The organism is Spirosoma pomorum (assembly GCF_054776615.1).
Genome location: NZ_BAAHBP010000037.1, coordinates 1 through 115,343 on the forward strand (window position 1 = coordinate 1; position 115,343 = coordinate 115,343).

At 51.0% G+C, this 115,343-nt stretch carries 106 protein-coding genes and 1 tRNA gene (1 of these 107 running past the window's edge); 51 read left to right on the forward strand and 56 right to left on the reverse strand.

Annotated features, from left to right (window positions below):
- Positions 1-746: Ig domain-containing protein (locus tag ACYVAD_RS21080; RefSeq protein ID WP_461141518.1), on the forward strand; the 746-nt coding region annotated here is incomplete at its 5' end.
- Positions 747-1,236: 490 nt separating this feature from the next.
- On the opposite strand, the gene ACYVAD_RS21085 is transcribed toward ACYVAD_RS21080, so the two are convergent.
- Positions 1,237-1,309: transfer RNA gene (locus ACYVAD_RS21085), tRNA-Thr, on the reverse strand.
- Positions 1,310-1,394: 85 nt separating this feature from the next.
- Here ACYVAD_RS21085 and ACYVAD_RS21090 point away from each other — a divergent pair.
- On the forward strand, positions 1,395-3,338 hold the full coding sequence (locus ACYVAD_RS21090) for an ABC-F family ATP-binding cassette domain-containing protein (protein WP_461141519.1): 1,944 nt from the start codon (positions 1,395-1,397) through the stop codon (positions 3,336-3,338).
- Positions 3,339-3,395: 57 nt separating this feature from the next.
- Here the strand turns inward: ACYVAD_RS21090 and ACYVAD_RS21095 are convergent, their stop codons facing one another.
- Positions 3,396-4,316 carry a bestrophin family protein gene (locus ACYVAD_RS21095; RefSeq protein ID WP_461141520.1) on the reverse strand — a complete coding sequence of 307 codons (921 nt, stop codon included), beginning with the start codon at positions 4,314-4,316 and terminating at the stop codon, positions 3,396-3,398.
- Between the two features lie 132 nt (positions 4,317-4,448).
- Here ACYVAD_RS21095 and ACYVAD_RS21100 point away from each other — a divergent pair, with 132 nt between their 5' ends.
- Positions 4,449-5,747 carry a type IX secretion system plug protein gene (locus ACYVAD_RS21100; protein ID WP_461141521.1) on the forward strand — a complete coding sequence of 433 codons (1,299 nt, stop codon included), beginning with the start codon at positions 4,449-4,451 and terminating at the stop codon, positions 5,745-5,747.
- Between the two features lie 101 nt (positions 5,748-5,848).
- On the opposite strand, the gene ychF is transcribed toward ACYVAD_RS21100, so the two are convergent.
- Together ychF and ACYVAD_RS21110 are read right to left on the reverse strand one after the other, a co-directional pair.
- Positions 5,849-6,949 (reverse strand): redox-regulated ATPase YchF, encoded by a 1,101-nt coding sequence (gene ychF / locus ACYVAD_RS21105; protein WP_461141522.1) that lies wholly within the window; start codon positions 6,947-6,949, stop codon positions 5,849-5,851.
- Positions 6,950-7,170: 221 nt separating this feature from the next.
- Positions 7,171-7,497, reverse strand: a complete 327-nt coding sequence (locus ACYVAD_RS21110) for a DUF3276 family protein (RefSeq protein ID WP_461141523.1) — start codon at positions 7,495-7,497, stop codon at positions 7,171-7,173.
- A gap of 271 nt (positions 7,498-7,768) precedes the next feature.
- On the opposite strand from ACYVAD_RS21110, the gene ACYVAD_RS21115 reads away from it, so the two are divergent.
- From ACYVAD_RS21115 to ACYVAD_RS21125, 3 genes are all read left to right on the forward strand, one after another.
- The gene (locus ACYVAD_RS21115; protein ID WP_461141524.1) at positions 7,769-8,209 is read left to right on the forward strand and encodes a septal ring lytic transglycosylase RlpA family protein; all 441 of its coding nucleotides are present in this window, start codon (positions 7,769-7,771) and stop codon (positions 8,207-8,209) included.
- A 130-nt stretch (positions 8,210-8,339) separates the two neighbouring features.
- Positions 8,340-9,251 carry a DUF58 domain-containing protein gene (locus ACYVAD_RS21120; RefSeq protein ID WP_461141525.1) on the forward strand — a complete coding sequence of 304 codons (912 nt, stop codon included), beginning with the start codon at positions 8,340-8,342 and terminating at the stop codon, positions 9,249-9,251.
- 145 nt (positions 9,252-9,396) lie between these two features.
- Positions 9,397-9,882 (forward strand): glutathione peroxidase, encoded by a 486-nt coding sequence (locus ACYVAD_RS21125; protein ID WP_461141526.1) that lies wholly within the window; start codon positions 9,397-9,399, stop codon positions 9,880-9,882.
- Between the two features lie 60 nt (positions 9,883-9,942).
- Here ACYVAD_RS21125 and ACYVAD_RS21130 read toward each other — a convergent pair whose 3' ends face one another.
- From ACYVAD_RS21130 to ACYVAD_RS21215, 18 genes are all read right to left on the reverse strand, one after another.
- On the reverse strand, positions 9,943-11,373 hold the full coding sequence (locus ACYVAD_RS21130; RefSeq protein WP_461141527.1) for a thioredoxin-like domain-containing protein: 1,431 nt from the start codon (positions 11,371-11,373) through the stop codon (positions 9,943-9,945).
- A gap of 183 nt (positions 11,374-11,556) precedes the next feature.
- A complete protein-coding gene (gene pfkA, locus ACYVAD_RS21135) occupies positions 11,557-12,531 on the reverse strand; it encodes a 6-phosphofructokinase (RefSeq protein WP_176565760.1) in 975 nt (324 codons plus the stop codon).
- Between the two features lie 293 nt (positions 12,532-12,824).
- On the reverse strand, positions 12,825-13,763 hold the full coding sequence (locus ACYVAD_RS21140) for a LamG domain-containing protein (protein WP_461141528.1): 939 nt from the start codon (positions 13,761-13,763) through the stop codon (positions 12,825-12,827).
- A gap of 175 nt (positions 13,764-13,938) precedes the next feature.
- Positions 13,939-14,694, reverse strand: a complete 756-nt coding sequence (locus ACYVAD_RS21145) for a glycosyltransferase family 2 protein (protein WP_461141529.1) — start codon at positions 14,692-14,694, stop codon at positions 13,939-13,941.
- A 54-nt stretch (positions 14,695-14,748) separates the two neighbouring features.
- A complete protein-coding gene (locus tag ACYVAD_RS21150) occupies positions 14,749-16,050 on the reverse strand; it encodes a glycosyltransferase family 4 protein (protein WP_461141530.1) in 1,302 nt (433 codons plus the stop codon).
- Complete coding sequence (locus ACYVAD_RS21155; protein ID WP_461141531.1) at positions 16,047-17,018, reverse strand: hypothetical protein; 972 nt, start codon at positions 17,016-17,018, stop codon at positions 16,047-16,049. Before ACYVAD_RS21155 ends, ACYVAD_RS21150 begins: the two co-directional genes overlap by 4 nt.
- 30 nt (positions 17,019-17,048) lie before the next feature.
- On the reverse strand, positions 17,049-17,855 hold the full coding sequence (locus tag ACYVAD_RS21160; protein ID WP_461141532.1) for an FkbM family methyltransferase: 807 nt from the start codon (positions 17,853-17,855) through the stop codon (positions 17,049-17,051).
- A 19-nt stretch (positions 17,856-17,874) separates the two neighbouring features.
- The gene (locus ACYVAD_RS21165) at positions 17,875-19,371 is read right to left on the reverse strand and encodes a lipopolysaccharide biosynthesis protein (RefSeq protein ID WP_461141533.1); all 1,497 of its coding nucleotides are present in this window, start codon (positions 19,369-19,371) and stop codon (positions 17,875-17,877) included.
- 92 nt (positions 19,372-19,463) lie between these two features.
- On the reverse strand, positions 19,464-20,516 hold the full coding sequence (pseI, locus tag ACYVAD_RS21170; protein ID WP_461141534.1) for a pseudaminic acid synthase: 1,053 nt from the start codon (positions 20,514-20,516) through the stop codon (positions 19,464-19,466).
- A gap of 94 nt (positions 20,517-20,610) precedes the next feature.
- On the reverse strand, positions 20,611-21,171 hold the full coding sequence (gene pseH / locus ACYVAD_RS21175; RefSeq protein WP_461141535.1) for a UDP-4-amino-4,6-dideoxy-N-acetyl-beta-L-altrosamine N-acetyltransferase: 561 nt from the start codon (positions 21,169-21,171) through the stop codon (positions 20,611-20,613).
- A 17-nt stretch (positions 21,172-21,188) separates the two neighbouring features.
- Positions 21,189-22,208, reverse strand: a complete 1,020-nt coding sequence (gene pseG / locus ACYVAD_RS21180; RefSeq protein WP_461141536.1) for a UDP-2,4-diacetamido-2,4,6-trideoxy-beta-L-altropyranose hydrolase — start codon at positions 22,206-22,208, stop codon at positions 21,189-21,191.
- Positions 22,201-22,902 carry a pseudaminic acid cytidylyltransferase gene (pseF, locus tag ACYVAD_RS21185; RefSeq protein ID WP_461141537.1) on the reverse strand — a complete coding sequence of 234 codons (702 nt, stop codon included), beginning with the start codon at positions 22,900-22,902 and terminating at the stop codon, positions 22,201-22,203. Before pseF ends, pseG begins: the two co-directional genes overlap by 8 nt.
- The gene (pseC, locus tag ACYVAD_RS21190; RefSeq protein ID WP_461141538.1) at positions 22,899-24,074 is read right to left on the reverse strand and encodes a UDP-4-amino-4,6-dideoxy-N-acetyl-beta-L-altrosamine transaminase; all 1,176 of its coding nucleotides are present in this window, start codon (positions 24,072-24,074) and stop codon (positions 22,899-22,901) included. Before pseC ends, pseF begins: the two co-directional genes overlap by 4 nt.
- 5 nt (positions 24,075-24,079) lie before the next feature.
- Positions 24,080-25,096 (reverse strand): UDP-N-acetylglucosamine 4,6-dehydratase (inverting), encoded by a 1,017-nt coding sequence (gene pseB, locus ACYVAD_RS21195; protein ID WP_461141539.1) that lies wholly within the window; start codon positions 25,094-25,096, stop codon positions 24,080-24,082.
- Between the two features lie 10 nt (positions 25,097-25,106).
- Positions 25,107-26,033, reverse strand: a complete 927-nt coding sequence (locus ACYVAD_RS21200; protein WP_461141540.1) for a hypothetical protein — start codon at positions 26,031-26,033, stop codon at positions 25,107-25,109.
- A gap of 83 nt (positions 26,034-26,116) precedes the next feature.
- Positions 26,117-27,067, reverse strand: a complete 951-nt coding sequence (locus ACYVAD_RS21205) for a GNAT family N-acetyltransferase (RefSeq protein ID WP_461141541.1) — start codon at positions 27,065-27,067, stop codon at positions 26,117-26,119.
- 73 nt (positions 27,068-27,140) lie between these two features.
- Complete coding sequence (locus ACYVAD_RS21210) at positions 27,141-27,341, reverse strand: hypothetical protein (RefSeq protein WP_461141542.1); 201 nt, start codon at positions 27,339-27,341, stop codon at positions 27,141-27,143.
- 122 nt (positions 27,342-27,463) lie between these two features.
- Complete coding sequence (locus ACYVAD_RS21215; protein WP_461141958.1) at positions 27,464-28,348, reverse strand: Ppx/GppA phosphatase family protein; 885 nt, start codon at positions 28,346-28,348, stop codon at positions 27,464-27,466.
- Between the two features lie 243 nt (positions 28,349-28,591).
- Between ACYVAD_RS21215 and metH the strand changes: the two genes are divergently transcribed.
- Entirely contained in the window at positions 28,592-32,383 is a 3,792-nt protein-coding gene (gene metH / locus ACYVAD_RS21220; RefSeq protein WP_461141543.1) for a methionine synthase, read from the forward strand.
- Positions 32,384-32,456: 73 nt separating this feature from the next.
- Here the strand turns inward: metH and ACYVAD_RS21225 are convergent, their stop codons facing one another.
- A complete protein-coding gene (locus ACYVAD_RS21225) occupies positions 32,457-33,008 on the reverse strand; it encodes a fasciclin domain-containing protein (protein ID WP_461141544.1) in 552 nt (183 codons plus the stop codon).
- A 770-nt stretch (positions 33,009-33,778) separates the two neighbouring features.
- Between ACYVAD_RS21225 and ACYVAD_RS21230 the strand changes: the two genes are divergently transcribed.
- From ACYVAD_RS21230 to ACYVAD_RS21245, 4 genes are all read left to right on the forward strand, one after another.
- Positions 33,779-34,627, forward strand: coding sequence for a sugar phosphate isomerase/epimerase family protein (locus tag ACYVAD_RS21230; RefSeq protein WP_461141545.1), 849 nt, complete (start codon positions 33,779-33,781; stop codon positions 34,625-34,627).
- Between the two features lie 9 nt (positions 34,628-34,636).
- The gene (locus ACYVAD_RS21235; RefSeq protein WP_461141546.1) at positions 34,637-34,840 is read left to right on the forward strand and encodes a hypothetical protein; all 204 of its coding nucleotides are present in this window, start codon (positions 34,637-34,639) and stop codon (positions 34,838-34,840) included.
- Positions 34,841-34,971: 131 nt separating this feature from the next.
- Positions 34,972-35,784, forward strand: coding sequence for an MbnP family protein (locus tag ACYVAD_RS21240; RefSeq protein WP_461141547.1), 813 nt, complete (start codon positions 34,972-34,974; stop codon positions 35,782-35,784).
- Between the two features lie 2 nt (positions 35,785-35,786).
- Positions 35,787-36,890 (forward strand): cytochrome-c peroxidase, encoded by a 1,104-nt coding sequence (locus ACYVAD_RS21245; RefSeq protein WP_461141548.1) that lies wholly within the window; start codon positions 35,787-35,789, stop codon positions 36,888-36,890.
- Here ACYVAD_RS21245 and ACYVAD_RS21250 read toward each other — a convergent pair whose 3' ends face one another.
- The 5 genes from ACYVAD_RS21250 to ACYVAD_RS21270 all read right to left on the reverse strand — a co-directional run bounded on the left by ACYVAD_RS21250 (position 36,891) and on the right by ACYVAD_RS21270 (position 40,870).
- Positions 36,891-37,271 (reverse strand): MerC domain-containing protein, encoded by a 381-nt coding sequence (locus tag ACYVAD_RS21250; protein ID WP_461141549.1) that lies wholly within the window; start codon positions 37,269-37,271, stop codon positions 36,891-36,893.
- Between the two features lie 111 nt (positions 37,272-37,382).
- Positions 37,383-38,084 (reverse strand): TapB family protein, encoded by a 702-nt coding sequence (locus ACYVAD_RS21255; protein WP_461141550.1) that lies wholly within the window; start codon positions 38,082-38,084, stop codon positions 37,383-37,385.
- Positions 38,085-38,169: 85 nt separating this feature from the next.
- On the reverse strand, positions 38,170-39,051 hold the full coding sequence (locus ACYVAD_RS21260) for a geranylgeranylglycerol-phosphate geranylgeranyltransferase (RefSeq protein WP_461141551.1): 882 nt from the start codon (positions 39,049-39,051) through the stop codon (positions 38,170-38,172).
- A gap of 120 nt (positions 39,052-39,171) precedes the next feature.
- The gene (locus ACYVAD_RS21265) at positions 39,172-40,047 is read right to left on the reverse strand and encodes a hydroxypyruvate isomerase family protein (RefSeq protein ID WP_461141552.1); all 876 of its coding nucleotides are present in this window, start codon (positions 40,045-40,047) and stop codon (positions 39,172-39,174) included.
- A gap of 79 nt (positions 40,048-40,126) precedes the next feature.
- Positions 40,127-40,870, reverse strand: coding sequence for a 3-keto-disaccharide hydrolase (locus ACYVAD_RS21270; RefSeq protein ID WP_461141553.1), 744 nt, complete (start codon positions 40,868-40,870; stop codon positions 40,127-40,129).
- Positions 40,871-41,034: 164 nt separating this feature from the next.
- Here ACYVAD_RS21270 and moeB point away from each other — a divergent pair, with 164 nt between their 5' ends.
- The 6 genes from moeB to ACYVAD_RS21300 all read left to right on the forward strand — a co-directional run bounded on the left by moeB (position 41,035) and on the right by ACYVAD_RS21300 (position 45,868).
- Positions 41,035-42,171: a molybdopterin-synthase adenylyltransferase MoeB gene (gene moeB / locus ACYVAD_RS21275; protein ID WP_461141554.1), complete on the forward strand. Its 1,137-nt coding sequence runs from the start codon at positions 41,035-41,037 to the stop codon at positions 42,169-42,171.
- Positions 42,172-42,296: 125 nt separating this feature from the next.
- Entirely contained in the window at positions 42,297-42,650 is a 354-nt protein-coding gene (panD, locus tag ACYVAD_RS21280) for an aspartate 1-decarboxylase (protein ID WP_461141555.1), read from the forward strand.
- 155 nt (positions 42,651-42,805) lie between these two features.
- Positions 42,806-43,858, forward strand: a complete 1,053-nt coding sequence (locus tag ACYVAD_RS21285) for a lysylphosphatidylglycerol synthase transmembrane domain-containing protein (protein ID WP_461141556.1) — start codon at positions 42,806-42,808, stop codon at positions 43,856-43,858.
- Positions 43,859-43,888: 30 nt separating this feature from the next.
- The gene (rfaE2, locus tag ACYVAD_RS21290) at positions 43,889-44,368 is read left to right on the forward strand and encodes a D-glycero-beta-D-manno-heptose 1-phosphate adenylyltransferase (protein WP_461141557.1); all 480 of its coding nucleotides are present in this window, start codon (positions 43,889-43,891) and stop codon (positions 44,366-44,368) included.
- Positions 44,369-44,566: 198 nt separating this feature from the next.
- Positions 44,567-44,989 carry a DUF2147 domain-containing protein gene (locus ACYVAD_RS21295; protein ID WP_461141558.1) on the forward strand — a complete coding sequence of 141 codons (423 nt, stop codon included), beginning with the start codon at positions 44,567-44,569 and terminating at the stop codon, positions 44,987-44,989.
- Between the two features lie 213 nt (positions 44,990-45,202).
- Entirely contained in the window at positions 45,203-45,868 is a 666-nt protein-coding gene (locus tag ACYVAD_RS21300; RefSeq protein WP_461141959.1) for a zinc metallopeptidase, read from the forward strand.
- Between the two features lie 68 nt (positions 45,869-45,936).
- Here the strand turns inward: ACYVAD_RS21300 and ACYVAD_RS21305 are convergent, their stop codons facing one another.
- Complete coding sequence (locus tag ACYVAD_RS21305; RefSeq protein WP_461141559.1) at positions 45,937-46,341, reverse strand: phage holin family protein; 405 nt, start codon at positions 46,339-46,341, stop codon at positions 45,937-45,939.
- Positions 46,342-46,421: 80 nt separating this feature from the next.
- Between ACYVAD_RS21305 and ACYVAD_RS21310 the strand changes: the two genes are divergently transcribed.
- The 6 genes from ACYVAD_RS21310 to ACYVAD_RS21335 all read left to right on the forward strand — a co-directional run bounded on the left by ACYVAD_RS21310 (position 46,422) and on the right by ACYVAD_RS21335 (position 54,109).
- Complete coding sequence (locus ACYVAD_RS21310) at positions 46,422-47,156, forward strand: class I SAM-dependent methyltransferase (RefSeq protein ID WP_461141560.1); 735 nt, start codon at positions 46,422-46,424, stop codon at positions 47,154-47,156.
- A 326-nt stretch (positions 47,157-47,482) separates the two neighbouring features.
- Positions 47,483-47,725: a hypothetical protein gene (locus ACYVAD_RS21315; RefSeq protein WP_461141561.1), complete on the forward strand. Its 243-nt coding sequence runs from the start codon at positions 47,483-47,485 to the stop codon at positions 47,723-47,725.
- A gap of 111 nt (positions 47,726-47,836) precedes the next feature.
- Positions 47,837-50,266, forward strand: coding sequence for a TonB-dependent siderophore receptor (locus ACYVAD_RS21320; protein ID WP_461141562.1), 2,430 nt, complete (start codon positions 47,837-47,839; stop codon positions 50,264-50,266).
- Between the two features lie 34 nt (positions 50,267-50,300).
- On the forward strand, positions 50,301-51,008 hold the full coding sequence (locus ACYVAD_RS21325) for an ABC transporter ATP-binding protein (RefSeq protein WP_461141563.1): 708 nt from the start codon (positions 50,301-50,303) through the stop codon (positions 51,006-51,008).
- 1 nt (position 51,009) lies between these two features.
- Positions 51,010-52,407, forward strand: a complete 1,398-nt coding sequence (locus ACYVAD_RS21330; RefSeq protein ID WP_461141564.1) for a DUF3526 domain-containing protein — start codon at positions 51,010-51,012, stop codon at positions 52,405-52,407.
- A gap of 238 nt (positions 52,408-52,645) precedes the next feature.
- Positions 52,646-54,109: a DUF3526 domain-containing protein gene (locus ACYVAD_RS21335; protein ID WP_461141565.1), complete on the forward strand. Its 1,464-nt coding sequence runs from the start codon at positions 52,646-52,648 to the stop codon at positions 54,107-54,109.
- Positions 54,110-54,199: 90 nt separating this feature from the next.
- Here ACYVAD_RS21335 and ACYVAD_RS21340 read toward each other — a convergent pair whose 3' ends face one another.
- The 3 genes from ACYVAD_RS21340 to ACYVAD_RS21350 all read right to left on the reverse strand — a co-directional run bounded on the left by ACYVAD_RS21340 (position 54,200) and on the right by ACYVAD_RS21350 (position 56,727).
- Positions 54,200-54,412, reverse strand: a complete 213-nt coding sequence (locus ACYVAD_RS21340; RefSeq protein ID WP_461141566.1) for a hypothetical protein — start codon at positions 54,410-54,412, stop codon at positions 54,200-54,202.
- Between the two features lie 170 nt (positions 54,413-54,582).
- The gene (locus ACYVAD_RS21345; RefSeq protein WP_461141567.1) at positions 54,583-56,250 is read right to left on the reverse strand and encodes an amino acid permease; all 1,668 of its coding nucleotides are present in this window, start codon (positions 56,248-56,250) and stop codon (positions 54,583-54,585) included.
- A gap of 63 nt (positions 56,251-56,313) precedes the next feature.
- Positions 56,314-56,727: a lysozyme inhibitor LprI family protein gene (locus ACYVAD_RS21350; RefSeq protein ID WP_461141568.1), complete on the reverse strand. Its 414-nt coding sequence runs from the start codon at positions 56,725-56,727 to the stop codon at positions 56,314-56,316.
- A gap of 125 nt (positions 56,728-56,852) precedes the next feature.
- Here ACYVAD_RS21350 and gldA point away from each other — a divergent pair, with 125 nt between their 5' ends.
- Positions 56,853-57,767 (forward strand): gliding motility-associated ABC transporter ATP-binding subunit GldA, encoded by a 915-nt coding sequence (gldA, locus tag ACYVAD_RS21355; protein WP_461141569.1) that lies wholly within the window; start codon positions 56,853-56,855, stop codon positions 57,765-57,767.
- Between the two features lie 89 nt (positions 57,768-57,856).
- Here the strand turns inward: gldA and ACYVAD_RS21360 are convergent, their stop codons facing one another.
- Both ACYVAD_RS21360 and aroB read right to left on the reverse strand, forming a co-directional pair.
- A complete protein-coding gene (locus ACYVAD_RS21360; protein ID WP_461141570.1) occupies positions 57,857-58,390 on the reverse strand; it encodes a DUF4136 domain-containing protein in 534 nt (177 codons plus the stop codon).
- A gap of 327 nt (positions 58,391-58,717) precedes the next feature.
- Positions 58,718-59,752 carry a 3-dehydroquinate synthase gene (gene aroB, locus ACYVAD_RS21365; protein ID WP_461141571.1) on the reverse strand — a complete coding sequence of 345 codons (1,035 nt, stop codon included), beginning with the start codon at positions 59,750-59,752 and terminating at the stop codon, positions 58,718-58,720.
- A 546-nt stretch (positions 59,753-60,298) separates the two neighbouring features.
- Here aroB and ACYVAD_RS21370 point away from each other — a divergent pair.
- A complete protein-coding gene (locus ACYVAD_RS21370; RefSeq protein WP_461141572.1) occupies positions 60,299-61,285 on the forward strand; it encodes an NAD-dependent epimerase/dehydratase family protein in 987 nt (328 codons plus the stop codon).
- Positions 61,286-61,299: 14 nt separating this feature from the next.
- On the opposite strand, the gene ACYVAD_RS21375 is transcribed toward ACYVAD_RS21370, so the two are convergent.
- On the reverse strand, positions 61,300-62,301 hold the full coding sequence (locus ACYVAD_RS21375) for a glycosyltransferase family 9 protein (RefSeq protein ID WP_461141573.1): 1,002 nt from the start codon (positions 62,299-62,301) through the stop codon (positions 61,300-61,302).
- Positions 62,302-62,330: 29 nt separating this feature from the next.
- On the opposite strand from ACYVAD_RS21375, the gene ACYVAD_RS21380 reads away from it, so the two are divergent.
- Together ACYVAD_RS21380 and ACYVAD_RS21385 are read left to right on the forward strand one after the other, a co-directional pair.
- Complete coding sequence (locus ACYVAD_RS21380; RefSeq protein ID WP_461141574.1) at positions 62,331-63,566, forward strand: M16 family metallopeptidase; 1,236 nt, start codon at positions 62,331-62,333, stop codon at positions 63,564-63,566.
- Between the two features lie 6 nt (positions 63,567-63,572).
- The gene (locus tag ACYVAD_RS21385; protein WP_461141575.1) at positions 63,573-63,899 is read left to right on the forward strand and encodes a nucleotide pyrophosphohydrolase; all 327 of its coding nucleotides are present in this window, start codon (positions 63,573-63,575) and stop codon (positions 63,897-63,899) included.
- Between the two features lie 79 nt (positions 63,900-63,978).
- Here the strand turns inward: ACYVAD_RS21385 and ACYVAD_RS21390 are convergent, their stop codons facing one another.
- The 3 genes from ACYVAD_RS21390 to bshA form a co-directional block, all read right to left on the reverse strand.
- Positions 63,979-64,626, reverse strand: a complete 648-nt coding sequence (locus ACYVAD_RS21390) for a sterol desaturase family protein (RefSeq protein WP_461141576.1) — start codon at positions 64,624-64,626, stop codon at positions 63,979-63,981.
- 82 nt (positions 64,627-64,708) lie between these two features.
- Positions 64,709-66,055, reverse strand: a complete 1,347-nt coding sequence (locus ACYVAD_RS21395) for an NAD(P)/FAD-dependent oxidoreductase (protein ID WP_461141577.1) — start codon at positions 66,053-66,055, stop codon at positions 64,709-64,711.
- 58 nt (positions 66,056-66,113) lie between these two features.
- Positions 66,114-67,247, reverse strand: a complete 1,134-nt coding sequence (gene bshA / locus ACYVAD_RS21400) for an N-acetyl-alpha-D-glucosaminyl L-malate synthase BshA (RefSeq protein ID WP_461141578.1) — start codon at positions 67,245-67,247, stop codon at positions 66,114-66,116.
- 196 nt (positions 67,248-67,443) lie between these two features.
- Between bshA and ACYVAD_RS21405 the strand changes: the two genes are divergently transcribed.
- The 3 genes from ACYVAD_RS21405 to ACYVAD_RS21415 all read left to right on the forward strand — a co-directional run bounded on the left by ACYVAD_RS21405 (position 67,444) and on the right by ACYVAD_RS21415 (position 68,503).
- A complete protein-coding gene (locus ACYVAD_RS21405; RefSeq protein ID WP_461141579.1) occupies positions 67,444-67,722 on the forward strand; it encodes an ArsR/SmtB family transcription factor in 279 nt (92 codons plus the stop codon).
- A 240-nt stretch (positions 67,723-67,962) separates the two neighbouring features.
- Positions 67,963-68,214, forward strand: a complete 252-nt coding sequence (locus ACYVAD_RS21410) for an oxidoreductase (RefSeq protein ID WP_461141580.1) — start codon at positions 67,963-67,965, stop codon at positions 68,212-68,214.
- On the forward strand, positions 68,114-68,503 hold the full coding sequence (locus ACYVAD_RS21415) for an oxidoreductase (protein ID WP_461141581.1): 390 nt from the start codon (positions 68,114-68,116) through the stop codon (positions 68,501-68,503). The genes ACYVAD_RS21410 and ACYVAD_RS21415 overlap by 101 nt, the downstream gene beginning before the upstream one ends.
- 75 nt (positions 68,504-68,578) lie before the next feature.
- Here ACYVAD_RS21415 and ACYVAD_RS21420 read toward each other — a convergent pair whose 3' ends face one another.
- The 5 genes from ACYVAD_RS21420 to ACYVAD_RS21440 form a co-directional block, all read right to left on the reverse strand.
- Positions 68,579-69,493 (reverse strand): bifunctional metallophosphatase/5'-nucleotidase, encoded by a 915-nt coding sequence (locus ACYVAD_RS21420; RefSeq protein ID WP_461141582.1) that lies wholly within the window; start codon positions 69,491-69,493, stop codon positions 68,579-68,581.
- Positions 69,471-70,211, reverse strand: coding sequence for a 5'-nucleotidase C-terminal domain-containing protein (locus tag ACYVAD_RS21425; RefSeq protein ID WP_461141583.1), 741 nt, complete (start codon positions 70,209-70,211; stop codon positions 69,471-69,473). The genes ACYVAD_RS21420 and ACYVAD_RS21425 overlap by 23 nt, the downstream gene beginning before the upstream one ends.
- 106 nt (positions 70,212-70,317) lie before the next feature.
- Positions 70,318-71,628 carry an adenosylhomocysteinase gene (ahcY, locus tag ACYVAD_RS21430; protein ID WP_461141584.1) on the reverse strand — a complete coding sequence of 437 codons (1,311 nt, stop codon included), beginning with the start codon at positions 71,626-71,628 and terminating at the stop codon, positions 70,318-70,320.
- 149 nt (positions 71,629-71,777) lie between these two features.
- Entirely contained in the window at positions 71,778-72,440 is a 663-nt protein-coding gene (locus ACYVAD_RS21435) for a GDSL-type esterase/lipase family protein (protein ID WP_461141585.1), read from the reverse strand.
- An 18-nt stretch (positions 72,441-72,458) separates the two neighbouring features.
- Positions 72,459-73,775, reverse strand: coding sequence for a UDP-N-acetylmuramoyl-tripeptide--D-alanyl-D-alanine ligase (locus ACYVAD_RS21440; protein ID WP_461141586.1), 1,317 nt, complete (start codon positions 73,773-73,775; stop codon positions 72,459-72,461).
- Positions 73,776-73,873: 98 nt separating this feature from the next.
- On the opposite strand from ACYVAD_RS21440, the gene ACYVAD_RS21445 reads away from it, so the two are divergent.
- From ACYVAD_RS21445 to ACYVAD_RS21455, 3 genes are all read left to right on the forward strand, one after another.
- Complete coding sequence (locus ACYVAD_RS21445) at positions 73,874-76,093, forward strand: FG-GAP-like repeat-containing protein (protein ID WP_461141587.1); 2,220 nt, start codon at positions 73,874-73,876, stop codon at positions 76,091-76,093.
- 97 nt (positions 76,094-76,190) lie between these two features.
- A complete protein-coding gene (locus ACYVAD_RS21450; RefSeq protein ID WP_461141588.1) occupies positions 76,191-77,192 on the forward strand; it encodes an NHL repeat-containing protein in 1,002 nt (333 codons plus the stop codon).
- Between the two features lie 229 nt (positions 77,193-77,421).
- A complete protein-coding gene (locus tag ACYVAD_RS21455; RefSeq protein WP_461141589.1) occupies positions 77,422-77,784 on the forward strand; it encodes a hypothetical protein in 363 nt (120 codons plus the stop codon).
- Between the two features lie 53 nt (positions 77,785-77,837).
- Here ACYVAD_RS21455 and ACYVAD_RS21460 read toward each other — a convergent pair whose 3' ends face one another.
- Positions 77,838-79,406 (reverse strand): sensor histidine kinase, encoded by a 1,569-nt coding sequence (locus ACYVAD_RS21460; RefSeq protein WP_461141590.1) that lies wholly within the window; start codon positions 79,404-79,406, stop codon positions 77,838-77,840.
- Positions 79,407-79,748: 342 nt separating this feature from the next.
- Here ACYVAD_RS21460 and sov point away from each other — a divergent pair, with 342 nt between their 5' ends.
- The 9 genes from sov to ACYVAD_RS21505 all read left to right on the forward strand — a co-directional run bounded on the left by sov (position 79,749) and on the right by ACYVAD_RS21505 (position 94,139).
- Positions 79,749-87,347 (forward strand): T9SS outer membrane translocon Sov/SprA, encoded by a 7,599-nt coding sequence (gene sov / locus ACYVAD_RS21465; RefSeq protein WP_461141591.1) that lies wholly within the window; start codon positions 79,749-79,751, stop codon positions 87,345-87,347.
- Positions 87,348-87,488: 141 nt separating this feature from the next.
- On the forward strand, positions 87,489-88,607 hold the full coding sequence (locus ACYVAD_RS21470; RefSeq protein WP_461141592.1) for a BamA/TamA family outer membrane protein: 1,119 nt from the start codon (positions 87,489-87,491) through the stop codon (positions 88,605-88,607).
- A 190-nt stretch (positions 88,608-88,797) separates the two neighbouring features.
- Positions 88,798-89,181, forward strand: a complete 384-nt coding sequence (gcvH, locus tag ACYVAD_RS21475) for a glycine cleavage system protein GcvH (protein WP_461141593.1) — start codon at positions 88,798-88,800, stop codon at positions 89,179-89,181.
- 137 nt (positions 89,182-89,318) lie between these two features.
- Positions 89,319-90,659: a dihydroorotase gene (locus ACYVAD_RS21480; protein WP_461141594.1), complete on the forward strand. Its 1,341-nt coding sequence runs from the start codon at positions 89,319-89,321 to the stop codon at positions 90,657-90,659.
- Positions 90,656-91,207 (forward strand): DUF4199 domain-containing protein, encoded by a 552-nt coding sequence (locus ACYVAD_RS21485; RefSeq protein ID WP_461141595.1) that lies wholly within the window; start codon positions 90,656-90,658, stop codon positions 91,205-91,207. The genes ACYVAD_RS21480 and ACYVAD_RS21485 overlap by 4 nt, the downstream gene beginning before the upstream one ends.
- A 44-nt stretch (positions 91,208-91,251) precedes the next feature.
- On the forward strand, positions 91,252-91,788 hold the full coding sequence (locus tag ACYVAD_RS21490; protein ID WP_461141596.1) for a DUF4199 domain-containing protein: 537 nt from the start codon (positions 91,252-91,254) through the stop codon (positions 91,786-91,788).
- 5 nt (positions 91,789-91,793) lie between these two features.
- Positions 91,794-92,513, forward strand: coding sequence for a gliding motility-associated ABC transporter permease subunit GldF (gene gldF / locus ACYVAD_RS21495; RefSeq protein ID WP_461141597.1), 720 nt, complete (start codon positions 91,794-91,796; stop codon positions 92,511-92,513).
- Positions 92,514-92,522: 9 nt separating this feature from the next.
- Positions 92,523-92,870, forward strand: a complete 348-nt coding sequence (locus tag ACYVAD_RS21500) for a VanZ family protein (RefSeq protein WP_461141598.1) — start codon at positions 92,523-92,525, stop codon at positions 92,868-92,870.
- Between the two features lie 198 nt (positions 92,871-93,068).
- Positions 93,069-94,139 carry a fatty acid desaturase family protein gene (locus tag ACYVAD_RS21505; protein ID WP_461141599.1) on the forward strand — a complete coding sequence of 357 codons (1,071 nt, stop codon included), beginning with the start codon at positions 93,069-93,071 and terminating at the stop codon, positions 94,137-94,139.
- 1 nt (position 94,140) lies between these two features.
- Here the strand turns inward: ACYVAD_RS21505 and ACYVAD_RS21510 are convergent, their stop codons facing one another.
- Positions 94,141-95,022, reverse strand: coding sequence for a DNA/RNA non-specific endonuclease (locus tag ACYVAD_RS21510; protein ID WP_461141600.1), 882 nt, complete (start codon positions 95,020-95,022; stop codon positions 94,141-94,143).
- Positions 95,023-95,128: 106 nt separating this feature from the next.
- Here ACYVAD_RS21510 and ACYVAD_RS21515 point away from each other — a divergent pair, with 106 nt between their 5' ends.
- The 5 genes from ACYVAD_RS21515 to ACYVAD_RS21535 all read left to right on the forward strand — a co-directional run bounded on the left by ACYVAD_RS21515 (position 95,129) and on the right by ACYVAD_RS21535 (position 101,006).
- Positions 95,129-97,138 (forward strand): tetratricopeptide repeat protein, encoded by a 2,010-nt coding sequence (locus tag ACYVAD_RS21515; RefSeq protein ID WP_461141601.1) that lies wholly within the window; start codon positions 95,129-95,131, stop codon positions 97,136-97,138.
- A gap of 300 nt (positions 97,139-97,438) precedes the next feature.
- The gene (locus ACYVAD_RS21520; RefSeq protein WP_461141602.1) at positions 97,439-97,768 is read left to right on the forward strand and encodes a DUF6686 family protein; all 330 of its coding nucleotides are present in this window, start codon (positions 97,439-97,441) and stop codon (positions 97,766-97,768) included.
- Between the two features lie 113 nt (positions 97,769-97,881).
- Positions 97,882-98,223: a hypothetical protein gene (locus ACYVAD_RS21525; protein ID WP_461141603.1), complete on the forward strand. Its 342-nt coding sequence runs from the start codon at positions 97,882-97,884 to the stop codon at positions 98,221-98,223.
- A gap of 380 nt (positions 98,224-98,603) precedes the next feature.
- Positions 98,604-100,013: a chromosomal replication initiator protein DnaA gene (gene dnaA, locus ACYVAD_RS21530; RefSeq protein WP_461141604.1), complete on the forward strand. Its 1,410-nt coding sequence runs from the start codon at positions 98,604-98,606 to the stop codon at positions 100,011-100,013.
- A 30-nt stretch (positions 100,014-100,043) separates the two neighbouring features.
- Entirely contained in the window at positions 100,044-101,006 is a 963-nt protein-coding gene (locus ACYVAD_RS21535) for a GNAT family N-acetyltransferase (protein WP_461141605.1), read from the forward strand.
- On the opposite strand, the gene ACYVAD_RS21540 is transcribed toward ACYVAD_RS21535, so the two are convergent.
- From ACYVAD_RS21540 to ACYVAD_RS21580, 9 genes are all read right to left on the reverse strand, one after another.
- Positions 101,003-101,791 (reverse strand): DUF3108 domain-containing protein, encoded by a 789-nt coding sequence (locus ACYVAD_RS21540; RefSeq protein WP_461141606.1) that lies wholly within the window; start codon positions 101,789-101,791, stop codon positions 101,003-101,005. The two genes, ACYVAD_RS21535 and ACYVAD_RS21540, sit on opposite strands and share 4 nt — an antisense overlap.
- A 26-nt stretch (positions 101,792-101,817) precedes the next feature.
- Positions 101,818-102,864, reverse strand: a complete 1,047-nt coding sequence (locus ACYVAD_RS21545; RefSeq protein ID WP_461141607.1) for an aminopeptidase — start codon at positions 102,862-102,864, stop codon at positions 101,818-101,820.
- 87 nt (positions 102,865-102,951) lie between these two features.
- Positions 102,952-103,509 (reverse strand): GNAT family N-acetyltransferase, encoded by a 558-nt coding sequence (locus ACYVAD_RS21550; protein WP_461141608.1) that lies wholly within the window; start codon positions 103,507-103,509, stop codon positions 102,952-102,954.
- A complete protein-coding gene (locus tag ACYVAD_RS21555) occupies positions 103,509-104,615 on the reverse strand; it encodes a mandelate racemase/muconate lactonizing enzyme family protein (protein ID WP_461141609.1) in 1,107 nt (368 codons plus the stop codon). Before ACYVAD_RS21555 ends, ACYVAD_RS21550 begins: the two co-directional genes overlap by 1 nt.
- Before the next feature lie 51 nt (positions 104,616-104,666).
- Positions 104,667-105,788: an amidohydrolase family protein gene (locus tag ACYVAD_RS21560; protein WP_461141610.1), complete on the reverse strand. Its 1,122-nt coding sequence runs from the start codon at positions 105,786-105,788 to the stop codon at positions 104,667-104,669.
- Positions 105,789-105,816: 28 nt separating this feature from the next.
- Entirely contained in the window at positions 105,817-106,296 is a 480-nt protein-coding gene (gene ispF, locus ACYVAD_RS21565; protein WP_461141611.1) for a 2-C-methyl-D-erythritol 2,4-cyclodiphosphate synthase, read from the reverse strand.
- Complete coding sequence (locus tag ACYVAD_RS21570; protein WP_461141612.1) at positions 106,293-106,685, reverse strand: HEPN domain-containing protein; 393 nt, start codon at positions 106,683-106,685, stop codon at positions 106,293-106,295. The genes ispF and ACYVAD_RS21570 overlap by 4 nt, the downstream gene beginning before the upstream one ends.
- Positions 106,682-107,038, reverse strand: coding sequence for a nucleotidyltransferase domain-containing protein (locus tag ACYVAD_RS21575; protein WP_461141613.1), 357 nt, complete (start codon positions 107,036-107,038; stop codon positions 106,682-106,684). The genes ACYVAD_RS21570 and ACYVAD_RS21575 overlap by 4 nt, the downstream gene beginning before the upstream one ends.
- A 16-nt stretch (positions 107,039-107,054) precedes the next feature.
- A complete protein-coding gene (locus ACYVAD_RS21580) occupies positions 107,055-108,308 on the reverse strand; it encodes a M16 family metallopeptidase (protein WP_461141614.1) in 1,254 nt (417 codons plus the stop codon).
- A 134-nt stretch (positions 108,309-108,442) separates the two neighbouring features.
- Between ACYVAD_RS21580 and ACYVAD_RS21585 the strand changes: the two genes are divergently transcribed.
- Positions 108,443-109,525, forward strand: a complete 1,083-nt coding sequence (locus ACYVAD_RS21585) for a tetratricopeptide repeat protein (protein WP_461141615.1) — start codon at positions 108,443-108,445, stop codon at positions 109,523-109,525.
- A 149-nt stretch (positions 109,526-109,674) separates the two neighbouring features.
- The gene (locus ACYVAD_RS21590; RefSeq protein ID WP_461141616.1) at positions 109,675-110,238 is read left to right on the forward strand and encodes a hypothetical protein; all 564 of its coding nucleotides are present in this window, start codon (positions 109,675-109,677) and stop codon (positions 110,236-110,238) included.
- A 14-nt stretch (positions 110,239-110,252) separates the two neighbouring features.
- On the opposite strand, the gene ACYVAD_RS21595 is transcribed toward ACYVAD_RS21590, so the two are convergent.
- Positions 110,253-112,175 (reverse strand): DNA polymerase III subunit gamma/tau, encoded by a 1,923-nt coding sequence (locus ACYVAD_RS21595; protein WP_461141617.1) that lies wholly within the window; start codon positions 112,173-112,175, stop codon positions 110,253-110,255.
- A gap of 41 nt (positions 112,176-112,216) precedes the next feature.
- The gene (locus ACYVAD_RS21600) at positions 112,217-113,548 is read right to left on the reverse strand and encodes an MFS transporter (protein WP_461141618.1); all 1,332 of its coding nucleotides are present in this window, start codon (positions 113,546-113,548) and stop codon (positions 112,217-112,219) included.
- Positions 113,549-113,928: 380 nt separating this feature from the next.
- On the opposite strand from ACYVAD_RS21600, the gene ACYVAD_RS21605 reads away from it, so the two are divergent.
- Together ACYVAD_RS21605 and ACYVAD_RS21610 are read left to right on the forward strand one after the other, a co-directional pair.
- A complete protein-coding gene (locus tag ACYVAD_RS21605; protein ID WP_461141619.1) occupies positions 113,929-114,633 on the forward strand; it encodes a GNAT family N-acetyltransferase in 705 nt (234 codons plus the stop codon).
- Between the two features lie 43 nt (positions 114,634-114,676).
- Positions 114,677-115,343, forward strand: the start of a protein-coding gene (locus ACYVAD_RS21610) for an AAA family ATPase (RefSeq protein WP_461141620.1). It continues 668 nt past the right edge of the window; the window shows 667 of its 1,335 coding nt (coding positions 1-667); the start codon lies at positions 114,677-114,679; the stop codon falls past the right edge of the window.

Sequence of the window (115,343 nt, forward strand, 5' to 3'; positions counted from 1 at the left end):
CTCAGCTGGTGCTGAGCGTGGCGGGTCTACCGGCGGGCTTGAATTTTACGGCTCCGGGTACCATCAGTGGGGTGGCCACAGCGACGGGCGTAAGCACGGTGCAGGTAACGGCTAATGATCCAGGTGGTCTGTCGGCCAGTACCAGCTTCCAGCTGACGGTGACGGGCGGCACGGTGAGTCCGCCGGCGGGCTTTGCCATCAGCGGGGTGACGACAGTGTCTTGTGTGGTGGTGGATGCGGCCCGGGGTCAGCGGCAGGTCACGTTCGTGCCTCAGTACAGTGGTCTCAACGGCCAACCCGTCACCTTCTCGGTGACCAACGAGCTGGCGGCCACCACAGCGGCTGGTCCCTACACGCTACGCTTGTACAGCGACAACCCGGTCATCACGCTAGTGGCCCAGCAGGGCGGGGTGAGCAATACGTTCAGCTACAACTGGCTCTCGGCTTGTGGCTCGAGTCAGGGCCGGATTGGTGTACTAGGTGAGTCGACGCTGCAGGTGCGGGTGCTGGGTAACCCTATCGAGGGGGACGAATTGGTGGTGGAAGTCAGTGGCGTAGCTGGTCAGCGTCTGAGTCTGGACGTGGTTGACGAGCGGGGCTATCCGGCGGCCAAACCCGTTGACGTGGCTGCGGCCCAGTCCTTGGAGCGGGTGGTACTGCGGGTGAGTGGGGCCAGTGGGGTTTATCTGCTACGGGTGAGCACACCTACTCAGCGCCAGACCGTCAAGGTGCTCAAGGCCCACTAATTTAAGTCTGACAGCATGCTGTCATCAAGCCCCGTCCTGGTCATGCCAGTCGACGGGGCTTGTTACTTATAAGGAGTTCACTCATGGCCGATTAGTTTACGTTAGTTATGTAAGAGCTACATTGAATAATCCTGTATAAGTCAATAGCCGAGAGATGAATGATGAGTTTAACAGTAGTGAGTTAGCTCTTTTGGGAGGAACTATACTTGCTGATATGTGAAGAGGCTCAAAAGCAACACAAAAGGGCACGGTTAATACCCGTGCCCTTTTGATAATAAAAGAATAGTGTTAGAAGGCTGAGAAAAACGATTGAAAAACACAACTGCGCTTGCAGGCTTGATTAAAGGTGGAAGCGGCAAACTTTAATAGACTATGCACCTCATGTGTGTGCTCTGTTTATTCTTAAAAAACCAGATAAAGAAAAAAGGCTAATCCGATGAGTAAGAGTTTTTACACTCGTTATCGGATTAGCCTTTTTGCGATTAGAGAGAGCCTCCTACGGGATTCGAACCTGCGACCTACGCATTACGAATGCGTCGCTCTACCAGCTGAGCTAAGGAGGCTTTTTGCCTGTTTTGCGGGTGCAAATATACGAGTCCGGAATTTAATAATGCAAGTATCCGTTCTATTTTTGGTAAATTTGCATCCATGATTTCCATTACGAACCTATCGTACTATCTCGGTAGCCGGGCGCTCTATGAAAATGCCTCGCTGCATATCAAGCCTAACCAGAAAATCGGCCTGATCGGTCTGAACGGAACTGGTAAATCAACGCTGCTTCGAATCATCAATGGTGAGTACCAGGCCGACGGCGGGACAATCTCCAAATCCGGCGACGTAACGATTGGCTTTTTGAACCAGGATTTGCTATCCTATCAGACCGAAGATTCCATTCTATCGGTGGCCATGCAGGCATTTGCCCGGCAGAACGAACTGCAAAAGCAGATTGACGAGCTGTTGCATGAGATGGAAACCAACTACCGCGACGAACTGGTAGACAAACTCGGCAAGGTGCAGGAAGAGTTTGATGCCCTCGACGGGTACACGGTTCAGTCGAAAGCGGAAGAGATTCTTGAAGGACTGGGTTTCCCGACGGATGATCTTCACAAACCCCTGAAAAACTTCTCGGGGGGATGGCGGATGCGGGTGATGCTGGCGAAACTGCTGCTGCAGAAACCATCATTGCTGATGCTTGATGAGCCAACCAACCACTTGGACTTACCATCCATCCAGTGGGTGGAAAAATATATACAATCGTACGAGGGAGCCGTTATTGTGGTTTCCCACGACCGCGATTTCCTGGATAACGTTATCGACGTAACGGTTGAGGTTGCCAACCAGAAACTGAATCCTTACTCGGGTAATTACTCGTTCTACCTGGAAGAGAAAGCGCTGCGGAACGAAATCCAGAAGGGAGCCTACGAAAATCAGCAGGCCAAAATCCGGCAGACAGAACGATTTATTGAGCGTTTTAAAGCGCAGGCTACCAAAGCAAAGCAGGCGCAGAGCCGGGTGAAACAACTAGCCCGCCTGGAGCGCATTGACGATGTCATCGACGAAAATGCCCGGGTGAACTTCCGGTTTAACTTCTCGACCCAGCCCGGTCGGCACGTACTGCAACTGGAGAACGTAACGAAAGCCTACGGTCCGAAACGTATCCTGACGCATACAACCGGTATGCTTGAGCGGGGTGACCACGTTGCCCTGATTGGTGCCAACGGTAAAGGTAAATCAACGCTGTTACGGATCATCGCTGGTACGGAACCTGTTGAGGGCGAACGTCGGCTCGGCCATAACGTATCGTTCAGCTTCTACGCGCAGCACCAGCTTGAATCGCTAAGTCTGGAAGATAGTCTGGTTGAAGAACTGAAATCGGCTAACCCGACCAAAACCGAGGCCGAATTACGTACGGTACTAGGGTGCTTTCTGTTTACGGGTGACGATGTATTTAAGAAAATTCGGGTGTTGTCGGGGGGGGAGAAATCGCGGGTAGCCCTGGCGAAGGTACTTCTCTCGCAGGCTAACTTCCTGCTGCTTGATGAGCCAACCAACCACTTGGACATGCAGTCGGTAAATATCCTGATTCAGGCGCTGCAACAGTATGAAGGCACATACATTGTTGTTTCCCACGATCGCTACTTCGTATCGCAGATCGCGAATAAGATCTGGTATATCGAAGAAGAACAGGTGAAGCAGTATCCAGGTACGTACGACGAGTACGAACAGTGGCAGGAAGACCGGCGTGAGCAAGGATATGTTGCCCCGACCCCCAAAGCGCAGTCTGCTCCGGCTCCCGTTAAGGAAGAGAAACCTGTTGCAAAAGCCTTGGACGATGAACGGCGTGAGTGGCAGAAAACACTGAAGAATCTGACCCGCCAGGCGGAAGAGACCGAAACGCAGATTGATCAGTTGGAAGCGAGGAAGAAAAAGATTGAAGCAGAACTAGCCGATCCTTCTACGTACAACGACAGCAAGAAGATGCAGTCGAAGAACGACGAGTACAAGAAGATTGCACAGCAGCTTGATCAACTCCAGTCGGAGTGGGAGTCTGCCATGCTGGAAGCCGAAAAATGGGAAAAGAAACTGGTCTAAAAAGCCAGCACACAGTATATGAAAACAGCCGGGCTAGTAAGTCCGGCTGTTTTGCTTTTAGGCTGTCTGTTTGGGTAAGCTACCGAAGCTGTACCGCTGGTTGAACGCCTGTGTGACGGTCTTTTTTATGTTTTCGCAGATTGTCTCGAGCGGAAGGTCGTTGGCATCATCCCCGAACGGATTCTCAATTTCCTCAGCAATAATTTCCAGGCTGGCCAGGACGTAAAATACGAACATCACCAGCGGAATAACCAGGTAATCCAACGTAAAGGCATAGCCAAAAGGTAACGTAACGCAGAACATGAATACGAACTTCTTGATGAACGTACTGTACGAAAAAGGAATGGGCGTGTTCTTGATTCGTTCGCAGGCCCCGCAGATATCCATCAATGAAAGGAGCTCCGGGTTGAGCACAAGCATGTGTTCGGGCAGCAAAACGCCCTGGCGTTGCAACGTAGCAACTCGGCCAAAAATAGCCGATGCGATCTGATTTGGAATATGATCGGTCGGATGCAGATCGGTGAAACGAAACGTAGTACTATCCGCAAATTCCTGGGGGAGGGGCCGCTCGCGCAGGTGGTTTTTCAGGGCAAACGCGAAATTAGGAATCATGGTCTGAAAGAACTGCCGGTGCTCAGCCTGATCATCACCGAGCAGTTGGTTAACCTTCAACGCCATATTCCGGGTGTTGTTGACCAGGGACCCCCACAGCCGACGGCCTTCCCACCAGCGATCGTAGGCCGAGTTGGTCCGGAAGACTAGCAGCATGGAAATAACGAAACCCAGCAGGGTATGCATTACCGTGATATGCCGAAGTGGTGACGTGTCGTTTAGTTTGAAGACGTGAATGATCAGAAAAGCAATCAAGAATGAATAGAAGCCAATGGCAAAGAGCGCCAGCGATAGTTGACGTAAGGTGTCGGCCCGGTTGTAGGCAGTAATGAACCGAAACCAATCTTTGGGGTTGTAATCGACCATATAATGGGTTGACGTACGTAGTAACCACGTATTATTGTGGTTGCAGAGAACAGGACAAAGTTAGAGCTCTCTAACAACCTGAACGAAATTCTGTCGTTTACTGAATGTCCATTTTGTAACTGCGTCGACCGAATGACTGTTTTACAACGTTTAGTTTTCCTGTTCTCTTTACTTTCTTCGTCACTGGTCGTCAACGCTCAGCCGATTCAACTGGTTGATCAGGTGATTGATGCCAATATCCAGACCGTGTTGCTGTTTCCTGCGGTGAGCGCTAATACCAGCGATCCGGCCCTAACCCTAAACCCGCCCGTAATATCTCTGGATGAAGGTACCCCGCTACAACTCGAATTCGACGATCTGACAGCGAATTACCGCTCTTTCCGGGCTCGCTTGGTCCATTGCAATGCTGACTGGCAACGGTCGGTACTGAATGATATCGAGTTTACCTACGAATACAACGACAACCCCATCACGGATTACGCGGTGTCGATCAATACCAAGATTCCGTTTTATCACTATCGATTCACGGTGCCCAGAGTGAAGCTGCCCGGCAATTACGTACTAGTCGTTTATGATGAGCGAAACCGCGATAATATTCTGTTCACGCGCCGGTTCATGACGTATCAGAACCTAGTGAACGTGAATGCCGGCGTGCGGATTGCTTCCGATCCCGGCCACCAGTATAGCCACCAGCAGATCGATATGGTAATCAATTATCGGGGCTATCAAATTATTTCGCCCCAGGATGATTTTAAGGTGGTGATTCGCCAGAATTACCGCGATGACCGAACGATTACCGGGTTGCGACCAACGAACGTGCAGGTATTCGATCAGGTGCTGGAATATCGGATCGCGGATCTGAGCAACCTGATGCCGGGCGGTAACGAGTTTCGCTTTTTCGATACGCGCACGGTACTGTCGCGCGCCAACTACATTGATCGAATCGATCGACTGGCAGACCGGAACGTAGCGTATGTACAGGCAGATCAACCGCGTAGTCGGGGAGCTTATATCCAGAGCGACGATTTTAACGGGCAGTTCGTCATCGATCAGCGCGAAACGGGTGACGGAGACATCAACGGTGATTACATCGAAACCGTTTTTACGTTGCGCATCCCTAACCTGGCTGGTGCTGACGTCTTCGTCAATGGCGCCTTTAACTTCTGGCGGCTGGACAACCGAAACAGGATGGAGTTTGATCCCACGGTGGGCGCTTATCGAGCCGCGATTTTACTGAAACAAGGGGTCTACAACTACGACTACGTAATGCAGACAACCGGAAAACCGACTAAGGTTGATGAAGATTACATCGAAGGGAGCTATTCGGCTACGGAAAACGATTACGAGATACTGGTGTACAATCGCCCCCCAGCCGGCCGTGCCGATCAGCTCATTGCCTACCGGCGGATAGGTGTGAACAAACGGAAGTAGGGAAAAAATAGAGACAAAAAAGAAAAGACGTAAGAAGAAAGATACTCCGCGATGGCCTCTTTCTTCTTACGTCTTTTCTCTTTTATGCTTGAATCAGCTTACTACGCGCTGTGCAGGAATTCCATAATGTCGCCGTCCTGGACAACGTATTCTTTACCTTCGACGGATAGCTTACCCGCTTCCCGAACACCCGCTTCGGTTTTGAACTGTTCGAAGTCAGGGAGTTTCATGACCTGCGCCCGGATAAACTTGCGCTCAAAATCGGAGTGAATAACACCCGCGGCCTGAGGAGCTTTCCAGCCTCGGTGGATCGTCCAGGCCCGAACTTCCTTAACCCCCGCCGTGAAGTACGTAATCAGACCCAGCAGTTTGTACGACGCTTTAATCAATTTGCTCAACCCCGATTCCGTGAGGCTGTACTCGCCCAGGAACATCTCCCGTTCTTCAGGATCTTCCATTTCGGCGATCTGCGACTCAATCCCCGCGCTGATAATGATCACCTCGGCTCCTTCGTCTTTAACGGCTTCACGCAGGGCGTCTGAGTAGGCATTGCCGTTCGGCAGCGACCCTTCGTCAACGTTGGCTACGTAGATAACTGGTTTCACCGTCAGCAAGGCGATATCACCAATGGCTGCTTCCTGTTCTTCGGGCGAGACCTGTACCGTGCGGGCACTCTTCCCTGACTCCAGCGTCGTTTTGTACCGCTTCAGAATCTCGAGTTCGGCTTTGGCTTTCGCATCACCTACGCGTGCGGCTTTGTCGATACGCTGGATCTTCTTGTCGACCGATTCCAGATCTTTGAGTTGAAGCTCCGCGTCGATGATTTCCTTATCCGCAATCGGGTTGACTTTCCCTTCAACGTGAACGATGTTCTCGTCTTCGAAGCACCGGATCACATGCACGATGGCGTCTACCTCCCGGATGTTGGCCAGGAATTTATTTCCCAGACCGGCTCCCTGGCTGGCACCTTTAACGAGCCCGGCGATATCCACGAACTCGATGATAGTTGGTACCACCCGCTGGGGTTTTACCAGGCTTTCCAGCGAATTGAGCCGTTCATCAGGAACGGTTACGACGCCCACGTTTGGTTCTATCGTACAGAACGGGTAGTTGGCCGCTTCGGCTTTTCCGCTCGATATCGCATTAAATAACGTCGATTTACCTACGTTCGGCAAACCCACGATTCCACATTGTAAACCCATATGAGAAGGGGCGAAAGAGTGAATGAGTGAAAGAGCGATTCCATCTGGTGTTGTCGCTCTTTCATTCTTTCGCCCTTTCGCTCTTTATATTTTTTCTGCAAAAATACACCCCCGATGGCGGACCGCAAAAAAAGCCTTCGGCGTGAGCCGAGGGCTGAATGGAAAGCGGGTCCGTTTAGTAAATTAACTGACGCGTTGTGTATAGAAAAAGGCGGGCTGATCTACTCCCATTTCAACTCGCTGGCAAAGTCATCGAGCTCATCACGCTCGCGCTGGTCAAACTGCGAGAAATCGACGTGCGGCATCAACTCGGTTTTGACATGGTCGACTGTTTCCTGAAGGGCTGCGATAAACTTACCGAAGTCTTCTTTATACAGGAACATTTTGTGTTTCTCGTACACAAAACCCTCGCCCTGAGGATGTCTTCGGCTCTCGGTAATGGTCAGGTAATAATCATTAGCCCGTGTAGACTTGACGTCGAAGAAGTAAGTCCGTTTGCCTGCCCGAACTCGTTTTGAGTAGATTTTTGCCTGATCTTTTTCGTCCACAATGGGTGAAGTTTAGTGCATTCGCAAACGCTAAAATACAGGCAATAGTATAAGATCAAAAAGAAAATGAGAACTCTTTTTTGACAAAAAGTGTTGGGATAAATCCACAAAGCTGTGGAGGCCATTCTACAGTTTTTCTGATAAATGCTTGGTTATTAGGCTCATTCGGTTTATCTTTGTTTATAGGAATTGCATTTTTTTGGGATTGCAGGTGCGTCAATCATTCTTTATTCACCTGTTTTTTTATTCCTCTTACGTAACCAAAAGCTGTATGAGTTTAATCGTATCCCTTATGCTGTTTTTTAACGGCATGAAGTCGGCGGAGGCTCTCCCGAGCCTCATACAGAAAGGCAAAGCGTCTTTTTACTCCAAAAAATTCAATGGTCGTAAGACCGCCTACGGTGAGCGAGTCGATGCCGAAACTCTAGCAGGAGCCCACCGTTCATTTCCAAAGAACACCCTGGTCGAAGTGACAAATCTCGCCAACCAGCGTTCGGTAATTGTACGAATCAATGATCGGGGACCTTTCTCTAAAGGTCGCGTTATCGATCTGACCCACGCGGCCGCTCGTGCCCTGGGAATGATCTCTTCAGGAGTGGCTAATGTGTCGCTCCGGGTGGTTGGAAAAGGGGAAGCTGTAGCCATGGCCCCCATTGCGAACAGCTTCGACGCGCCCATCGATTACCAACCTATGTTGCAACCTGTGCTTTAACAGTAGTACGAGTAGCTACACGGTAAAACCGCTCAATACGTTCCGGCGTTACGCAATTCTCCGGACGTATTGAGCGGTTCTTTTTTGCCGTAAAGTTGACAAAGGGCAAAAGTTTGGCAAAATTTAGAGAATGAAAGAGCCCTTAAATCTAAGTCAGGTACGTTCGTTCGGGAACGTCGAATTCTTGGCCCGCCAGATGGTCGAAGGATTTATAACGGGGCTGCACAAGTCGCCTTTCCACGGCTTCTCCGTTGAGTTCGCCGAACACCGCTTGTACAACATGGGCGAAACCACGCGCTACATCGACTGGAAGGTGTACGGTAAGACCGAAAAACTGTTCGTCAAACGATACGAGGAGGAAACGAACCTACGTTGTCACCTGCTGATTGATACGTCGTCGTCGATGTATTACCCGGAGGCTGGCTACGGTAAGATGACGTTCAGTGTGATGGCAGCCGCCTGTCTGGCTTATATGCTCCAGCGGCAGAAAGACGCCGTGAGCCTGACCACGTTTGCCGACTCGATTGAGGTTCAAACGCCCATCAAGTCGACACCATCGCATGTCCATAAGCTCTTTACGCAGCTGGATCAGTTGATGCAGCAGCCGAAGCCGTTACGTAAAACGTCAGCGGCTGAGGTGATTCACCAGGTAGCGGAGAAGATTAACAAACGGTCGCTAGTCGTCATCTTCAGTGATATGTTTGAGAATACCGAGAAGTCAGACGCTCTGTTCTCCGCGCTGCAACATCTCCGGCATAACCTACATGAAGTACTGGTTTTTCACGTAACAGATAAAAAGACCGAAGAAGACTTTGCTTTCGACGAGCGCCCGTACGAGTTCGTCGACCTGGAAACGGGCGAGGTTGTGAAAGCACAGCCGAACCAGATTCGGGAGACGTATCAGCAGGCCGTAAAGTCGTATTTCCAGGATCTGAAAATGCGTTGCGGTCAATACAAGATCGATTTCATTGAGGCTGACATTGCACAGGGATTTGACCAAATCCTGACTGCGTACCTGGTAAAGCGGACGAAGATGAAATAAAAAAAAGAGGAGGAAGGAGAAAAGGGAGGAGGGGAGGAAAGGGGCGCGTTTGTTACGTATCCCGTACTTCACTAGCCGTAGCTGTTACTCTTACCTCGAAAAATAAAAAATACGGGCTTTGGCTCGTTGCCTGAAACACAAGAAAATGGAAAGTGAATTTTATCAACTGTCAGCCCGGACGCCCCAGGGAGCCGAACTGTCAATGGCTGATTTTGAAGGCAAGGCGGTGCTGATCGTCAACACGGCTACGAAATGTGGATTAGCACCACAGTTTGAGGGGCTGGAAAGTTTGCACCAGACATACAAAGATCGGGGACTGGTAGTACTGGGTTTCCCCTGCGATCAGTTTCGGGATCAGGAACCGGAGACTAACGAAACGATGGAGCAGGTCTGCAAGATCAACCACGGCGTTACGTTCACGCTGACGGAGAAATGCGACGTCAATGGACCCAATACGCAACCCGTTTTTAAATACCTAAAAAACGAGTTGGGCGGTTTTCTGACCGATGCGATCAAATGGAATTTTACCAAATTCCTGATCGACCGAAACGGGAAGCCTTATAAACGATACGCACCAATCACGAAGCCGGAAGCAATGGAGAAAGATATCCAAAAGTTGCTTCAAGCTTAAAGCGATAGTACTGATCAAACGTGAAGAAGGCTGTGGTTTGCAAACCACAGCCTTCTTCTTTTATTTCTTTACGCTTGCCTTGGCCGTAGCAGGGGCTCGCTGACGTTTCTGGAAGAGGATAAAATCTTCGATCTGTTCGACGGGCAGCTTACGCGCCAGGATTTTTTTGTTCTTGTCGAGGATGTATACCGTAGGCGTTGTCCAGACGTCGTACTGTTTCTGATAGTTGGTTTTGGCGGTGTAATCATAGCCATTAATGGCTTTCCCTAGCTTGAATTCGCGGATAAACTTCTTCCATTCGGCTGGCGTCTGGGCCGTCGCAACAGCGACCACTTCCACACCTTTACCTTTGTAGTCCTCCACGAATTTCTTCAGCTTGGGCGCGCTCTCGCGGCAATGACCGCAGTGCGGATCGAAGAAATAAACGACCGTGTAATCAGCCTTTAGATTGGCCAGCGAGATTGGTCGCCCCAACGTATCACTGACCGTGGGTGGAACCATGACTTTGCCCACCAGCGTCGGCTTGAGCGTCGCGACTCGCTCGCCAATCTGCTTTAGTACCGAAGGATCAGCGATTTCCATCTCTCCCGTGGCGTAGTACTTCTCGAACATATGCACGTACAGGCCGTCCGTTCCCATCACGGTTGGCCGCTCATACTGGCTGGTAATGTACCAGATGACATACGACTTAATGTCTTTAGTCTTACCGGCTTTTGCTTTGCCAACCAGAAAGTCAGCTTCCTTGATAAGCGAGTCAGGTTGCTGGACGGTCAATTCTTTGACGTAGCGTTCGAGTTTACGCTGGAGTACCGGCGACCGGATAAAGCGCTCGTCGGAGAAGTCGAAATCATCCCAGAAGTGTTTCTTGAAGTAATTGAACACCCAGACTGAATCGGGCCGGCCATTAGCGGCTTTGGGCGCGGTAGGAACTTCGGGTTCAGCCGTTGCTTTGAGCAGCTTGACGGCAAATGTACCCGTATTGTCTTTTAGGAACTGCGTGCGGTACGTTTGAGCCTGTTGCTGTAAATCGCTCATTTGCTTCGCGCGGGCGGCTGCATCAAGACTTTTCTGAGTATTCGTAGCCTGAACGCCCTCGTAAAGTTTTCCGAGATGCTGCTGATAGGCGTAAAAGAGTTCATTCTCTTTCGAACCTGTGACTTTCATGTGTTGAATCACATTGGCGGTATCAGTCGAAAATGAAAAGTCCTGATCGCTGTCCAGAATGAATTCAATGTACCGGTTTTTAGGCGCTACCGCGATGTATAATCCCTCTGGTAGTTTGTCGGATGATTCAAACACAAAATTACCGGCTCCGTCGACACGGGCTGTATCCTTAGGAATGTACTGAGTTGGGCCATAATAATGAGCCAGTACGCAGGTAGTATCTTTTAGCCCAGTAATGTGGCCGTTTATTTTCAATCCACCCGACTGGGCGTGAGCAGTCGTGAGCAGAAAGCAGCCCAGGAGGGCAGACAGTAAGAAGGTTTTCATACAAGCAGGTAACTGGTTCGCAGCTGAACAGCAACAAATTTACGCGATTCACAACGGATTTTCATTGGTTAGAAAACGCTGAGGCCCACCTGCCTAGTCTACATGGTAAAAGGAAAAGGGAGAAAAGTCAGGAAACCTTTCGTAGTCTCCGGCTTTTCTCCCTTAGCATCAAACAGCGCCTGTTTACACGCTCAGAATCTTCACCATACGTAGCAGATCTTCGCTGATTGGCTTGGGCAGACGTATTGTGTCTTTGAATGGCGTATAGACCAGTTCGTTATTGACAACGCCCGCCATTACGTTCTTCTCGCCGGCCATCAGACCTTCCAGCGCACCGAGTCCCAGACGACTGGCCAGAATGCGATCGTAAGCGGTTGGAATACCGCCCCGCTGGATGTGTCCCAGCGTCGTCACCCGCATATCGACGCCCTTGCCCACTTCTTCCCGGATCTTCTCAGCGATAACCGTACCGTTACCGGCTTCTTCACCCTCGGCAATAACAATGATCGACGACGATTTCTGGCGGCTCCAGCCTGCTTTTAGCGTTTCAACTACTTCCGATAGAGGGGTCAGCACCTCGGGAACCATAACCAGTTCGGCACCTCCCGCAATACCCGACTGAATCGCAATGTAGCCTGAGTCACGCCCCATTACTTCAATGAAGAAAACCCGGTCGTGCGAGTCAGCGGTATCACGAATCTTATCAATGGCTTCCAGCGCGGTGTTAACGGCTGTGTCAAAGCCAATGGTATGGTCCGTGCCGTACAGATCGTTATCGATCGTACCCGGTGCACCTACGGTTGGAATACCGTATTCATCATAAAAAAGCGTCGCGCCGGTGAACGTACCGTTACCACCAATAGCGATGAGGCCTTCAATACCAAAGCGTTGTAGTTGCTCGTGCGCCTTAGCACGACCTTCCGGCGTCATGAATTCTTTACTACGGGCCGACTTCAGAATGGTTCCTCCCCGCTGTACAATGTTACTGACGGAGTGGGAAGACATCTGAAAAATATCGCCATTTATCATCCCGCTGTACCCCCGGCGGATACCAAATACTTCGATACCGTGATAGACCGCTCCCCGAACAACGGCCCGGATGCAAGCGTTCATACCCGGAGCATCGCCACCCGAGGTGAAAACAGCTATTCGTTTCATAGGTTAAGTCAATTTTTTAGCAAAATTTTATCAAAAAGGCTCAGAGCTGACGGAATAAATCGCGCAAATTTATCCGCATTTCAGAATCTTAAGGCATTCGACAGGCAATTATCCCGTTTCAATGCGATACTTTTCCTGAAGTGACCAGTTTGCCGGTGCAAATTTATCAGGATTGCCGGGTATCAGTCGATACAAGTCGACTTTTAACGCTCAAATTATAAAAACCTTAACCTGACTTTCGTACATAAAACGATCAAATCGCGCTTTTCTCGCCTTTAAACCGGTAATAAATCCTAACGAGGAGCTAACTGTAAACGCCCGCCCGCTCCGTAAGTCAACCGGGCTGCTTTATCAACATACACCCGTAACGCGTTGGCGTGAAAAGCGGCTGGAACGGTGATAACATGCCGCACTTGTACAGCATCGGTTGCCGTCGGAACGCAACCACACGACCATACCGTGGGATCATTCCAGTTGCCATTTCGGAGCAAAACGTAGGGCTGTGCTGTGATGGGATTGAGTGTAAAATCGGTCTGGCACGTAGTTGCCTGATACAGGACGCGCACTTCAGCATCGGACAAGACGCCCCGGTACACGCGTACATCATCGATGGCTCCGTGGAAGAACTGGATGAGCGATTTGGGATTGGGACGTGCCCCGATGCAGGCGCGCAATTCCCCCGAATACGTCAGCGGACCAGGAGGGGTAACCGCGAGTGTCTTAACTCGCTCGCCGTTCAGGTAGAAAATGAACTCGTTCGCGGCACGGATGGCCGTTAAATGAATCCAGACGTCCGTACCAACGGATTGAGTCGTAATGATGGAACCGGGTGTATTATACGAAAAGAAATTCCAGACGGGACCGCCGTAGTCGGGGTTGTTGGCTAAGGTCAGACACTGGCTGGGCTCGCCAAACGAAAAGATGGTGTAGGCGTCCCAGGCGGGAGGTAGCGTAGCTGGTTTCACCCAGGCTGACAGCGTATACGTAGGATTTGTGAAGGGAGCTGCGGGTAAATCGATGAATGAACGCCCGTCGAAAAAATAAGCGCTGTTCGGATTGTCGAATCGATCGTTTGTCAGCGTTGCGCCAACAACGGTGCCGCTATTAGGCCCGAACCCATCCTGGGCGTTTCCCGAAAAGGAATAACAGGCGACTAATTGATTGGCTGCCTGACCAAAACAATACGTAAAGCTGGCACTAAGAAGAAAAGAGAGGAGTAAACGGTAAGCCATTAAGGTAAAGGACAAGTGAAGACTCTAAAAAAATCTATCACTTCTTCATATGCAACTTGCGACATCATAAAATTTAGGAACACTGCCGAAAATAGCTGCTTGACGAAGAGGATTACTCCCGTAAGGCTTCCTTGGCTTCAGTACTGCCAGCTGGCGACTAAGCGCTGAAGTTGGTTTACTGGTAGGGGAGTTGCCGCTTAAAACGCCAGGCTCGCCAACTGATCCGGCCGTGGTTGATGACTGTTGAGAACCAGCCAAAATGCGTAACGAGCACCTTGAACCGGTCGGTTAGTGACCGACGATGTTGTTGAACGGATAAGCCGCCAACCAGGTACTTGCACAGCACAAAGGGGACAAATTGAATTGATCGGGCTTTCTTCAGGCAGCGAATTTCCCAGTCTAGGTCGGCGCTGAGGTTGTTGATGTCGTAGTCCGGCGCCAGACTACGCTTTGCTACAAACGCCTGATGACAGACTTTCATGCCCAGGGCCATATCAGTCCATCTGAGATTTGTTGGGAGTGTGTGGGGCGTTACCACGCTACGCAGACCAACCGGTGAGCCGTCGTTATTGATAAACAGGGCATCGCTGTAATACACATCTGCTTTCGTCTGCTGAATCTGCTCCAGCAAAGCAGCCAGCGTCTCTTCGTCATATATTTCATCACCGGCGTTCATAAACCAGACGTAGTCTCCTGTTGCCAGATGCAGCCCTTTGTTCATCGCGTCATACAACCCTTTGTCCGGCTCCGAAATCCATCGCGTTACGCGCGATTCGTAGCGCCGGACAATGGCCAGCGTACCATCCGTCGAGCCACCGTCAACGATGATGTACTCGTAATCCGTCGCAGTTTGCCGTAGTACACTCTCGATCGTGCGCTCCAGAAAACGTTCGGCGTTGTAGGTGATGGTGATAATGGAGACGGTAGGCATGAACAATGGTGAATGATAGAATGAGTGAATACTGTTTGTCGACTATTCTATCATTCACCACACCGGTGGGCCGGTCATTCTATCGGTCAAAATTCGATTATAAAGCGCAATATGCTGATCCGCAACGACGTCTTCCGAGAAGCGGGCTTCGGCGGACTGGCGGGCGTTCTGACGGAGGTTGGCTGGGTTGGTGTGGATCAATATGAAAGCCAGGCCGTCGGCCAGTTCCTGCGCGGAGCCGACGGCCGCCAGATAGCCATTCTGTTCGTGGTCGATCATTTCGGGAATACCACCCGTTTGGAAACCGACCACGGGCGTACCACAGGCCAGTGACTCGATGACGGTGTTTGGTAGATTATCTTCTAATGATGGGACGACCATCACGTCGGCGGCATTGTAAGCGGCCACAATATCGTCGGTACTCGTCAGGATTCCCAGATGCCGTACGGGGTAGGGTAGTTCATTGAGCAGGTACGATCGTCCTTTGCCAAAAACCAGAATCTCGGGAGTTAAGTCCGGATGCTGCTGGTGCAGTAACGCCAGCGCTTCAGCGAAATAAGTAAAGCCTTTCCGAACGTCTGTTACGTTCGCGCTACCGAACAAAATTCGGGGCTTATTTGTGTCAGCCAGTTCCAGATACGTAGTGGCCTGCTCGCGGTCAACAGGGCAGAAAACGGTCTGGTCGATGGCGTACGGAATGACCGTAAACGGAGCGTCTTTAAGTAATTCACTTTGCTTACCGGCCTGGGCCAGCCAGTGACTCGGGGGCGTAAAATGAATCTGTGCGTTCTGAAAAAGCGCTCGCTTCTTTTCAAAAACCCGGTACGACAAATCATGGGACCCCGGCTTCTTTAAGTAAGGGCAGTTGCCGCAATGTGTCAAAAAATGATCGCAGCCGCGCGAGTAATGGCAGCCGCCGGTAAACGCCCACTGGTCGTGCAGCGTCCAGACCATGGGCTTTCCCAGATCGGCCAGTGCCTGAATGTCGGCCAGCGCCAGGTAGCCAAAATTGATCCAGTGCAGATGCAGTACATCAGCCTGCTGCACGGCGGGGTGAAAGGTTAGATTCGTTCCGAATACGGCGGGCGAAAACTGAAACCGCACGGAGCTGTCTCGCTCGAAGGGTAGAAAATACAGCCGCTCCGCCACAAACCGGCCAAAGGCGGTCTGTTCCGCCAAAATATTATTGGCTAGGTAACTGACCCCCTCGGCTTGTCGATGTTTCTCCTGTCGGTTCGACGTGCCGACAAGCATCGTACTATCGACGCCGTAATTCAGTAGGGCCTGATGCAGCCGCTTGGCGGCTACGGCCGCGCCACCAAAGAGGTGATAGGTGCTCAGGTGCGTAACTCTCACCGGCCCAGCAGTTGGTCAAATTTCTTTACGACTTCGGGCCAGAAGCCAAGTCCAAACATCCGTCCCCAGATGCGCCGACGGGAGTACTTTTCCATCTCCGCAAAGATCGGATCCTGGAAACGGGCTTTGGCTTTCTGCGTCAGAATAAGCGCAAAGCCGTGTTGCTTTAACGTCGTGGCAAAAACCCAACCCAGCAAGAGGTCGCGTTGAGAAAGCAGTCTTTCGTCTGCAAACTGGTTTAGATACGTCATTTCGCCCCAGACTGCGCTGTTCTTCAGCGAGAACAGGACAAACTTCTTGACCAGTAGATTACTGCTGAAACTATCCAGTAGGGCGGGCGTAATGCGGGGCGATCCCTTCGGCAGGAGCTCGGCCAGCCAATGGCTACCCGTTTCGTCCATGTATTGCAGGACCCGAAACAGTTTGTCCTCACCATCGTAGATCGACGCGATGCCCGGCTCGAACTCGGCCGTGAGCACGCGTTTGGCGCGTTCGTCGCCGAGGTCGCGGAACAGCCGCAAGTCCGTTCCCTGCGAGTCGGTCTTGAACCAGTCTACCCGATTAATGTTCAGACTGTCGAGCGTCGATCGGAGGCTGCGCGTCTTAAGTTGTACCACTTTTGTGGGTTCGAACTTGGGCGCAAACGCATACTCCTGAATCAGATCGGGCCGGGGTTTCAGCAGGCTGGAGCAGTGGGGCGAAACAGTCAGGTAGAAATTTCGGGTGTCGGCTTCGGTACCCGTCGGGCTACTTTCCGTAACGATATGGTTGAACGTATATAGCTTCCGAAAGTGGCTGGATTCGCTTTCGACGTAACCAAAATCACGATCGTCGGCATCGAAGGCAATGCAGATGGCGTATTTGGCAAACGATTTCCAGCGGTTATGGAGTTGCCCCGATGCCCCAATATCCACCAGTACGGGTGGTTCAGTTTGAAATTCGGGACGGGAAAGAATCGTATCAATCATGCAGCAGACGTCATCACTACGGATGGATGACTAGTTTCTATACGCAAAGATATTCAATTGTAAATCCATGCTGTCATTACCCCGGTACCGATGGTTAGCCAGGGGCGCATGCCGGTATTGACTGGTGTTGATGTAATACCGGAATCCGCTGGCTTCCAGCACCTGCATTACGTCGGCCAGCGTTTGCGGATGGTCGAGATACGCGTGAAACTCCACAAACATATTTTGCACATGAGCCAGCGCGTCGTGACAGTCGATCAGTACCGCCGTTTCGGCCCCTTCAATATCCATTTTGAGCATATCAATCCGGGTTTCGCGCAGTAGATAATCGCGCAAACGGACGGAAGGTACCAGTTTCTGATCAGTGAGAGAATAAATCGACGCCGAATCGGCCTGGTCGCTGCCAAACATAATACCGGCTTCGTTAGTCCAAACCGCTTTCGTAATGACCTCAACGCCGTTGATCTGGTTCCGGCGCAGGTTATCCTGCAAGACCTGACTGATTTGTTCGTCGGCCTCGAAGGCGACGATACGGGCCTTTGGGTATTGCTGATGAAAATAAGCAACGCTGGTGCCTACGTTTGTGCCACAATCAAAAATGACGGGTTGTTGCTGCGTGGTATTGAATCGATAAAACTCATCCACGAAAATTTCCCGGTATTGCCAGATAAAGGACAAGGCATCGGGTACCCGAAACTGAAACCGCCCGAACGTAACGTCGGTAAGCTGATTGCGGGGCTTACTACCGTACCGTATGGCCAGCCACAGCAGCTGACGCCCTTCGGTCGAGCGAAGAAGCCGGGCGGCTTCGGTGAATAAAAACTTAAAGAACCACATGATTTACACCGGTATGTTTCTACTTGCGGAATCGGTTGATAAGGCTTAAACCTGTCTGATTGATGTCATTGGATAAACGAAAGGCTACTACCAGGCCACCGAACAAGCCAACGATCATCGTTGAGCGCCAGCCAATATCCAGTAATTTTTGCCAGATGGGAGCGCCAGCCGCTGGATACGAAATTTGTACTGAGACCCACCAGACCAGCAGAGCCAGCCCAACAACGGCCCCATTCCGCCACGAAAAGGGTTGCATCTTGAACGCAAAGCCGACAAAGAGCGTCCGCGCCAGGTTATAAAGTAGCGTAGCGAGGGCTGCACCCATAGCGGCTCCATTGATGCCAAAACGCGGAAGCAGATAGGAATTAGCCGCGATGGTGATAAACGTAAGGGCAATAAAAAACAACGTATCGTAAATGTAATAGCGGGAGGTGTACAAGATGGTACCATTAACTCCCGTAGCCATGTCGATTAGCTTACCCAGACCCAGCCACAGAATAACGTAATAACCAGCATCATAGCCAGCGGGGAGCAGGCCAAATACATTCGGTAAGTTGGCTGCGACACCGATAAAGACCAGACAGCCCGCAATGAGCTGGTTTAAACAACTCTTGCGATAAATATTCATGATATTTTGGGTATCGTTCACCTTCCAGGATTCGGCGATCAGCGTTCCCGAAACCTTGTACAGTGCCGTCGCCGGAATGGCAATAACGGCGGCAAAATAGGAAGCAATACTATAGATGCCCGTCGCGTCCAGTCCTTCCGTATTATTGATCATCACCTTATCGATGGTCCAGATGATCTGCGTCGACAGAGCGGAGGTGAACGTCAGGCCCGCGTAACGCATCATATTTCGGCGCAGTTCGGGCGTGACGGAGATGTAACGACGACTCAAGAACAGCGCTTCATCGCGGATGACACTGACAATCATGAACACTAGCGGCAGAAAGAACGCCAACATCCAGACGCCCAGAAACTGCGGAAACGTAACCCAGCCTAACCAATACAGTCCACCAGCCGCCATAACGAGCAGCCGCTGAACAAACTGCTGGAGCATGGTACCCGTAACGGGGTCGTACAGGAGTCGGGCGTAGTTGTCGAAAACGGTGAAATAGACCGTAAAAAGCGTGAGCGGAATCAGCAGAAAGTAATAATCTACGAACAGCGCCGACTGAACCTGGTAATAGGAGACGACCCACGGACGAGCCAGCCATAAGCCCAGCGCGCAGACGCAGAAGCCAATAAGCGTTACCGAGGTGGTAATGAGCAGGTAACCATTGTGCTGTCGCTCGGCGTTGCGAAAGTACGGGAAATAACGTCCTCCCGCCCCGTTCAGGCCCAGGTTAGACGCCTGGGCCAGCACCTGCGCCAGCGAGATCAGCAACGTAAGCAGACCAACCTGCGCTTTACTGAAGATGTGTGGAAAAAAGAGCCCCTGCGTCAGAAAACCAATACCGACTCCCGCGTAGGAGTAGATGGAACTCTGAATCGTCTGGCGTTTGATGATACCCATCGCAAAAAAATGAGCGAATGAGTGAATGAGCGAATGAGTGAATAGCTGGCGCAGGCTTATTATGCCGGATGGTTATTCACTCATTCACTCATTCACTCATTCGCAATTAAATTCCAGCCCAGCGCCGTGCCGGCTTGAATGTCAGTGGTGGCTGTTTTGCCGAGGATGTCGTCATAGTAGCGCGTGTGCAAACCGTTGGCGGGGCGGATGCTGCGCACGTTCTCGGCGGTGAAGGCTTCCCCCGCTTTTACGTCTTTAACAACGTAGAGCGACCGCTTGAACTGAAGGCTGTTGCATTCTTTAGGCGTCAGCGTGTAGTTGACTTGTCCCATGGCCAGATAAGCACGCTCGGTTTCGACGACGAGGTTTTTCAACTCGTCGGGTTCCAGCGAGAACGCCGAATCGACACCGCCGTCGGCCCGACGTAACGTAACGTGCTTTTCGATGATGACCGCACCGAGAGCGACGGCCGCGACGGCGGCACCAATCCCCATCGTGTGGTCGGACAGGCCCACCGGTACGTCAAACAACTGCCGCATGTGCGGAATGGTGAGAAGGTTCGTGCTTTCGGGAGTGGCCGGATACGTACTGGTGCATTTGAGTAGCACCAGGTCTTTACAGCCGTGTTGGCGCAGTACTTTTACTGACTCGTCCAGATCGGCGACGGAGGAAACCCCCGTACTCATAATGACGGGCTTACCCGTTTGTGCCACCTTTTTGAGCAGAATATGATCCGTGTTTTCGAAGGACGCGATTTTGTAAAACGGTACGTCGAGCGATTCCAGAAAATCAACCGCCGTGGTGTCGAAGGGCGAACTGAACGCCAGCATGCCCCGCTTTTTGGCGTGGTCAAAAATGGGCTTGTGCCATTCCCAGGGCGTATAAGCCTCGGCGTAAAGTTTATATAGATTCTTGTCGGCCCAGAGCGATTTAGCGTCGCGGATATAAAACTCTTCGGATGCGCCGTTGAACGTAATCGTGTCCGGGGTATAGGTTTGTAGCTTGAGGGCGTGGGCACCCGCATCGGCGACGGCGTCCACGATTTCCAGCGCCCGTTCGAGCGACTGGTTGTGATTTCCCGACATCTCGGCGATGACGAACGGCCGGGGACTGAGTAATTGATCGCTAACGTTACTATCGTTCATGAAAGCAGAAACCATCCAATGGAAAAGACAAAATTAACGCTTAAGACGGCTATCTACTAATTGGAACAGCAACCTGCTCCGTTTAGTCCCCCGCTTAGCTCCCGGCGGGGAGTTCGCCACGGTATATTTTGCTTTTCATAATAGGGCGATACACCTCCCACTCTTGCTTGAGCAGCGCCAGACCAACTACGTCGTGCCAGACGCCATCCTTTTTGACGTGTTGCCGGTAGTACGCTTCTCGCCGGAAACCAAATTTCTCGTGCATGGCGATCACTTTATCGTTGAACGTCATCACTTCGCAGCGAAGTTTATTGAGTTTCAATTCATTGAAGACGTACTCCAGTACGTTAAATTCAATCTTAGCGCCAAGCCCTGCCCCGCGAACGGTGGTGTCGCCGAGATAAAAAGCCCAGTAGCAGCTACTGAGCGTCTTACTGATGCCGGTCAACGAAGCCAGACCAATCTTCTGGTCATTGTATTCAATAACCCAGTAACGGGACGTTGGGTCGTTTTCAACCTGGGCAAACCAGGCCGCCTGTTGCTCGGCCGTGATCTCGTTGCTGGTATACATGTACTGGGCAACCTCCGGCGAGTTGCGCCAGGTACGCACCAGTTCTATATCGTCGCTGGTAAGAGGAGTCAAACGAATGTCCATCGTTGTAAAAAGTACGTTTAGTTTTGGGCCAGGGCCTTAAAAAGAGCTGCGATTCGTTCCCCCGACTGACCATCGAAAAAGCGAGCCTGGTTCGTCAAACTCTGGTTGACCTCGGAAGGCGAAATCTGTAATACTGAGGTTAAATCGTCGGGGGCGAAATCTTTCTCCAACACTCGCAGAGCAATCTGCTGCTGTTTATAAAAATCGCGCAGTCCAACCTGATTGTCCGCTGTAATAATGCCAACAAATGGACGGCCGATAGTAGCCACTTCGTATGAAATCGTGCTGCACGAAACTACCGCTAGGTCACACGCACGAATGCTGTCAACCATCTGCTGAGTGGAAAGACTAACGTGCAATCGAACCCCCTGTTGACGTAACGGCTCAAAGCTTTCTTTGTGTGGGTTAGCCGCTCCCAGGATGACACGAATCTCGTTGACAGTCGCTTGCGTTAGCAGGTTATTGACAACGCGAAGGCTACAGTTATCCGGGTCAGCTCCACCCAGATTGACGAGTATTTCTCTAGGCTGAAAATTGACTGCCGGCGTTTCTGGACGATGTTGAGCAGCCTGTAAGATTGGTTTTCGGAGTAGTGCGTAGTCTGTGCCAAGCAGAAACTGAGTATACGATTCTGCCTGGTAGGTCTCTCTGGTAGCCATACCGCCATGATTGATGACGACATCAGCGTACTGATGCCAGGCTGCCAGATCATCCACTGCCACTAACGTACTACCTGTCTGCTTGATCATTCGCTGATAATCAGCCTGAAACGAGTAGCCGTCGAGCACGACTATGTCTCTGCTGGTTAGCTGACTGGCAAACAGAGCCGCGTCGGCCCGGTAGTCGGTCGTTTCGGGCAGGAAAATAAGGTCGAATCGTTGTAATAAGTCCCGGACTGCTGGCGTTGGCTGCTGAATGGCGAACGTCAACGTCTGTTCTGCACCAATCGTTTCAGCGATGGCGATACAACGCATTACGTGGCCTAAGCCAATTTGCGCGTTACCGTCAGCCCGAAAAACGATACGCTTATCAGTCATTAGGGATCAGATTATGCAGCAGGCGGTACTTGAATTCGGCTACTTTCCAGTCTACTTCCGTATCAATGTCGTGCGCGTGCATTTCGTCGATCACAACGCCCCCCGCCGTCAGGCCGGCCAGTTGCCGCTCTTGCCGGAGCCTGGCTACGTTGAACCAGTAAAACTGACCGGCATCGTGATACATCGGTTCCAGATCCTGCGACCGGAGCAAAAACGATTCGGGTTGCGCCCAGGTCAACAAATCGTCATTTAGTTTGAACGCGCGCTGAATGGGAAACGAGAAGGGCTGAACTGGATAGACGATGTCGGCGGGCTTACTGACAAGAACCGAATACGTTTTGGTCAGCAGGTCAGTACTAACGAACGGGGCGGTGGGGTAAATGCAGCACAGCGACTGAAACGTTTTACCCGTGCGCTCATACGCATCGACCACTTCCAGAATTACGTCAATCGTTGACGAGTAATCATCAGCCGTTTCAACCGAACGCATAAACGGAATCGACGCCCCGTACTGCCGCGCTACGTCGGCAATTTCGGCGTCATCCGTCGAGACCATTACGTCGTCAAACAAACCGGACGCCAGCGCGGCCTCAATGCCGTAAGCCATGATGGGCTTGCCTAGAAATGGCCGGATGTTCTTGCGGGGAATCCGTTTGCTTCCGCCCCGCGCCGTAATGACCGCTACGTTGCTCATTGGCCGATAAACTCGTTCACCGACGCAATGACATAATCCTGTTCGTCGCGCGTCAGCGTCGGAAACAGGGGCAGACTTAGACATTGTGCATAATACTGTTCCGCCTTAGTAAAGTCACCCGGCTGCCAGCCCTGCTCCCGGTAGTACGGCATCAGATGGACGGGGATGTAATGCACCTGTGCCATGACGTTGCGGGCCCGTAGAAAGTCGTACAATTCTTTACGGTCAGCGACCTGAATAACGTACAGGTGATAGGCGTGACCAACACCCGCTGGTGGCACAATAACCGTTACGTTCGAGTCGGCAAAGGCTTCGTCGTAGCGTTTCGCCAGCGCCTGTCGCTGGGCCAGCATCTCGTCCGCCCGTTGGAGCTGACTATTGCCCAACGCGGCCTGAAAATCAGTCAGGCGGTAGTTGTAGCCCAATTCCTGCATCTGCATATACCAGCCACCACGCTCAGGCTCGCCCGGATAGAGTTCGGTAAAGTCACCGGGTTTGTTGGTGATACCGTGCGTCCGGAGCCGGAGCAGGTGCTTGTATAGGTTCTCGTCGTTGGTCGTGATCATGCCACCTTCGCCAGCCGCGATGTGCTTGACGGGATGGAAGCTGAAAATGGCTAGTTCGGCCAGTGAGCTATCGCCACAGCGATGGACTGTACCGGCAGCATCCGTAAATGAAGCTCCTGGCGCGTGGCAGCTGTCTTCTAACAGCCATAGCCCATACTCGTCGGCTAACTCCCGAAAGCTGGCCATATCGACCGGATAACCGGCAAAATCGACGGGGATGATCCCCGCGAAATAACCTTTGGGGTGTTTTGCCAGCAACGCCCGAACCGCGTTAACATCCAGTAGAGCCGTTTCCGGATCAATGTCGGCAAAGTGAACCTCACCCCCGCAATACCGGACGCAGTTGGCCGAGGCAGAGAACGTAATGGGCGACGTAATAACCCGCGTGCCTGTTGTTACGCCCAGCGCCAGACAGCACAGGTGCAGCGCAGCCGTACCGTTAGCGACCGCTATGGCATACTGGCTGCCAACGTATTGCGCAAAAGCCGCTTCGAACTGAGCGATATGGGGCCCCTGCGTCAGGTAGGCGCCACGCAGCACGTCGGTTACGGCGGCAATATCTTCCTCCGTAATGTGCTGGCGACCGTAAGGAATGGGTTGATTCATACCGGCTAAACGTTGAAAGTTGGGTCAACGTGTTCCCGAACCTGCTCCCGTAATTGGTCGACGTTGAGCCAGTCGGTGTTGGTACCCGAATTATACTTGAAACCCATTTCTACCTGCTTGCCGTCAAAGGCCTGCATGTAGTCGTCCATGCTCCAGGTGGGTGTCGACGGCGTGATGACGTAATATTTCGCCGTTTCAATGGTGTTCAGCGAATCGGTTTCGGTGATCATCTCTTCGTGGAGTTTCTCGCCCGGACGGATGCCCACCAGCTTCTGTTCACAATTGGGGCCAATAGCTTCCGCTACGTCGGTGATGCGGTACGACGGAATCTTGGGTACGAAAATCTCCCCGCCCCAGGCGTGTTCCAGCGCGTATAATACCATCTCAACACCCTCCTCCAGCGAGATATTGAAGCGAGTCATGTCGGGGTGGGTAATGGGTAAAATACCATCTTTCCGTTTTTCCAGGAAGAACGGGACGACCGACCCCCGTGAGCCAATTACGTTACCGTAGCGAACAACCGAAAATCGCAGATCGCGGCTGCCTTTCATGTTGTTGGCGGCTACGAAGAGTTTGTCGGAGCAAAGTTTGGTCGCGCCGTAGAGGTTGATTGGGGCGGCCGCTTTGTCCGTCGAGAGGGCAACTACGCGCTTAACTCCATTATCCATGGCGGCATTAATCACGTTCTCGGCACCAAACACGTTGGTTTTGATGCACTCCATCGGGTTATATTCTGCCGCTGGAACCTGCTTCAGCGCGGCCGCGTGAATGATAATATCCACACCCTCGCAGGCCCGTTTAAGCCGGTCCGCATCGCGTACGTCGCCGATGAAAAACCGGATCGATTTATACTTCGATTGCGGGTAGTGCTGCGACATTTCAAACTGTTTCAGTTCGTCGCGGGAGTAGATGACCAGGCGTTTCAGATTCGGATAACGCTGGTAGACCATCTCAACGAATTTTTTGCCAAACGAGCCGGTGCCGCCCGTAATCAAAATCGATTTATCGGTTAAATCAAGCATACTGTATAAGTCATGAGTGGCTTCCCACGAAGCCGGTACTGGCAGTTGTTAGCGTTTCCGGCGTAGCCCGCTCGAACGCGTCAATGTAACTTTTGGCGCTGGCATTCAGAACCGTTACGCCCCGATGGTCGGCGTAGTCGCGCAGGACTTCGTAACCACGGAACACTTTGTGTAAGGATAAAAACTGAGATGCCATCGAAAACGTGCGTTGCCGCTGCGCATCGGAATAAACAGGCTGGTGCGTTACGTCGGTTGGCTTATCGTAAAAATGAATTTGCTTGATCAGCAGCTGATTCTGTTCGTTCAGCCGGATTTGCTCATGCCAGGATGTGTCAGCCCCGAAGAGATAAATCTTCCGGAACTGCTGATTAATCATTAGCGTCAAGGCCGCCACGATTACCGTTTGTGCGCGGGGCATCCCCAGCCCTTTTTCGTAGAGCCAGTAAGTAAGCCCGCGGAAGCCACTAACGACGGTGTAGTTGAAGTAAACGACCGAAATATTCCGGTTCTTAGTGATTTGACTCAGTAGGTATGACTGCTTGGCGAAGTGCGGCACGTAGAGTGTCATTGGCCAGGTAACCTGATCGCTGAATATGGTCAGCGTTTGGCGAATGTCTTCGCGGTCGGTCGTCCGCTCCGTAAACACGAAGTAGTTCGGGTCGGAAATAACGTAGTGCTGCGGCTGAAGTTGCGTAAACACCTCGGCGTGCGCGAAATTGTTGACGCATACTATATCGGTCTGGCGAATGAAATCCAGGTGATCGCGTAGAGAGTCGGACAGCGAAGGACCGTTCCCCAGCACTGAGCAAACACCGTCATTACGCGCGGGAAGCCGGGTGGCGTGGGGACTGCGCAGAGCGGCTTTGACCAACGACAGGAGCGAGGTAATCAGTTCGCTCAGAAATCTATTTAGTGAGTTAAAACCTGTTTCCAGCATGGAATCGGCTACCGACCAGGGCAGCCTTTTTTCTACAAAAGAACGAAAAAAAATGGCAGGGTCGTATCTACTGGTTATCAGGCTCAAAGGCGTTTGCTGAAAACGTATTTGGGCGACTCCTGCGCGCCGAGATTTCGTTTGAAGCGGGCCAGGCCAGCTTTAGGCTGGCGAGTGTTGTCCAGCGCTACCCCTAGATCCAGTAAAGAAATTTGTTCCCGTTGGCAATAGGCGTACACACCATCCAGCAGCATGACCATCGGGCTGAACGCAGTATAGGCTGGCAGTGATGCCGGAAGAAAGGTATACAGAATGTCGTGTCGAACGCGGACAGTAACCGCAAGAGCAATTAATTGATCGTCGTCGTGCAAGGTGAAAACCACAAATTGATCGGGGAACGTAACGAGTAAATGAGTCAGCCGTTCCGGTGGGAGACTGAGCCGATAGCCCAATTGCGCATACGTAACGTGCAGAAAATTGACAACCGCGACAGGGTCAGGCTGCAGCCAGTGTGCAAAACTAAATCTGGCTCGCTGACATTTCTGGAGTCGCCGAAACTCAGAAGCTATCATACGCTGGCCGAGGGGACAATCAGAAACGTAGAGAAAAAATGTTGAATGCGTTTCCACCACTAAGCAACCCGATGCCTGCAATGCAGTCAGGAGTCGATTGGTCTGGCCGGGGGCGTAACAGTGTGGGTAGTGAGTGAGCATTAAGGTGTGGCAACCGGCTGCTTTTGCTTCGCTGAAAATCTGATCAAGAAAGTCCGTTAGTACGCCCTCCGGTAGCTCTTCGGTGAATTCGATGGAGCCAAAAGGGGCTGCACCGGGACTTGCAGCTCTATTGTTTTCGGTAAAGAATGCGCAGCGAGCCATCACTCGTTGCGAAGATGACTGGCGAACCGTGAGCAGGTGAAATGGGACGTTACGTTGCTGAACCAGATGAGAACCCTCATTGAAAAAGAAACCCGGCTGATCGAACGGTAGAACGTCGGTCAGCACTGGACTAATCTGTGAATGGATGGTATGGGTAGTCACTGGTGGATTGATACTAAAAAAGGACAGCCAGCTTTGATCAAAGCTGGCTGTCCTGGAAACCGTAACTCAAAAATTATTTCGTCGTGTCGGCTGGAACAAGCGTAGCGCTGTCCGTAACAACTTCAGCAGAGTCTCCGCTTACAATCGTTTCGCTTTCAACAACGGTCGTCGTGTCGCCGGTCGTTGCCGTTGATTCTTCTTTTTTCGACTGACAGCCGATGGCTACAGAGAACATGAACGCAACGAAGAATGCAGATTGCAGAGCCTTTTTCATGATAAGAGGTAGTGACTGGTAGTAATTGGTTTTACCTTCATTAATACGATAGCTATAAAAAGGTAACCTAGCAAACTGGGTCTTTTTGTCAGAAGTGGTGACATGTATAAAAGAGATAGCTCTTACAGGCGTTTTCTCTTTTTAAACTGTGAGTAAACCAACTGCATGATGCCGTCCTTCAGACCCAGATCCGGCACAATAATTTGTTTAGCACCGGCCCATTTCATAACGGAGATATAAATGTCAGCGGCTGGTACGATCACGTCGGCCCGGTCGGCGTTCAGGCGGAGTTTGTTGATGCGATCTTCCTGACTGTATCCGGCGATGTAGTGGCGAATCCGTTCGATTTCGGCCAGTGACGTTTCTGATTCGCCCGTTTTAGACGCCAGGTTGAACAGCTTGCTGATATTACCGCCCGTCCCGACGGCAATAATTTCGCGGGAGGAATCAATGTTATCCTCCACCCAGTCTTCGATCTTCCGCCAGGCGCCCTTTGTTTCCTTACCTTCCAGCAGCCGGACCGAACCGATTTTGAACGACTTCGAATTTACTTTCTCGCGGTTAACGTACATGTTGAGTTCGGTGCTGCCCCCGCCTACGTCAATATGCAGATACTGCCGGTCGTCCAGCGCCTGAACCACCACGTTGTTGATCAGTTCAGCTTCCTTCTGCCCGTCAATGATGTGAATTTTTACGCCCGTCGAGGCTTCGATACGCTTGGCAATCTCATGCCCATTTTCGGCCTCGCGCATGGCCGATGTGGCGCAGGCCATGTACTCTTCAACTTCGTGCAACTCCATCAGGAGTTTATAAACCCGCATGAGCTTCTCCGTTCGGGCTTCGCTTTCAGGAGTTAGCTGGCCGAAGTTAAACACATCGTGCCCAAGCCGGAGGGGAAATCGGACGTACTCAACTTTCTTAAAGCTAACCACATCGTCGTTATGAAGTACCGTTGAGATCTGTAGCCGGGCCGCGTTGGAACCGATATCAATAGCTGCTAGTTTCATCTGAGATAAGGACCGTGAGAAATCAGGAAAGAGCGGGGCAAAACTGAAAAACTTGTGATTCATTTTGCCCGTGAGTCGGCCGTAAGCCAAGTATGCGTTGATGAGCTTGAGTAGTTTATTCGTCACTCAGTCGTTTGTTTGCTCGTCCTGTTACTGGCAAAAATAACGGATTTTTGAGCATGAGGGTTTAAGGATGTATTTTTACCCGGCTTTACTAATAGTAATACACCAACAACAGTTACCTTGAAAACTATACACGAACTTCTCCGGGAACGAATCCTGGTGCTGGATGGCGCCATGGGTTCCATGATCCAGCAATACAACCTCACCGAAGATGATTATCGGGGGGAGCGTTTTGCGGATTGGCCGCACGATCTGAAAGGTAACAATGATTTGCTGTCGCTGACCAAACCAGACGTAATCCGGGAAATTCACCGGCAATATCTAGACGCGGGGGCGGATATCATTGAAACAAATACGTTCAGCGGAACGACCATTGCCATGGCCGACTACCGCATGGAATCGTTGGTTTATGAACTGAACTACGAGTCGGCGCGCATTGCCCGGCTGGAAGCGGACGCGGTTACGCAGCAAAATCCCGACCGGCCGCGTTACGTGGCTGGCGCCATGGGACCAACGAACCGAACGGCTTCGCTCTCTCCCGACGTAAATAACCCAGCCTACCGGGCCGTTACGTTCGACGAACTGGTTGAGGCCTATTACGAGCAGGTAGATGGTCTGGTTAAGGGAGGAGCGCACTTGCTGCTGGTCGAAACCATTTTTGATACGCTCAATGCCAAGGCGGCTCTGTTCGCCATCGACAAATATTTCGCGGATAAGGGAACGGCGTCGCTGCCGATCATGGTGTCGGGAACCATTACCGACGCCAGCGGACGGACGCTCTCTGGGCAGACGACCGAAGCATTCTTATATTCTGTTTCGCATTTGCCATTGCTGAGCATCGGCCTGAACTGCGCTTTGGGAGCCGAACCCATGCGACCGTACGTGCAGACGCTGGCCAAAGAGTCCCCCTTCTTTACGTCAGCTTACCCGAACGCGGGCCTGCCGAACGAGTTTGGGGAATACGATGAAACGCCGGAGATGATGGCGAAGCAGGTTGAGGATTTCATCAGCAATAGCTTCATCAATATCGTTGGTGGCTGCTGCGGATCGACACCCAGCCACATCCGGGCCATTGCTGCGGTGGCGGCCAAATACCCACCCCGGCAACTGCCTGAACCAGAGCCGTACCAGAAACTGAGTGGTCTGGAACCGCTGAAAATTACCGAACTGACCAACTTCCTCAACGTTGGGGAACGGACGAACGTAACGGGCTCGAAGAAGTTTGCCCGACTGGTCAAGGAAGGAAACTACGATGAAGCGCTAAGTATAGCCCGTGGGCAGGTAGAAGGCGGAGCGCAGGTGATCGACGTCAACATGGATGAGGGGATGCTGGATTCGGTTGAAGCCATGACAACTTTTCTCAACCTGATCGCGTCGGAGCCGGACATTGCCCGTGTGCCCATTATGGTCGATTCCTCAAAATGGGAGGTCATCGAAGCCGGACTGAAATGTGTACAGGGTAAGGCCATCGTGAATTCAATCTCGCTGAAAGAAGGTGAAGAAGCCTTCATAGAGCGCGCCAAACTGGTCAAACGATATGGAGCCGCTGCGGTAGTGATGGCATTCGACGAAGCCGGTCAGGCTGATTCTTACGAACGACGTATTGAAATCTGCGAACGCGCGTACCGAATCCTGGTCGATAAAGTCGATTTCGCCCCTCAGGACATCATTTTTGATCCTAATATTCTGACCGTTGCTACGGGGATTGAGGAGCACAACAACTACGCGGTCGATTTCATCAACGCGACGCGGTGGATCAAGGAAAACTTGCCGCTGGCCAAAGTGAGCGGTGGGGTGTCTAATATTTCGTTCTCTTTCCGGGGGAATGATGTCGTGCGGGAAGCCATGCACTCGGCGTTTCTATACCATGCTATCCGCGCTGGTCTGGACATGGGTATCGTGAATGCAGGACAGCTGGAAGTGTACGATAATATTCCCAAAGAACTGCTGGAACGTTGTGAAGACGTATTGCTCAACCGCCGGGATGATGCCACTGAGCGACTCGTCGACTTTGCCGAAACGGTGAAAGCTAAAGGGAAAGTCGTTGTGCAAGATAATAGCTGGCGCGAGCAGCCCGTCCGCGAACGGTTAAAACACGCGCTGGTTAAAGGAATTACGGACTATATTGATCAGGACGTTGAAGAGATTCGGCAGCAGGTCGAGAGACCCCTTCACGTCATCGAAGGCCCCCTGATGGACGGTATGAACGTCGTAGGCGATCTGTTTGGCGAAGGGAAAATGTTTCTGCCACAGGTCGTAAAATCGGCGCGGGTGATGAAGAAGGCCGTAGCTTACCTGACTCCCTTTATTGAAGCAGAAAAATCGGGCGGGGAATCGTCGTCGGCCGGAAAAATCCTGCTCGCGACGGTTAAAGGCGATGTACATGACATTGGTAAAAATATCGTGGGTGTTGTGCTGGGCTGTAACAACTACGAGATTATTGATCTGGGGGTGATGGTGCCAACTCAGAAAATTCTGGAGGAAGCCCGCAAGCAGAATGTTGATATCATTGGGCTGAGTGGCCTCATTACGCCGTCACTCGATGAGATGGTAGGCGTTGCCAAGGAGATGGAGCGGCAAGGATTCAAGCTGCCTCTGTTAATTGGTGGGGCAACCACATCCCGGATGCATACGGCTGTGAAGATCGATCCACACTATTCGGGACCTGTTATTCACGTACTGGATGCCAGCCGGAGTGTTCCCGTAGCCGGACGGCTTGTCAGCGAAACCGAAAGCACACGCGACAAGATTTTTACGGATATAAAAGCGGAATACACCAAGCTCCGCGAAGACCACGCCCGGCGTCGGCAGGATAAAGCGACGCTGACGATTGACAAAGCGCGGGCGAATCGAGCCCCCATTGACTGGGCGAACTTCGAGCCAACCAAGCCGACGTTCTTAGGGAATCGCTATTTCGATGATTATCCAATTGATGAATTGGTTGATTACATCGACTGGACGCCCTTTTTCCAGACCTGGCAACTGACCGGCAAATACCCAACTATCTTCAACGATGCCGTAGTTGGTCAGGAGGCAAAGCAGCTGTTCGACGACGCTAATCAACTATTAAAAGAAGTGGTCGACAAAAAATTGCTGAAAGCAAAAGCGGTTGTTGGTTTCTACCCCGCCAACTCGATTGATGACGACGTATTGCTGCACGAATACGAGGAACAGGTGGCTCCCGTTTCCGGTGAACAACACGGGTCGCAACAGCATATTGAGTACAAAATATCACGTGGCAATTTATCGAAAACAGCGGCCAACGTAGCTACGGCCGGTGAGCTCGTGTACGACACGAAAACGGTGTTACACTTCTTACGTCAGCAGAATCAGAAAGCGCCAGGCTTGCCAAACTATAGCCTGTCTGACTTCATTGCCCCGTTGGAAAGCGGCCGAGAAGATTACATCGGTGGCTTTGCGGTAACGGCTGGTATTGGTATCGAACCATTACTGGAAGCCTACGAGCGCGATCATGACGATTACAACAGCATCATGCTGAAAGCCATTGCCGACCGGCTGGCTGAAGCCTTTGCGGAACGGATGCATGAACGCGTGAGGACGGAGTTCTGGCCATATGCCTCGAATGAGCAATTGAGCAACGACCAGCTGATAAAAGAAGATTATCAGGGAATTAGGCCTGCGCCGGGTTATCCCGCCTGTCCAGACCATACCGAAAAAGGGTTGTTATTCGACCTACTCGATGCTGGCAAAGCGGGGATTGAATTAACCGAGAGTTACGCGATGTACCCAGCTTCGTCGGTGAGTGGTTTTTACTTTTCGAATCCTGAATCCCGGTATTTCGCCGTTGGTAAAATCAACAAAGATCAGGTTCACGAGTACGCTCAGCGGAAAAACATGTCCATTGAGGAAGTCGAGCGATGGCTGGCTCCAGTGCTGAACTATGATGCGTAGAGTAGGTAGTAAACAGATAAATTAAAAAGAAAAGCGTCCTGATTAACGGGACGCTTTTCTTTTTAGGAAATTCTTACGGCATCAGCACCGTATCGATTACGTGAATGACGCCATTCGACTGGAACACGTCGGGAATGGTAACTGTAGCTTTGCCACCTTTAGCGTCCGTCAGTTCGATTTTCTTGCCTTTCTGCGTAGCGGTCAGGCTGCCACCAGCAGCGGTTTTCAGCGTGGCTTTACCACCACCATCCTGAATCTGCTTCATCAGATCTTCGGCGCTGAGTTTACCTGGAACTACGTGGTAGGTAAGAATACCCGTCAGCGTTTCTTTGTTTTCTGGTTTCACCAGCGTTTCAACCGTGCCTTTAGGCAGCTTGTCAAACGCTTTATTTGTTGGCGCGAATACCGTGAACGGGCCGGGGCTAGATAGCGTTTCTACCAGGCCAGCGGCTTTTACAGCGGCTACCAGCGTGGTGTGATCCTTTGAGTTCACCGCGTTCTCAACGATGTTTTTCGAAGGGTACATTGGGGCGCCACCTACGGTAACGGTTTTTTCCTGTGCAAATGAAACTTGGCTTACTGCCAATCCTAAAATCAGAGCAAATGTTGCTTTTAACGCTTTCATGTCGTCGTTGCTAAGTAGTGAAAACTAGTTGTGCTTGTACTTTTTGTGTGATCGATCAACGAGCTGATTTACGCAGAAGACGTCTTGTTTAGATTTCATCAGGGAGAGAAAACTGTGCAAACGGCGCTGGTTCTTGCTACCCAAAAAGTCATTTGGGTAGCTTGTAGACACTGTTGTCAAATAGATCATTCCCAGTAAATAACACGTGCTTTTCTGACTAATTTGAGATACCCGCAGTAGATGAGGAATATAGGATTTGTTTAATTTTCGGCGTGTCGCTAATTGATCATTATCTTGTATAGATGAGGAAGGGATATGCAGAATAATACTAAGTATTTTTACGTATATCTCTGGTTTGTTTATAAATAGCTCGCGCGGCAGGAGGTAGAAAAAATAGGGCCCGTATTCTTGTCGATCATGAAAAAGTCCAAATGGCGCAGCGTTCTCAACTGACAGAGTTCGGAGAGGGATAACTGTTTGTTACGCGACTTAGCGGCTTGCGCGAACTGTGTTCTTGGTCTGCCTAAATAATTCTTTAAAAAACTGGAAAAATAATTCCAATCGAGCGCTCAGTACGTAAGAAATTGACTTGATAGTAGTCAAAATCCTGTGCTGACTCACCGTTGTTATCGAAGGGACAATGGGTTTTTAGGAAAACTAGCTATAGTAGAAAGGCTACTTCTGCTACCTTACTAGTATACAAAACAGCCCGTTGTAGGGATTCCTGTCGTCAATCACGCGCGATGAACCTTGTGAAAATAACTTACTCCATGAAAATAGGTATTATTAGGGCGCTCTTTCTGAGCGCGGCTATTGTTACTGCTTCACAGGCACAACCATTCGGCAAAGTTGTCCGTAAAACACCTGGTATTGTCTCATTTACCCTCCGAGATAGCTTTGGTAAGGATGTCCCCGGTACACTAGATAAAATTAAGGCGCTGGGAATTACCGATCTGGAGTTATCGAACCTGTTCGGTAAGACAGCGTCCGAAATGCGCACGTTACTCGACCAGCGCGGGATCAAATGCAGTAGCTATGGTGTAGACTATAAACTTATCAATGAGCAACCGGACTCAGTGCTGCAACGCGCCAAAACCCTGGGAGCCCAGTACGTTCGTGTGGCCTGGATTCCGCATCAGGGAAAAGCGACGCCGGAATTAATGCAGCAGGCGGCAGCTGATTTTAATAAATTCGGCAAGCTGGCCAAGGAGAAAGGACTGATGTTCTGCTACCACAATCATGGCTACGAATTCCAGCCTTATGAGTCTGGTACATTGTTCGATCTGCTTGCTAAGCAAACCAACCCGGATTACGTCGGCTTCGAAATGGACATTGCCTGGACCTATCTGCCAGGGCAGAATCCGGTTGCTCTGCTGACTAAATACCCAAAGCGGTTCCGGCTTATGCACCTGAAGGATGTCCGCAAGGGCGTAGCCGGCAACGACGAAGGCAAACTGTCGGCTGAAAATTCCGTGGTACTTGGAACGGGGCAACTGGATATGCCAGCGATTCTGAAAGCAGTTCAGAAAACATCAATCGACCATCTGTACATCGAAGACGAAAGCCCTGCCGCCGAACAGCAGGTCCCCCAAAGTTTGGTTTATCTAAAGCAACTGTAAAGGCTGGCTATGTTCCGTCGTCTGCCCCCTATCATTCTGTTCATCTTCATTGGCCTGATCGGAATTTTCGTTAGTGCTCTCGCCGGATTGGTGTATGAGCTACTCCAAAGACCGTTCAGTGCAACTAATGGTGTTATCTGGATCTTTATCGCATTGGTGAGCGGTGGGGGCATAGCGCTCATTGTCCTGTTTGATACCTACAGGCAGAAATGAGTCCAGCGGGCAACCGGTAAAAAAACTCGGCGAACTGGTTGAAAATACCAGTCCGTTTTGTTCGTTACAAGAATGCCGGCTGCTCGTTTAGAACTAGCGTGGTCGGTAAGTCTGTACCGATTCGTTTGCCTATGCGTTCATTACTGTTTACCTCTATTTGTCTGCTTGGTTGTCTGGCCACCATCATCGTTGCCTGTCAGCCTGACGAACCCCCAACCATCCCCCGGACCGGCGCACTGGCAATTCGTTTCGACAACGTGGTTGGCAATCAGGATTTACAACTCAACACAGGGGTTTATCAGAATGCCGCCGGAGAGCAATTTTCGGTCTCCTTGCTGAATTATTTCGTGAGTAATATCCGACTGCAACGGGCCAACGGCACTGAGTACGTTGTTCCGCAAGATAGTAGCTATTTTCTGGTTCGTGAGATCGATTCGGCTTCACAGACAATTACGCTGAAAGACGTACCAACCGGGAATTACGTCAGTGTATCCTACGTACTTGGTGTCGATAGCCTGCGCAGTACTATGGACATCAGCCGGCGGACCGGCGTTCTGGCTCCAGCGGGCGGCATGAATGGCGGTATGTACTGGGACTGGAATTCCGGGTATATCTTCTTTAAGCTGGAAGGCACTTCGCCCCAGGCGCCAATCGATCCGGCTGGGGCGCGTCGATTTCAGTACCACGTAGGATTGTTTGGTGGCTACGATACCCGAACGTTGAATAATTTACGCACGGTAACAGTTCCCTTCGGGGCAGCGCAACCGTCGATCCAGGAGGAACAAACTACGCGGATAGCGATTAAGGCTGATGTGCAGAAAGTATTCTCCGGTACAACTCCGGTTCGCATCGCGCAGAATTCGACGGTGATGGTATCGCCCTTCTCGGCTACGATTGCTTCGAATTACGCCAGCATGTTTCAATACGTACCACAAACTAATTGAGGATGCAAGTCTGGCAACGTATCGGCTTGGGATGTAGCGTTGGGGTTTTCGCGTTGGTGGTGGCCTGCCAGTCGGGAAAACCAACGGTTGATCCCGTTGAACCGAAACCAGATCCCCCTATCACAACCCCAACTTTCCAGACGACGCCGTACCCCTGGCAGAAACCAGCCAACTTTCCCGACCCGGTTTACGACTTTGCGAAGAATCCGTTAACCTACGAAGGAGTAGCTTTAGGAAAGACACTGTTCAATGATGGAATACTGTCACGTGATGGGTCTATTACGTGTGCGTTCTGTCATACTCCTGAGGCTGCTTTCGCACACACCGACCACGTATTAAGCCACGGTATTAATGATCTGCTAGGACCACGTAACGGGCTCAATATTCAGAATGTGGCCTGGAACAAAGCTTTCTTTTGGGATGGTGGCGTTCATGATCTGGATTTGCTCCCCATTGCTCCCATCCAGAACCCGGTTGAAATGGGCGATACGCTGACGCACGTATTGAAGAAAGTACAGAATAGCAGCAAATATTCGTCGCTGTTCTACAAAGCGTTTGGCTCGACCGACGTAACGCAGGAGCGTTTTCTGAAAGCGTTATCTCAATTTTTACTGACGTTAGTATCGTCCAATTCAAAGTACGATAAATACGTGCGGAAGGAGTCAGGCGGAGAACTGACCAGTCAGGAGCTAAACGGACTAGCCCTGTTCAAAGCGAACTGCGCCGGGTGCCACGCCGGAGAGTTATTCACCGATCAGAGTTACCGGAACAATGGACTATTGCCTAACCCAAATGCTGCTAAGCCCGATCTGGGACGGTATAATATTACGCTGATGGAGTCGGATAAGAATAAGTTCCGGGTTCCCAGTCTGAGAAACATTGCGGTAACGCTGCCGTACATGCACGATGGCCGGTTTGCTACGCTCGAAGCCGTATTGAATCACTACGCAACCGGTGTATCGGATAATGCGGCACTGGACCCGCTATTGAAAGCAAACGGCAAATTGGGAGTTGCACTGACGCAGCAGAATCAGCAGGATATTATCGCATTTTTGCGCACGCTGACGGACGATACGTTCCTGACGAACAAAGCATTTCGTCCGTGATCAGTGCGCGTGTTCCAGACGGTGCTGGCGAATATTGATTATGTGCGTGATAACCAGACCGGCTGAGGCTACGTAGCCAAGGTACTCAAACGCTTCGTTCGCGTCCTCCAGAACGATAGCTACCGCAAAGACCAGCAGAAATCCCCATAATGACCGCTTGATGGCTAGTGAGGCATGGTGCCGCGTCGCAAAATAGACGGCTACGATATTAACGATGATGAATAGGTAATCCAGACTGAGATAACCAAAACGAAGCTCATCGTGCTTCATTAATGCACTGGACATCAACAGAACCGGGGTAATCAGGCAATGGATGATGCACAACACCGAGCCGGTGATGCCGATATAATCAGCTTTGCGGGACAGAATATCAGTTTTCATACAGTGGTACAAAAATACGACGTTGCCGGTATTAGTATCCACTTCTAACCTAGTTTTTTGCAACTTAGTTGCGAAGAAATATTTTTTGTTTGCAGGAAACGTATACTGGAACTAAAGTATTTTGCTTAACACGCTGTATCCCATTAGTTTACCGTTCTTGTTGTACGTTTCTGTCTTGATGTCGAAAATCTGATTGGTTGCCCGGTAGCTAACCGTTTTCATCGTTGCCCGAATTGGCATTCCCATCACACGACTTTCTGTAGCCATGTCTGACGTAATTTTATACGCGTCGAACGTGCCGGCCGGAGTCGTGATGGATTCTTTGCCATCAACCAGTCGGTTTGTGATGTTCATGGCCATCGTTACCATCATACTGCCATTGGTCGTCATTTCGGCTTCCATGTTACCATCGGCCAACTTCTGCCCCGGACTGAGTTTGCCTGGATAGGTCAGCTGATTGGTTTTCATTTTCATCTCCGAATTCTTCAAACTGCTTTGCTGCATCGATTGAAACAGGCCCGACAGATCGGCAATGATTTCGTTGCCCGTACAGGTATATTTTATAGTATAAGGAGCTTGCTGTTTCCCTTTATCATCCTCCATCTGAGCCTGCATATTAACGACCGTCGATCCACCTTCTTTGCTGACGCTGGTGACCTGATAGGTCATTTTGCCGGTTGGCTTGTCTTTAGCGTTGTAATTAGTCATCTCAAAGCCGGAGCCCTGTTTGAGTGGAATACCTAGGCAGTCTTGTGCCTGACTTGAGAGCGTAGTAGCAAGAACAAAAAGCAACGAAAGAACCAGCGTTTTCATGGTAACAAAGACAAGGTTTCGATGAAAACAAAAGTAGGAACCTGGCTTTGAGTTACTGTAAACGCTTGAGGGAACGGAAGAAAACTTAGGCCCACATCATACTGAAGATGCCAAGCAGCATGATCAGCTTACATAAATTACTGAGGTAACCGAAATCGCGTCGGGTATCGGCACCGACAAGCCGGTAGATCAACCAAGTGATCGGAATAAGCAGGAGAACAAAAATCCAACCCAGCCGAAGGTTGCCGAGTCTATCGGCAATGAGGAAAAGACTGATGATGAAAGCGCTAAGGAGGACGTAAAGCAGGTATTTAGTACGTCGCGGGCCCCATATAATGGGGAGCGTTCGGCAACCAAAGCGGGCGTCACCCCGAATGTCCTGCATGTCTTTGATAATCTCCCGGACGAGCGAAATGCCGAAAGAGAACAGCGCATAAATCAGTAGCAGGTCGGCCTGCTGGCGATAATAAACGGCCAGAATAATAAGCGACAGGGCCGTTAGGAGCGACACGACAACGTTGCCAATGAAAGGCTGACGTTTTAGCCAGGCCGAATAGGACCACAGTAGGGAAACTGCCAGTACATCAGCCACGAAGACCCATTTGCTCATATACAGCCCAATCAGGCAGCCCACTACGCTTAGGATCTGGTGCGTACCCATGGCTACCCGACGTTTCAAATAGCGGCCAATGATAACCCGATCCGGTTTGTTGATCAGATCTATTTTGATGTCGAAGTAATCGTTGATGATGTATCCTGCGGCCGCAATACATGCCGTCGAGAGAGCCAATAGCCAGATTGACGGTTCCAGCAGGATGCTGGACCAGTCGGAACGAGGACCGATTAGAAAGATGCGCGCCAACAACTGCGTCAGTATTAGAATCAATAGATTCTGTACCCGAACCAGCCGCAGAAAACCCGAAACGAAAGCTAAAGAAGTAATGGGCTGCCGCACGCTCGTAGCCATTTTTAAACAAAAATACGCTTTTTTCTCCGACGTCCGCGCAGTGACATCTCGTGGATAATTAAAAAGAGACCAGATTGTAAAGTCTGGTCTCTTTTTAGTTTCTGAGCAGGAATATATCAGTTACACATCACAAATAGTGATGGCTTCCTGAAGACTTTTCAGGGGATCGAGTTTAGGAATAAATTCCTGCGCTACGTACCCCTTGTACCCCGTAGCCACAATCGCTTTCATGACTGCCGGATAGTAAATCTCCTGCGAGTCATTAATTTCGTTACGTCCGGGGTTACCGCCTGTGTGGTAATGGCCGATGTATTTCTGGTACTTCTGAATGGTCCGAATGATGTCGCCCTCCATGATCTGCATGTGGTAGATGTCATAAAGCAACTTGAAGTTTTCTGAGCCAACTTTCTGACAAAGCTCAGCGCCCCAGGCCGTATGATCGCACATGTAATCTTTGTGGTCGACTTTACTGTTCAGCAGCTCCATGATCATGGTAATGCCGTGCTTTTCGGCGCTGGGCATTAGGCGTTTCAGGCCCTTGGCGCAGTTCTCCATACCCTGCTCGTCGCTCATACCCCGGCGGTTGCCCGAAAAGCAGATGACCGTACTGTAGCCCGCTTCCTTCAATTTCGGGAAAATGGCTTCGTAGCTGGTAACCAGTTCATCGTGAAATTTAGGATCGTTGAATCCATCAGCGATTCCTTTACCCGCTCCCTGGGGTAAGGCCGACGTAAGACCATGCTTTTTCAGAACGGGCCAATCGGCTGGGTCAACCAGATCGATGGATTTGATACCCATATCCTTGGCGGCTTTACAAAGCTCTTCCAGCGGAATTTTGTTGTAGCACCACCGGCAAACGGAGTGGTTAATCCGGCCCTTCAGAACGAGGGATGTCTGTTCGGCAGGCGTACCCGCTTGGGCCAGTGAGGTAGTTAGAGCGGGTAGGGCGAAAGCCGTGCCCGTTAGTGTTTTAAGCGCGTTTCGGCGGGAGTTCATAAGAGGAATAGTCGTTAAAAAAGCACCGGCTGCGACATCGTTTCGAGTCGCTAACCGGTACCAAATAAGCTAGCTATGCTTATAGTTCGCGAATCCGGATGTTGCGGTACCACACCTTGTCGCCATGATCCTGGAGCGCGATGTGACCGGTTGAATATTTACCAAAGCCATCCCAGGCCTTGAATTTACTCTCCGCAACCATTTTATCCCATTCTGGACCGCTGGTTGGGTAGTCCGCAACCTTTTTACCGTTCAGATAATGTTCCGCATGGCCATCTTTTACAACCAGCCGGGCTTTGTTCCACTCGCCAACGGGTTTGGCGGTGTTGAGCGTAACTGGCTTCTGAATGTCATACAGGGAACCCGCCGTACGGTTGTTGTCGCGGCCCTTCTTAGCGTCGGGGTGTTTGTCGTTATCCAGCACCTGCATTTCGGGACCTGTCAGATACGTAGCCCGGTATTTAGGATCCTCGTGAACGTGGTAGATAATGCCGCTGTTGCCGCCTTCGGCAATTTTCCATTCCAGCTCCAGTTCGAAGTCACCGTACTCTTTATCGGTAACCAGATCGCCGGCTCCACCCGACGACAAATGAATCGCGCCGTCGTCAATTGTCCATTTGTCCGACATGGGCATACCTGATTTCAGGTATATATGCCAGCCTTCCAGCGACTTACCGTCGAAGAGTTTTTCCCACTTACCTTTTTTCGAAGTTACAGAAGAGACGGGGGTAGGTTCTCCGGCCACAGTTGCCTGGGACGGGGTTACGTTTAGAGTCAGTGCTAAAGCCAGTAAACCAGCGGCAGAAAGACGAACGTAGTTCATAGTTGAGAATTGTTAGGATTTTGTCATGACAATACTAAGGAAAAAACGTACACCAGGGACGTTTCCTAAATAATTGCGGCTGTTTTATAGGTAACGCAATTTTTGGTTAATTAATACTGTTGGATTATTACGGCATCTATTTGGAATGCGCACGGACTACTGTTATGGAAGCCACTACGTTAATACCCGCTGAGAAACAACGATATCAGAAACATTTAAACCTGCCCGAACTTGGCCCGGCCGGTCAGTTGAAACTGAAGAATAGCCGGGTGCTAGTGGTGGGCGCTGGTGGACTGGGATGCCCTGTACTCCTGTACCTGACAGCCGCCGGAGTTGGTACCATTGGGATTATTGATCCCGATCGGGTTGACCTGAGTAATCTGCAACGGCAGGTTCTTTACACAACCGATGAGGTTGGGCAGCCAAAAGTGAAGGCCGCCGTCGGGCACCTGAAACGGCTGAATCCCGAGCTGATGTTCAACAGTTACGTCATGGCACTGGAGATCAGCAACGCTCGGAACATCATTTCCGACTACGATCTGGTGATTGACTGCACGGATAATTTCAAGGTGCGCTACCTAGTCAATGATGTATGTGTACAGCTGCAGAAACCCTTTATTTACGGAGCTATCCATCGCTTTGAAGGACAGGTAGCTGTTTTGAATAATGACCTGGGCAATGGCCAACGTGGACCAACGTATCGGTGCCTGTTTCCGGAGTATCCGAACGACATTGAAATTCCGAACTGTAACGATACTGGGGTGCTGGGCGTATTGCCGGGGGTGATCGGTACGTATCAGGCTAGCGAAGCGATCAAATTAATCACTGGTATCGGGCAGTTGCTGAATGAGCAATTATTGATGCTGGATTTGCTGAGTGTGAGCCAGCAGAAAATCAAAACCCGCCGACGAGCCGATGCCGACGAACTCGCCCGTCAGGGGCTGGCTTCGGGCTACCGGGCTGCTACGGCTGCGGCTGGACCACAGAAACTGGGCGTACAGGAACTCGCCGATCGGTTGGCGCTGGGCGAAGAAATCTTTTTGCTTGACGTGCGTGAGCGGCCGGAGTACGAACTCTGCCACCTGGAGAACGCTGTGTTAATTCCGGTGAGTATGATTCCTAATAACCGTAAGCGGATTCCAACCGACCGACCGGTGGTTGTCTATTGCCACCATGGTATGCGTTCGGCTAATGTGGTCAACTACCTCTACGCTCAGGAAGGATTGACAAATTTGTATAATCTGGAAGGGGGCATCAACGCCTGGGCGCGCGAAGTAGAACCCGATATGGCCGTCTATTAAGCTTTTGTTGCTGCCCCGCCACCCGGAACCACCAGGCAGACGCTACTGTTCTGGGGACAGTTGCTGCAAACAGTCAGCAATTAGGTCTTACCTTTGCCGCGCTCAAACGGCAGCAGCTAGTAGATATGTTCATCACTGTATTAAAATCGAAACTACACCGCGTCCGGGTGACGCAGGCTGAACTTAATTACGTTGGCAGTATCACCATCGACGAAGATTTGATGGATGCAGCCAACTTACTCGAAAACGAACAGGTCCACATTGTCAATAATAACAACGGCGAACGGCTGGTGACGTATGTCATCAAAGGAGAACGGGGATCGGGAACGATCTGTCTGAATGGTGCTGCTGCCCGGAAAGCGCAGGTAGGTGACATCATAATCATCATCTCGTACGGAATGGTGAGCACCGATGAGGCACGAACGCATAAACCAGTCGTCGTTTTTCCAGATGATAACAATCGGCTGGTGAAAAGCTGAGCAATTGGCGAGTTGATATAGCCATCTGCATGAAACTCCGTTACTTTGTAGCGGAGTTTTTTTGTACAACTAGTATCTCAACCGAAACAACCTTAGCGAGATAATCTATACCGGTAATCTTTACTGAGGCATTCTTACTGATACGCTTCGTTTCCATGAATATCAAAAACGCGCTCAAGTATTTAATTTCCCTGGCCATCGCTGGCGGCCTGCTTTGGTTTACGTTCCAGCAGAGCCATCTGGACGCGGCCGATCTCTGGGCTAAAATCAGTGCGGCCGATTATCGCTGGGTGCTGGTATCAGCCGTACTTACGTTAGTGGCTCACTGGAGTCGGGCCGAGCGCTGGCGGGTTCTGCTGGAGCCGGTAGTTCCCCAGCGGCCCAACAGTATTGATGCTACGGCAAGCGTGCTAACGGGTTATTTGGCGAATTTAGCTCTTCCCCGGGCAGGGGAAGTTGCCCGCTGCGGTACGTTGTATCGTCTGTCAGGGGTTCCGGTTAACATTAGCTTCGGAACCGTCGTCGCCGAGCGTTTATTCGATGTACTAATGCTGTTGATCCTCCTCGGTGTTACGTTCCTGCTGGAGTTTGACCGGTTGAGCGAGTTCTTTCTCAATTTTCTGGGCGACAAACTCCCTAAAGGAACAAGCGGATCAGGGATTTTGCTGCTGGCAGGAGCGGTTGTTGTCGGCTTAGGCTTGCTCGGCTGGTTTTTGTTCAAGCGGTACCAGAAAGCACTTGGTCAGCATCCGCTGTATCAGAAAGTCAGTACGTTTCTGAGCGGCCTGCTGGCAGGTTTATTAAGCGTACGTAAACTGCGTAGACCGGGGCTGTTTCTGTTCCATACAGTGCTGATCTGGGTACTTTATTACCTGATGTCATACACTTTGTTCTTCGCGATGCCGGCTACCGCCGATCTGGGGCCGCTGGCCGGATTGACCATTTTGGTCGTCGGGTCACTGGGCATGGCAGCACCGACACCCGGAGGCATTGGTTCGTTTCACCTGCTGGTGGGGCAGGTTGCGTTGTTGTACGGACTGACCAGTCAGGACGGGCAGGTGCTGGCCACGTTTATCCACGGTGTATCAACAATCATGATCATTATCCTGGGTGTGCTAAGTCTGCTGGTCGTTTTGTTACGGCGTAACAAGGCGACGCACACGGAGGACGTACTCGACGATCCGCGCTCCATCAACGTGGCGCGCTGATTCAATTTATTGACTAAAAGGCAATTAGCCGTGACAGAATCAAAAATAGTAAGTCGGGAGCAGGCTATTGCTCAAGCTGATGAATGGCGGGCGGAAGGGCAGCAACTGGTGTTTACCAATGGCTGCTTTGATATCGTTCACCTCGGGCATATTGACTACCTCGAAAAAGCGCGTAGTCTGGGCAGTAAGCTTATTTTAGGGCTAAATACCGACGCATCAGTAAGCCGGATTAAAGGGCCGTTACGGCCTGTAGTGAATGAATATGCCCGCTCACGGCTCATGGCAGCTCTGGCTTTCGTGGATCTGGTTGTCCTGTTCGATGAGCCTACGCCACTGGAGTTGATCGAAGCCGTTCAGCCGGATATTTTAGTAAAAGGTGACGATTACACAGTAGCCACTATTGTTGGCTCTGATTTTGTATTAGATCGGGGCGGGAAGGTAGAAACAATATCGCTGGTGCCGGGCTATTCGACCACCAAATTGATCGAACGTATCAAAACAAGTTACTAAGAAATTTGTCGATCAAATTACTGACTAAGCAGCAGGGGTATAGGTAGTTTTCGCATATAGTTGCTTTATTCTACGTTCTTAATAGGATTTTGTTAGTGAAGTTTCTAGCTTTAATCTGTTATTAATATTATCGACTGATACGTTGACCAGCTTAATCTAGTAAAATATATTCTTCAGGCTGTAAACAAATAAGAACCGATGAACGTAGTAACTACCCGTAACGTAATCTGGGGAGGATTTTTAGCCTTACTGATCCTACTTCCCACATCTGGACAATCATCAATCGAACGGACGGGCGATATGCTTATCGGCCGGTGGTTGTTTCCCACAAGAGGCTCAAGCGTTGATGTGTTCAAAGCAGGTGGGCAGTATTTCGCTCGTGTGGCTGAAGTCGACCAAGCAGGCGTAAAAAACTACGGACTGGAAAAAGACAAGATTCTGATCAGTAACCTGACCTTTGACGGAAAAGTGTGGACGGGCGGTGAGTTAATTCATCCGAAAACCGGTACCCAACTGGATGTTGAACTGAATATGTCCGATCCTCAAAAAATAACTGTAACGATCTACAAGGGCATTAAATTTCTGCACAAGAAATTTGATATGACCCGGCAGACGAACTGATAAATTCTGCTTTTTAAAGCAATGGAGCCCGATGTTTGTAACGAACATCGGGCTTTCTGTTACAGGACAAACGGGCACGGAGTTGGATAAATGGTAGTAAGGGCGGGATACTTTTCGTCCAAAAGAGTTGTTTTACTGTTGATGGTACGTTAAGTTGCCTATTTCACAAAACCAAAAACCTAACCATCTGAAATGATTTCACCCTGGTTATTAATGATTGTCATCTTCGGCCTCAGCATGTTTGTCAGCTGGCGGTTGCGGAGTAAGTTTAACGAGTATTCACAGATTGGTCTAAGCAACGGCATGAGCGGAGCGGAGATCGCACAGACGATGCTGCGTGAAAACGGCATCTACGATGTGCGGGTCGTTTCGGTTGAGGGCATGCTAACTGACCACTATAATCCCGAGGATAAAACGGTCAACCTTAGCGCCGACGTGTATTACGGTCGGAGCGTAGCGGCTGCCGCCGTAGCTGCCCACGAATGTGGTCACGCGGTTCAACACCAGGTGGCCTATGCGCCCCTGAAGTTTCGCTCAGCTATGGTACCGGTACTGACTGTATCGTCGCGTTACATGCAGTGGGTGCTATTGGGTGGTATTTTGTTACTGCAAACTACGCCCATTCCGCTGGCAGTTGGGGTGGCCCTGTTCGCTCTGACGACGCTGTTTAGCTTTGTTACGTTACCCGTTGAGTTCGACGCTAGCCGTCGAGCCCTGGCCTGGGTACAAAACAATAACATCGTCACGCAGCAGGAATATGGTTACGCCAAAGATGCTCTGTGGTGGGCCGCGATGACCTACGTAGTTGCCGCACTGGGCTCACTGGCAACGTTGCTTTACTACGCCAGCCTGTTGATGGGTGGCCGCCGGAGCGACTAACCGTTCAGGATTTAACTCATAAAAAAGCCGCGCTCAGTCAGGGCGCGGCTTTTTTATTATTCAGCAAACTAACCCAGGCGTGGGATTGGTAGCATATTCGTTAGGGCGACATAGCCCGCTTCGACCATTTCTTCCGTTGGAGCCGACCGGTCGATCAGTGTGCCGGCAACAGCTACGGCGAGTGCGATCAGTAGAGCCGGCCAGAAGCCGACGATGGTGAAGCTATCCATGAATTTGTCGATCAGCTTCAATAGCAAGGCTGTCACAATAATTCGAACTAAACCCGTTAGCAGGAAGAATGTGAAGAGGTTGAGCGGAAAGCGAATCACCCAGCCAACAAAGAAATTGAGAAGGCCCAGTAAGACGGCAATGAGGAGGGCCGTACCAAAGTTTTTGACGTCAATCTGAGGTATGACGTAAGCCAGCCCGAAAATGACAGCCGCATCTAACAACAAGTGTAGTAGCAGATTCATACAAAGAGTGATTTAAGTGGTTCTTTTCAACAACTGTTTCCGTCTGCGATGGTTTTACCGGAAGCATTAACCTTTTCGCCATGCATCGATTGGTCATTTTCTTTCTGCTGACGCTGTTAGCCTGCGGTCGTAGTTCATCGCAACAGCAAACCGCTACGTTATCAGCCCCGCCTGATTCCGCCAAGGTGTATCGCTTTGGTGAAGCCAGCCGCGATGGTATCGGTAAGATTTATCAGCGCCGGGAGATTGCGCAGGTCATGGGCCATCTGGGGGCATCATGGCTCGAACGACCAGAGCGGGAGCAGGAAGAACGGACTGATTTGCTGATAAAGGCGCTGAATCTGAAACCGACCGATGTGGTTGCTGATATTGGTGCTGGAACCGGCTATTTTACGTTTGTCATGGCCCCAGAAATACCACAGGGTAAAGTGCTGGCGGTGGATATACAGCCGGAAATGATTGAATACCTAAACGAAGGCAAAGCGAAGCGAAAAATTACGAACGTGCAACCCGTATTGGGTACCGAATTTGATCCAAAGCTACCCGACAACAGTATTGACCTGGCAATTATGATCGATGCCTATCATGAGTTCTCGTATCCCCGTGAAATGATAACGCACATTGTGTCAGCCCTGAAACCTGGCGGGCGGGTAGTGTTAGTCGAGTACAGGGCTGAGGATCCGAGTGTGCCAATTAAAGAACTGCACAAGTTGAGCGTAGCGCAGGCGACTAAGGAGATGAACGCAGTAGGGCTTAAATTACTGAAGAACGACAAGCGCCTACCTCAGCAGCATATCATGTTTTTTGGGAAGTGAAGTTCGGTAGAACTGAACCCACACCATATCGGTCATTAGAAGCAGTTTTCGAAACACTCCTATACTCAGCCCCACACCTTCAATGCTGGCGCCAGCACCAGAGCAACCCTCGCCTTCCAGACAGGTGCAGGGGGCTTTTGCGGCTATGCTAACGGAGCCGAAGAGTACCGAATAGACCACCACTAAACTGTCCGGTACGTACTCGGACCTGATCTTATTACCTGAGCAGAAGGATAAATTTCCGGTTATAAAGTCGGGACTTACGGGTAGATAGTTTAAGTCCAGACAATAGGCGCCGGTACTGGTTGCTATCAAGCTGTATATAGTTGATTCTGCTAAGTCGCACGCCAACCTATCAGTATGTCCGCGTGGGAGGAGCACTGCTGGCGGGCGTAGCCGCAACGGCCTGGATCATCGAGCGGCTCACGGAACAGCCGAATCTCATCACGCATCTGCTGGAATCGGAACGCACCAAGAGTATCTGGTTACTGATCGCACTGGCTATCTTTGCAGGCTGGACCAACTGGCGCTTCCGTAAAACGCACCAATCGAATAGTTATACGTCGTAAGTAAATCCTTACCTCCCCGAAGCCAGACTAGTTGTTGCTACCGTATCTATTAACATGAACGCTGTACCGCTTGCTCTTCCAGTACCGATAAACCAAGTATTTACGGTTGCTATGCCGCGGATTAATCTGGCCGCTGTTAAGCCGGTCCTGCGCGTTTTTTGCCTGATTCTGCTAGTTCTTATTTCGCCCTCAACGGCGATTGCTCAACTAATCAAGGGCCGGGTTATCGACGAGCAGCGCCCTGATGTACCCCTGGTTGGCGCATCGGTTCAAGTTCCCAATGGCAAGCAGGGTACCATGACCGACAGCAGCGGTCGGTTTTCGATTCTGCCTGCTCAGGCAGTGTCGTTCATTCGAATTAGTTTTCTAGGCTACCAAACGCAAACGGTATCGATTCAGGATGATAACCCCGATCTGACCATAAGGCTGGTGCCCGATGATGCGCGGCAGCTGGCGGAAGTGAGGGTTCAGTCGAAATATTATCGACAATACGCGACGAACACGATTTCCAGCGCACTGCGGCTTCAAACTGCCCTGATCGATTTGCCGCAGAATATCCAGACCGTTACGCCTGAAATCATTTACGATCAGGGCAGTTTCAACATGACCGAAGGCGTTAGCCGTAATGTCAGCGGGGTAGTGCGGCAGGAAGTGTCGAATAATCTGGGACCTTACATGTTTATGCGGGGTGGCCAGATTGCTACCCTACGTAACGGCATCGACCTGACGCCCATCTACCGGGGACCGTCGCCCGAAGATGCCGCCATCATCGACCGGGTGGAGTTCGTGAAAGGACCGTCGCTTTTTATGAACAACATCGGCGATCCGGCGGGTAGCTTCAACGTGGTTACCAAACAGCCAACGGGAATACGCCGATACTCAGCGACCGCCATGCTGGGAAGTTTCAATTTTTACCGGCTGGCTGTTGATCTCGATGGTCAACTCGACAAGAAAGGCAAACTGCTCTACCGGCTCAATGGGATGGGCATGCACACAAATTCGTTCGTGAAGTTTGACAATAACCAGCGGTTTCTAATAGCCCCCGTCCTCAAATACCGCATCAGCGACCGGACCTACGTATCGGTGGAATATCAGTACCAGTCGAACAGATACGCGATGTACAGTCCGATTGTGATGACGCCCGGCGTGGATTCGCCGATTGGTTTCTCGACGCTGCCTATTGATTTTTCCATTCATGAGCCATCTTTAACTCCCATACGGTCTCACGATCATACTGGCTTCCTGACAGTAGGGCACCAGTTCAGTGCCAACTGGCAGCTGACAGTACGAGGGGCGTTCATGCGCAACGACAACGAGGGCGCATATATGTGGGTGACGGGCGTGAACACAGCTAATCCAACCGTTCTGCTACGTAACCCCAAGTACGACCTGAACCGCACGGAAGTGTTTTCAGAGCAGGCGTTCGTTAACAGCAAATTCACCACGGGTCGGCTGAAACACCAGCTGCTGGCCGGGGTCGACGTAAATCAGAAACGTTTCCGGGCCGATAGCTACGTTCAGTACGATACGTATACCGACGCGCAGGGTAAAACGCAGCTACGATACTACCCGCTCGACATCAACAATCCCGTTTACGGCGCTGAGATATCTAATTACCACACGCCGGGCGGGCTTATCAACCGCAATACCACGCAGACCGTCAACTATCGCTCGTTCTACGCACTGGATGAACTGGCTCTGTTCGCCAATAAACTGCGGCTGACACTGGGCCTCCGCTACACGTCCGTCCAGACCCGCAACGACGTGTCGGGGGTAACCACGACATCCAGCGATAACGTAGCGACGCCCCGACTAGGAATCAGTTACAGCCTACGCCCTGATCTGTCGGTATACGCGCTCTATGACCGGACGCTGGTGCCGCAGGCCGGGGTGACCATCGGTGGGGAAGCCATTCGGCCCCTAGAGGGTACCAACCGGGAGATTGGCATCAAGAAAAACTGGTTCAACGGCCGCTGGAATACAACGGTGGCCTTCTACCGGATCAACCGTTCGAACGCCATCGCCACCGATCCTAACAACAGCCTGTACCGGATACAGGTAGGTGCTAACCACGCTCAAGGAGTCGATTTTGATGTGGTGGGGCAGGTAGCCCGTGGCCTGAACGCGGTTGTCAACTATGCTTACAACGACTCTAAAATTGATAATGACGTCAATATGGCGTTGGTTGGTACACCCACGCCGATGTACGTCAAGCACATTCAGAATACCTGGCTTAATTATGAACTGCCCGGCACAGTAGTTTCCGGACTGACCTTGTCGCTGGGTTACCAGTACCAGGGCGGGCGTGGCGAGCGATACGCTACGGCAACCCAGCACGCAATCCCCAATTTCTTCCGGCTCGACGGAGGAATCGGCTGGCAATACGGTTCTGGACAACGAAATTCCTTTAAAGTGAATCTGCTGGTGAACAACCTGCTCAATAAAACGCTGATTGCAACGGCCTGGTACCGCAGTGGCCTCTACTACTGGGTACCGCAGGCACCTGTCAACGGTCGGTTGAGCGTGAGTTACACCTTCTGAGCCACGCGAAGGCTACTGTTGAACCACATATCGCATGCTGAAAGCTGAAAGACTGTCCAAGCAGTTCGGGACCCATACGGCCCTGAACGAGCTGGATCTGGACATCCGTCCGGGAGAAATCTATTGCCTGCTGGGCTCGAATGGGGCTGGCAAATCAACCACAATCAACATCTTTCTGGGATTCATTCCGGCCAGCAGCGGGCGAGCGCTGATCGACGGTATCGAAGTATCGGTTGATAATCAGCAGACCCGCAACCTGATCGCCTACATTCCCGAAATTGTTAACCTGTACCCTACGCTGACGGGGCTGGAGAACCTCGCGTTCTTCAGTGGGCTGTCAGGCTACCGTTACACCCGTGATGAACTCATTGCCTTTACGCGTACGGCCGGGTTGCAGGCGTCGGCGCTTGACAAGCGCGTGGGGTCGTACTCGAAGGGGATGCGCCAGAAAGTTGGTATTGCCATTGCACTGGCTAAACAGGCGAAAGCGCTCTTTCTCGACGAACCAACATCCGGGCTCGATCCTCACGCCAGCAACGAGTTTGCTCAAGTTATTACCCGGCTCAGCGATCAGGGAGTCTGTACGCTGATGGCCACGCACGATCTACTGATGGCTAAAAACCTGGGTCATCGCATCGGCATTATGCACCAGGGGCGTTTGCAGCACGAACTGCGCTCGGAAGCAGTCGCCTATGCTGAACTGACGGATCTATACATCGCCACTGTTAAACAGGCTGCGTGAGATGATCGGTCTTATTTTTCGCAAGGAATTGACGGAGCTGATCCGGACAACCCGCATGAACTGGCTGCTGATCGGTACGGCGCTGCTGGTGGGGCTGGCGCTGTACAACGGCTATACTTATGCCGTCGATCACCAGCAACTGCTGAGCGAATCGCAGCGGGTAACGTATCAGCAGTTTATTAGCCAGGGTGACAAAAACCCACACCTGGGCGCGCATTTCGGCTTTTACGCCTATAAACCGATGGCGGAGCTGGCCCTGCTCGAAAACGGCATCGACGATTACACGGGTAACTCGTTCTATCTTGAGCCCCACCAGCGGGGTATCGTGCGGTTCCGGGAAGTGACCGATTCGACGGCGTTACGTAGCTTCGGCTTTCTCAACGTGGGCTATTTTGTGCAGTTTATTCTGCCCCTGTTCATTTTCCTGTTGAGTCATAACCTGTTCGCTAAAGAGTGGGAAAATGGCACGATCAAGATGGTCCTGAGCGCGCGGGTGACGGCTCGGCAACTGTTTGTGGGCAAGCTGCTGGCCTGCGGACTACTGGTAGGGGCGCTACTGGCGCTTGTTATCCTGATTCCGCTGGCGTTGCTGCTCGTCCAGCCGCAGCCGGTCGACTGGCCGACGGTGCTTCCGGTCTACGGTTGTTACGTAGCCGGTCTGCTACTTTACGCAATTTTGCTGACGGTGCTGGGCGTGGCAGTGTCGCTGCTGACACGTTCCTCGTCGCTGGCGCTGGTGGGGCTGACCGGCTTCTGGCTCCTAGGTGTTTTTCTCATACCCCGCCTGACGGCTGAATTGGCCCGGCGGGTATACCCATCCGTTACGTCGGCGGATTTCGATCGGCAGACGTTCCAGGAAAAACAGTACGGCGTTGGCAATGAAGGAACGAAAGATGCCCGGCGGGCGCAGCTGGAAGCCCGGACCCTGAAGCAGTACGGCGTTAGTCGGCTGGAGGACCTACCCGTCTTTTTCATTCCCATCACCATTGAATACTTTGAGGAATCGGATGGGTGGGTCATGGACCGCGCTTATGCTGCCGTCGAAGCCAACGAATTCCGGCAGGATCGGCTGGTGCTGGCCAGTGCGCTGCTGTCGCCGTTTCTGGCCTTCCGCGACCTGTCGATGCACCTGACGGCGACTGATATGAACACCCATTACGATTTTGCCGCCAAAGCCGAGCAGCACCGTCGGCGGGTAGGTGAGCAGGTCGATGCGTTTTACCAGAATAATACCGTCGCGACTAACGTCTTCTGGAAAACCGTACCGCAGTTTGCCTACCAGGCGCCGGGCGTTGGCTGGCGGCTAAGCAATGCCGTGGCCTCTTTGGGAATTCTGCTGGGCTGGACCGTATTGGCACTGGTACTAATGGTTATCTCGTACCGACGCGTCCGGGTGTAAGAAGCTGGCTGGAAATCATTTCTGAACGAGTCTTAAATCAGCCTTGCCAATTGCCAGATTTTCTTCGGCTTAATTTACCCCCCGCCCCCTAAAGGGGGAGACGTCTGTAGGCGAGTTTCTCCCCCTTTAGGGGGCGGGGGGTAGAATCTAACTACAACTGAACAGACCTGCCCTCTAGAGGACTTAGAGGAATTCAGACAGTCTCTAACGTATATCGAAATTCGTATCTCATTTAGTCATGTGCACACCTTTATTTCGGGTCATGATGGCCCACGAACTTCGACTATTGTACCGAAATAGGGTACTGGTCAGTTTGTTCACCCTGATTTTACTGGTACTGATGGCCAGTCTGTGGATTGGCAGCAGCATGTTACGTAAACAGCAGCAAACGATTGGTAAGATCGGCACGTACCAGACCGAGATGGCCGATAGCCTGAAAAACCGCATCAAGCGAATCGAAGCGGCCCAGATGCGGTACGACGGCTTTATCTGGGACGATCCGACCTTTGCTTACAACACGGCCCGCAATGAGGGGCCGCAGTTTGCTGTCAAACAGCCGTTTGCTCTCCAGGCGCTGATGGTGGGGCAGAGCGACGTGCAGCCCTACTATTATAAAGTGTACATCAACAAAAAGCAGAACCTGGTTTTCGACGGCGAGATCGACAACAGCCTGTTACAGTTCATCGGCACCTTCGATTTTGGCTTCGTGGTCATCTACCTGCTGCCGCTGCTGATTATCGTATTTACGTACAACGTACTGGCCTCCGAAAAAGAGCAGGGGACGTGGGTGCTACTTAAAACCAGCAACCAGTCGATTGCCCGGCTGATGTTATACCGCATTGGTATCCGCTACGGCCTGTTCACCGGCTTTTTCTGGCTGGTGGTAACGCCCGTTCTGGCCGCGCTGATTGGCCCGGTTTTTCTGGTGACTGGCAACTGGTGGTGGATCGTCGGTTTTGTATCGTTGTACTTTGGCTTCTGGTTCGCCCTGTCGTTTCTGGTCAACAGCTTCTCGCTCAGCTCGAACCTGAATGCAATGGTGCTGATTGGCCTGTGGCTGGCGCTGGGACTGCTGGTACCAAATCTGCTCCAGATCGGGCTGAACCGGCTGTACCCCATCCCGAGCCGTATTTCGCTGACTAACGAAGAACGTAACGCCATCAATAAGTATTTCGAGAAAGACGGACAGGCGCTGACCAAAGACGTATTCAGTAGTCCACGGACGATGATCCGGCAGGCGTCGGTCGTTACGCCGGGCATGGTGTACGGCTACGGGGTAATTGTGTACAAAAGCCAGGAAATCAAAGATGCGGCCGCTCACGTAGCTGAGCAGAAGCTGTACAAACAAATCGAGCGGCAACAGGCTGCCATTGAGCGATTGCAGTTCATCAGCCCGGCGCTGATGATGCAGGAAGTTTTGGCTGGGCTGGCCGGTACACACTGGCACCAGTTTAACCAGTTCAGCCGCGACGTCGATGCTTTCCGGATAAAGACCCAGCAATTTTTTTACCCTAAAATGGCAACCGAACAAGCCTACCGTACTTTTACTGTGCGGGACGCCGAAGCCATTCCGCGTTTTTTGCCCCGCACCTATGCCGACTACGACTGGCTGCACATTGAATTTTCGGTGCTGCTGTACGTTGCCCTCGTGGTTGTCCTGCTGCTGATCGGCTACCGGCGATTACTCGTCGCCAGTCGGTAAGTACGAAGAGGGTAATGTAGATACGTAGATACGATATTGGTCCGTAGAGATAGAGTCTCTACGGACCAATAGTGCAGACAAATTAGAGGCTTACTGAGGGAAATTATACGTGTAGCTCAGTGAGGAGGCAGTTTTATTGTCTACTACATCCTGGAAAGAGTTATCCGTAAATTGAGTATGATATTGCTCGTAAACTCGGCTACGGTATAAAGCCAGGAGAAGAGCAAACGAATCGTCCGTGGCCAACGAGTCGGGAGCGAAATTGCCCTCCGAGCCTTCATCCTCGACATTTCCTTGTTTCATTGACTGGTGTGTTGCGTTGTTGACTCAACAAAACAACAAACTTATATGAAAGAAACCTAGTAAAGCGCGGGTAGTTAACGGGTAGTCTGGGGCTTATAAGCCCAAAAAAAGCAAAAATAAATGCAAAACAGAGCTTCCGATTCGTTCATAGCTGCTGCTTTTCGAGCAACTTATACGGAAGCTGACTGGCGCGATAGTTTGCTCTTGCGGAAGCCATACGAGAAGTAAATTACCAAGCCAATGGCTAGCCAGATCAGGAAAATAGCCCAGTTCGTTACGCCCAGTTCAGTCATCAGATACAGATTCGTGAGAATGCCCATGACAGGAAGCAACGAGAAATTACGCGAGAACGCCAGCGCTGATAATACTGCCCAGGTAGCCCAAAAAACAAACAGTAATGGTTTTGCTTCCGCTGCGTCCAGTACGTGTCCGGCTTGCAAGGCGTAACCAAAGGTGAGGATGAACCCGATCCCGATCAGGTATTTGCCGTTGACGTAAGGAACCCGGAATTTGGATTGTTTGGAAATACCAGTTGCATCAAGGTACAGAATACCACCACAAACCAGGATAAACGCGAAGAACGTACCTACGCTGGTTAGGTCAATGAAAAACTGCATATCCAGAAACAGCGATGGAACGGCAACCAGTACGCCCGTAACAATTGTCGCAAACGATGGCGTCCGGTATTTCGGGTGGACCTGCGAAAATTTAGGCCACAGTAGTCCATCCCGACTCATAGTCATCCAGATACGGGGCTGGCCTAGTTGATACGCCAATAGAGCGCTTGTAATGGCTACCACCGCACTAACCGAAATGATTCCGGCCATGAAGTTGAGGTTCAGTTTCTGAAACACGTAAGCCAGCGGGTCATCAACGCCCAGTTCCTTGAAGTTAACCATGCCGGTCAGAACGAGCGTAATGAGGACATACAGCACTGTACAGATAACCAGGCAGTAAATCATGGCGCGGGGTAAGTCGCGCTGCGGATCGCGGCACTCTTCGGCGGTAGTCGAAATAGAATCGAACCCAATAAAGGCAAAGAAGACCGACGCTACTCCGCTCAGAACGCCCTGCACGCCATTAGGCGCAAAGGGAGACCAATTTTCGGGTTTTACATAGAATGCCCCAACGGCAATCACTAAACCGATAACAATCAGTTTTAGCACCACCAGCAGGTTGCTCGCATTTCTCGATTCTTTAATGCCAATGTACACCAGGGACGTAATTAGCACGGTAATTAAACCAGCTGGTAAATCCATGATGATGCGTAAACCACCCACAACCGGAGCGGCTTCGTAGGCTCGGGCCAGGGCTTTTACATTGGCTGGGATATCAGAAGCTGCTGCTCCTGCGGCCTGAACCTGCTCGTAAGCCCGGTGGACTGACCCATAGTCGGAGGAGAGCCAGCCGGGAAAACTGATACCAAAACCGCTGAGCATGGACGTAAAATACTCGGACCAAGAAATGGCTACTACCATGTTTGATACGGCATATTCCAGGATAAGCGCCCAGCCAATGACCCAGGCGAAGATTTCACCGAACGATACATAAGCGTAGGTGTAAGCACTCCCACTAACCGGAACCGTGCTGGCAAACTGTGCGTAACTCAACGCAGTAAATACGCAGGCAATGGCCGTAAAAACGAATAAAAGCGATACGGCTGGGCCGCCATTGAAGCTCGCCCGGCCAATGGTACTGAAAATACCCGCGCCAATGATAGCAGCAATACCCAGCGATGTCAGGTCCCGAACACCCAGCACTTTCATAAGATTGGATGAATTGTGCTGACTGGCATCGCCAAGTGCCTGGGAAACGGTTTTTTTACGAAAAATGGACATCCGGTAAATACGTTCGTAAGCTGAATAAAGTGATTTAGTGTCGCCAGTTGGCAGGAGAGTTGATCAATGAGGTTCCTCAAGAAGGCTCTCCAGTTCCTTGACCCGGCTGAGGGTAGTTTGTTCCTTGCAAAGGGCTACAACCATGGGTTGCATGCTGCCACCTTCGTAAGCTTTGTCGTAAAAGGCACAATGCGCGTCCCGGTAAAGCAGCCACTGACGCTGAGCCTTCACGACCAATGTGCGCCTGTCGGCCGGAAATCGGGCTAGTACGCGTTTGTAGAGTGCGTTCAACTGCCGATCGGCCCGCTCGAATCGTTGCCAGGCGCAGCGGTTCATATCTGTCTGTGACATAGCTTCGTCGCAGTCGATAGGCTTGCTGTCGGGAGCAGGTTTGACCCGTTGGCCGTACGTACTGCCGACCAGTAACAGGAAATAAATCAGGAGCCCAAGTTTTTTCAGTGAATCCGACGCCAACATGCGTGTATTGCCGTTAAACTGCTAAAAATAGGGATACTTTCCGATTTTTTGTGCGATACTTGAGTATTCGCTACGCATCAGGAAGTCGATACGTAATGTTAGAGAACACAAGCATTCGTTTCAGTATGTCAATTCGGGTAGAGAACCTGACCAAGGAATATGGGGCCCAAAAGGCGGTCAATCAGATTTCACTGACTGTTCAGCCAGGAGAAATCGTGGGATTTCTGGGACCCAATGGTGCCGGGAAGTCGACCACCATGAAAATTGCCACGGGCTACCTGCCGCCAACTCATGGTACGATTGAGGTCAACGGCTTCGACGTGCGGACGAACCCCATGGACGTACGGCGGAGTGTAGGGTATCTGCCTGAGCACAATCCGCTCTACCTGGACATGTACGTAATCGAGTTCCTGCGATTCGCGGGCGCGCTGCACGGTCTTCGTGGCCAGGATCTGTCTAGCCGGATCACCGAAATTATCGATCGGGTTGGTCTGGGGCGCGAACAGCACAAACGTATCGGGCAGTTATCAAAAGGGTACCGGCAGCGCGTAGGCCTAGCGCAGGCACTGTTGCATAATCCGCCGGTTCTGATTCTGGATGAACCAACAACGGGTTTGGATCCGAACCAGCTCGCCGATATCCGGGAGGTGATTCGGGAGGCCGGACGAGACAAGACGGTACTGTTTTCGACGCACATCATGCAGGAAGTCGAAGCGATCTGCGACCGGGTGGTGATTATTAACCGAGGGCAGATCGTAGCTGACAGTCCATTAAATCAACTACGAGCTAGTGCCGCGGCATCAAACGTAGTGATCGTTGCTGAGTTTGCGGGTGAGCTGGCCAATCCTGATCTGTTACGTCTGCCGGGGGTAGAGCAGCTTGAGCCGTTAGGGAAAGGTCAATACAAGATTGTGGCTGGTACTGGTGTGGACATACGGGCGGCCATCTTTCGACTGGCCGCCGATCAGCACTTGACACTGGTTGGTTTACGCCAGCAGGAAAACTCACTGGAAGGCATATTTAAGGAGCTAACGAAGTAGTAGGTGCCGTAAACAAGAGGAGGGGTCGTTGATACGGTAAATACAACCGTATCAACGACCCCTCTTTGCTTTATCAGACCCCTGTTACGTTACCTCGCCGTGGCCATCAGCGGGTACTGGTCGAAAATGGACCGGACAATGCCTTTGAAATAGTTGTTCTTGAAATTTTCGTTGCGGAGCATTTTTGATGCGTAACCCTTCCAGATTACCTGATACGACTCAGCGTCGATCAATGAAATCATCAATGTTCCTTCATCCAGGTTGTAGTCAATTCGTTTATACGTAGCATCGTCGTCTTCGCGCACGACCCAGTCTTTGATAACGGGCTGCTGATAGCCCCGGAAACGCAGATCAGACCGGAAAATGTTGTAAGAGATTAGCAGGTTTGGGCTTCGGTTGCTAACACGATAACCCCGTGCTTCCATCTGGTGCCGGATGGCATCCTGAATGTCGGAACAAAGCAGGGTAGAGTCGACAAATTCACACTCCAGAAAATTGAATGACTGGTAATTTTTAAAGTGCCCCTCATAACTGTAATCGTGTTCGACAAACAACTTGCTCGATGAGCAAGCTGACAAGCCGATGACAGCGAATACCACCAACGCCCCAATGATTGTTTTCATACTGGAATTAGTAAAGTTGTTAATAAATAAGCCTGGTTAAAATTAGTTATATACTTACCTAGGAATAAGTCAAAGATAGGCGCAAATGTTTGGTGCCCAATTGGGTAACGCCAAATTTTAATACACAATTTGATTTACAGGCGCTGCTGGTTTTACTCATTAAACAATGCCAGATGGCTATTGAGAATATCAGAAAGAAAGGAGAACAATGCAGCCTCAATATAGCTGCGCTGGACATTAGCTGGTAAAAAGAGCGACGGGATAATCCGGAACGTAATGGCCCGGATCATCCCGTCGGAGAATCGCCTAGGAAAGTAAGGATATGGGCTACGCGTTGCCGCTGTAGAATGCCAGGCTTGCCCGCATTTCGGCTGGCGTGACTGGTACGTCAAACGCACAACTGCCAGGGCCGTCGAGCAACGACATACGTACCTGGTTACCCCGGTTCTTTTTATCCTGCAAGGTGAGCGCCAAAATAGGTACAATATCGTCGCTGATTAGGCGCACCTTGCCGTAAATGGCGAATAAGTATTCTTCGATTTGAGTCAACAGTGTTTCGTCGATCATCTTCTTTTGAAAAGCGATAAACGCTTCGGATACCATACCCACGGCAATGGCCTCGCCGTGCAGAAGCCGCTTGCGGGGCTGGGTCAGGAAATACGTTTCAACCGCGTGGCCAATGGTATGCCCGAAATTCAGGATTTTACGTATCCCTTTTTCCGTCGGGTCCTGCTCGACAATGCGCTGTTTCACGGCTACTGAATGGGCTACCAGTGTCGACCAGTCCTGCTCGTTGAGGTCGCGTCGGCGGATTTCATTCCATTGAGTCGCATCGGCAATGAGGCAATGCTTGATTACTTCCGCAAACCCGGACCGGAGTTCGCGTTCGGGAAGCGTCTGTAAAAAAGCAGGATCAATCAGGACGGTATCTGGTTGCTGAAAAACGCCGATGTGATTCTTGAAGCCACGAAAATCAATACCCAGTTTCCCGCCCACGCTCGCGTCGACCTGGGACAGAAGGGTAGTCGGTGCCTGCACGAACGAAATACCCCGTTTGTAGGTAGCAGCACAAAAACCGCCCATGTCGCCAATAACGCCCCCCCCCAGGTTCAGCACCAGTGCATGACGATCGAAGTTAGCACGGGTTAGCGCGTCCCAGATAAGCTCACAGGTGGCAAGATGCTTTTGTTCTTCGCCAGCTTTAACCCGGATTAACGTGTGTTTGGGCAACAGCGTTTTTAGTTCTGGATAGCAGAACCGATACGTATGGTTATCTACAATGACGGCAATGGCCGAGAAATCAGACTTTTCCAGGAAAGCAGGCAGGCTTTCGCTAAGGGGGGCAATGGTTACGGTCGACATTGGACAAAGATACGGTAGAGTCTGACCTATGCATTCATTGGGTGGACTCTCGCGAAAAAAAGCACTGATCGTCAACTTTCAATGACGAGGATTGGTATAGCATACCTGCAGAACCTGGTCTGGTCGCTGGGCCTCATCACGGTGAAGGCGTTAGTAATAGTGGTGAGTAATGCGTAGTTGAAAATAAAAGTCGATAGGTTACAGGAACAGAGAATCTAACTCGTTCACGATACCGTACGTACGTACGGTTTTAACCCATAACCGCACAGTATCTAATGGATAGAATGTATACTTCACCGCTACTTGCTACAAAAAACAATGTTGCAAGCCTGCTCCATCGCTTAGGTCAGCAGCTAAGCATTTTTTTAACTTCGTTTCTCTCATCGCCTAAGGGTTACCAACCGCTATTGATCCCTGTCAATCGGTCGTGTAGGTAACAAATGATCTTATCTGTCTTCTTTAGTTAAGTATAGCACCTGAGCGTTCTATTCTGTTAATCTGCTTCTCTAAGAATCGCTTGGGGTAGTTCATCTCTTCTCGTCTTCCATGAAAACGGTACTGTTGACCGGAGCAAACGGCTTTTTGGGGGGACATCTGTGCCGGGAGTTACTCCGTCGGGGCTACGCCGTTCGGGCATTCGTGCGCCCTGACAGTGATCGTCGGGTATTGGATGATCTATCCCTTGACGTATGGCTGGGCGATCTTCTTGACGTCGACAACGTACGGGCGGCAACGTACGGCTGTGACTATGTTATTCACGCAGGCGCGTCTACACAGGTGAATCCTGCCCGGTCTGAAGAAGTGGTTAAGACAAACATTGAGGGTACAGCTGCAGCACTAGCTGCGGCAGTTGAGAGTCATGTTAAGCGGTTTGTGTTTGTTGGAACGGCTAACGTTTTCGGATTTGGCTCGAAGAAAAAGCCGGGTAACGAATGCTTGCCGTATATGGGTGAGCGGTACGGCTTAGACTATATGGATAGCAAGCGGGCCGCCACCGAGTTGGTTATGCAGGCTGCTCATGAAGATAAACTGCCTGTAGTGCTGGTACATCCCACGTTTATGATCGGTCCGCTGGACTATAAAATAACGTCAAACGCACTGATGCTGGCTATTTACCGGGGGGCTGTGCTGGGTACACCGATGGGAGGCAAAAATTATATTCACGTATCCGACGTTGCTACAGCAACGGTAAATGCTCTGACGGAGGGAGGCATTGGGGAATCCTACATACTAGGCAATCAGAACCTGAGTTACCGAGAAGCCTTTTCGTTAATGGCCGACGTCATGCGCGTTCGCCCCCCAAAATTACCCGCACTGGCACCGATTTCTTATCTGATTGGGCAGTTTAGTGACTGGAAGTACAAATTGACGGGTAGGAAAGCCTTGCTGAACTCAGCGATGGTGGCGGTCGCCAATGACACCCACTATTTCAATGCGGCTAAGGCCGTGAAAGAATTACACTTACCCCAGACCCCCGTCCGAATCGCGATGGAGGAGGCTTTTGCCTGGTTTCAGCAGCAAAAGTACATCTGAACTGACTCATCAGACTAAAAAGTAAGCAACTCATCCTGTTTGATGCTTCGGGCGCAGAGGAAGTGGTCGAGTGGGCACTTTTTTTGGCCATGAAGGTTACAGGGTCTGCAACTGAGATCTTCGTGCGTCTGCACTACCTTCGATGCGTCAGCCAATGGCCCAAAACCGAACCGAGGAACGGTTGAGCAGAAGATAGCCGTTGTAGGAGCGTTCATGGCTGAGCAGAGGTGCAACGGAGCCGAGTCGTTCACGTAGTTCATGCGAGCGCTCTTCTGTAGGGCCGCTGACTGTAACAGGCTCAGTTTTCCCGCCAGATTGACAACCCCTTTTCGACCTGCCTGGGTTATTATCTGATCGCAGTCCGCACGGTCGGGGGGAGCACCCAGCAGAAAAATTGTGTATTCTTCGGGAAAAACCTTGATTAGTTCAACCCAGCGTTCGGCTGGATACTGCTTGGTGAACCAGACCGACATAGGAGCCATACACACATACGGCTTGGTTTGGTAGGGCTTAACGGCGTCATAATCTCCGTCAGACGGGTATAGCTTAGGACGCTTAGCCGATCCCGTAATTCCCAGTGGACGTAACAACCCCTGATTCCGGTCGATTTCGTGGATACCCGGTTCCATTCGATGCTCGATCCGATGCGTAAAGAATCGGGCGAAAGGGTTCTTCTCGAAACCGATCGTTGTTTTTGCCTGCGAAAAAGCCGTGAGTGCACCCGTAGCGCCAAACCGTTGCAGGTTGATTACCACGTCATACTGTCTACTACGGATGAGTCGTAGTAATCGCCATAAATCCTGGTATTTACCTCCTTTTTTGTCCCAGATTAAAACCTCATTCAAAAATGGATGGTTGGCCAGCAACCCTTCGTTACCTTTACGTACCAGCATGTCCAGTACCGCATTCGGATAGGCTTGTTGAAGCTGCTCAAGTAGTGCAGTGGCCAGAATAACATCGCCAATGAAAGCGGTTTGGCTGATCAGGAACCGGGGCGATTTGGTTGCGGTTATCATCAGGACGCCTGGCGCGTTAATTACGTAGAATGGAAGATTACGAAGTGTACACGCTGCCGAACGGGATTCGGATAGCGCATAAACAAATACCACATACGCAAATTGCTCATTGTGGAATTATGCTTGACATAGGCAGCCGCGACGAACGTCCTGAACAGCAGGGATTAGCGCACTTTTGGGAGCATATGGCCTTCAAAGGTACGGAGAAACGCAAAGCCTACCATATCATTACCCGTCTGGAAACGGTAGGTGGCGAGTTAAATGCCTATACCACCAAAGAAAAAGTTTGCTTTCACGCGTCAGTTTTGGGGGCTCATTTCGAAAAGGCAACCGAACTGCTGGCTGATATTACGTTTCATTCGGTCTTTCCCGAAAAGCAGATCGAACGGGAGCGCGGAGTTATTCTGGAAGAGATGGCGATGTATTACGACTCGCCGGAGGACGCCATTCAGGATGACTTTGATGAGTTGGTTTTTCCGAACCACGCCCTGGGCGGTAACATTCTGGGAACCACACAAACGGTAAGTTCATTCCGTCGGGAAGACCTGCAACAATTTATTGCCGAAAACTACGACACCAGCCGGATCGTATTTGCCACGGTTAGTAATTTGCCGTTTAAGCAGGTTGTCAAAGTCGCCGAAAAATATTTTCGGGACGTACCAGCCCAGTACACAACCCGCCAGCGTCGGCAACCAACCGACTATGTGCCGAAGCAGACGCGCATCGAGCGTCCTATTACTCAGGCGCAGTGTGCCCTGGGACGCCCAGCCTACGGCCTGACGGATTCACGACGACTGCCGTTTTTTATCTTGGTTAACCTGCTTGGAGGACCCGGTATGAACTCCCGTTTGAATCTGAATCTGCGCGAAAAATACGGGCTGGTCTACTCGATTGACGCTAGTTACACGCCTTATCTGGACACGGGTTTTCTGGGTATTTACTTTGGTACTGACCCTAAAAAGGTTGACAAGGCGCATTCACTTATTATTAAAGAGCTGAAGCGTTTGCGTGAGCAGCCCTTGACGACGCTGCAATTGCACCAGACAAAAGAGCAATTGATTGGTCAACTGGCTATGGCCGAAGAAAGTAACAACAGTTTCATGCTGATGATGGCCAAAAGCCTGCTGGATATTGATCGGGTCGAGTCGTTGAGTGATATTTTTGGTGAAATCAAGTCCGTAACGGCAAATCAGTTGCAGGCGCTGGCGCAGGATATTTTTGACGAAAGTCAGTTCAGTTCATTGACTTTTGTTCCCGAAAAATAAATTTGTATGACTATCCGTGAAGCGCAGGATACCGTAGATGAGTGGATAAAGACCATTGGTGTTCGGTATTTTAACGAACTAACCAACATGGCGATGCTTACCGAAGAGGTGGGCGAAGTAGCCCGGATTATTGCCCGGCGTTATGGTGAACAGTCCGAAAAAGAGTCTGATAAAGCCAAAGATCTGGGCGATGAGATGGCCGACGTGCTATGGGTGCTGATTTGCCTGGCGAACCAGACCGGTATCGACCTAACCGACGCCTTGCAGAAGAATCTAGAGAAGAAAAACATTCGGGACGCCACCCGGCACCTGAACAACGAAAAGCTACGGTAGCTCACCGTCGAATGTATGTAAAGCAAAACGGCCCCTGGATTTTTCCAGGGGCCGTTTTGCTGATGTACGATAGTCAGGCTTATTTCTGGAACGAGCCAAAAACGTAATCCCAAAAAGGCGATGAAACGCCGTAGTTGCTGTCTGGATTCTTGTAGTGGTGAACACTGTGGTTGATCCAAAGCACCTTAAAGAAATTCTTGGGTGGCGCGTAGGCATGCACAATGAAGTGCGTCGCCAGGTAACCCGAATACCCTACCAGAAAGCCGGGAAAAAAGGCGTAAGCTGCTTCGCCCATGGCCAGAAAAAACATACCGAAGAAAAAGGCAGCTACAAAAATCGCCAGCGCCGGCGGCATGGCCAGCCGGGTCTTATCTTTCGGGTATTCGTGGTGAACGCCGTGAACGGTGTACTGAATTTTAGCCCGGCGTGGTGTTGTGGGAGCCAGGTGGAAAATATACCGGTGTAAAATGTACTCAAAGAGTGAAAAGACAAACAAACCCGTTGCAAACAGCGCTGCAATCATTACCGTACTCATTTCGGTGTAGGTAAACGCATACCAGCCCAGAAAAACGGACAGCGTCAGCCACATCGTAATGGGAACCATAATATGTGTCCGCGACAGAGCCTCCAGAATAGGGTTGTCAAAAAGTTGCTTAGTGCCGCTATTTTTCGGACGGGTCTTCCCATGACCAGCTAACGTATGCAGGCGTTCTTTGGTTGATTCCATAATCAGTTACGTTGACTATAAGTAATACTGCAAAAATACAATGAAAATAAATTCGTAGTAACTAGATAGTAAACCTATTTTACTATCTAGCTGAACCGTTGACTACTTCGACCTGATCCGCAATGCGTTCCTTCGCGACCGGCATACTGTTTGTAGGCAGCTTTGGTCGAATAATAAGTCGCAGTGAATTGTTGAAAGTCAGGTAGTTGAACATCCAGTTTAGGAAGATGACCAGCCTGTTTTTCACGCCTACGATAGCCATCAGGTGCACGAACAACCACGTTAGCCACGCAAAAAATCCCTGAAACTTCCAGAAAGGTAAATCGACAACGGCAAGCCCACGTCCGATGGTTGCCATAGTGCCCAGATCTTTGTAGGTAAATTCTTCCGGTTGTTCGTTACGTACCCAATGCAACATATTCTTAGCCAGGTGCTTTCCCTGCTGAATAGCGGGCTGGGCAATCTGGGGGTGTCCATTTGGCCACTTCTCTTCGATCATCAGCGCTACGTCGCCAATAGCAAAAACGTCCGTGAATCCCTGTACCTGGTTGTAACGGTTAACCTGGATCCGGTTGCCTCGGCCAATCGCTTCCGTCGGTATGCCATCAACGGGGGCCGCCCGAACGCCAGCTGCCCAGATTAGATTGTTCGTTCGCAAAGACGAACCGTCGTTCATGGTAACGACTTTCCCGTCGAAGTCTTTAACCCGCGTGTTGAGCCGTACGTTGACGCCCAGCTCCTGCAAGTATTCCAGCGAGTGTTTCTGCGATTCGACGGACATCGGCCCCAGTAGTTCCCCGCCCGATTCGATCAGGTAAATATCCATGATCTTGAAGTTCAGTTCCGGATAGTCACGGGGAAGAACCGTCTTGCGCATTTCGGCCAGCGTACCGCAGAGTTCCACCCCGGTTGGGCCGCCACCGACAACAACTACGTCCATCAACCCTTCGCGTTCTTCTTCGGTCTCAACGCTGAGGGCATCTTCGAAATTTTGTAGCAGCCGGTTACGCAGGGTAATAGCCTCCGAAACGGATTTCATCGGCAGTGCATTGGCAATGATGTTCTGCTGGTTAAAGAAATTTGTGTCGGCACCGGTGGCGATCACCAGATAATCGTACGTAACTGAGCCCAGTTCTGTGTCCACTGTTTTCTCGGCCGTTCGAATACCCGTTACGTTCGTTACGCGGATATGGACATTTTTACAATTACCAAACACCGACCGGAGCGGGAACAGGATCGCATTGGCTTCCAGACCAGCCGTAGCTACCTGATAGTAGAGCGGCTGAAATTCGTGGTAGTTATGACGATTGATCAGAACAACCTGGAATTCTTTCCGGGCTGATAATTTCCGGGCCAGTTGCAGGCCACCAAAACCCGCTCCAATGATGACGACGCGCTTCCGATCAGTTTGAGGTATGTTTGGGTTCATCAGTCATCCCCGAATCGTCTTCGGGGTAGTTTGTAAAAACAATATCCTGTCAAAGCGGCTACGCAACCCGGCTTTCCTGGAGTACGCGTTCGTAGTGCGCTTCGTAGAAGGGTAGAATTTTAGACAGTTCAAATTCCTTCGCCCGCGCCAGCGCATTTTCCTTGAATGTGGGCAAATTTGCGTCATCCAGCACGTAAAGGGCATTCTTTACCATATCAGCTACGTCGCCAACGGGGCTCAGAAAACCCGTTACCCCCTGAATGTTCAACTCGGGTAATCCACCCGCATTCGACGTAATCAGCGGCACTTCACAGGCCATTGCTTCGAGAGCGGCCAGACCGAAGCTTTCGTTTTCTGACGGCATTACGAACAAATCGGCTACCGACAGGACTTCTTCTACGGCGTCCAGCTTGCCCAGAAAACGCACTTGATCGTCAATGCCCAGTTCCCGAACGAGCCGTTCGATGCGGGCACGTTCCGGACCGTCGCCGACCAGCAGCAGTTTCGCCGGGATCTGTTGCTGAACATGAAAAAACATCATGACTGCATCGTCGATCCGTTTGACCCGCCGAAAATTGGACGTGTGAACGATCAATTTTTCGCCGTTCGGGCAGATGGCTCGTTTGAAATGTTCCTTCTTCTGTCGTTTGAACCGATCCAGGTCAATAAAGTTGGGAATAACGTCAATTTCTCGGGTAACGTTGAAATGCGCGTAGGTATCCCGGCGCAGATCTTCGGATACGGCCGTGACGCCGTCGGACTGGTTAATACTGAACGTAACAACGGGTTCGTACGACGCATCTTTACCAACGAGGGTAATATCCGTACCGTGTAGCGTGGTCACAACGGGCACATGGCGCCCCTGCGACTGCAGAATCATCTTGGCCATGTAGGCTGCCGATGCGTGCGGAATAGCGTAATGAACGTGCAGTAAATCAACGTTTTCGTTCAGAACGACGTTGACCATCTCACTGGCGAGCGCCGACTCGTACGGAGCGTGCTGAAACAGCGGATACGCGGGAATATTTACTTCGTGGTAGAAAACATTTTCATTGAAAAAATCGAGACGGGGTGGTTGTTGATACGTAATGAAGTGAATCTGGTGGCCGTTTTTAGCCAGTGCCTTACCAAGTTCGGTGGCGACAACGCCACTGCCCCCGAAAGTCGGGTAGCACACAATGCCAATTCTCATGGGATACGCCCGTGTAGGCTATGAACAGTTTGTATCGCTACAACACCAAACAACGCGAAAAAGAATCCCGTGTAAAAAGGAACTGAACGGTGGCGTAGCGAATAGTAGTCTGACCAGTATGGGTAATCTTGTTTTCCGCACGCTTTTTTTGCCAAATTTGTTTAGTTAGCAGATCGCGAGCCAGTATATAGTATTAATGACACGCACGGAAAAATGTTTTGTGGAGAAAGCGACCGGCGCTATTGCCGACCACTATCGCCTGTCTATTCTGAAAGAACTGTCGCAACGGGGAAGCCTGACCAGTACCGATGTTCAGGAGTTAACGGGTCTATCGCAGCCTTGTGTGTCGCATCACGTTAAACTGCTTACCGATAGCGGGCTAGTCAATGCTCAGAAAGAAGGCCGTAACCTGCATTTGACCCTGAACAAGCAATCGATTCAGAACCTGTCTGATTTTCTGAAAGAGCTGGCTTGATTTCACCCCGTCGTGGTCAAACTTCTGAATGGTTTAGTAGTTGGTAGTACGTACCAAGAATCAGCCCTTACGTTACAGAAATTGTTCACGGCCGTTACGCTCGGAAAGCTGAAATTACGGAACCGAATTGTTATGTCGCCGATGATCCGAAACAGGGCGACTACTGATCATGATGTAACTGATATCGTGGCCAATTATTAAGCCCAGCGCGCTACAGCTGGTTTGATCATCAGGGAAGATTTGATTGAGCAGTTTATCAATCCCAATACTAACCAGCGAACAGATTATTACGGCGGAAGTATTAAAAATCGATGCCGGTTTCTGATGGAAATAGCCTGGAAAACGGGGGAAGCTATCGGCTTTGAAAAATTCGGCGTTCGGTTGTCGCCTTATGGCGCATTTAACGATATGCAGGCGTACCCAGATCTATGCCTACATCGCTCAGGAACTGAAAGCTATCGGTGTGGTTTACCTGCACCTGGTCAACCATGAGTCAATGGGCTCGCCAGCCGTACCGGAAGAAAACACAACCAAAATCCGGGCGTTTTTCACCAATACGCTAATTCTAAGTGGTGGTTACGATGGCGAACGGGCCGAAAAAGATCTGGAAGACGGTCGGGCCGATTTAATTGCAATTGGGCGCCCTTTGCTGGCGAATCCTGACTTGGTGGAGCGGCTTCGGACTGGTGCCCCGCTTAATCAACCCGACTATACGACACTCTATACGCCTGGCGAAAAAGGATACACAGATTATCCAGCCATCGAAAGGAGTAGCCTCTAAGCCATAGCTCATACAAATGAAGTCCCGCCGGTTAACCAGCGGGACTTCATTTGTATGAGCTATGGTTGTATTGGTTTATACACCAATTGACTGGCCCTTAACGCTTGCTTTACCCGAGTCAAAAGTCAGATCAATTCGTCCCAGGTTAATGCCGGCAAAACCAACCTGATTAATCCAGACTGGTTGCCCGTTTATATTGTTGACGACGACGGGCTCATTTAGAAAGGTGTGCGTATGCCCACCGATGATGAGATCAATATTCCGGGTCTTAGCCGCCAGCACATTATCCGACACGGTTGGCCCCTCGTATTTAAACCCGAGGTGAGACAGACAGACGACGTAATCGCATTTGTTCTCATTGCGAAGTCGGGCGGCCATGTCATTTCCGATCTCAATCGGGTCCAGGTATTTGGTTTCTTTATACGCTTCTTTTGGAATCAGGCCGTCCGGTTTAATTCCAAGCCCGAATACGCCGATGCGCACGCCGTCTTTCTCAAATATTTTTGACGCCTGAGTCCGGCCGTCCATGACGGTGTTCTTGAAGTCATAATTGGCAATCAGCATCGGAAATTTCGCCTTGCCAAACTGAGTCACCATGTTGTCGATGCCGCCATCAAAATCATGGTTTCCCAGCGTACCAGCGTCATAGCCCAATTGGTTCATTGCCAAGATTTCGGGCTCGCCTTTGTACAAATTGAAGTAAGGTGTTCCCTGAAAAATATCGCCCGCGTCGAACAGCAGAACATTCTTTTCCTTCTCCCGAATCGATTTCAACAATGTAGCACGACGGGCAACACCACCACGGCCCGCGTTCCGGCTTCCATCCATCGGGAAGGGGTCCAGACGACTGTGGACATCATTGGTGTGCAAAAGCGTAATTGATACGGTTTTGCGCGTCTGTGCCAGCAGATCAGGCGCAAAGCTGCCGATGACAGCTGCGGTACCGAAGAGTTTGAGAAACTGACGTCTATTCGACTGTAACTCGTCCATCAGAAGCGGGAGTAATAGGTTGGCCGGTCTGCCCCTGCTTCCGAAAATAATCGAGGAGGGCATCACGGATTAAATAAGTCAGGGTTTCGCGCTGCACGGCATTTTTGAGGAAGCCGGCATAGTCACCGCCATCGGCTACGTAATCGCTCATGGCCACGGTGTAGGTTTCGTTGGGTTGCAGCGTCCGGCCGTTCGTGAACGTAACGGACTGCACTTTGTCGTTTTTGACAACGGTCCGAATCCCACCAATCACCAGCTTATCGCCCTTGGCAAAGTGATCCAGCAGTTGCTGCAACATAGTACCCGTAACCGTTAGAATCACCAGTTGATTGTCGAACGGCATGACTTCGAAAATAGAGCCAACCGTAATGTTTCCTTCGGGGAGATTGCTTCGAATACCACCGTAGTTCAGATGTGAACAGTCGATGGGTTTGCCGTAACGAATGGTTGCCTGTTGGAGTAAGGCGTCGCAGAGCAAGTCATTCAGCGGGCCATCGGGTTGCCGTTTCTCAATCCGGGCGGTGGACTGAGCCAACACCTCGTTCATTCGTTTGTCGACTCCCTCCCGGTACGGGACCAGAAACTGCGCTACGTTCTTGTCCGACGTTGCCGTCATGGAATCGACGGTCGTCAGCGTAGCGGTTCGCTTAGTCAGATGATAACCTGACTGGCAGGCGGTCAGTCCCGCAAGTACCAGCCAAAGCAGGTGTTTTTTCATAGGTATCTATAAAAGGAGAAAGGAGGAGAGGGAGGAAGGGAGAAAGAAAATAAGCATGCTCACGTCCTTTCTCCCTTCCTCCCTCTCCTCCTTTCTCCTCTTTTAATTAATACCGATACATTTCCGATTTGAATGGACCTTCAACCGATACGCCGATGTAATCAGCTTGTTCCTGCTCCAGCGGCTCGAGTTTCGCGCCAACGTGAGACAGGTGCAGCGCTGCCACTTTCTCGTCAAGTTTCTTCGGCAGAACGTACACTTTGTTTTCGTACTTGTCCGAGTTCGCCCACAGCTCTAGCTGCGCCAGCGTCTGGTTCGAGAACGAGCACGACATAACGAATGATGGGTGACCCATGGCACAACCCAAGTTCACCAGACGACCTTCGGCCAGGATGATGATCTCTTTGCCGTCGATTTCGTACATATCGACCTGTGGTTTGATCTGGCTCTTGGTGCTACCGTACGCGCTGTTCAGCCACGCCATGTCGATTTCGTTATCGAAGTGGCCGATGTTACAAACAACAGCCTTATCACGCATCGCTTTGAAGTGACGCTCTTTGATGATGTTTACGTTACCGGTAGCCGTCACGAAGATGTTGGCCCGCGTAGCGGCTTCGTCCATTGGGATAACTTCAAAACCGTCCATAGCGGCCTGCAGGGCGCAAATTGGATCGATCTCCGTTACCAGAACCCGGCAGCCAGCGCCACGCAGTGACTCAGCCGATCCTTTACCTACATCACCGTAACCGGCTACGACAGCTACTTTACCGGCCAGCATCAGATCGGTAGCGCGACGGATCGCGTCAACCAGCGATTCGCGGCAGCCGTATTTGTTGTCAAATTTCGATTTCGTTACGGAGTCGTTTACGTTGATCGAAGGCAGGTGCAACGTACCGTTTTTCATCCGCTCGTACAGGCGGTGAACGCCCGTCGTCGTTTCTTCCGACAGACCTTTGATATTCTGAATCAGTTCTGGGTACACGTCGAACACCATGTTCGTCAGGTCACCGCCGTCATCCAGAATCATGTTCAGTGGCTGACGATCTTCGCCGAAGAACAGCGTTTGTTCGATACACCAGTTAAACTCTTCTTCGTTCATGCCTTTCCAGGCGTAAACGGGAATACCAGCCGCAGCAATAGCAGCCGCAGCGTGATCCTGAGTCGAGAAAATGTTGCAAGACGACCAGGTTACGTCGGCACCCAGCTCAACCAGCGTTTCGATCAGAACCGCCGTCTGAATGGTCATGTGCAGACAGCCGGCAATCCGGGCGCCTGCCAGTGGCTTCGACGGACCGTACTCAGCACGCAGGGCCATCAGACCCGGCATTTCGGCTTCCGCCAGTTTGATTTCCTTGCGGCCCCAGTCGGCCAGCGCGATGTCCTTTACTTTGTAGGGGACGTACGTGGAGGTTTGCATTCGGATGAATAATGTACGTAACAGGAACCTGAAAAGCCCCTGTCAGCGTGGTTGTTTTCTTTCTAAAGTACAAAATTAAACAGGATTGCCTAGAAAGCCTATCAATCGTGAGTCACTTTCTAGCCTGTAGCTCGTTCGTTACCTGTATGTTACTTCAAATACGGCGCGATAAGCGGAGTCCACTCCTGATAACCAGCCGGCGTCATGTGCAGACTATCAGCTTTGAACAACTCCGGCCGCGCCTGCCCATTGGGTTGCAGCATAACCCGGCGGATGTCGACAAACTGCGCGTTTTTCTGCTTGGCCAGATAATCTTTTATTAATTGATTGGCTTCGTCCACCGCCGGGTAATATTTACGTCGTGACGGGCTCTGCTTGATAGAAATGAACAGAAATGGTACGTTAGGTAGCTGTTTGCGGACGTACTGGAACAGATCGACAAAACGATCGTAGGCCTGCTGGGCGGTTACGTTGCCGGTGGCAAGATCATTTTCCCCGGCGTACAACACAATCTGTTTCGGTTTATAGGGAATAATGATCCGGTCAGCGTACCGGCGAACGTCGTTTAGCTGCGAGCCACCAAAGCCCCGGTTCAGAACGGGTTTGTTAGGGAAAGAGCTCTGCAAGTCTGGCCAGAGCCGGATCGATGAACTACCCGTAAACAGAATCGGATTGGCCGGGGGCGGAGTTTGCTTATCGGTCGCTTCAAAGGCCAAAATCTCGTTTTCAAACGGGGGCTGCGTTTGGGCGTGGGTAGCTGAGACAAAACATACAGTCAGCAGAAAAAGAAAGAAAAGCTTTAGGTGATTCATAACAGGAGTCGGGTTGATTTAAATAAACGGTACTACCGTTTCCAGGCTCATACCGCGTGAACCTTTGATCAAAACGTGCGTGTCGGTCATAGGGTTGTCCATCACCCAGTTATGTAGCGAGAATTTGTCCGGAAAGTAGTATGCTTTGGGCAGCGCACCGAGCGCGTATTTCATGTCTTTGCCCGCTAAGATGACTAGATCGAATCTACCTTCTGCAATCAGTTTGCCTAGTGCTTCGTGCTCGGCTTCACTTTCGGGGCCCAGTTCATACATGTCGCCGAGAATGACCACTTTTCGTTTGGCTGGCATAGCTGCAAACTGACGCACGGCCGCTGCCATTGAGCTTGGATTCGCATTATAAGCATCCAGTAAGACGGTATTGGTCCCCTTTTGGATAACCTGCGAGCGGTTGTTCGTCGGATTGTAATCAGCGATGGCCCGGTTTATTTCGTCGGGTGTTACACCGAAGTATTGTCCAATGGCTATGGCCGCCAGCATGTTCTCAAAGTTATAACGACCCGGCAAGTGCGTCGTGACCTCGGTTCCGTCAATAGTACGGTACACGACGGGGGATTCCTGCACTAATTCTACGGGGTCGCCGGGGTAAAAAATGACTTCGGCAAAGGTGGTCTCGCTCCGTAATGTTTTTAGCCGTTCGCGGTACATGGCCGTCAGCGTCGTGTCGCGGGAGTTGATGAACACGGTTTTTGCCTGTTGCGCCAGGTAGTCATAAAGCTCGCCCTTACCTTTCCGAACCCCTTCAACCCCGCCAAAACCTTCGAGGTGAGCCTTCCCAACGTTTGTAATCAAACCGTGGGTCGGCTGAGCGATGGAGCAGAGCAAAGCAATTTCCTGCTGGTGATTGGCTCCCATTTCCACAACGGCCATTTCGTAGGGTTCTGGCCCATCGGCCCGGATCGCCAGCAGGGTTAGTGGTACGCCAATGTGGTTATTCAAATTACCAACCGTAGCGTAGGTCCGGTATCGTTTCGACAATACGGCCGCAATCAACTCTTTGGTTGTGGTTTTGCCATTTGAGCCGGTCAGCGCCACCACCGGAAACGTAAACGTTTGGCGGTGGTACCGGGCCAGATCCTGCAAGGCCAGTAGCCCATCGGTAACCAGCAGACAGCGTGGGTCGCGTTCCGCAACGGTCGGGTCATCGACCAGTGCATAGCGTGCTCCTGACACAATCGCCTGCTCGGCAAATTGGTTGCCATCAAAATTGCCTCCTTTTAGAGCGACAAACAGGCAGTCGGCAGTAATTCGGCGCGTATCGGTCGATACGCTGCTGCATTCCAGAAATTTATGGTACAGTTGTTCGGTAGACAGCATCAGAAACGGATAACGTTCGTCGTTCTTTGATAGCCAGCGTCAGCAAAGTGCCCTCTGCTTCTGCCCATTGGGGCGCGGCTGGATTCGCTCAAAGATACATGAAAAAGTTATTTACGTTTTTTGCCTGTTTGCTGGCCGGCAGCATTCAGGCGCAAATCTCATTTCAGTACAATCAGCAACCCACCGTTACGGTTAACGGCCGGGCCCTCCTGAATCCGTGGGCGGGCGGCTTCAATGCAACTCAGTACGCGACTACCCGGCTTAACAGTGATAATCGAGATGATCTGGTTGTATTCGACCGAATCAGCAGCAAAATCACCACGTTTATCGCCATCGATAACCCATCGGGGAGCGGCATGGCCTGGCAATACGCGCCGGAGTATGAACTGCTTTTTCCGGAGGTATACAATTGGATTATACTGGTCGACTACGACGGTGATGGACGTAAAGACCTGTTTACGCACGGTTCGGGTAGTATTCGTTTGTTCCGAAACGAGTTGCAAAACGGCCAGACGTCCTTCCGGTCGGTCGCTGATCCGCTCATTACCGAAGGATTCAGTAGCCGGCTACCAGTCTATGCTAACAGCGCAGATATTCCTGCCATCCTGGATTTCGACGATGATGGCGATGTCGATATTTTAGCATTCGACCCGACGGGGAATCAGATTGCCTACAATCAGAATATGAGTATCGAACGGGCGGGCCAAAAAGGCTTGGATTTTAAACGGGTCGGTGGCACCTGCTGGGGACATTTTCACAAGGAATTCTGCAATGACTTTACGTTCGGGGTTCAGTGCGAAACTGGCGTGGGCTTAGTCGATCCGAAGCCATCGATCCCCAACGCCCGGCCTCTACATTCTGGCAACACAATTACGGTCATTGATACGGACGGCGATGGTAAAAAAGATATGCTCTTCGGGTTCGTGACCTGTGCTAACATCGCCCGATTGAAAAATGGTGGTACCAACGACGTAAATGCCAATTTCGTCAGTTTCGACAGTCTTTATCCAGCCCAGAATCCAATTCTGTTTCCCGAGTTCCCGTCAACGTCCTGGGAAGATGTAGACGGCGATGGCAAAAAAGATTTGCTGGCATCACCGAACGTAAGCGACGTAAGTAACCAAGCATTCGACTTTACGAAGTCGGGCTGGTATTACAAAAACGTTGGTACCAATGAAAAGCCTAATTTCCAGTTGGCCCAGAAAGACTTTCTACAGAACGATATGATCGATCTGGGAACCAACACGGCTCCGGCCTTGGCGGATCTTGATGGCGATGGCGATATGGATATGCTGGTGGGACACATGGGCGTACAGACCAGCAGTGGTTTTCGGGCAAGCTTATACTACTACGAAAATCGCGGGACAACGCAGAATCCCGCCTTCGCCCTCATCACTACTGATTACTTAAATCTCCAGTCGCTCGGGCTGACCAGCCTGGTTCCTGATTTCGCTGATGTAGACAATAACGGTAGTCTCGATCTGTTGCTGAAGGGAACGGGAGGTACCGATAAGCTCATTTTGCGGGTATTTCTCAACGGGGCTGCCCGGGGCGCGGCCGTGCAATACGACCTGAGTAAAGCAAATACCTGGTCGTTGCCGAAGGAAATACTGGCGGGCAATCTAATTACGTTCGCCGACATTGATCTGGATGGTAAGGTAGACATGCTGGTGAGTACCGACAACTACGGATCCGTCAGCTACTACCGCAACACGGGCTCTGCCAGTAGTCCAGCTTTCCAGCTTCAGACGCAGGCGTTTGCTGGGTTTTCGATCGGCACGGCTTATCTGGGATTACGTTCGCTGGTGGTGGCTGACCTGAACGGCGATCAGAAGCGGGAGCTTATTTCGGCGACGGGTAACGGGCAGGTTCGGGTGTACCAACTGCCGGATCAACCCGCCCAGAAGGCGGTGTTACTGGACTCATTGAAAGGAGTACCAGGCGAGAGTCTTATTGCCAGCGTGGGGGATCTGGACGGCGACCAACTGCCTGATCTGATGTTGGGCAACGTAGGAGGAGGGCTGCGCTACCTGAAAAATACGTCACAGAAAGTAATCGTTACGGGCACCCCAGAAGAAGCGACTAGTCCCTGGGCGTACCCAAATCCAACGGATCGGTTCCTAACGGTTCGCCCTACCTACGCTGGACGGGTTGAGCTGCTGTCGCTATCCGGACAGGTAATCGTTTCGGAGCAGAGCGTACCGGCAAACGTTGAAACAACGCTGGATCTGGGCAGCCTGGCCGATGGTACGTATTTGTTAAAGCTAACGGGCGATAATCGGCCCACTCTTGTCCAGAAAGTTGTTGTCTGGAAATAGCGATTTTTAATTAATATACTTTTATCGGTTATAATGCAGACGAATTTCTGCTTTAAGAGAGCAGACCACACTCTTCTACCATGAATTCGTGTCACGAATGACGATAAATACAAAGCCATATTCTACGCTTATTGTTCTACTTTCCGTTTTGGGCCTGCAGTCTTGTCGGCAGGATAAAGACCTCGGTCCTACTGATGAATTAGTCACTGTAGAAACCTTCCTACCGGCAAATCTTGGGACAGGTCTGGCAATTGATGCGGCTGATAATTTGTACATAGCGGACTACAATAAGCAGCTCATTCGCAAGGTCACGCCAGCGAAAGAGATCAGCGTATTTGCCGGTACTGGGGAAGTCGGTCTGGTTGATGGAAAAGCGTCGAGCGCCAGCTTCTATTTTCCTAATGCGATGACCTTTGATGGATTAGGAAACTTGTACGTGGCTCAAAGGTGGGCAGTACGTAAAATTACGCCATCAGGTATCGTTAGTACTATTGCTGGTAAAGCTCCTAGCTGGCTCAACTTCACTCACCCAGACTCCACGCTTTTTGGTGACAGCCCATCATTGCTGGTTGATCGGTCCGGAAATCTCCTCGTTGCAGACAACTCCTATTACCGTCGCATTCTGAAAATAACTCCCCAGCAGACGATAAGCGCACTGCTAGGGCGCCCATTTGGGCCGTCGCAGCAAAGCGGTCAGTATTCTTCGGCAGAACCAGTCAATTATCCTAAGGGGCTTGCGTTCGATTCCAAAGGGAACCTGTTTATCGCCGATCGAACCTACGGAATTCTAAAAATGACTCCTCAAGGGGTTGTTACTAGGTTTGCTGGCGGTGGAATACATGGTCATGAGGATGGGCCTGTAACAACAGCCTTGTTCGGTGAGATCAATTGCTTGGCCATCGATAAACGAGATAATCTATACGTTGGCGATGATCGGTATCTTCGAAAAATATCTCCAGATGGTATAGTTAGCACAGTAACTGGTAATGGTATCGGCCGGGAAGCACAGTTTACGATCCCTTACAGTTTGGTTTTCGATTCTAAAGGAAATCTGTTCGTTGGTAACATGGCTGGTATTCTTAAAATTACGTTTAACTGAACGAGTGAGGATCAACCTATTGCCGGTATTAACGAGGAGTAGGCTGCCAGAACTTGTTCGAGTACATGACTGTGAATGCAACCTTGTCCAGAAAGTTGTTGTCTGGAAATAGCGAAAACTCTTTTGGATCGACCGAGTTAGAGATACATGCCAGCCAGGGCGATAAATAAGCAGCCGCTAGCTGGTTACTATTGAATCACTAATCCCGGCGGGAAACCGCAGATACGTTATGGAAAATGTAAATAACTCCGACCAACAGCGCGTCGACCAGAACACCGGCGGTCCACTGGAAGGTATGTCGCCCCAGAACACAAATATGCCCGAAAACAACGACGAAGCAGGTAATGTCGTCTACGCGGGACTCGGGGTGAATAATGAACCTGATAACTACAATCCCGGCGACGAAGAAGCTTCTGATACGTTGCTTTATACGGACACGCTAACGGCGCAGCACGCGACCGACGAAGTATCCAACGGCGAAGATATGGACGACCTACCAGAAGACTTGCTGGAGGACATATCTGACGATGAACTGGACGCCGAAATTTCTGATTTAGCCGAGGAAGAGAACGAAGGCAATGAGCGTTATTAAAACCGCTCCTGGCAAATAAAACAACGAAAAGGCACGGCTTTGGTCGTGCTTTTTCAGTATGCGGGCAGCCAGGTCGTAAATACAGAACCTTTGCCGGGCTGAGAACGAGCGGTTAATGTACCACTGTGGTTTTCGGCTACACGCTTGGCAATGGCCAGACCAATACCGGTTCCCCCGTACTGGGTACGGCTGTGCAACTGCTGAAAGATGGTGAAGATCCGATCCAGGTATTTCTCGTCGAACCCAATGCCGGCATCTTCGACGGAAATAGCTACGAATGATTGTTTTGTTTTCTGAACGACTGGTGGGCCACTGGCAGAAGAAACAATCTCCGCCGAAACGGTAATTTGTGGTTGTTGACCAGCCTGGTGAAATTTAAGCGCGTTGTTCAGCAGGCAGAAAAAAAGCTGCTGTAACTGAAGCGCATCGCCCGAAACGGTGGGCAGCAGCTTTACGTCGATAATTGCTTCAGTTTCATTAATCAGCGGCTGAAGATCCCTAAGTGCTTTTTGTACGACGTTGTTCAGTGGAACGAGGCCGAAACCTTTAGATAACGCCGTCAACCGCGAATACGTCAGTAGGTCTTTAACCAACTCCTGCATACGCTGGGCAGACTTCTGCATTCGAGCCACAACGTCCCGAACTGTTTCATCCGTGTCCTGACCAAGACGTTCGTTCAGGAATCCACCAAATGCCGTGATTTTTCGCAGGGGTTCCTGCAAATCGTGACTGGCAACGTACGCAAACTGGTTCAGGTTATGGTTGGTGTGTTTCAGTTCGCGAATGGTTTGCTCTAATTTCTGCTGAGTCAGTTTGAGATCCGAAATGTCCAGAAACGTAAGGATTAAACCGTCGCCCAGCTTCCGGGCGGATACCCAGAACCAGCCGCTGAGCCCATCGAAGGGGTAATGAATGTCGTACACAATAGACTCACCACTGGCAACAACCCCGGCGTACTGATCAAAAATTGATTGGTGTTTATCGCATTGCCCCGGAAATGGAGTCTGGCGAATTGTTGGATAAATATCCAGGAACGAGGCCCCTTCTAGTTGGGAGCCAGCTCGGCTGTTCAGAGTAGCCGCCGATGGATTGGCCAGAACAATGCGAAAATCGACTAGCTGACCGTCGGCGTCACGTACACTTTCAAGCACCAGAATGCCGTTTAGTGAACTGCTGACAATCTGTTGTAATAACTCGGCCTGCTTCTGCTGAGTGAGTAAATGAGCCTTTTGCGCACTCACGTCAGTTAGCGACAAAATAACTCCGCCGATTTCCCAATAACTGAGAGTTAGCTCGAACCAGCGAGACTGGCCATCTTTGGTCGTGCAGTGAATTTCTTGCTGGTGCTGCTGTTGCGAATGAACAACATGAACTGCCCAGCGCCAGAGGCCATCCGCTAACTGGTCAGGAAAAAGCGATGAGACCAGCTGCCCCTGAACACGATCGGTGGATTGATTGACAAATGCATCATACTGCGGATTAGTCAGCACAAAGCGAAAGTCAATCACATTGTCGTCCTGATCATAGATCGCCTGACAAAGCGCGATGGCATTAGCCGCGTGCCGGAGGGCAGTTTCATAGAAAGCCAGCGTCGATGACAGCGCGGGAGAAATGGCATTCATGCTGCCAGCGGAGAAAGTTGTTACGGTGTGTTGTATTGCCAGCGTATGATGCCAGCCGATAAAGATACTAAAAAAGGCGACTAGCGACGGCAATAAAAGCCGGGGAAAGTAGATTAACTTAACATATAGTAAAATGAATGATGATTACGCTTACTAGATTTGGTTTGTAGGAATTTATTCCATCTGTAGTTTTACGAATTAAACAGTCATTAAAGCCCCCAACCGTTAACCATAGATAAGCTTTTAAAAAATCTACTCTATTGGCAGACGATTGGCCCGATTTTGGCCGTTTGAAAGAAGTACACACCGTACGATACAGTTTTTGAACTTTTCAGACGATCAATGGTGAACCATTACTCTGTTCACAATACCCATATAATCCATAAATTTCCCCTACTTAATCAGTTGACGTTCAGGTCAAACGCTTGGTTAATACTGGGATGCTGGGTATGCCTGGGATTAGGCATGGGCTTCGGGCAGGGGCAACCTTCCCGTCAGTCCGGTCGTCGGCAGAATACACGGCCCGTATCGGCCGACTCGGCGCGCGCCGAAGCTCGTCGGCGGGCTACCATGCGGGCCGATTCCGTGAAGCAGGCCATTCAGGAACGTAACGATAGCATTCGGGCTACCCGGAGTGCCGGCCGACGACCAACCGTAAACTGGCCTGACCGCCGGGCTACGCGTTTCTCCGAACGATCGTCTACCTCCCCCTTTATTTTACGCGATCCTAAGGGCGTTACAACGGACTTTAGTTTAGCACCCAACGGACAGATTGCAGTAACGGAGCGGGTTCGCTCCGGCGTTTTACTGTCGGGTCCGCCAACACCGAACAACGTTGCAGGCCGCTCATCGACGCCCGGCAGTACAACGGTAACGTCCGGCGCAGTAACCCCTGGCGTTAGTACAACGGGTGTTTTACCACCGTCCCAATATGGACTACCGTATCGACCGGGGGAAACCATCCCATTTTCGACGTATAACCAGCTACAGAACCAACGCGTAGAGCGAAGCCTTTGGCGGGAATACGGGGTTCGCAGCGATGGACAGAGTGCGCTTAGTGGGCGTGGCCTGATTCCAAAACTGGAACTGCCGCCCATCATCGACCGACTTTTTGGTGGGAGTGAGGTTAATTTCAAGCCTAACGGTTTTGTTACGCTCGATTTTGGCTACCTCTATCAGTTCATCGACAACCCGGTTATTCCCGTGCGGCAGCGCCGGAACGGTAATTTCATCTTCAACGAGCAGATCAGTATCAACTTCAACGGGAAGGTGGGGGAGAATCTGGGCGTTCTGGCCAACTTCGATACGAAAGCGGCCTTCAACTTTGAAAACGCGTTAAAAGTCAATTACCGGCCTAGCGGTGGACTGCCAGCCATTCCGGGGCTGCCGGGATTGCCTAATGCGCCAACGGTACCGACCCTGCCGGGCGCTACCGGCTCCCTACCGGGCTTTACTCCTCAGAACGAAAATATCATTCAGGGCCTCGAAGTCGGTAACATCAGCTGGGCCGTTAACAGCCAGTTGATTCCGGGGGTGCAAAACCTGTTTGGAATAAAGACGCAGCTGCGCTTCGGAAAGCTTTACGCTACGGTTGTTGCCTCACAGCAGCGGTCGCGGAAGAACGAAATCGTGTTACAGGGAGGCTCGTCGAGTCGTCCGTTCGAAGTACGAGCCGATCAGTACGACGAAAACCGCCACTTCTTCCTGTCGCAGTTTTTCCGGAATATCTACGAATCATCCCTGCGCACGTTGCCCCAGGTTACGTCGGGAGTCAACGTAACGCGGGTTGAGGTGTACGTTACCAACCGAACCAATACCACAGCAACGCTGCGCAACCTGGCCGGTTTTCAGGATCTGGGCGAAGGCGTTCCCTATCGGCAGACCAACCCGAACGTACAGCCGTTTGCTGGAAGTGCCCGAACGGCCGCCGACAACCAGGCTAACGGTCTATTCCGCGCGCTGACTGCCAATAGCAACAGCCCATTCCGGCAGATCGACCAGACCAACGAGGCACTGGTTAGCTCATTTGGTCTCGAAAAAGGAACCGACTTTGACGTGTTGCGGGGCGCTAAACGACTGACCGAAGCGGAATTTAAACTTCAGCCCGATCTGGGTTACATCTCGCTGGTAACACCCCTGCGGAACGATGAGATCCTGGCCGTTGCCTATGAATACACGTACCAGGGCCGGCGATATAAGGTTGGTGAGCTTACCGAAGATTACCAGGCACGGGCGAACGACGAGGTGCTGGTGCTGAAGCTGCTCAAATCGGCCACGCTACGGAACAATCTTCAGCTACCGATGTGGGATCTGATGATGAAAAACATTTACTCCCTGGGTTCGTCCAGTCTCACGCGGCAGGGTTTCCAATTGCGGATTATTTACAAAGATGATCAGACCGGGATTGATAACCCGGTTCTGCAGGAGGGAACGCAGCTACAGAACCGCCCACTGGTGCAGGTCTTCGGGATGGACCGGCTGAATCAGCAGCTCGACGCTCAGCCTGATGGAAATTTTGACTTTGTTGAGAATTATACCGTTGATACCCGGTACGGCAAGATTATCTTCCCGACGCTGGAGCCTTTTGGGGCGTATTTGAACCAGCAGTTCCTGCCTTCGGAAGACAACCTGCGGGCCAAGTACGTCTTCAACGAATTGTACGACAAAACGTTGGCTGATGCGCAGCAGATTGCGAACAAAAACAAATTCTTTCTGAGAGGGGCCTACCTGGCGGGTAATGGCGTCGAAGTGTCACTGCCGCCGGGTGTGAATGAAACCTCGGTGTCGGTAACGGCTGGTGGAGTACCATTGGTACCCGGTCAGGACTACGTACTGGAAGCGCAGATTGGCCGGTTACGTATCACCAATGCGAACGTAACGAATTCGGGGCGGGAGATTCGGATCAGCTACGAACAGCCTGATCTGTTCCAGAATCAGATCCGCTCGCTGATTGGTACGCGCCTGGATTATAACCTGAGTAAAGACGTAAGTTTTGGTCTAACGGCCATGCATATGCGTGAAACACCAGCAGGCTACATTACCCGCGTGGCTCTGGGTAACGAGCCGGTTAATAATACCATTTTGGGGCTGTACGCCAATATCCGCAAAGATTCGCCTGGCCTGACGCGCCTGTTGGACGCATTACCCTTTGTGCAGACGAAAGAGCTGTCAGCCATACAGGCTAATTTAGAAGTGGCCCAGCTGCTACCCGGCACAAACCAGCGCGCCAGAAATGAAAGTTACCTGGATGACTTTGAAGCCACGCGGACAATCTTTGACCTGACCCGCCAACCTACGCGCTGGCGGCTTGGGGCTACGCCCCAGCAGTTTCCACAGGGCTCGTTTTCGAATCCGCTGGAATCGGCCTACCGGCGCGCTCGGATTTCGGTCTACTCGGTCGATCCCAGTTTGTATACCCCCGGTGCACAAGGTGTTGTCTCTACAGTTGACCCCCTGGACGCCAACAAGAACGTCTACGAGCGGTATTTCCTGCCAACCGACCTATTCCCCGGCCGTTCGGCGCGGGTCGTTCAGTTACCGGAAAATATCCTGGATGTATCGTACTTCCCGGCTGAGCGAGGTATGTACAACTACAACCCGAACCTGACAGTTTCGGGTGAACTGCCAAACCCCCGGCAGAACTTTGGTTCTGTTACGCGGGCCGTGGCGTCGGACATTGATTTCGACAATGCCAACGTCGAGAATATTACGTTCTGGCTGATGGACCCGTTCGTGGGAGGGCAAAATGGCGTTGTACGTGGCAGCCCGGATGACTCACGAAACCGGAATAACACCAGTGGGGGGAAGTTGCTTTTCAACCTCGGCGATGTTTCGGAGGACGTCATGAAGGATAGTCGGTACACCTTCGAAAATGGATTTCCCATCAACGGCGATACGACTGGTGCCAACGTTCGGTTGGGCGGTACCGAAACAACGGCCTGGGGCCGTGCCCCAACGCAGCAATTTGTGACGAATGCCTTTCAAAGTTCGGGCCGGGAAAATCAGGACATTGGTCTCGACGGTTTGAAAAATGCTGATGAGCGGACCCGATTCCAGCCTTATATAAGTAATCTGCGGACGCGGGGGATTGATGCTACTACGTTGGAGCAGATCGAGCAGGATCCATCGAATGATGATTTTCGGTTTTATCTGGGTAGTCAGGCCGATAGTGTGAAATACATTGTCGCCCGGTACAAGCAGTACATGGGAACAGAAAATAACTCACCGGAGAACACGACAACGAACCAGTTCCTAACTCCTGCCTCGACCACGCTACCCGATATTGAAGACCTGAATGCCGATAATACCATCAACGACAACGAAGCCTATTATGAGTACGAACTGGACTTGCGCCCGGAGCGGTTTGAAGTAGGCCAAGGGTACATCGTCGATAAAATCACTGTCCCCCCTGCGGCTGGCGTAACCGGAGGAACCCCGGTTAACTGGTACCAGTTCCGGATTCCGGTTCGTGAATACATGCGCAAGGTGGGGAGCATTAACGGGTTCAAATCGATTCGCTTCATGCGGATGTACCTGACCGATTTCGCGGAACCGGTCGTGTTGCGGTTTGCGCAGTTGCAGATGGAAGCCAACCAGTACCGCAAATACACGGGCGACCTGAATCAGCGTGGCCTTCAGGAAGTACCTGAGCCATACGACGCACAGTTTACGGTGTCGGCTGTCAATATCGAAGAGAACAGTTCGATCCGGGCCGCTGTTGACCCAGCCGGGGGCGGTAAATATGTTTACAAGATTCCTCCGGGTTACGAACGTGACCGCGATTACACGCAGGTAAACAATGTAGAGTTGAACGAGCAGTCGATGCGGATGACGGTAACCAATCTGCGGGATGGTGACTCGCGGGGGGCGTTCCGGAACGTAAACTTCAACCTACTGTTCCGGGAGCGTCTCAAGATGTTTGTTCACATGCACAATGCGCAGCGCGAAGACGGTCAGTCTGTGTTCCTGCGGCTTGGGACGGATTATACGGATAACTACTACGAGATCGAAATTCCGAATTTGATAGCGACGCCAGAAGGAGATGTTCCGTCTGATCAGGTCTGGCCCCAGAACAATGAACTGGATCTAGCCATATCGGAGCTAATTAATCTGAAAGCTGACCGGAACCGGAATCTATCCCGCCGAACATCGCTGCCCTACTCAGTTTCGTCGCTCAGCGGACGGTATAATCTAACTATTTTGGGTAACCCGGATTTAAGTTCGGTTCAATCGATTATGATCGGCGTACGCAATCCGCGGACAAACGACGAGCAGGCTAAATCGTTCACGGTCTGGGTCGATGAATTCCGGGCTTATGGCTACGACCAGCACGCGGGGATCGGGGCGATCGGTACCACAAATATTAAGCTGGCCGATTTAGGAACGCTGACCGCATCAGGCCGAGTTACAACCTTTGGTTTTGGTGGGGTGCAAACTCGCATTGGCGAGCGAGCCCTGGAAACAACGTCGGAGTTTGGTATCTCGTCGGCGCTGGCGCTGGATAAGTTCCTGCCGGCTACCTGGGGCCTGCGGATTCCGTTCTATATCAACTACGACCACCGAAATATCAATCCGCATTTCGATCCGCTTGATCCGGATACACCCCTGGAAACGTCACTATCAACGTTCCGCGACGTTACCGAACGTAACGCGTACCAACGGTTAGTGCAGGACAACACAACCCGGCGTGGCTTCAACTTCTCGAACGTACGAAAGGTGAAGACGAACCAAAATGCCAGGGCACACTTCTGGGATGTCGAGAACTTAGCCTTTACGTACGCGTTCAACGATAGCAAACGAACGAACATCCTGACCGAAGAATACCTACAGCAGCAGTATCGGGGAGGGATTGCCTACACATTTAGCGGGCAACCTAAGGCGCTCGAACCATTCCGGAACCGGGCCGCGCTGGAAGCACCGTATCTCCGCTGGATCAAGGATTTCAACCTGACGTTGCTGCCATCGGTGGTATCGATTCGGGCTGATATGGACCGGAGTTTTATTAAAACCCAGCTCCGGAGTTCGGATCTGAGCTCAACGGACCGTACGCCAACGACGAATGGTATTGCGCCCCAGTTCGAGAAATATTTCCTGTTCAATCGGTACTACGATCTGACCTGGAACCTGACGCGTAGCATCGTGCTTCGCTACAACGCTGTCGCCAATTCGGTCATTGATGAACCGGCGGGCGATATCAACTCACAGGCCAAGCGCGACTCGATCTGGACCAGCCTCAAGCACCTGGGCCGACTAAAGAACTTCGTGCAGGATATCAAAGGCACGTATCGGTTGCCGCTGGACAAAATTCCGCTACTGGACTGGATGGCGGCCGACGCGGTGTACAACGTTGGCTATCAGTATCAGGCCAATTCCTACGGTATTGTGGACGAATATGGGCTGCCGTTTGGTAACATCATTCGTAACAACCGAGAGCGGGGCCTGACGGGGCGGGTCGATCTGATTCGGTTGTATAATAAAATTCGATACCTGCGCTTTGTGAACACACCCGCCCCCGTTCGGAAGAACTTCGCCCGTAACCCTGGTGATATTGAAGATATTGTTCGGGGTGAGAGCCGGGTATTGAAAAACTTCACCCGGGCCCTGCTGACGGTACGAGGGATCAATTTTACGTATACCATCCAGGAGTCGACGATTCTGCCGGGCTTTTTGCCAACGCCATCCATGTTTGGGTTAGCGTCGGGCAACGCGCCGGGGCTGGGGTTCGTGCTGGGAGGGCAGGATCGCAACATCCATTACAGAGCCGCTGACCGGGGATGGCTTACGCCTAGCACAGTACTGAATACCGCTTTCCAGCAATCGATCGGGAAGAACTTCAACGCCCGTACGACCTTGGAGCCGTTTAAGGATTTCCGGATGCAGGTAGAATGGCGGTTACGACGTTCGGATGCGTATCAGGAATATTACCGACCCAGCACGTTGGGCGGCCCGTTCGAAACGCAGACGCCCGTACGTAACGGTCAGTTTAGTATGTCGTTCTGGTCGTTCCGAACTGCCTTTACTGGATTTGGACCGAACAGCACGTCGCCCATTTTCGATCGGTTCGAAGCTTACCGGGAGTATTTCCTGAATAAACTAACGCAGGCAAATCCCGATAGTCGGGGGGCAGGCTACACAAAGAACTCGCAGGACGTATTAATCCCGTCTTTCTTTGCGGCATACAGTGGGCAGTCCGTTGAGAAAGCGCAACTGTCGCCGTTCTATAACTTCCCGCTGCCGAACTGGCGCGTGGATTATAACGGCCTGTCGAGTCTGGAGTTCATCCGCAAACGCTTTAGTGCCTTTACCATTACGCACAGTTACACATCGGATTATAGCGTTGGAAACTTCATCTCGAATCTGGATTATGGCGCTGCTTTCGTGAATCTGTCGGTGCAGGGCTATCCGCTGGCGTCGGCGGTTAACCAGCTTGGGCAGTTCGTTCCCGTATTTGCGATGAGTACCATCACCATGTCGGAGAAATTTGCGCCCCTGATTGGGATACAGTTTCAGACAAAAAACCGGATTAGTGGCCGGTTAGAATACAACCAGAACCGCGACGTAGCGCTCAACCTATCCAACTCGCAGGTCGCCGAACTGAGCAACAAAGACCTGACCGGTTCTATTGGATTTACCCGGCAGAACGTACGGATTCCCTTCCGGATCAACGGGGCTTACAAGCGCCTGAAAAATGACCTGACGTTCTCCTGTAATCTGACCATGCGCGATACGCGAACGATTCAGCGTAAGCTAGATGCCGAGCAGATTATCACGGCGGGAAATGTCAACTTTCAGCTGCGGCCGCAGATTAGTTACGTCGTCAGCCGTCGATTGAACTTTAACTTCTATTTCGACCGAACATTCAACGATCCGCTGGTGTCGAATTCCTTCCGGCGGGCAACAACAGCGGGGGGCATTCAGCTGAAATTTAACCTGGCAGAATAAGCAGTTCGGAGAGAATAACAAAGCAGAACGGGATGAGAACCCAAAAGTTGGGCAACTCATCCCGTTCTGCTTTGTTATCAACATAGTTAACGAGAATCTGTGGATAAGCGAGCATATTGGTTGGGAGGATGGATTTGGATAGTGCTTCTGGTAACTAGCCCCGTACTAGCGCAGCAGGTAATACCAAAAATCGCCCAGAACAAGGTTGGAAGGTGGGTATATGGCCTATTGAATGATACGTCGTCGACCGAGTCGTCTCGTATTCTGGTGGTGCCAACATTTGGGTACGCGCCCGAAACCAGCGCTGAGTTCGGCGCGCGGGCGTTCTCCCTGTTTTACGTCAATAAGGATACGGTGGTGAACCGCCTGAGCGAAATTGCGTTGTATTCGTTTATTACGACTCGCCTGCAATTCGGTAGTGTGCTCGATAACGCTGTTTACTCCAATAAAAACAAGTACTTTTTCCTGGGGCGAACCCGCTACCAACAGTTTCCGCTGCTTTATTATGGAATCGGCCCTGATGCTCCGCTCAATAATCCGGTAACAGTCGAATCAGAATACGTTCAGTTTCGACAGCGGGTATTACGTAATGTTGTCAGTAACTGGTACGCTGGGTTGGAAATTGATGTGCAGCATCTGGGGCGAGTCAATTTTGAGAACAGCGGTCGTGACTATGATTTTCCTGTCGGAGCCCAAGGCTCGACAAGTTCTGGAATCGGGGCAGCCCTTGTTTTCGATGATCGAAAAAACGTACTGAACGTCCGGAAGGGTAATTTTCTGGAAGCTGGCTTTCTGACGTACAGCAAGGCCCTGGGTAGTACGTTCCCGTTTCGCTCGTATCTGGTTGACGCCCGATTGTATCGTCCACTGGGTAAACGAAACCGGATTCTGGCTGCGCAGTTTTTGGGTACGTTTATGAATGGTACTGTACCCTTTAACAACCTGGCCATGCTGGGTGGGAGCGAATTATTACGTGGTTACTACCAAGGCCGCTACCGGGATAAAAACCTGATGGCGATCCAGGGCGAGCTGCGGTGGTTACCTTTCGGCTTTAGCCGTCGCTGGGGCGGTACCGTATTCGCCGGACTGGGTACTGTAGCGCCAACATTGTCTGAATTTCAGAAAGACAAACTGCGGTGGACCGTTGGTGGTGGCGTCCGATTCCTCTTTTTTCAGCGTAAAGACGTCTACTTACGGGGTGATATTGGCGTAACCGCCGAGGGAACGGGTATCTACTTCTCGTTGGGCGAAGCGTTTTAACGAAGTCAAGCGGGTATGGATGGGGAACGATCAGGGGCGCGTGTGGTCATGCTTAATCAGGTAACAAAAGCAATATAAATCGGCGTAAAAGAAGCGTGATCTTGCTTTGTTTACCCGGTGTCAACAAGGGGCTACATTTGCAAATCCGGTCGGGTCTACCGTATTTTGCCAATAAATCTTTTACGCTGTAATGAATTTCCCCGCAGAACTGAGCTATACACAGGACCACGAATGGATTCGGATGGAAGCCGATGGCACCGCCGTTGTGGGTATCACCGATTTTGCCCAGCACGAACTGGGTGATATTGTATTCGTTGACGTATCGACGGTTGGTCAGTCGCTGACAAAAGGCGATGTATTTGGCTCCGTTGAAGCCGTAAAAACGGTGTCAGACTTGTTTTTGCCAATCGATGGCGAACTGCTCGAACTGAATCCCGCTATTGAAAAAAGCCCCGAACTGCTCAACAGCGATCCGTACGGTGAAGGCTGGATCATCCGGCTTAAGCCTGCCAGCGCCGATCAGTCTGAGGACCTGATGACCGCTGAGGCTTATCAGGAACTGGTGGGTGCCTGATTCGTTTCTGACAATTGTTTAGAAGGCTCCGCCAGGCTTACTGCCCGTGGGGCCTTTTTTATGCACAGTCGGGCGTACTGCCGACCTCTAAATCAAACTAGGTAGGCTGCGTATTACTGCTACACCTAGAAACTACTATGCAACTTCTCATTCGTGCTGCCTGCGTTGTTGATGCGCAATCGTCTTTTAACGGCCAGCGTGTTGATCTGCTCATCAATAATGGACTGATTCAGCAGATAGGACAGGACCTGACGGCCAGCGATGGTGTTCGCGTCATCGAGGCCGACAATTTACACGTATCGCCGGGCTGGTTCGACCTACGGGCATCAGCGCAGGATCCGGGTTTCGAGCACAAAGAAGATATTGATAGCCTGTGTCAGGCAGCCGCAGCGGGTGGCTTTACGGACGTGGCGGTTTTACCTAACACGCAGCCTGTCGTTGACAACAAAGGGACGCTGGGTTACGTCCGCCGTATGGCAGAAGGACAACCCGTTAGCATACACGTTATTGGGGCCATTACCAAGAAGACGGCGGGCGAAGATTTTACGGAAATGCTTGATCTGCATCACGCGGGGGCAATCGCTTTCTCGGATGGCCATCATCCGCTACAGAATCCCGATTTGCTGCTAAAAACGTTGCAGTACTTACAGCCAATCAATGGGCTGCTGATGAACCGCCCGGAAGAAACCCTACTGACTCAGTTTGGGCAAATGCACGAAGGCGTTCAAAGCACATTGCTGGGACTGAAAGGGATGCCCGCGCTGGCTGAAGAGCTAATGATCGAGCGCGATATCCGCCTGCTGGAGTATGTGCTTGGGGGTAAGGGCGAAGGACACGGGGATGATCAATCCGCTACCCTCAACCCCCTGCCCGGCTCCCCTCGCCCGACGCCCCCCGCTCTGCATTTCTCAACGATTTCAACGTCACGATCCGTCGAATTGATTCGACAGGCTAAGGCGGCTGGTTTGCCGGTGAGTTGCGATGTGGCCGCGCATCAACTAGCGTTCGACGATACAGCCTTGGCTGGCTTCGATACTAATCTGAAGGTGAATCCACCGTTCCGGGGAGCAGACGACGTAACGGCATTGTGGAACGGTCTGGCCGACGGAACGATTGACGCGATTGTATCGGATCATACACCGCAGGACGCCGAAAGCAAAAATCTGGAATTTGATCTGGCTGAATTTGGCATTATTAACTTGGAAACTGCGTTTTCGGTGGTGGTGACTAACAATCAGAAGATTCCTCTGGCGCAGCTTATCGAAAAATTTACGACCCGGCCCCGGCAGATTCTACGTCTTCCTGGCGCAAGTCTGGCAGAAGGGCAACCCGCCTGTTTGACCTTGTTCGATCCAACCGATCAGTGGACCTTTGACCGGACAAAATCGAAATCAAAAAATTCACCGTTTCTGCACCAGACCCTGACGGGGCGGGTGATTGGAACAGTACACAAAGGCCAGTTTATTCATACGGCATGAAGAGCATCATCGCTTATTTTAATAACCCATTACTCAAGCTACCGCTGTTGGCAGGCCTGATGACAGGAGTACTTTGCTTCTTTTATTTTCTGGCTCTATACGCGTTGGGTGTCCCGGCACTGGGCAATATTCGGGTGCTGGATTATGGGATTCATATTATCATGATCGTTGCTACGGTATGGTATTATCGAAAAAACGTGCGGCACGGCTGGCTACACTTCTGGGAAGGCTTAACGATTGGATACGTGTTGAATACCGTAGCGGCCCTGGTGACGGGCTGGCTGATTTATTTCTTCATCACCCAGGTCGATCCAGCCGTTTTCGTTGAATACGTAACGAATTCAAAAAAACTCCTGCTGGATGGGAAATCGCAGATCACTGATCAGTTTGGGCCAGAAACGTTCCAGGATCAGTGGAGGAAAGTAGCTCAGATGGAACCCGAAGTACTGATCACCGACGAGCTAACCAAAAAGACCGCGCTGGCCGTATTGCCCGTACTCATCATTTCTTTAATCTTCCGGAAGCAGGACTATAGCATTCTGCGCTAACGTATTGGCTTAACCTGGCTTCGCCAGAATCCTCCCTCTCTACCATGAATGAAGAATCGTCTCCTGCCCGAATAGCCCTGAAATGGGGGCTGCTAACCGCACTGATCGAACTGTTGCTTACCTCCATCCGGTACGCCATGAATCAGTACGTGAATTTCCTGTTTCCCATCATGACCATTATCATCCTGATTACAGGAACCGTGCTGGCGATGCGGGAACTGCGTCAGGCCAATGGGGGCTGGTTATCAATAGGCGAAGGCATTTCGATGGGCTTATTAATGTTTGCGGTTATCGGCATTCTGGATACGACCTACCAGCAGGTTTACCAGACGTACGTCGATCCGTCCTACACGGAACAAGCCCTGGAGCAAACCCGTAACATGATGGAACGGTACGGCGCGAAAGATGAACAGCTTGAACAGTTCGACGAGCAGATTGAAAACATGGCCGATCAGCCCGCCAAAGGGACGGCTGGTATTGCCTTCATCGGTGGCGTGTTATACTGGATACTGGGTGGACTGTTCTTGTCGTTGATTATTGCCGCGTTTATGCGTCGCGTGAAAAGCAACCCATTCGATTAGTCTCCATGCTTGCCATTTTTCGTAAGGAAATCAGCCAGTTCTTTTCGTCGCCCATTGCTTACATCAGCATTGGGGTTTTTCTGACGGCCGTTGGGCTGTTGCTCTGGGTTTTCCCTAATACCAGCCTGCTCGAAAATGGCTACGCTGATCTGGGTTTGTTTTTTACCCTAACGCCTTACGTTATGCTGTTTCTGGTGCCAGCCATCACAATGCGGGCTATTGCTGATGAGGTACGAGCCGGTACGCTGGAATGGTTGATGACAAAGCCCGTAAGCCGCTGGCAGATCGTAGGAGGAAAATTCCTGGCCAGCTGGTTGTTGGTCGTGCTGACGCTGGTACCAACGATAATCTACTACGTAACGCTTTATCAACTGGGTTCGCCGGTTGGCAATATTGACTCGGCTGGAGTAGCCGGAGCCTATGTTGGACTAATATTGCTGGGGGGCGTATTCGTGAGTATAGGCCTGTGGTCTTCGTCACTGAATGACAATCAGGTGGTGGCCTTTGTCGTAGGCGTATTTTTCTGCTTTCTGCTGTACGTTGGCTTGAGTGCATTGGCTGACCTGTCCATCTTTGGCGGACTGGCCTATTACCTCTCTTATTTTGCGCTGGACGAGCAGTACCAGGCGCTGGGGCGGGGGTTGATTGACTCCCGGAACGTTATCTACCTCGGCAGCCTTATTGCGTTGTTCCTCTTACTAACCGTAAATCGACTGGCTCGCTGAATGAGTACTATGAATTTAACAAGGCTAGCGTATTACGCAGCTATCGGCTGGACGATCATCATGTTTATCGGGTGCTCCTGGCCGACTGAAAAACTACCCGATGAAGTTGTCTCGATAAGCGATAAGGGAATGCACATTGCCATCTTCGCGCCCTTCGCTGTGCTGTGGCGTTTCGCGGGAAAATCCTGGCAGTGGACTTTACTGGCTGGGCTTGTATTCGGACTGTTTATTGAGATTTGGCAGGGAATCACACCGTTTAATCGCTCCTTCGATCTGATTGATGCGGTTGCCGATGGAATCGGTACCGCCGTGGGACTAGGCCTGGCCTGGCTAGCTGGCAGGTTCATCAAACTGTAGTCTTTACGGGCGAGAGGCTGCACGGTGTCAGTGCAAAATATAATGGTATGATAAACAAGTAAAAGTCAATCTTTAGTAACTTTTTTCGTTATTGCAATAGAAAAGGTTCGGGCAGTCTCGATTGTCAGTGTGCAATCAAAACTGCCCGAACCTTTTTTATAACCAACCCCATATTTTCGTCACCGACTTGTCTATTTTATGAAAGTACTAGGTAGCATCCATGATCCCGTTTTTATCAGCCGTAGTTACAGCCGACTTGATCAGTTCTTTCTCCACTACATTAAGGACGAACGGGATCTGCCATTTGTGTACTTAACGCTGAAAATTACGTTTTCACTGATTCCACTCAGTATTTTACTGTTTATGCCGTTCGTAGCTGGATGGGTCTGGTGGGCAGTGGCTGCGGTGCATTTCTACATCAGCAACTTCGTTTTCAAAGGGCCATTTGGGCTCATGCTGCACTGCACGAGCCATCGACAATTCTTTAAGAACGAATATGATTGGATGAATAAGTACATCCCCTGGATTATGGCACCTTTTTTTGGCCATACACCTGAGACGTATTACAGTCACCACATTGGTATGCACCACCCCGAAAATAATCTGGAGGATGATGACAGCAGCACCATGGCATTCAAGCGGGACAGCTTCCGGAGTTTTATGGCCTATTTTGGCCAGTTCCTGGTGGTAGGTGTCTATAATCTACTAGGGTACCTGCGCCGGAAAAACCGCTCTAAACTGGCAACCCGGGCAATGCGTGGCGAAGTTATTTTCTTCGTTAGCTGTCTGATCTTACTGTTTGTGAACGCGCCAGCCACTATTGCGGTCTTTCTGCTGCCTATGTTTATCTACCGGCTTATCGCCATGCTGGGTAACTGGACGCAACACGCTTTCGTCGACGGTGAAGATCCTGGCAATGCCTATAAGAACAGTATTACGTGCATCAACGTAAAATACAATAAGAAATGCTGGAATGATGGCTATCACATTAGCCACCATGTTCGTCCTGGCATGCACTGGACCGAGCACCCTGTGTTTTTCCAGAAAACACTCGACAAATACGCCCAGAACCGGGCTGTTATCTTCGATGGGCTGGATTTCTTGCAGATCTTCTTTCTCCTGATGCGCAAACGCTACGATAAGCTAGCTCAGCATATGGTAAACCTGGATGGTGCGTTTACTGGTGATCAGGATGCGATCGACTTGCTTCGTTACCGGACCCAACGGATTACTGTTAGTGAACCGGTAGCTGTCCTGCAAACGGCATAACTCAGTTGACTTGTCCGTCAATTCGCGCTTCAACTTGACGCTGTACGCCGGTAGAAACGTTAGACAGAAAATCGTAGCCCGTTAGTCTTTCCAGTTCATCAACGGTTGTTACGTATGCCTGCCAGTTTTTATCGGCGGCAGTCTGTGTGTTTGGGATGTTGACGGCAATGATGCGCGTATTGGCCGAAATGCGGCTGACATCGTTGGAGCCAGTAGGCAGGACAACGATGATTTTCCACAGACTGGCGGGTACGGTTATTCTTCCGCTTACCAGTGTCGTTGCATAACCGTTACTGCCCGTACCTCCTGTACCGTATGTGCCAGCAATGACGTATGCTTCGTTACCGTCGTTAATGAGTTCGCGCTCGTAATCCTCTAAATTTTTCCACACTTCTCGGTTGTTACGTGGCGCTTGTGGCACGATGTTGGTTAGTAGAAACGTGGTCGCATTGTCTGCTGGCGATCCATCACGATCGTCGGAAGGACAAAGGTGGCCCCGGTCAAATCCGGTGTTCGTATAGTTGGAAGTCTTTACCGCAAACCAATCCGTTGGTAGGGTAGGATCAGGCTGAAAATCGTTGGCGCGTTGTGCCTCGCCTTTCCAGGCCGTACTCAGATGCCAGCTAACCCAGTTGGCGATCGCCCGCTGCCGATTGTAGGAGACTACGTACGTTGACTTAGTCAGTAAATAATTGTTAGGATCGCTCAGCGAAGCGCCACTTGGATTACCTAAAGCCAGGTTTTCGTCGCGCGTAGGTTGGGTAGAGTTGGCCGATGGTTTGGGTGTGCTTCCCCGGAAACAGCCCACTAGCAGGATGCTCAATCCAACTGAAAAGACAATTGTTTTCAGCGGACGACGTACCGGAATTGATTTTACTGACATTGTTACGAACTTTACAACAGATACGAATAGCCAACTAAATGGCTTAGCCTATAGGGCTACTGAGTAAACGCGCAACTGACCCAAAATAGACGAGTTTTTCGCTGGTATGGCCAAAAAAAAACAAGCTCCTGTCACTAGACCGGTATCTTCCAAACCTGCTTCAACCGCTGATCAAAGCGTATCCCGTCCAGCTTCTGTACGGACCACCGAAACAATAAACCGGCCTGTGAATCGCCCGGTGACGACTACGGCAACGCGGCCTGCGGCTACCAATCCAACAGCAACGCTGCCCATCGATGTCCGGCCAATTGTCTGGTGGCCCCCTCTGGTGCTGGCCTTGCTGGGACTATTGTTGTACGTCAACACGTTCGGTCATCAGTACGCACTGGACGACATTGCTGCTATCGAGCAGAACCTGTTCGTGAAAAAAGGCATTGCTGGTATCCGCGATCTGATGCGTACCGAATTCTGGCACTTCAGTAACATCTCACTCGGGTATTACCGGCCTTTATCGCTTATTACGTTTGCCATTGAGCAGGAGTTTTTCAAGGATAATCCAAACATCAGCCATATTATCAACGCCGTACTGTACGCGCTGACGGGTTTGGTCATCGGTGTACTGCTGCAAAAGTGGTTGCCAAAACAGACAGTTACGGCCTTCCTGATTGGTCTGGTATTCATAGCCCATCCAATCCACACGGAGATTGTGGCCAACATCAAAGGGCGCGACGAAATTTTGAGTTTCCTCTTTATCTCGTTGATGCTGCTCTCCTACTGGAAATACCTGGAAACTGACGAAAAGGGTTGGATTGCCAGCGCCTGTATCTCGCTTTATCTAGCCTTTCTATCGAAAGAATCGTCCATTGTCAGTTTGGCACTGATTCCGGCGATGCAATACTGGTTCACCAAACGTAATATCTGGCAGTCGCTGGCGAGCCTCTGGCCATTTTTGATCGTTACAGCGCTTTTCTTCTTCCAGAAACAGAAAATGATTGGTACGCTGAGCGGAAACCCACCGGTCGATTGGGCCAACTATCCGTACGCGATTGAAAAGACTCAGAAATCGACGATGTTCAAATTTCTGATGTACTACATCCGGCTGCTGGCGTTACCTCATCCACTCGTGTACGACTATTCGTATAACGTAATTCCATCGGGGGGTAAAGGCGATATACTGACCTGGGCCGGTTTCTTTACGTTCGTAGGACTGGTCTGGCTCACCTGGAAAGGCTTTATGAAAAAGGCACTATGGGGTTTTGGGCTATTCTGGTTCTTCGTTACCATGGCGCCGGGACTGGGCTTCATTTTCTTCCGGGGTGGTATCTTCGCTGAGCGTTTTGCCTATGCTGCCGTTATGGGCTTTGCCTTCGTGCTGATCTGGGGTTTGCAGAAACTGCTGGTCCGTGAATCGCCTGAATCGCCGAAGCCGGTGTTGGTACGTTATGCACCTGTACTGGGGATAATGGCCGTGGTAGCGGGGTTATATTCCTTCAAGACAATTGAACGGAACAGAGACTGGGAAAACAACTTTGTGCTGTTTAACTCGGCTTTACCCTATGTGCCAAACAGCTGTCAGGTGCAACGGCACGTTGCCAATGAGTGGATTCAGAAGGGCCTGAATGATCGTGCTAAAGCTGATTCAATTGCGGCTGCGGTAAACGGCATTAAGCCCAAACCTACTCCTGATCAGGTGAAAAAAGGACAGGCATTGATCGATTCGAATATTGCGCAAGCCAACAAGCATGGACGCTGGGCGCTGGATCACCTCCAGGAGTCGACCCGAATTTATCCAAGTTTCGGTGAGGCTTATTTCTCGATGGCTTACGTATTCCAGAAAATCACGCCGAATGTCGATTCTGCAAAGTATTACTATAAGCAAACCATACGGGCTGCCAATGCTTACGCGCCAGCTTACAATAACTTAGGCGTTATCTACCAGGGCGAGGGATTTGCTGAACAAAATCAGACAAAACTGCAACTAGCGTCGTACTATTACAACCAGTCAACGGTAGTAAATCCAGCTTACGTAGACGGTCAAAACAACCGCGATAATCTGGCTAAAGCTACTGGTATCAACGTAAGAGCATTACCTGACTCAGTCTTGAAGAAGTACTAATCAAATCGTCTTTGCCTGAATAGAAGGGCTGACTCCTGTGGTAGGAGTCAGCCCTTTTTTGTTCCTACAAAGGAAGAAAGCTATGGGCGTTACTAAATAACGGAGTTAATTATTTAGAAATTTTCTAAATAATTAACTCCGTTATTTGGATTGAATCTAAACAAGGTTTAGGTTTGTCCTATTACTACTCGGCGATATATCGCTTTAGGCACTCATTAGAACTTAAGCCCTGCTGGATTTGACGAGCAACCAACTGGGTAATTGTTGAATCCAGCAGGCACAAACTAAACCAACGTTCGTATGAATAACCGGCATGATTTACGGAGTCTGGTTGAATGGGAAAATGGATACATCGGCCATTGTAGCTGTTGCGGTACTTATAACGTAGCCTACAAAAACTCGTTGTTTGTGCTGAAAGCACCCGAGTTTGAATGGTTTTGTGAAGTGATGCTCAACCGCGAACACTTGGGATCGTTTTATACGACTCACGGCAAAGAAATTTACGTACCCACCCCACTACAAAACTATTTTATTCTCTTTTCAGAGAGTGAACTGACCGAGCTGTTGGAAAAGCTAGCCGAAGTAAGTCCACTGGTACAGGCTGATCAAATACTGAACAAGCTGGTTTAACCACTTTTCGTTGGAGCAATATCCGCAACGCCATGCGGGCGTGACCGATTCGTACCCCGGCTCGAACCGGGGTACTGAATTTTTTCATTCGAAAATACTATGTGTCATTGTCTATGCTACCGGTTAATGATCCTCTCTTTCGTACGCGTTACGGGCAGACGCATTACCTGCGGTTGATGCAGCAGGTGTACCTTGAGTTTGGCGAACTACGCACTTGCTACACGCCCGCTGCCCTGAATCGATTGGCCTCCGTTGTCGATCAATTGATTCACACATCACCGGAGATTACCCGCGATCCGAATCATCGACTGCTTAACCCGCCCGGTACTAGTGGGCGGGTGTTCCGTTTCTCAAAAGACGAGCTACTGGATTTGCAGGACTTACTCCACGGATCTGCCGCGCTAATTGACCTCTACGATTTCCTCCACAGTCGGTTCATTACCGTCGAAGGGTAACGAATGTTACCCGCCAAACCTGGTTACACTTCGGTTTCTGGTCATTGGTACGGTAGATGACTGAAAATTTCTTTCATCAGAAAAGTTTAGCAAACTGACGGCATAGATTAAAAAATTAACCGTTTAGTAAACAGGAAACGCATAGCTAGGTCGCTGACAATCATTCATAAATTCTCGTTGGATGAGAACGACATAAGGGTTGGTGGTTTTGCCGGATTGACTTAATTTTAGCTTAACAAAGGAAAATGGAGTAGCAAGCTTCTTAAAACACTGGGCCGTTGCCATAGCCCGGATGGATAAATTAGCTACATTTGTCTCCCTTTTTTGAGCGACACCCCGTAAGCAGTACGTAACCCGTGAATGGAACGACCCCACCAGTAATGCAGCGCGAAATAACAACCGTGTGGAATCGCTGTTTGAGCGTGATTCGTGAGATCGTGCCCGATCAGAGTTTCAAAACCTGGTTTGAACCCATTGTGCCCCTGCGGCTCAACGGGTCAGTGCTAACCATTCAGGTGCCCAGTGAATTTTTTTACGAATGGCTGGAAGAGAATTTTGTTCACGCGCTGCGGAAAGCGCTCGATACGGCTATTGGTCGGGACGGGCAACTGGAGTATTCGATTATAGTCGATAAGGGCAACGCGCAGAACCGCCCGCTGACGGTGAATATGCCAACGACCAAGTCTCCTCAGACGGCCAAGCCGGATAATGTCAGCCCGAATCTGCTGAAAAGCCCTTTCGAGCTGAAGGACCTGGACTCGCTAACGCTGGATTCGTACCTGAATCCAAGCTATACGTTTGACAATTACGTTGAAGGAGATTGCAACCGACTGGCGCGTCAGGCTGGTTATGCCGTAGCAGAGCGGCCGGGCGTTACGTCTTTCAACCCGTTGATGATTCACGGTGGGGTAGGGCTGGGGAAAACACACCTGGTACAGGCCATTGGCAACTACATCAAAAACCACAACCAGAACAAGTTTGTCCTGTACGTAACGTCAGAGAAGTTTACGAATCAGTTTCTGAACGCCATCCGTTCGGATGGTATTCGCGACTTCACGAGCTTCTACATGCAGGTAGACGTCTTGGTTATTGATGACGTACAGTTTCTGCAGAAAAAGGAGAAAACGCAGGAGATCTTCTTCCACATCTTCAACCACCTCCATCAGTCGGGTAAACAGATCATCATGACCTCCGACCGAGCTCCCCGGGCGTTGGATGGTCTGGAAGATCGTCTGCTGTCACGCTTCAAGTGGGGACTATCAGCCGATCTGCAAACCCCCGATCTCGAGACCCGGATTGCCATTATTCAGAAGAAACTACAGGCTGAGGGGATCTACATTGAGGACGCCGTTATCGAATACCTGGCCCACAGCGTCAACACAAACGTTCGGGAATTAGAGGGTGTCATTGTGTCGTTAATGGCACAGGCGTCGTTGAATCGCCGTGATATTGACCTGGAGCTGGCTAAGCAGACCCTGCGTAATATCGTCGTCGACTCCGAACGGGAGGTAACCATCGACTCGGTTCAGGAACTGGTAGCTCAGCATTTCAACGTGACCATTGCTGACCTGAAAGCGAAAAGCCGGAAGCGCGAACTGGTCTACCCCCGGCAGGTAGCCATGTATCTGGCTAAAGAAAAGACGGATCTGTCGCTAAAATCCATTGGGTATCACTTTGGGGGACGTGACCACAGTACGGTCATTCACGCCATTCAGACGATCAGCGATGCGGTTGCCAAGCATCCCGAAACGCGCGACGTAATCGAAAAGTTGAAGACACAGCTGGCCTAGCAGAACCCATCACACCAGCCTGACATAGCAATGTCCCTTCACTTGCTATCCCGCGCCGAACTGGATGCTGTAGCCTGGGATAGTTGTATCCGGGCGTCTTTCAATCGGGTCATCTACGGCTATGCCTGGTACCTGGATGTCGTCTTATCTGAACCGGGCTGGAAATGGATGGGGTTGGTTTCGGTCAATGAAACCGGAGTCTACCAGGCTGTTATGCCAGTACCTTTACGTCGGAAGTTTGGCCGGTGGATAGTGCATCAACCCTTGTTCTGCCAGTTTCTGGCTGTCTTCTCAACCGATGAGACGATAGATCCAGGGCCCTTTTACCGGGCGATTCAGCAACGATTTCGATACGGTTCGAAACTGAGTTTGCTCGCACCGAATATCCCATTTACCTATTTCGAGCGGATTGAGCCGCGGAAGACCTACGTGCTTGATCTGCGTAGGTCTTACGAATCGATTGCTCATAACTACACCCACGATCGACGGCTGAATTTACGTAGGGCGCAAAAAGCGGGCTGGCACGTGATTGATTCAGAAGACATATTGCCGCTGATTAATCTGTTTCGAGCACATCACGCAGCCAGTATTGGGGTAGGTGATTGGGCTTACTCGATTCTGACAAAACTATACGAAACCCTACGTCAGCGTCAGCTGGTGACCCTACGTTATGCCTTGATTGATAATCAGATTGAAGCGGGGGCGTTGTTTGTTCAGGAAGGAAATCGAATTGTTTACCTTTTTAACGCGGCATCAGCCAGAGGACGATCCGATAATGCGCGGACGCTTTTAATCGATCAATTGATTCAACAATGGGCTGGGCAACCGATGCTCCTTGATTTTGAAAGTCCCGAGAAGCTATCAATTGCCCAGTTTTACCGAAGTTTCGGAACTACAGATGAGGTTTATCAAACCGTTTCCTGGAACCGGCTGACGCGTATGGAGCGCATGCTGCTACGCGTTAAAAGTGGGTTGACTGCGCTAACTGACTAAAAATACCGCAATGGATGCTTTAGCCCGTCGTTCCGGCGCAAGTCCATTACCATCGAGCCGACCCACAAATCAACCTCAACCTTGACCGGAATTTTGTTCAGGTCATCAGAGACGTAAATACGGATCGATTCTTCTTCCTTAAACAACTTGTTCGGTGGTAAAACTGGGTTAAGCTTAATCACGTTGATCTTGCCTTCCTTCGCTTTAATAACCGACTTGCCTCGGTACCGAACTTTCATGTTATAGACCGTATCGTCGTAGAAAGCGGGTACCTCAATTACCTGCCCGTTTGACAGACGGTTGAAGTCGATTGTGCGCAGAAAGTAATAGCCACTTACCAGGTCATGAACATTTTCGGGAACTTTGAAGACGTCCCGCTCGGTACGTTCTTCGGCTTTTACCGTGTTTGACCCGTGATTAAACGTAATATTTTCTTCCTTCCGGTAACTGTTTTCCCGAATGCTGGTGTAAAACTTCTGGGGAAGAATAGCCGATGTATCGATGTACGAGCGCCACGTATCGCGAACTTTCGTCACCAGGTCAAAAGCACCTACCGTACGACCATCAACATTTACCCGATAACAGGGCCGTTCGTTGACTTTATACAAGGACGGACTAACGTCAATGATGGCTTCGGCTGCGTTGACAAAGCCATAATGGACACGATATTCAAGATGCTCGCCTGGACCGAAGCTGTTGTTCGCGACGCGTCGGTAGGAGTTGAGTACCGTAAAACCAGAACCTAACGCCGTGATAACACCCAGACCAATCAAAAACTTCTTCATAGAAAAGCAGCACGCCAATCTGGCTTTTAAAAAGATGGATAGGTTTGCTTCAAGTAAGTTAAATAGCGAGTAAAATCACTATTAAATTGCTGTTCGAATTCCTGTCGAAAGCGGTTTTGCTGCTTTCGATATGTCAGGTAACCAATAAAATACGCGTTATTGGGCAGATTTAGTTTTTCTAAGCGCCCCTTTTTTACTGAACGTGCCCTAGCTCTGCTGCGTTTGTCCCGGATGGTGTCGGAACTAGCAACAATCTGCCGGATGGTTTGCCACTTCAGCGAATCTTTGATGACAACTGGCGTGGTTGGTTTAAACGATTTATACAGACTGTCGAGGACCTGATTACCTCGTAATACGTGTTCGTCGTACCGACCAGAAAACGCTTTCGCGGCTTCATAATCTTTGTACTGAACCGATGTCAATCCGTATTTCTGAGCCAGAAAACGAGCCGCTCCGTATTCACCCACAAAGTCAGCCAGGTTCTCGTTATACTCCAGACTATTTTTTACAAACAGCGTGCCATGCGTCAGCTCATGAATGATAAGTTCGGCCAGACTTCCTTCGGAACGGTCTAAAAAGCTGGACAGGATTGGGTCGTTCAGGAAGCCTAACGTCGACCAGGCCGACACTTCGCCGACCCGCGTATCCAAGCCTTCTTGCTTTAGTTCATCTACCTGCTGGTCAGCACGGTCCTTCTCGAAGAAACCTTTGTACGAAAATGTTCCTAAAATCGGGAAGTGCCATTGCCGGGCAACAAGCTCATAAGGCTGAGCAGCTGTGATGACCCAGAGGATTGGTTTTCCCTGCTGATCGTAGAACGACTCATAACTTCCTGACGGATCTAAACCCAGGGAATCAATAGAAAAACGCTTTATTTCCTGGATTAGTTTAATTTTTCGCTTCAGCGAGTCTGGATAAGCTGGATCGGCTAAGACCTCTGCTACGGGTTTTGTATTCCACAAGATTCGCAGTTGCCCCTTTGCCTGCATCCAGCCGTAGCTGACCAGCTCCCATTGCCAAGCGATCAGAATGAGCAACAGACCTACGATACTAAGAGCAATTTTCTTCCCCATTGGTTGGAAATGAATCAATAAATCAAGCTAATCCAGGTGTGTATTAGACGCGTAAAACCGATGCGGTGAGACAAGGTCTCGCGACTACTACTGCCAGTCCCACGCCACAACAATCCAATTTTCTCCCAGCGTAGAATCGTAAAACGTTTCCAATGGCCGGAAACCAACACGCTCATGCGCCCGTTGTGAGCGCGTGTTTTTCTCGGAGATGTCCGTTACCAGCAATTTATACTGACCACCGTACACCTCCTGCTGATGGTGATACATACGGTCAAAGATCCGCTGGCCCCGGTAACCAGCATCGACGCAAACCTGCCCCATAACGTAATAAGCTTGCTCACGGAGGGGCTTGCCTTGGTACGCAATCTGGTTAATTGACTCAAAAAGAGGCAGCAGTTCGGGAATATCGTTCGCGAACTCAGGCAGCATAGTGAGACAGTAGCCCACAACTTTGGCACCGTCTTTGGCTATAACGCTGGGTGCAACCTGGTTCATACGGGTTAGGACGTCTGGATTGTGATTAACCGTCACGAACCCCTGCGCTGACTGGTCGTCAACGGATACGTTCTGGCGGAGGTTAGCCTGTTGTAGGGTTAAGATGCCCTGGACGTCAGCTGCTGACTGAACGGTGGTAATCGTAATCATTACGGAAGCGAAATAAGCTTACTCGAACACTGCTTCAAAAAGGTAGGGTCGACGCCAGCCCCAATACCTGGTTCATCAGGAAGGCTGATGACGTATCCGGTGTACGTAATACCCCCGTCAACGGGATCTGCCGCGTGTTCGAAACAGCCATCCAGATCGTGGAAAACGACATTCTGGCGCGCAGCCGCAAAATGGGCATTGGCGGTCAACCCCAGCCGTGACTCCGACATACAACCAATCATACAGGGAATTCCGGCCGCTTCGGCGATAGCATTGATACTAAGTGCTTCGAAGATGCCCCCACTTTTCGAAAGTTTGATGTTGAAATAATCGACGGCCTCTTCACGTACAAGTCGGATGGCGTCGCTGGCGTCGAAGAGTGATTCATCGGCCATGATCGGTACGGGCGATTGTTGCCGAATCTGCCGAAGCCCCGCTATGTTCTGCCGCTTGATGGGTTGCTCGCAGTATTGCACATTCCAGTGACCAATAGCCTGTAGAACACGTTGGGCAGTTACGACATCCCAGCCTTGATTGGCGTCGGTGCGGATGGGCGTTACGTCGCCAATGGCCTCCCGAATCGAAGCAATCCGGTGAACGTCATCGCGCAGATTTGTACCTAGTTTGACCTTGATCGCTTCAGCACCCTGCGCCTGGATCCGTAACGCATCGTCAACCATCCGCTCCGGCGTATTGATATAGATCGTTTCGTCGGTGATCAGCGTCCGTTTGCTGCCGCCCAGAAACTGGTACAAGGGCATATTAGCAGCTTTCGCAGCAATGTCGTACAAAGCCATATCAAAGGCCGAGCGCGTAGTTGGATGACCCGGTAAGTAGCGTATCAGCGTGGCCAGACAGGTTTCGATGGCGAGTGGATTCTGGCCGAGCAGGAGACGGGCCATATCTCCTGCCGCGGCTAGTCCTGATGCCTGCGTTTCGCCAACGATCATCCAGAAGGGGGAACCTTCGCCCCAACCCGTGATACCTTCGTCAGTCTGGATCTGAACCAGAAAATTGCGGGCGTGCTCAATAGTACCCAGCGAAATAGCAATGGGTGCCTTGAGCGGGATGTTGTATTGATAGAGCGTTACGGCGGTGATAATCATGGATACAAAAAGCCCGGTGACGGGGCATGAAGTGGCGTCACCGGGCGTAAATTAGTTGGGGAACTGGCTCTTATCCAAACCGGGAATGATACGCAAGGCATTTTTGTAATAAACCTTTTTCAGTATTTCATCGGGGAGCGCCATGCCGTACATACGCCAGAAAGCGTGGTATTTCTTGTGGTAGGGGAAGTATTCGTCATCGGTTTCCAGCACCCGGAAATACGTAGTGTATTCCGAAGGTACCCAGCTATCTTTCCCGAACAGAATCCGGTCCTGGTACTTCTCGAAAAACTTCCGCGATGCCCGTGGCTGCCGACCCAGCTCGGCGATGACGGCCCCAATCTCGACGTTCATGTTCGGGAACACCTTCATCAGACTATCGAGTTTGTTGAGGTCGTTCGGGTACCAGCCCATGTGTGCGTTGATGAACGTCGTTTTAGGGTGCTTGCGGAAGACATTGTGTTGCTCGACCAGTAGCTGTGCCCATGGAGCCGGATCGTTGGGCGATCGCTTTCGGCCGCCGTGTAGCTTTAATTCCAGCCAGCGCTCGTTGTATCGGTCCATCGGGTCCCAGAATGATTTCGGATCGGCGGTATGAATCAGGACGGGAATTCCCAGCTCGCCACATTTTGCCCAGATCGGGTCGAGCCGCGGGTCATCGACCTGCACACGTTTACCACTTTTATCTTTTACGTTCAGCCCCAGCGATTTGTAGATTTTCAGTCCTTTAGCGCCTGCTTTTACGTCAGATTCAAGAATCTTGACGGCCTGTTCAGTCCAGCCTGTCTGCCCGATGTCATCAAAGTTGATGTTGGAAAACAGCACCAGTCGCTTCGGGTTGGTTTTTTGGATATTGGCTTCGGCCGCATTGAAGAACTTGGTATTCGTGGCTACGTCCCCCCAGCCACGCCCGCTTAGGTTGACCATGATCTGCATGTTCAGGCTGTCCATCTGTTGCAGGAGCGGACGCAGATTGGCTTCGTCCATCTGAAACTGATGGTTATGCACATCGATAAACGGATACTTCGAACGGGTCAGCTTATGTTCCGGCACCTTCAGCGTCGATACCGGATCGTATTCTTCAAAACCGAGGGGTTCCTCTGGTTTTTTGTTCTGGCCGTAGGTGGTCAGTCCCGTCAATAGCAGGGCCGCGAAACAGGAAAGGTATTTCATGAGCAGGTTGATTTTAGCTAATAAGCAATTAATCCCGATAAATTAATGCAACGCAGTGAGCGGCAATGCCCTCGCCCCGCCCGACAAAGCCAATGTGTTCGGACGTAGTAGCCTTGATGGAAATGTCCTCTTCCGGAATAGCCATTACGTCGGCCAGGCAGGTTTTCATGGCCGGAATGTGCGGGTTTAGTTTGGGCTCCTGAAGGACGACCGTTACGTCCACGTTCGAGACTTCGTAACCGGCACCCCGTACCATGCTGAGGACTTCGGCCAGCAGTAATTTGCTGTCCACGCCTTTCCAGCGTGGGTCTTTGTCCGAGAAATGGTAGCCAATGTTGCGCATGTTGGCGGCCCCCAGCAGTGCGTCGCACAGAACGTGACAGATCACATCGGCGTCAGAGTGGCCTACTGCGCCAAATGAAGACGGAATCAAGATGCCGCCGAGCCAGAACGGCCGCCCTTCGGCCAGTTTATGTACATCGTAGCCTTGGCCTACGCGTATTTTCATGAAGTGAACTGGTTTTCCCGAAGATACGCTTCGGTTTGAATTAAGAATTCGGCGGCTAACTCGATAGCCTCAAAGACATCAGTTGCTGGTATGTCTTCGTCTATTTCATAATCGCTGTGCTGCCTGAGCAGAAAAAGCTCGTGGAAATTTTTAGCATCTTGTTTCTCAAACTGGCCTTCTTTGACGAAATGTTCGCCAAAAAGTGCTCTGATTGCCGAGTGCGATTTGATGGTAACATTCTTACTGACAAGCAACGCTCGAACCGCATCAAAATAAGCGTAGTAAGCACGGTTGGCAGCACTACGATAACTACCAGCACCGTACAATGACCGAGCATCTTTTATGCATTGCTCTGCCAGCGACATATATAACGTGATCGCTAAAGTCATATCCGGTATCCTTCCCGCCGAACGTTCTCATAAAAGGGCAACGGCGATTGTTGGTACTTACTCAACGAAGCCGGCTTCACTGCGACCAGTGCATCGTATTTATCGCACAGATCATAGGTCACATCGACCATAAGCCTGATCTCACTGGCACTATTGACCGTTTCGTCCCGTAGCACAACTAGGTAGTCGACGTCAGACTCATTATGGAAATCACCACGGGCGTATGAGCCAAATAGTACGACACAGTCGAGCCGGTCGCCGTAAAGCTCGGTCAGTACCTGCTTTACGTCCTGTGAGAGTGTCTGTAGTTGCTCGGCGGTAAGTGGCTTGGGATCGTAGGTGATTTCCATCATGATCAACGATTAATCGTTAGGCTGCTACGTCTGTCTCGGCCCGGCGGTAGTACAGGGTCGAGCAATTCTCCTTGCGGAGGATTTGCCGGGCCATCGTCTGTAGGTCATTGGATGTAATGGCCTGAATCTGCGCTGCCTCCTGATTGACTAATTCCGGGTCGCCGGCATTGGCTGCGTAAGCCAGATTCATGGCTCGGTTCAGGAGTTCCACTTCAGAGAAGGCCAGCGACGCTTCGGACTGATTTTTTACTTTCGCCAATTCAGATTCGGAAACCGGTTGGTCAATCAGTTCCTGGATCACTGCTTCAACGGCCGCATCGGCTTCTTCTAACGTAACGCATGCGTTGAGCGTCCCCTGAACCACCAGCAAACCGGGGTCCAGTGATGACGTCAGGTAAGCCCCTATATTACTGAACAACGGATTGTCACGCAGTAACTTCTGGTACAGACGAGACGACTTGCTACGGCCCAGAATATCGCTGATCAGGTCCGCCGTGTGGTAACCAGGCGCAAAACGGCCTGGTACGTGGTAGGCCTTATACAAGCCATCCAGTGGAACTTTGGCGCTGGTCTCCAGCTTCCGGGCTTCAGTTTGCTTAATCTCCTGTGGCAACTGCCGAACGTAAGGATCACCCGCTGGGATGGGAGCAAACCACTTTTCACATAACTGTTTTACTTGTTCGACCGTTACGTTACCCGCTACGACCAGAATGGCGTTGTTCGGTAGATAATACTTGAAAAAGAAGCTTTTGACATCGTCCAACGTAGCGTTCTCAATGTGGCTGATGTCTTTACCAATCGTTGCCCAGCGATAGGGGTGCTCTTTATAGGCCAGTGGACGAAGTTGCAGCCAGACGTCGCCATAGGGCTGATTCAGGTATCGCTGTTTAAATTCTTCGATAACGACTTTCTGCTGCACGTCCAGTACCTGCGGGTCGAATGACAGGCTCAACATACGGTCTGATTCCAGCCAGAAAGCAGTTTCCAGGTTTGCGGCCGGGAGCGTAATGTAATAATTCGTAATATCGGGGCTGGTAAACGCATTGTTTTCACCACCGACTTTTTGCAAGGGTTCGTCGTAATTCGGAATGTGTTTTGACCCACCAAACATCAGGTGTTCAAACAAATGGGCAAAGCCCGTCCGATTTGGGTCTTCGTCACGAGAGCCGACATTGTATAAAATATTAACGGCCGCCATGGGGGTCGATTCGTCTTCGTGGACAAATACCCGCAGGCCGTTACTCAGCGTAAATTGTTCGTAATGGATCATAGAAAAACTTTTGCGTACTGCCCTCGTTACGTAATACGCACTTAACAAAAGTACGGTTATGGCCGTACAGAATCAAACGCCCCACCTTGACACAGTTCGTACGTCTTCTTAGGCAATATTACCTTCTAATCTGGTTGTTTTGTCTGTCCCTATCGGCCCCGGCGCAGGTGATGACCGACGCGTCTGTTCAGCAGACCGTCGTAAAAACGCTTGACGCCATTTACGGTCAGGAATTTGCCGAAGCTACTTCCCTGATTCGACAGCTTCAGACTCGCTACCCGCAGCATCCGATAGGCCCCATTCTACGGGCTACCTTGCTGGAACAACAATACGTTCCCGTCGAGCAAAATCCGACTGCCGCCAGTCAGTTTGTACAGGCCGCCAATCAGGGATTGGCGTTAGCGAAGCAGATGCTGGAACGTAATGAAAATGACCCAGAAGGAATATTATTTGCGATGACCGCGCATAGCTACCTTGCACTTCTGTATAACAATAAAGATGAATCGCTGAAGGCAGTTGGTGAGTCAAAAAAAGCGTATCCGTACCTCAAACAGGGCTTCGAACTGCTGGATCAAAGCCCAGACTTCTACCTGACGACGGGTATGTACAATTATTACGTTGAGCGTTATCCAATGGATCACGCGGTTGTGCGCCCGTTCATGTTTTTCTTTCAGGACGGAAATATGCAATTAGGCCTGAAACAGATGGACGTAGCGTCCAAGAAAGGTATTTTGACGCGGGCGGGCGCCAATTACTACCTCGCGCACATCTACCTGAAGCACGAAATGAACCCGCAGAAAGCCGCTCTGTACTCAAAATACTTGGTCGATGAATATCCTGCTAACCCGCTGTATGGCATGCGTCACGCGGAGGCTTTGTTACTGGCCGGGCGCTACAACGAGGCAAAACCGTACGTGCAACGGCTTAAGCAGAGCAGTAATAAGCTGGTCACTATGGCGGTATTGGTCTTCGATGGAATCCTGGACGAGCAGGCCGAACGGGATGATAAGGCTGCCAGTGCCAATTATCAGGCTGCCCTCAAGCTGCCATTTAACGAAGCCTACACGAAAGAATACCATGCCATGGCGTATGCAGGACTGGCTCGCGTTGCTGCACGGGATAACAACCGAAACCAAGCGAAGGCGTATTACAAAAAGGTCCTCAGTGTCGGGGCTTACAAATCGTTGATCAAGGAGGCCAAAGCGTACAACGAATAAGTAGACAACCGAATAAATTTTCGCAAACAAGTGGGCGAAGAGGACGCCAGGACGGTTTCATCTCCTTTTAATGTATGGTCACCAATCCATTGTTCGAGTTGACACGTTAGTAGTCTCAAAGAAATTTACAAACCTGTAAACGAATTGTTATGAAAACGCTACTCACTTTATTTGAGCGCTTCGAGCGCCTGGACGCTAGCATCAACGAATGGCTGGTAGCGCATAGCATTGCAATCTTACGGATCACTCTTGGGCTCGTGTTCGTTGGGTTTGGTGTACTGAAATTCTTTCCTGGGATTAGTCCTATCGAATCGCTTGCCACCCGAACAACGGAGATATTAACGTTGGGTCTATTTACCGGGCACAACGCCATGAATTTTGTCGCCGGTCTGGAATGTGTTATTGGTGTCTGCTTCCTGACGGGTCGGTTCCTGCGGGTGGGCGTTTGGTTAATGGGTGCACAGATGGCTGGTGCTATGGCGCCGATACTGCTTTTCCCGGCTGAACTGTTCTCTGGACCAGGCCATGCCCCTAGCCTGGCAGCTCAATACATTCTGAAAGACATCATTCTGATTGCAGCCGGTATGGTGATTGCCGCCACTTGGACAGGTGCCCGGATCATTGCCGAACCTAAAAAACTGCGAACCACGCTACGTTCTCGCGTGCCGAATGTCTACGGAAGAAGACGGGCTCAGGGACATTCGATAGCCTAGCATATAGAGCTACATCAATAATCTACCTCCAAATTCAGGACTTTGCGTAACTCAAGCAACGCTGGGTTTTTCTCCGCCATGAAGTTGAATTTGTCCTGAGAACTGTAAATCATCTTCTTAACTTCCTGCACTGTAACGGTGTGCTCCAACTGAATCTGACTGTTCTGAAGCTGATCGCGTAAGTAACCCATCAGGTCGGGCTTCAGATCGGTTAAGTAACCCACCTGCAACGTATTATCCAGAGTAATATGAATCGTCGTTCCTTCGAGGTTCAACGCTCGATTCAACACCAACTGCTCTGTTGCTGAATCGTACTGCTGGTGACGAAGCCGGGCGAATGCATTCCAGGTCGCTTGTAGCTGCTCAAAAATAAACGGTTTATCGGGGCGGGTGGGCGCGGCTACCACGATTGTTTCCGTATCGGTCGCCCCTGCCTGCATAACGGCGGTGTTCAGCGACACCGTCGACCGAAGACGGCTGCTGGCCGGGCGGGTAGGCGCTGGTATTGCTGGTCGGGGGCGTTCGGGCGCAGTAGCTACCGCTGCAACCGGCTGGCTCGATACAGCGGGCTCTCGCTTGCCAACACCGTCCAGACCAATACCTGCTAGAGACTCATCTGGCGGTGTTGTCTGGGCATGGTAGCCGTTCAGTGGTTCGCTGGTAATTAGGTGACGCTCGGCGGGCTGGGGCTCTACGCTAGTTGAGGGCTGCGGTTGTCCATTGGGGACCGGATTGCTGTTTTTTTTTTCGGTGCCGTTCGGGGCACCTGAATCTGCTGAGTCAATAGATACGCTTGATACCGACGAACTGCTCCGTTCGGGTAACGAGTCCCAGTCGAGAACGTTACGTAGGTTGGCCACTTTCATCAGCCAAAGCTCAACATGCAGCCGTTGATCTTTGGCCTGTTTGTAGTTCATGTCGCACTGCCCCCCCAGGCTCAGCGCCGACAGCAGGAACGACATAGGCGCGCGCGCCGACTGATCGAGGTACTGCCGACGAACGTTCTCCGTAACCTGAAGCAGCTGAACGGTAGCACTGTCTTTACACACCAGCAAATCCCGGAAGTGACGACACAAACCAACCACAAACTGATGGGCGTCGAAACCTTTACGCAGAATTTCGTCGACCGTCAACAAGCTCTGTGAGAGATTGCCCGCCAGCAGTTGATCGGTCAGTTTAAAGTAGTAGTCGTAGTCCAGAATGTGCAGGTTATCCAGCACTTCCTTGTAGCGAATGATCCGATCGGCCGCGAACGTAACGTTCAGGTCGAACATGGACAGGGCATCCCGAAGACCGCCGTCGGCTTTCTGCGCGATCAGATCCAGCGCTTCGCCTTCGGCCGTAATACCTTCCTTCTCGGCAATCTGCGCCAAGTGACCCGCAATATGACCAGGCTGAATCCGGTTAAAGTCAAAAATCTGACAGCGGGACAGAATCGTTGGCAGAATCTTGTGTTTCTCCGTCGTTGCCAGAATGAAAATGGCGTAGGAGGGTGGTTCCTCCAGTGTTTTCAGAAAGGCGTTGAAAGCCGCCGACGAGAGCATATGCACCTCGTCAATGATATAAATCTTGTACTTGCCCGACTGGGGGGGATAGCGGACCTGATCGATCAGATTCCGAATATCTTCTACCGAGTTGTTCGATGCGGCATCCAGTTCGTGAATGTTGAACGACGCATTCTGACGGAAGCTTACGCAGGAGTCGCATTGGTCGCAGGCTTCACCCTCAGCCGTTAACTCATGGCAATTAATGGTTTTGGCTAAGATACGGGCACAGGTTGTCTTCCCTACGCCACGCGGTCCGCAGAACAAGAACGCCGACGCTAAGTGATTGGTCTTGATCGCGTTCTTGAGCGTAGTCGTAATGTGTTCCTGCCCAACGACGGTGTCGAACGTAGCGGGGCGGTACTTGCGGGCCGAAACCACAAAATTTTCCATACTCAAAGTTAACACAGCCGGGGCGGAATTCAAACCCGGATTTACGCGCCCAGGTGCCGGTACCTGCGCAAGGTAAAGAGGCAAATAAACATGGCTACGAACGCGAAACCGCTGGCCAGTAAACCGATTTGAGGAGCAGTAAAGAAGGCTAACGCATGGCCCGCTATGAATGAACCAGCTATGTCAGAGAGGTTTACGAAAGCCATGTATGTCGTGAACTGTGAACCCTCGACGCCTTTCCGACAAATGGCCATCAGCATAGGCATCGCTGATATACTGATACTAGGGTCCATGAAATAGAGCGTGACTAGACCAACCTGAGCAACTTCCTTCTGAATCCAGGTTGCCGAAGCTGCATTGAATCCCAAGAGGTATAGCGCGACAATCCCTGTGACAATCACCAGCAATCGTCGGGCGCCAATACGATCGGCAACGTACCCACCCACGAATGCAACCAGAGCGGCAACCAGCATTCCATACGTACCGGTCAGGATCGAAACCGACGTATCAGCCCAGCCTAGTTTTTTGATCAGGTGGTAGTTATAAGCGCGCGAAAACAAGCTGATACTGACATAAGCCAGCACCGTTGCGCCAAACAGTAAGAGACTTTTTCGGGAAAAGAGGCCACGGAACAATTCCGTGAACAACCAGCTGAAATCCTTTTGAGGGGGGGCGTCAGCAATTGAGTCATCCTGTTCTAATGACGGCACAGTGGAGGATGACCGGCTGAAGGAGGGGAGAAGTCGATCCTGGGGGCGTTCCCGGATAAAAAAAGTGATAATAGTCAGGGTGAGCAGAGAAAGCGATAAGATCAGGGCAGCAGCGGAAAAACCATAAGTCCGTAAGAGTTGCGAAAACACAGCCGCCCCTACACCGGTACCAACCAGAAAGCCGATCCGCATGAAAGCGTTGACACGGCCACGTTCTTCGTCACCAATGACCGTAATGGCCATTGCATCAACGCTCGCGTCCTGGATGGCCGCAAATACGCTGTGCCCGAAAAAGAACCAGCCCAGCGTTTTAATTTCGGTGGTGGGATTGTCGACCAGGAGAATGCCTAGCGATGCCAGAAAAGCGAGTATCTGGGCGCCCAGCACCCAGGGTTTTCGGCGACCCATCCGCGAGTTCTGGTAGCGGTCAATGAGTGGACCCCAAATGAACTGAAATGCCCAGGGGAGACCCACGACCGCAGCGAACGAACCGATGGCTGACGAGCTGACGCCTTCGGCCGTTAGATAATTCGTCAACGCTGTCAGCGAAAACCCGGCCGGTAAGCCCTGCATTACGTACAGGTAAAAGAAAACAACGTAACGGAGCGGGCGACTTCGACTGAGTGTCAGCGAGTAAGAGAAAGATGGCGGGCCATTAAACATTCTTGAAAAAAGACAATCTAAGGGTAGGAGGTCAACGTACTTACTTCGCAAGACCGACGAATGAAGTATTATGTTTTTCTGCCGACGAACTATCTAAAAAAAAATCCGTTATTCTATTGCAAGACCCGCGTAATCTGTCTAAAATTGCCCGCGTTTTCGCGCAAAAAAACCAATGGCAAAGCTCGTTTACATACCGACCTTCTTCCATACTACGCCATTTCGGTTTAGGTCCGAAAGGACTATACAAATTCGTTTGCCCATGCGGTAGACCTTTTACGCCCTTTTCCCGTTTACTTATTCCCAACAAACTCCCAGGACTGGTTACCTGTACCGGTAATACGTCCCATAGCGGTAAAATTCAGGCCGCTTAATAAACGACAATGATAACGCCCGAAGTAGTTAATGATCAGTTCATTGTTCAGGTAGCCAACGAAAACCATCTGCGGCTGGCTGAAAGTATCTGTCATGAAATGGAAGAAAGCGCTAAGGCCCGGGGAACCGGTATTGCCAAGCGTTCGCCCATTTATGTGATGGAGAAGATGCTCGAAGGGAAGGCAATTATTGCAACCACCATGTCGGGCGACTGGGTTGGCTTCTGCTACATCGAAACGTGGGAGCACGGGAAGTTCGTAGCCAACTCTGGCTTGATCGTTCATCCAGACTATCGGAAGAGCGGTATTGCTACCCGGATCAAGGCCAAAGCGTTCGAACTGTCGCGCGCTAAGTTCCCGGAAGCGAAGATTATTGGTATCACAACCAGCCTGGCGGTAATGAAGATCAACTCGGATCTCGGTTACCAGCCGGTTACGTTGAGTGAACTGCCCGGAGACGATTCGTTCTGGAAAGGATGTTCGAGCTGCATCAACTACGACGTTCTGACCCGGACTGGCCGGAAGCACTGCCTTTGCACGGGCATGTTGTACGACCCGGAAGAGCATAAGCAAGAAGAGAAAAAAGAGAACTGGAACTTCCTGAAAGAGTCGTCACTATACGAGCGCTGGATGCGAATTAAAAAGCGCATTTTGTTGCGTATCAAACACGAACGGGTAAAAAAGCAGGAGCGCGAGCTGGAGCCAGCCCACTAGGCTAACGGTGAGCGCGTATTCCTTACGATAGTACTGTAGTACGGTGAGAGCCCATCCAGAGAAATTCTGGATGGGCTTTTGGATTTTGCGGGCTGGCGGTGGTACCTTACCGTTTTCCGACGCCAGCCCCTCTATGGAAATAGAAATCCCTCGTCGTACGCTCGTCCTGTTGATCGGGGTCAGCAGTGCCGGCAAGTCCACCTTTGCTCAGCGACACTTCAAATCCACCCAGATCGTTTCCTCGGATCACTACCGGGCAGTGCTGACGGACGACGAGAATGATCAGACGGTGACGGGTGACGCATTCCGGCTGGTACGTATGATCGTTGAAAAACGATTGCAACGAGGGCTGCTAACCGTAGTCGACGCGACAAATCTCAAGGCTGCGGATCGAAAGGAGTACCTTGACATGGCTCGTCAGTATGGCGTGATGGCCACAGCTATAGTCTTCAAATTGCCCTCGACGATACTTCACGAGCGACATCGGGACCGGACCGATCGGAATTTCTCGGTTGACATACTACAGCGCCAGATTGAACTCATGCAGTCGATGGAGCGTAATCTACCGTTTGAAGGGTTTCAGGCCATTTACACGCTCAATTCGCTGGACGATGTCGAGCAGACTACTATTCATCAGAAAGCATCGCCAACTGATGGGCCTTTCGATATCATCGGCGATGTACATGGCTGTTACCAAGAACTGCTTGACC

What these genes read in the sequence shown, in the direction of transcription:
- ACYVAD_RS21210 (WP_461141542.1), bottom strand. Translation starts at nt 27,341, where the DNA reads ATGAAAAAGGCTCTGCAATCTGCATTCTTCGTTGCGTTCATGTTCTCT.
- ACYVAD_RS21165 (WP_461141533.1), bottom strand. Translation starts at nt 19,371, where the DNA reads ATGGGTATCATCAAACGCCAGACGATTCAGAGTTCCATCTACTCCTAC.
- ACYVAD_RS21095 (WP_461141520.1), bottom strand. Translation starts at nt 4,316, where the DNA reads ATGGTCGATTACAACCCCAAAGATTGGTTTCGGTTCATTACTGCCTAC.
- ACYVAD_RS21390 (WP_461141576.1), bottom strand. Translation starts at nt 64,626, where the DNA reads ATGGAATCAACCAAAGAACGCCTGCATACGTTAGCTGGTCATGGGAAG.
- ACYVAD_RS21360 (WP_461141570.1), bottom strand. Translation starts at nt 58,390, where the DNA reads ATGAAAACAATCATTGGGGCGTTGGTGGTATTCGCTGTCATCGGCTTG.
- ACYVAD_RS21440 (WP_461141586.1), bottom strand. Translation starts at nt 73,775, where the DNA reads ATGCTGTCTACCGAACAACTGTACCATAAATTTCTGGAATGCAGCAGC.
- ACYVAD_RS21450 (WP_461141588.1), top strand. Translation starts at nt 76,191, where the DNA reads ATGACGATAAATACAAAGCCATATTCTACGCTTATTGTTCTACTTTCC.
- ACYVAD_RS21270 (WP_461141553.1), bottom strand. Translation starts at nt 40,870, where the DNA reads ATGAACTACGTTCGTCTTTCTGCCGCTGGTTTACTGGCTTTAGCACTG.
- ACYVAD_RS21155 (WP_461141531.1), bottom strand. Translation starts at nt 17,018, where the DNA reads ATGATTGATACGATTCTTTCCCGTCCCGAATTTCAAACTGAACCACCC.
- ACYVAD_RS21535 (WP_461141605.1), top strand. Translation starts at nt 100,044, where the DNA reads ATGTCCCTTCACTTGCTATCCCGCGCCGAACTGGATGCTGTAGCCTGG.
- pseH (WP_461141535.1), bottom strand. Translation starts at nt 21,171, where the DNA reads ATGGACATTCGTTTGACTCCTCTTACCAGCGACGATATAGAACTGGTG.
- ACYVAD_RS21420 (WP_461141582.1), bottom strand. Translation starts at nt 69,493, where the DNA reads ATGGACGAGTTACAGTCGAATAGACGTCAGTTTCTCAAACTCTTCGGT.
- ACYVAD_RS21595 (WP_461141617.1), bottom strand. Translation starts at nt 112,175, where the DNA reads ATGGAAAATTTTGTGGTTTCGGCCCGCAAGTACCGCCCCGCTACGTTC.
- ACYVAD_RS21200 (WP_461141540.1), bottom strand. Translation starts at nt 26,033, where the DNA reads ATGCTGGAAACAGGTTTTAACTCACTAAATAGATTTCTGAGCGAACTG.
- ACYVAD_RS21485 (WP_461141595.1), top strand. Translation starts at nt 90,656, where the DNA reads ATGAAGAGCATCATCGCTTATTTTAATAACCCATTACTCAAGCTACCG.
- ACYVAD_RS21120 (WP_461141525.1), top strand. Translation starts at nt 8,340, where the DNA reads ATGAAAGAGCCCTTAAATCTAAGTCAGGTACGTTCGTTCGGGAACGTC.
- pseC (WP_461141538.1), bottom strand. Translation starts at nt 24,074, where the DNA reads ATGAATCAACCCATTCCTTACGGTCGCCAGCACATTACGGAGGAAGAT.
- ACYVAD_RS21230 (WP_461141545.1), top strand. Translation starts at nt 33,779, where the DNA reads ATGAAAATAGGTATTATTAGGGCGCTCTTTCTGAGCGCGGCTATTGTT.
- ACYVAD_RS21090 (WP_461141519.1), top strand. Translation starts at nt 1,395, where the DNA reads ATGATTTCCATTACGAACCTATCGTACTATCTCGGTAGCCGGGCGCTC.
- dnaA (WP_461141604.1), top strand. Translation starts at nt 98,604, where the DNA reads ATGCAGCGCGAAATAACAACCGTGTGGAATCGCTGTTTGAGCGTGATT.
- ACYVAD_RS21460 (WP_461141590.1), bottom strand. Translation starts at nt 79,406, where the DNA reads ATGAATGCCATTTCTCCCGCGCTGTCATCGACGCTGGCTTTCTATGAA.
- ACYVAD_RS21435 (WP_461141585.1), bottom strand. Translation starts at nt 72,440, where the DNA reads ATGAATCACCTAAAGCTTTTCTTTCTTTTTCTGCTGACTGTATGTTTT.
- ACYVAD_RS21370 (WP_461141572.1), top strand. Translation starts at nt 60,299, where the DNA reads ATGAAAACGGTACTGTTGACCGGAGCAAACGGCTTTTTGGGGGGACAT.
- ACYVAD_RS21305 (WP_461141559.1), bottom strand. Translation starts at nt 46,341, where the DNA reads ATGAATCTGCTACTACACTTGTTGTTAGATGCGGCTGTCATTTTCGGG.
- ACYVAD_RS21510 (WP_461141600.1), bottom strand. Translation starts at nt 95,022, where the DNA reads ATGTCAGTAAAATCAATTCCGGTACGTCGTCCGCTGAAAACAATTGTC.
- ACYVAD_RS21540 (WP_461141606.1), bottom strand. Translation starts at nt 101,791, where the DNA reads ATGAAGAAGTTTTTGATTGGTCTGGGTGTTATCACGGCGTTAGGTTCT.
- ACYVAD_RS21490 (WP_461141596.1), top strand. Translation starts at nt 91,252, where the DNA reads ATGAATGAAGAATCGTCTCCTGCCCGAATAGCCCTGAAATGGGGGCTG.
- ACYVAD_RS21215 (WP_461141958.1), bottom strand. Translation starts at nt 28,348, where the DNA reads ATGAAACTAGCAGCTATTGATATCGGTTCCAACGCGGCCCGGCTACAG.
- ACYVAD_RS21560 (WP_461141610.1), bottom strand. Translation starts at nt 105,788, where the DNA reads ATGAAATACCTTTCCTGTTTCGCGGCCCTGCTATTGACGGGACTGACC.
- ACYVAD_RS21100 (WP_461141521.1), top strand. Translation starts at nt 4,449, where the DNA reads ATGACTGTTTTACAACGTTTAGTTTTCCTGTTCTCTTTACTTTCTTCG.
- ACYVAD_RS21555 (WP_461141609.1), bottom strand. Translation starts at nt 104,615, where the DNA reads ATGATTATCACCGCCGTAACGCTCTATCAATACAACATCCCGCTCAAG.
- sov (WP_461141591.1), top strand. Translation starts at nt 79,749, where the DNA reads ATGGTGAACCATTACTCTGTTCACAATACCCATATAATCCATAAATTT.
- ACYVAD_RS21295 (WP_461141558.1), top strand. Translation starts at nt 44,567, where the DNA reads ATGAACGTAGTAACTACCCGTAACGTAATCTGGGGAGGATTTTTAGCC.
- ACYVAD_RS21125 (WP_461141526.1), top strand. Translation starts at nt 9,397, where the DNA reads ATGGAAAGTGAATTTTATCAACTGTCAGCCCGGACGCCCCAGGGAGCC.
- ACYVAD_RS21330 (WP_461141564.1), top strand. Translation starts at nt 51,010, where the DNA reads ATGATCGGTCTTATTTTTCGCAAGGAATTGACGGAGCTGATCCGGACA.
- ACYVAD_RS21570 (WP_461141612.1), bottom strand. Translation starts at nt 106,685, where the DNA reads ATGACTTTAGCGATCACGTTATATATGTCGCTGGCAGAGCAATGCATA.
- ACYVAD_RS21600 (WP_461141618.1), bottom strand. Translation starts at nt 113,548, where the DNA reads ATGTTTAATGGCCCGCCATCTTTCTCTTACTCGCTGACACTCAGTCGA.
- ACYVAD_RS21385 (WP_461141575.1), top strand. Translation starts at nt 63,573, where the DNA reads ATGACTATCCGTGAAGCGCAGGATACCGTAGATGAGTGGATAAAGACC.
- ACYVAD_RS21310 (WP_461141560.1), top strand. Translation starts at nt 46,422, where the DNA reads ATGCATCGATTGGTCATTTTCTTTCTGCTGACGCTGTTAGCCTGCGGT.
- pseB (WP_461141539.1), bottom strand. Translation starts at nt 25,096, where the DNA reads ATGCTTGATTTAACCGATAAATCGATTTTGATTACGGGCGGCACCGGC.
- ahcY (WP_461141584.1), bottom strand. Translation starts at nt 71,628, where the DNA reads ATGCAAACCTCCACGTACGTCCCCTACAAAGTAAAGGACATCGCGCTG.
- ACYVAD_RS21455 (WP_461141589.1), top strand. Translation starts at nt 77,422, where the DNA reads ATGGAAAATGTAAATAACTCCGACCAACAGCGCGTCGACCAGAACACC.
- ACYVAD_RS21140 (WP_461141528.1), bottom strand. Translation starts at nt 13,763, where the DNA reads ATGGCTTACCGTTTACTCCTCTCTTTTCTTCTTAGTGCCAGCTTTACG.
- ACYVAD_RS21265 (WP_461141552.1), bottom strand. Translation starts at nt 40,047, where the DNA reads ATGAACTCCCGCCGAAACGCGCTTAAAACACTAACGGGCACGGCTTTC.
- ACYVAD_RS21225 (WP_461141544.1), bottom strand. Translation starts at nt 33,008, where the DNA reads ATGAAAGCGTTAAAAGCAACATTTGCTCTGATTTTAGGATTGGCAGTA.
- ACYVAD_RS21250 (WP_461141549.1), bottom strand. Translation starts at nt 37,271, where the DNA reads ATGAAAACTGATATTCTGTCCCGCAAAGCTGATTATATCGGCATCACC.
- ACYVAD_RS21575 (WP_461141613.1), bottom strand. Translation starts at nt 107,038, where the DNA reads ATGATGGAAATCACCTACGATCCCAAGCCACTTACCGCCGAGCAACTA.
- ACYVAD_RS21525 (WP_461141603.1), top strand. Translation starts at nt 97,882, where the DNA reads ATGCTACCGGTTAATGATCCTCTCTTTCGTACGCGTTACGGGCAGACG.
- ACYVAD_RS21520 (WP_461141602.1), top strand. Translation starts at nt 97,439, where the DNA reads ATGAATAACCGGCATGATTTACGGAGTCTGGTTGAATGGGAAAATGGA.
- ACYVAD_RS21160 (WP_461141532.1), bottom strand. Translation starts at nt 17,855, where the DNA reads ATGTGGTTCTTTAAGTTTTTATTCACCGAAGCCGCCCGGCTTCTTCGC.
- ACYVAD_RS21145 (WP_461141529.1), bottom strand. Translation starts at nt 14,694, where the DNA reads ATGCCTACCGTCTCCATTATCACCATCACCTACAACGCCGAACGTTTT.
- ACYVAD_RS21405 (WP_461141579.1), top strand. Translation starts at nt 67,444, where the DNA reads ATGACACGCACGGAAAAATGTTTTGTGGAGAAAGCGACCGGCGCTATT.
- ACYVAD_RS21550 (WP_461141608.1), bottom strand. Translation starts at nt 103,509, where the DNA reads ATGATTACGATTACCACCGTTCAGTCAGCAGCTGACGTCCAGGGCATC.
- ACYVAD_RS21285 (WP_461141556.1), top strand. Translation starts at nt 42,806, where the DNA reads ATGAATATCAAAAACGCGCTCAAGTATTTAATTTCCCTGGCCATCGCT.
- ACYVAD_RS21590 (WP_461141616.1), top strand. Translation starts at nt 109,675, where the DNA reads ATGAAAACGCTACTCACTTTATTTGAGCGCTTCGAGCGCCTGGACGCT.
- ACYVAD_RS21260 (WP_461141551.1), bottom strand. Translation starts at nt 39,051, where the DNA reads ATGGCTACGAGCGTGCGGCAGCCCATTACTTCTTTAGCTTTCGTTTCG.
- ACYVAD_RS21480 (WP_461141594.1), top strand. Translation starts at nt 89,319, where the DNA reads ATGCAACTTCTCATTCGTGCTGCCTGCGTTGTTGATGCGCAATCGTCT.
- ACYVAD_RS21605 (WP_461141619.1), top strand. Translation starts at nt 113,929, where the DNA reads ATGATAACGCCCGAAGTAGTTAATGATCAGTTCATTGTTCAGGTAGCC.
- pfkA (WP_176565760.1), bottom strand. Translation starts at nt 12,531, where the DNA reads ATGAAACGAATAGCTGTTTTCACCTCGGGTGGCGATGCTCCGGGTATG.
- bshA (WP_461141578.1), bottom strand. Translation starts at nt 67,247, where the DNA reads ATGAGAATTGGCATTGTGTGCTACCCGACTTTCGGGGGCAGTGGCGTT.
- moeB (WP_461141554.1), top strand. Translation starts at nt 41,035, where the DNA reads ATGGAAGCCACTACGTTAATACCCGCTGAGAAACAACGATATCAGAAA.
- gldF (WP_461141597.1), top strand. Translation starts at nt 91,794, where the DNA reads ATGCTTGCCATTTTTCGTAAGGAAATCAGCCAGTTCTTTTCGTCGCCC.
- ACYVAD_RS21350 (WP_461141568.1), bottom strand. Translation starts at nt 56,727, where the DNA reads ATGTTGGCGTCGGATTCACTGAAAAAACTTGGGCTCCTGATTTATTTC.
- gldA (WP_461141569.1), top strand. Translation starts at nt 56,853, where the DNA reads ATGTCAATTCGGGTAGAGAACCTGACCAAGGAATATGGGGCCCAAAAG.
- panD (WP_461141555.1), top strand. Translation starts at nt 42,297, where the DNA reads ATGTTCATCACTGTATTAAAATCGAAACTACACCGCGTCCGGGTGACG.
- ACYVAD_RS21345 (WP_461141567.1), bottom strand. Translation starts at nt 56,250, where the DNA reads ATGTCCATTTTTCGTAAAAAAACCGTTTCCCAGGCACTTGGCGATGCC.
- ACYVAD_RS21515 (WP_461141601.1), top strand. Translation starts at nt 95,129, where the DNA reads ATGGCCAAAAAAAAACAAGCTCCTGTCACTAGACCGGTATCTTCCAAA.
- ACYVAD_RS21500 (WP_461141598.1), top strand. Translation starts at nt 92,523, where the DNA reads ATGAATTTAACAAGGCTAGCGTATTACGCAGCTATCGGCTGGACGATC.
- ACYVAD_RS21240 (WP_461141547.1), top strand. Translation starts at nt 34,972, where the DNA reads ATGCGTTCATTACTGTTTACCTCTATTTGTCTGCTTGGTTGTCTGGCC.
- ACYVAD_RS21545 (WP_461141607.1), bottom strand. Translation starts at nt 102,864, where the DNA reads ATGGGGAAGAAAATTGCTCTTAGTATCGTAGGTCTGTTGCTCATTCTG.
- ACYVAD_RS21325 (WP_461141563.1), top strand. Translation starts at nt 50,301, where the DNA reads ATGCTGAAAGCTGAAAGACTGTCCAAGCAGTTCGGGACCCATACGGCC.
- ACYVAD_RS21425 (WP_461141583.1), bottom strand. Translation starts at nt 70,211, where the DNA reads ATGAAAAAACACCTGCTTTGGCTGGTACTTGCGGGACTGACCGCCTGC.
- ACYVAD_RS21255 (WP_461141550.1), bottom strand. Translation starts at nt 38,084, where the DNA reads ATGAAAACGCTGGTTCTTTCGTTGCTTTTTGTTCTTGCTACTACGCTC.
- ACYVAD_RS21445 (WP_461141587.1), top strand. Translation starts at nt 73,874, where the DNA reads ATGAAAAAGTTATTTACGTTTTTTGCCTGTTTGCTGGCCGGCAGCATT.
- ACYVAD_RS21580 (WP_461141614.1), bottom strand. Translation starts at nt 108,308, where the DNA reads ATGATCCATTACGAACAATTTACGCTGAGTAACGGCCTGCGGGTATTT.
- ACYVAD_RS21300 (WP_461141959.1), top strand. Translation starts at nt 45,203, where the DNA reads ATGATTGTCATCTTCGGCCTCAGCATGTTTGTCAGCTGGCGGTTGCGG.
- gcvH (WP_461141593.1), top strand. Translation starts at nt 88,798, where the DNA reads ATGAATTTCCCCGCAGAACTGAGCTATACACAGGACCACGAATGGATT.
- pseF (WP_461141537.1), bottom strand. Translation starts at nt 22,902, where the DNA reads ATGAGCAACGTAGCGGTCATTACGGCGCGGGGCGGAAGCAAACGGATT.
- ispF (WP_461141611.1), bottom strand. Translation starts at nt 106,296, where the DNA reads ATGAAAATACGCGTAGGCCAAGGCTACGATGTACATAAACTGGCCGAA.
- ACYVAD_RS21115 (WP_461141524.1), top strand. Translation starts at nt 7,769, where the DNA reads ATGAGTTTAATCGTATCCCTTATGCTGTTTTTTAACGGCATGAAGTCG.
- ACYVAD_RS21340 (WP_461141566.1), bottom strand. Translation starts at nt 54,412, where the DNA reads ATGAAACAAGGAAATGTCGAGGATGAAGGCTCGGAGGGCAATTTCGCT.
- ACYVAD_RS21505 (WP_461141599.1), top strand. Translation starts at nt 93,069, where the DNA reads ATGAAAGTACTAGGTAGCATCCATGATCCCGTTTTTATCAGCCGTAGT.
- ACYVAD_RS21395 (WP_461141577.1), bottom strand. Translation starts at nt 66,055, where the DNA reads ATGAACCCAAACATACCTCAAACTGATCGGAAGCGCGTCGTCATCATT.
- ACYVAD_RS21415 (WP_461141581.1), top strand. Translation starts at nt 68,114, where the DNA reads ATGGCGCATTTAACGATATGCAGGCGTACCCAGATCTATGCCTACATC.
- ACYVAD_RS21130 (WP_461141527.1), bottom strand. Translation starts at nt 11,373, where the DNA reads ATGAAAACCTTCTTACTGTCTGCCCTCCTGGGCTGCTTTCTGCTCACG.
- ACYVAD_RS21235 (WP_461141546.1), top strand. Translation starts at nt 34,637, where the DNA reads ATGTTCCGTCGTCTGCCCCCTATCATTCTGTTCATCTTCATTGGCCTG.
- ACYVAD_RS21245 (WP_461141548.1), top strand. Translation starts at nt 35,787, where the DNA reads ATGCAAGTCTGGCAACGTATCGGCTTGGGATGTAGCGTTGGGGTTTTC.
- pseG (WP_461141536.1), bottom strand. Translation starts at nt 22,208, where the DNA reads ATGACTGATAAGCGTATCGTTTTTCGGGCTGACGGTAACGCGCAAATT.
- ACYVAD_RS21335 (WP_461141565.1), top strand. Translation starts at nt 52,646, where the DNA reads ATGTGCACACCTTTATTTCGGGTCATGATGGCCCACGAACTTCGACTA.
- ACYVAD_RS21320 (WP_461141562.1), top strand. Translation starts at nt 47,837, where the DNA reads ATGCCGCGGATTAATCTGGCCGCTGTTAAGCCGGTCCTGCGCGTTTTT.
- pseI (WP_461141534.1), bottom strand. Translation starts at nt 20,516, where the DNA reads ATGAACGATAGTAACGTTAGCGATCAATTACTCAGTCCCCGGCCGTTC.
- ACYVAD_RS21375 (WP_461141573.1), bottom strand. Translation starts at nt 62,301, where the DNA reads ATGATAACCGCAACCAAATCGCCCCGGTTCCTGATCAGCCAAACCGCT.
- ACYVAD_RS21380 (WP_461141574.1), top strand. Translation starts at nt 62,331, where the DNA reads ATGGAAGATTACGAAGTGTACACGCTGCCGAACGGGATTCGGATAGCG.
- ychF (WP_461141522.1), bottom strand. Translation starts at nt 6,949, where the DNA reads ATGGGTTTACAATGTGGAATCGTGGGTTTGCCGAACGTAGGTAAATCG.
- aroB (WP_461141571.1), bottom strand. Translation starts at nt 59,752, where the DNA reads ATGTCGACCGTAACCATTGCCCCCCTTAGCGAAAGCCTGCCTGCTTTC.